This window comes from Streptomyces sp. NPDC048417 (assembly GCF_040651615.1).
In the GTDB taxonomy this organism is placed as follows: Bacteria; Actinomycetota; Actinomycetes; order Streptomycetales; family Streptomycetaceae; genus Streptomyces.
Genome location: NZ_JBEZKI010000023.1, coordinates 1 through 115,343, shown reverse-complemented (window position 1 = coordinate 115,343; position 115,343 = coordinate 1). Strand labels below are relative to the sequence as shown.

Annotated in this window: 90 protein-coding genes and 4 pseudogenes (1 of these 94 running past the window's edge); 45 read left to right on the top strand and 49 right to left on the bottom strand. The window is 71.0% G+C overall.

Annotation, left to right across the window (positions count from 1 at the left end):
• The 9 genes from AB0D59_RS32805 to AB0D59_RS32765 all read right to left on the bottom strand — a co-directional run.
• Positions 1-1,531 carry the 5' portion of a glycoside hydrolase family 13 protein gene (locus tag AB0D59_RS32805; protein WP_362573283.1) on the bottom strand. Its footprint begins 77 nt before the window's first position, so 1,531 of the gene's 1,608 nt are visible here — the first part of the coding sequence; the start codon lies at positions 1,529-1,531; the stop codon falls past the left edge of the window.
• A 30-nt stretch (positions 1,532-1,561) separates the two neighbouring features.
• Positions 1,562-2,443 (bottom strand): carbohydrate ABC transporter permease, encoded by an 882-nt coding sequence (locus AB0D59_RS32800; RefSeq protein ID WP_362573280.1) that lies wholly within the window; start codon positions 2,441-2,443, stop codon positions 1,562-1,564.
• A complete protein-coding gene (locus AB0D59_RS32795; protein WP_362573277.1) occupies positions 2,440-3,396 on the bottom strand; it encodes a sugar ABC transporter permease in 957 nt (318 codons plus the stop codon). Before AB0D59_RS32795 ends, AB0D59_RS32800 begins: the two co-directional genes overlap by 4 nt.
• Positions 3,397-3,401: 5 nt before the next feature.
• Positions 3,402-4,754 carry an extracellular solute-binding protein gene (locus AB0D59_RS32790; protein ID WP_362573275.1) on the bottom strand — a complete coding sequence of 451 codons (1,353 nt, stop codon included), beginning with the start codon at positions 4,752-4,754 and terminating at the stop codon, positions 3,402-3,404.
• A gap of 141 nt (positions 4,755-4,895) precedes the next feature.
• Positions 4,896-5,891: a LacI family DNA-binding transcriptional regulator gene (locus AB0D59_RS32785; protein WP_362573272.1), complete on the bottom strand. Its 996-nt coding sequence runs from the start codon at positions 5,889-5,891 to the stop codon at positions 4,896-4,898.
• A 57-nt stretch (positions 5,892-5,948) separates the two neighbouring features.
• Positions 5,949-6,764: an ABC transporter permease gene (locus AB0D59_RS32780; protein ID WP_362573268.1), complete on the bottom strand. Its 816-nt coding sequence runs from the start codon at positions 6,762-6,764 to the stop codon at positions 5,949-5,951.
• Between the two features lie 11 nt (positions 6,765-6,775).
• A complete protein-coding gene (locus tag AB0D59_RS32775; RefSeq protein WP_362573265.1) occupies positions 6,776-7,639 on the bottom strand; it encodes an ABC transporter permease in 864 nt (287 codons plus the stop codon).
• 3 nt (positions 7,640-7,642) lie between these two features.
• On the bottom strand, positions 7,643-8,839 hold the full coding sequence (locus tag AB0D59_RS32770) for an ABC transporter substrate-binding protein (RefSeq protein WP_362573262.1): 1,197 nt from the start codon (positions 8,837-8,839) through the stop codon (positions 7,643-7,645).
• Positions 8,840-8,890: 51 nt separating this feature from the next.
• Positions 8,891-9,922, bottom strand: a complete 1,032-nt coding sequence (locus AB0D59_RS32765; protein WP_362573259.1) for an ABC transporter ATP-binding protein — start codon at positions 9,920-9,922, stop codon at positions 8,891-8,893.
• Positions 9,923-10,045: 123 nt separating this feature from the next.
• On the opposite strand from AB0D59_RS32765, the gene AB0D59_RS32760 reads away from it, so the two are divergent.
• Positions 10,046-10,786 carry a GntR family transcriptional regulator gene (locus tag AB0D59_RS32760; RefSeq protein WP_362573256.1) on the top strand — a complete coding sequence of 247 codons (741 nt, stop codon included), beginning with the start codon at positions 10,046-10,048 and terminating at the stop codon, positions 10,784-10,786.
• A 37-nt stretch (positions 10,787-10,823) separates the two neighbouring features.
• A complete protein-coding gene (locus AB0D59_RS32755; RefSeq protein ID WP_362573253.1) occupies positions 10,824-11,603 on the top strand; it encodes a hypothetical protein in 780 nt (259 codons plus the stop codon).
• 97 nt (positions 11,604-11,700) lie between these two features.
• On the opposite strand, the gene AB0D59_RS32750 is transcribed toward AB0D59_RS32755, so the two are convergent.
• Complete coding sequence (locus tag AB0D59_RS32750) at positions 11,701-12,369, bottom strand: hypothetical protein (protein ID WP_362573250.1); 669 nt, start codon at positions 12,367-12,369, stop codon at positions 11,701-11,703.
• A gap of 246 nt (positions 12,370-12,615) precedes the next feature.
• On the opposite strand from AB0D59_RS32750, the gene AB0D59_RS32745 reads away from it, so the two are divergent.
• The 3 genes from AB0D59_RS32745 to AB0D59_RS32735 all read left to right on the top strand — a co-directional run bounded on the left by AB0D59_RS32745 (position 12,616) and on the right by AB0D59_RS32735 (position 14,307).
• On the top strand, positions 12,616-13,272 hold the full coding sequence (locus AB0D59_RS32745; RefSeq protein WP_362573247.1) for a helix-turn-helix transcriptional regulator: 657 nt from the start codon (positions 12,616-12,618) through the stop codon (positions 13,270-13,272).
• Positions 13,273-13,293: 21 nt separating this feature from the next.
• Entirely contained in the window at positions 13,294-13,863 is a 570-nt protein-coding gene (locus AB0D59_RS32740) for a toxin-antitoxin system, toxin component (RefSeq protein WP_362573244.1), read from the top strand.
• Positions 13,864-14,079: 216 nt separating this feature from the next.
• A complete protein-coding gene (locus AB0D59_RS32735; protein ID WP_362573241.1) occupies positions 14,080-14,307 on the top strand; it encodes a hypothetical protein in 228 nt (75 codons plus the stop codon).
• 27 nt (positions 14,308-14,334) lie between these two features.
• Here AB0D59_RS32735 and AB0D59_RS32730 read toward each other — a convergent pair whose 3' ends face one another.
• Positions 14,335-15,015 (bottom strand): 4'-phosphopantetheinyl transferase superfamily protein, encoded by a 681-nt coding sequence (locus AB0D59_RS32730; RefSeq protein WP_362573238.1) that lies wholly within the window; start codon positions 15,013-15,015, stop codon positions 14,335-14,337.
• Entirely contained in the window at positions 14,963-15,868 is a 906-nt protein-coding gene (locus AB0D59_RS32725; RefSeq protein ID WP_362573232.1) for a metallophosphoesterase, read from the bottom strand. The genes AB0D59_RS32730 and AB0D59_RS32725 overlap by 53 nt, the downstream gene beginning before the upstream one ends.
• A gap of 357 nt (positions 15,869-16,225) precedes the next feature.
• On the opposite strand from AB0D59_RS32725, the gene AB0D59_RS32720 reads away from it, so the two are divergent.
• Positions 16,226-17,347 (top strand): ATP-grasp domain-containing protein, encoded by a 1,122-nt coding sequence (locus AB0D59_RS32720; RefSeq protein ID WP_362573229.1) that lies wholly within the window; start codon positions 16,226-16,228, stop codon positions 17,345-17,347.
• 220 nt (positions 17,348-17,567) lie between these two features.
• On the top strand, positions 17,568-19,247 hold the full coding sequence (locus tag AB0D59_RS32715) for a carbohydrate binding domain-containing protein (protein WP_362573227.1): 1,680 nt from the start codon (positions 17,568-17,570) through the stop codon (positions 19,245-19,247).
• A 27-nt stretch (positions 19,248-19,274) separates the two neighbouring features.
• Here AB0D59_RS32715 and AB0D59_RS32710 read toward each other — a convergent pair whose 3' ends face one another.
• The 5 genes from AB0D59_RS32710 to AB0D59_RS32690 all read right to left on the bottom strand — a co-directional run bounded on the left by AB0D59_RS32710 (position 19,275) and on the right by AB0D59_RS32690 (position 26,891).
• Positions 19,275-20,144, bottom strand: coding sequence for a sulfotransferase (locus AB0D59_RS32710; RefSeq protein ID WP_362573224.1), 870 nt, complete (start codon positions 20,142-20,144; stop codon positions 19,275-19,277).
• Positions 20,145-20,359: 215 nt separating this feature from the next.
• Positions 20,360-21,610 carry an alpha-L-fucosidase gene (locus AB0D59_RS32705; protein ID WP_362573221.1) on the bottom strand — a complete coding sequence of 417 codons (1,251 nt, stop codon included), beginning with the start codon at positions 21,608-21,610 and terminating at the stop codon, positions 20,360-20,362.
• Positions 21,611-21,690: 80 nt separating this feature from the next.
• A complete protein-coding gene (locus AB0D59_RS32700) occupies positions 21,691-24,747 on the bottom strand; it encodes a glycoside hydrolase family 38 C-terminal domain-containing protein (RefSeq protein WP_362573218.1) in 3,057 nt (1,018 codons plus the stop codon).
• A 45-nt stretch (positions 24,748-24,792) separates the two neighbouring features.
• Positions 24,793-26,130, bottom strand: a complete 1,338-nt coding sequence (locus tag AB0D59_RS32695; RefSeq protein ID WP_362573215.1) for a 6-phospho-beta-glucosidase — start codon at positions 26,128-26,130, stop codon at positions 24,793-24,795.
• Positions 26,127-26,891, bottom strand: coding sequence for a DeoR/GlpR family DNA-binding transcription regulator (locus AB0D59_RS32690; RefSeq protein ID WP_362573212.1), 765 nt, complete (start codon positions 26,889-26,891; stop codon positions 26,127-26,129). The genes AB0D59_RS32695 and AB0D59_RS32690 overlap by 4 nt, the downstream gene beginning before the upstream one ends.
• Positions 26,892-27,018: 127 nt before the next feature.
• On the opposite strand from AB0D59_RS32690, the gene AB0D59_RS32685 reads away from it, so the two are divergent.
• The 7 genes and pseudogenes from AB0D59_RS32685 to AB0D59_RS32655 form a co-directional block, all read left to right on the top strand.
• Complete coding sequence (locus AB0D59_RS32685; protein ID WP_362573210.1) at positions 27,019-28,038, top strand: carbohydrate kinase family protein; 1,020 nt, start codon at positions 27,019-27,021, stop codon at positions 28,036-28,038.
• Between the two features lie 70 nt (positions 28,039-28,108).
• Entirely contained in the window at positions 28,109-29,395 is a 1,287-nt protein-coding gene (locus AB0D59_RS32680; protein ID WP_362573207.1) for an extracellular solute-binding protein, read from the top strand.
• Complete coding sequence (locus tag AB0D59_RS32675; protein WP_362573204.1) at positions 29,395-30,351, top strand: sugar ABC transporter permease; 957 nt, start codon at positions 29,395-29,397, stop codon at positions 30,349-30,351. Before AB0D59_RS32680 ends, AB0D59_RS32675 begins: the two co-directional genes overlap by 1 nt.
• 14 nt (positions 30,352-30,365) lie before the next feature.
• Complete coding sequence (locus AB0D59_RS32670; RefSeq protein WP_362573201.1) at positions 30,366-31,226, top strand: carbohydrate ABC transporter permease; 861 nt, start codon at positions 30,366-30,368, stop codon at positions 31,224-31,226.
• A complete protein-coding gene (locus tag AB0D59_RS32665; RefSeq protein ID WP_362573198.1) occupies positions 31,223-34,144 on the top strand; it encodes a glycoside hydrolase family 2 TIM barrel-domain containing protein in 2,922 nt (973 codons plus the stop codon). The genes AB0D59_RS32670 and AB0D59_RS32665 overlap by 4 nt, the downstream gene beginning before the upstream one ends.
• 49 nt (positions 34,145-34,193) lie before the next feature.
• Positions 34,194-36,023, top strand: a complete 1,830-nt coding sequence (locus AB0D59_RS32660) for a LamG-like jellyroll fold domain-containing protein (RefSeq protein WP_362573195.1) — start codon at positions 34,194-34,196, stop codon at positions 36,021-36,023.
• A gap of 71 nt (positions 36,024-36,094) precedes the next feature.
• Positions 36,095-36,349: pseudogene (locus AB0D59_RS32655) on the top strand (histidinol-phosphatase); the annotation flags it as partial.
• A 330-nt stretch (positions 36,350-36,679) separates the two neighbouring features.
• Here the strand turns inward: AB0D59_RS32655 and AB0D59_RS32650 are convergent.
• From AB0D59_RS32650 to AB0D59_RS32635, 4 genes are read right to left on the bottom strand one after another with little or no spacing between them, the layout of a single operon-like run.
• Positions 36,680-37,135: a MaoC family dehydratase gene (locus tag AB0D59_RS32650; RefSeq protein ID WP_362573192.1), complete on the bottom strand. Its 456-nt coding sequence runs from the start codon at positions 37,133-37,135 to the stop codon at positions 36,680-36,682.
• Positions 37,136-37,157: 22 nt separating this feature from the next.
• A complete protein-coding gene (locus AB0D59_RS32645; RefSeq protein ID WP_362573189.1) occupies positions 37,158-38,666 on the bottom strand; it encodes a long-chain fatty acid--CoA ligase in 1,509 nt (502 codons plus the stop codon).
• Between the two features lie 9 nt (positions 38,667-38,675).
• Entirely contained in the window at positions 38,676-39,551 is an 876-nt protein-coding gene (locus AB0D59_RS32640; RefSeq protein WP_362573186.1) for an amidohydrolase family protein, read from the bottom strand.
• Entirely contained in the window at positions 39,551-40,468 is a 918-nt protein-coding gene (locus AB0D59_RS32635) for an SDR family oxidoreductase (protein ID WP_362573184.1), read from the bottom strand. The genes AB0D59_RS32640 and AB0D59_RS32635 overlap by 1 nt, the downstream gene beginning before the upstream one ends.
• A 258-nt stretch (positions 40,469-40,726) precedes the next feature.
• Here AB0D59_RS32635 and AB0D59_RS32630 point away from each other — a divergent pair, with 258 nt between their 5' ends.
• Genes AB0D59_RS32630 through AB0D59_RS32620 form a run of 3 tightly spaced genes read left to right on the top strand, consistent with a single transcriptional unit; the run spans position 40,727 to position 43,314 of the window.
• The gene (locus AB0D59_RS32630) at positions 40,727-41,146 is read left to right on the top strand and encodes a MarR family transcriptional regulator (protein ID WP_362573454.1); all 420 of its coding nucleotides are present in this window, start codon (positions 40,727-40,729) and stop codon (positions 41,144-41,146) included.
• Positions 41,143-41,913 (top strand): IclR family transcriptional regulator, encoded by a 771-nt coding sequence (locus AB0D59_RS32625; protein ID WP_362573181.1) that lies wholly within the window; start codon positions 41,143-41,145, stop codon positions 41,911-41,913. The genes AB0D59_RS32630 and AB0D59_RS32625 overlap by 4 nt, the downstream gene beginning before the upstream one ends.
• Before the next feature lie 9 nt (positions 41,914-41,922).
• The gene (locus AB0D59_RS32620; RefSeq protein WP_362573178.1) at positions 41,923-43,314 is read left to right on the top strand and encodes a lanthionine synthetase LanC family protein; all 1,392 of its coding nucleotides are present in this window, start codon (positions 41,923-41,925) and stop codon (positions 43,312-43,314) included.
• Here AB0D59_RS32620 and AB0D59_RS32615 read toward each other — a convergent pair.
• The 3 genes from AB0D59_RS32615 to AB0D59_RS32605 all read right to left on the bottom strand — a co-directional run bounded on the left by AB0D59_RS32615 (position 43,239) and on the right by AB0D59_RS32605 (position 47,371).
• Complete coding sequence (locus AB0D59_RS32615; protein WP_362573175.1) at positions 43,239-44,078, bottom strand: hypothetical protein; 840 nt, start codon at positions 44,076-44,078, stop codon at positions 43,239-43,241. The two genes, AB0D59_RS32620 and AB0D59_RS32615, sit on opposite strands and share 76 nt — an antisense overlap.
• Positions 44,079-44,253: 175 nt before the next feature.
• On the bottom strand, positions 44,254-44,547 hold the full coding sequence (locus AB0D59_RS32610) for an NEW3 domain-containing protein (protein ID WP_362573171.1): 294 nt from the start codon (positions 44,545-44,547) through the stop codon (positions 44,254-44,256).
• Positions 44,548-44,704: 157 nt separating this feature from the next.
• On the bottom strand, positions 44,705-47,371 hold the full coding sequence (locus AB0D59_RS32605; RefSeq protein ID WP_362573168.1) for an FAD/NAD(P)-binding protein: 2,667 nt from the start codon (positions 47,369-47,371) through the stop codon (positions 44,705-44,707).
• 299 nt (positions 47,372-47,670) lie between these two features.
• Between AB0D59_RS32605 and AB0D59_RS32600 the strand changes: the two genes are divergently transcribed.
• The 3 genes from AB0D59_RS32600 to AB0D59_RS32590 all read left to right on the top strand — a co-directional run bounded on the left by AB0D59_RS32600 (position 47,671) and on the right by AB0D59_RS32590 (position 51,456).
• On the top strand, positions 47,671-48,918 hold the full coding sequence (locus AB0D59_RS32600) for an Ig-like domain-containing protein (RefSeq protein ID WP_362573165.1): 1,248 nt from the start codon (positions 47,671-47,673) through the stop codon (positions 48,916-48,918).
• 181 nt (positions 48,919-49,099) lie between these two features.
• Positions 49,100-50,509: a glycoside hydrolase family 16 protein gene (locus AB0D59_RS32595; protein ID WP_362573162.1), complete on the top strand. Its 1,410-nt coding sequence runs from the start codon at positions 49,100-49,102 to the stop codon at positions 50,507-50,509.
• 107 nt (positions 50,510-50,616) lie between these two features.
• A complete protein-coding gene (locus tag AB0D59_RS32590; protein ID WP_362573159.1) occupies positions 50,617-51,456 on the top strand; it encodes a hypothetical protein in 840 nt (279 codons plus the stop codon).
• 214 nt (positions 51,457-51,670) lie between these two features.
• On the opposite strand, the gene AB0D59_RS32585 is transcribed toward AB0D59_RS32590, so the two are convergent.
• Complete coding sequence (locus AB0D59_RS32585) at positions 51,671-52,567, bottom strand: AraC family transcriptional regulator (protein WP_362573156.1); 897 nt, start codon at positions 52,565-52,567, stop codon at positions 51,671-51,673.
• A gap of 145 nt (positions 52,568-52,712) precedes the next feature.
• Between AB0D59_RS32585 and tkt the strand changes: the two genes are divergently transcribed.
• From tkt to AB0D59_RS32520, 13 genes are all read left to right on the top strand, one after another.
• Positions 52,713-54,791 (top strand): transketolase, encoded by a 2,079-nt coding sequence (gene tkt / locus AB0D59_RS32580; protein WP_362573153.1) that lies wholly within the window; start codon positions 52,713-52,715, stop codon positions 54,789-54,791.
• 76 nt (positions 54,792-54,867) lie between these two features.
• On the top strand, positions 54,868-56,010 hold the full coding sequence (gene tal / locus AB0D59_RS32575) for a transaldolase (protein WP_362573150.1): 1,143 nt from the start codon (positions 54,868-54,870) through the stop codon (positions 56,008-56,010).
• Complete coding sequence (zwf, locus tag AB0D59_RS32570; protein WP_362573148.1) at positions 56,010-57,578, top strand: glucose-6-phosphate dehydrogenase; 1,569 nt, start codon at positions 56,010-56,012, stop codon at positions 57,576-57,578. Before tal ends, zwf begins: the two co-directional genes overlap by 1 nt.
• Complete coding sequence (gene opcA, locus AB0D59_RS32565) at positions 57,575-58,510, top strand: glucose-6-phosphate dehydrogenase assembly protein OpcA (protein WP_362573145.1); 936 nt, start codon at positions 57,575-57,577, stop codon at positions 58,508-58,510. Before zwf ends, opcA begins: the two co-directional genes overlap by 4 nt.
• Positions 58,503-60,143: a glucose-6-phosphate isomerase gene (gene pgi / locus AB0D59_RS32560; RefSeq protein WP_362573143.1), complete on the top strand. Its 1,641-nt coding sequence runs from the start codon at positions 58,503-58,505 to the stop codon at positions 60,141-60,143. Before opcA ends, pgi begins: the two co-directional genes overlap by 8 nt.
• Positions 60,144-60,149: 6 nt before the next feature.
• On the top strand, positions 60,150-61,031 hold the full coding sequence (gene gnd / locus AB0D59_RS32555) for a phosphogluconate dehydrogenase (NAD(+)-dependent, decarboxylating) (RefSeq protein WP_362573140.1): 882 nt from the start codon (positions 60,150-60,152) through the stop codon (positions 61,029-61,031).
• Positions 61,032-61,037: 6 nt separating this feature from the next.
• Positions 61,038-61,631 carry a histidine phosphatase family protein gene (locus AB0D59_RS32550; RefSeq protein WP_362573137.1) on the top strand — a complete coding sequence of 198 codons (594 nt, stop codon included), beginning with the start codon at positions 61,038-61,040 and terminating at the stop codon, positions 61,629-61,631.
• A 229-nt stretch (positions 61,632-61,860) separates the two neighbouring features.
• Positions 61,861-63,105, top strand: coding sequence for an ROK family protein (locus AB0D59_RS32545; RefSeq protein WP_362573134.1), 1,245 nt, complete (start codon positions 61,861-61,863; stop codon positions 63,103-63,105).
• A gap of 19 nt (positions 63,106-63,124) precedes the next feature.
• Complete coding sequence (locus tag AB0D59_RS32540) at positions 63,125-64,999, top strand: glycoside hydrolase (protein WP_362573132.1); 1,875 nt, start codon at positions 63,125-63,127, stop codon at positions 64,997-64,999.
• 251 nt (positions 65,000-65,250) lie between these two features.
• Positions 65,251-66,516, top strand: a complete 1,266-nt coding sequence (locus tag AB0D59_RS32535; RefSeq protein ID WP_362573128.1) for a sugar ABC transporter substrate-binding protein — start codon at positions 65,251-65,253, stop codon at positions 66,514-66,516.
• A 20-nt stretch (positions 66,517-66,536) separates the two neighbouring features.
• Positions 66,537-67,502, top strand: coding sequence for a sugar ABC transporter permease (locus AB0D59_RS32530; protein ID WP_362573125.1), 966 nt, complete (start codon positions 66,537-66,539; stop codon positions 67,500-67,502).
• Positions 67,503-67,576: 74 nt separating this feature from the next.
• Positions 67,577-68,392 carry a carbohydrate ABC transporter permease gene (locus AB0D59_RS32525; RefSeq protein WP_362573451.1) on the top strand — a complete coding sequence of 272 codons (816 nt, stop codon included), beginning with the start codon at positions 67,577-67,579 and terminating at the stop codon, positions 68,390-68,392.
• Between the two features lie 25 nt (positions 68,393-68,417).
• Positions 68,418-71,300, top strand: a complete 2,883-nt coding sequence (locus tag AB0D59_RS32520; protein WP_362573122.1) for a glycoside hydrolase family 2 TIM barrel-domain containing protein — start codon at positions 68,418-68,420, stop codon at positions 71,298-71,300.
• Between the two features lie 54 nt (positions 71,301-71,354).
• Here the strand turns inward: AB0D59_RS32520 and AB0D59_RS32515 are convergent, their stop codons facing one another.
• Both AB0D59_RS32515 and AB0D59_RS32510 read right to left on the bottom strand, forming a co-directional pair.
• Positions 71,355-73,223, bottom strand: coding sequence for a glycosyltransferase family 39 protein (locus AB0D59_RS32515; protein ID WP_362573120.1), 1,869 nt, complete (start codon positions 73,221-73,223; stop codon positions 71,355-71,357).
• Positions 73,224-73,553: 330 nt separating this feature from the next.
• Positions 73,554-73,859, bottom strand: coding sequence for a hypothetical protein (locus AB0D59_RS32510; protein WP_362573117.1), 306 nt, complete (start codon positions 73,857-73,859; stop codon positions 73,554-73,556).
• A 516-nt stretch (positions 73,860-74,375) separates the two neighbouring features.
• Here AB0D59_RS32510 and AB0D59_RS32505 point away from each other — a divergent pair.
• On the top strand, positions 74,376-75,260 hold the full coding sequence (locus AB0D59_RS32505) for a fatty acid desaturase (RefSeq protein WP_362573448.1): 885 nt from the start codon (positions 74,376-74,378) through the stop codon (positions 75,258-75,260).
• 104 nt (positions 75,261-75,364) lie between these two features.
• Here the strand turns inward: AB0D59_RS32505 and AB0D59_RS32500 are convergent, their stop codons facing one another.
• From AB0D59_RS32500 to wecB, 4 genes are read right to left on the bottom strand one after another with little or no spacing between them, the layout of a single operon-like run.
• The gene (locus AB0D59_RS32500; RefSeq protein WP_362573115.1) at positions 75,365-77,551 is read right to left on the bottom strand and encodes a glycosyltransferase; all 2,187 of its coding nucleotides are present in this window, start codon (positions 77,549-77,551) and stop codon (positions 75,365-75,367) included.
• On the bottom strand, positions 77,548-79,356 hold the full coding sequence (locus AB0D59_RS32495; protein WP_362573112.1) for a hypothetical protein: 1,809 nt from the start codon (positions 79,354-79,356) through the stop codon (positions 77,548-77,550). The genes AB0D59_RS32500 and AB0D59_RS32495 overlap by 4 nt, the downstream gene beginning before the upstream one ends.
• Entirely contained in the window at positions 79,356-80,027 is a 672-nt protein-coding gene (locus AB0D59_RS32490) for a class I SAM-dependent methyltransferase (RefSeq protein WP_362573110.1), read from the bottom strand. The genes AB0D59_RS32495 and AB0D59_RS32490 overlap by 1 nt, the downstream gene beginning before the upstream one ends.
• On the bottom strand, positions 80,020-81,108 hold the full coding sequence (gene wecB / locus AB0D59_RS32485) for a UDP-N-acetylglucosamine 2-epimerase (non-hydrolyzing) (protein WP_362573107.1): 1,089 nt from the start codon (positions 81,106-81,108) through the stop codon (positions 80,020-80,022). Before wecB ends, AB0D59_RS32490 begins: the two co-directional genes overlap by 8 nt.
• A gap of 101 nt (positions 81,109-81,209) precedes the next feature.
• Between wecB and AB0D59_RS32480 the strand changes: the two genes are divergently transcribed.
• From AB0D59_RS32480 to AB0D59_RS32470, 3 genes are all read left to right on the top strand, one after another.
• Positions 81,210-82,631: a glycosyltransferase gene (locus AB0D59_RS32480; RefSeq protein ID WP_362573104.1), complete on the top strand. Its 1,422-nt coding sequence runs from the start codon at positions 81,210-81,212 to the stop codon at positions 82,629-82,631.
• Between the two features lie 79 nt (positions 82,632-82,710).
• Positions 82,711-84,033, top strand: a complete 1,323-nt coding sequence (locus AB0D59_RS32475; RefSeq protein ID WP_362573102.1) for a nucleotide sugar dehydrogenase — start codon at positions 82,711-82,713, stop codon at positions 84,031-84,033.
• A gap of 74 nt (positions 84,034-84,107) precedes the next feature.
• The gene (locus AB0D59_RS32470) at positions 84,108-85,322 is read left to right on the top strand and encodes a glycosyltransferase (RefSeq protein WP_362573099.1); all 1,215 of its coding nucleotides are present in this window, start codon (positions 84,108-84,110) and stop codon (positions 85,320-85,322) included.
• Here AB0D59_RS32470 and AB0D59_RS32465 read toward each other — a convergent pair.
• From AB0D59_RS32465 to AB0D59_RS32455, 3 genes and pseudogenes are all read right to left on the bottom strand, one after another.
• Positions 85,321-85,539, bottom strand: a pseudogene (locus AB0D59_RS32465) (extradiol dioxygenase); the annotation flags it as partial. The gene AB0D59_RS32470 and the pseudogene AB0D59_RS32465 overlap by 2 nt on opposite strands.
• Before the next feature lie 66 nt (positions 85,540-85,605).
• Positions 85,606-86,016 (bottom strand): VOC family protein, encoded by a 411-nt coding sequence (locus tag AB0D59_RS32460; RefSeq protein ID WP_362573096.1) that lies wholly within the window; start codon positions 86,014-86,016, stop codon positions 85,606-85,608.
• A 118-nt stretch (positions 86,017-86,134) separates the two neighbouring features.
• A complete protein-coding gene (locus tag AB0D59_RS32455; protein WP_362573093.1) occupies positions 86,135-86,560 on the bottom strand; it encodes a PPOX class F420-dependent oxidoreductase in 426 nt (141 codons plus the stop codon).
• 330 nt (positions 86,561-86,890) lie between these two features.
• Here AB0D59_RS32455 and AB0D59_RS32450 point away from each other — a divergent pair, with 330 nt between their 5' ends.
• Positions 86,891-88,114, top strand: coding sequence for a serine hydrolase domain-containing protein (locus tag AB0D59_RS32450; protein ID WP_362573090.1), 1,224 nt, complete (start codon positions 86,891-86,893; stop codon positions 88,112-88,114).
• 27 nt (positions 88,115-88,141) lie between these two features.
• On the opposite strand, the gene AB0D59_RS32445 is transcribed toward AB0D59_RS32450, so the two are convergent.
• Positions 88,142-89,287 (bottom strand): FAD-binding oxidoreductase, encoded by a 1,146-nt coding sequence (locus AB0D59_RS32445; RefSeq protein WP_362573087.1) that lies wholly within the window; start codon positions 89,285-89,287, stop codon positions 88,142-88,144.
• Positions 89,288-89,341: 54 nt separating this feature from the next.
• Entirely contained in the window at positions 89,342-90,001 is a 660-nt protein-coding gene (gene ribA, locus AB0D59_RS32440; RefSeq protein ID WP_351730600.1) for a GTP cyclohydrolase II, read from the bottom strand.
• Positions 90,002-90,039: 38 nt separating this feature from the next.
• Here ribA and AB0D59_RS32435 point away from each other — a divergent pair, with 38 nt between their 5' ends.
• Positions 90,040-90,798, top strand: coding sequence for a creatininase family protein (locus AB0D59_RS32435; protein WP_351730597.1), 759 nt, complete (start codon positions 90,040-90,042; stop codon positions 90,796-90,798).
• Between the two features lie 98 nt (positions 90,799-90,896).
• Here AB0D59_RS32435 and AB0D59_RS32430 read toward each other — a convergent pair.
• The 5 genes and pseudogenes from AB0D59_RS32430 to AB0D59_RS32410 form a co-directional block, all read right to left on the bottom strand.
• A pseudogene (locus tag AB0D59_RS32430) lies at positions 90,897-91,778 on the bottom strand (lysylphosphatidylglycerol synthase transmembrane domain-containing protein); the annotation flags it as partial.
• Positions 91,775-92,722: an SAM-dependent methyltransferase gene (locus AB0D59_RS32425; RefSeq protein ID WP_362573084.1), complete on the bottom strand. Its 948-nt coding sequence runs from the start codon at positions 92,720-92,722 to the stop codon at positions 91,775-91,777. The gene AB0D59_RS32425 and the pseudogene AB0D59_RS32430, both read right to left, overlap by 4 nt.
• Before the next feature lie 92 nt (positions 92,723-92,814).
• Complete coding sequence (locus AB0D59_RS32420) at positions 92,815-94,026, bottom strand: glycosyltransferase family 4 protein (RefSeq protein WP_362573081.1); 1,212 nt, start codon at positions 94,024-94,026, stop codon at positions 92,815-92,817.
• Complete coding sequence (locus AB0D59_RS32415; RefSeq protein ID WP_351699293.1) at positions 94,023-94,421, bottom strand: 6-carboxytetrahydropterin synthase; 399 nt, start codon at positions 94,419-94,421, stop codon at positions 94,023-94,025. Before AB0D59_RS32415 ends, AB0D59_RS32420 begins: the two co-directional genes overlap by 4 nt.
• A 150-nt stretch (positions 94,422-94,571) precedes the next feature.
• Entirely contained in the window at positions 94,572-95,555 is a 984-nt protein-coding gene (locus tag AB0D59_RS32410) for a zinc-binding alcohol dehydrogenase (RefSeq protein WP_362573078.1), read from the bottom strand.
• A gap of 121 nt (positions 95,556-95,676) precedes the next feature.
• On the opposite strand from AB0D59_RS32410, the gene AB0D59_RS32405 reads away from it, so the two are divergent.
• The gene (locus tag AB0D59_RS32405; protein ID WP_362573075.1) at positions 95,677-96,579 is read left to right on the top strand and encodes a CDP-alcohol phosphatidyltransferase family protein; all 903 of its coding nucleotides are present in this window, start codon (positions 95,677-95,679) and stop codon (positions 96,577-96,579) included.
• Positions 96,580-96,768: 189 nt separating this feature from the next.
• Here AB0D59_RS32405 and AB0D59_RS32400 read toward each other — a convergent pair whose 3' ends face one another.
• Complete coding sequence (locus tag AB0D59_RS32400; RefSeq protein WP_362573445.1) at positions 96,769-97,494, bottom strand: YcnI family protein; 726 nt, start codon at positions 97,492-97,494, stop codon at positions 96,769-96,771.
• A gap of 60 nt (positions 97,495-97,554) precedes the next feature.
• Positions 97,555-98,214 carry a hypothetical protein gene (locus AB0D59_RS32395; protein ID WP_362573072.1) on the bottom strand — a complete coding sequence of 220 codons (660 nt, stop codon included), beginning with the start codon at positions 98,212-98,214 and terminating at the stop codon, positions 97,555-97,557.
• A gap of 292 nt (positions 98,215-98,506) precedes the next feature.
• Between AB0D59_RS32395 and AB0D59_RS32390 the strand changes: the two genes are divergently transcribed.
• Together AB0D59_RS32390 and AB0D59_RS32385 are read left to right on the top strand one after the other, a co-directional pair.
• On the top strand, positions 98,507-100,225 hold the full coding sequence (locus tag AB0D59_RS32390; RefSeq protein WP_362573069.1) for a DUF262 domain-containing protein: 1,719 nt from the start codon (positions 98,507-98,509) through the stop codon (positions 100,223-100,225).
• Between the two features lie 35 nt (positions 100,226-100,260).
• On the top strand, positions 100,261-101,520 hold the full coding sequence (locus tag AB0D59_RS32385) for a HipA domain-containing protein (protein ID WP_362573066.1): 1,260 nt from the start codon (positions 100,261-100,263) through the stop codon (positions 101,518-101,520).
• A 129-nt stretch (positions 101,521-101,649) separates the two neighbouring features.
• Here the strand turns inward: AB0D59_RS32385 and AB0D59_RS32380 are convergent, their stop codons facing one another.
• The 6 genes and pseudogenes from AB0D59_RS32380 to AB0D59_RS32355 form a co-directional block, all read right to left on the bottom strand.
• Complete coding sequence (locus AB0D59_RS32380) at positions 101,650-103,524, bottom strand: discoidin domain-containing protein (protein ID WP_362573063.1); 1,875 nt, start codon at positions 103,522-103,524, stop codon at positions 101,650-101,652.
• Positions 103,525-103,665: 141 nt separating this feature from the next.
• Positions 103,666-105,024 (bottom strand): GH1 family beta-glucosidase, encoded by a 1,359-nt coding sequence (locus tag AB0D59_RS32375; protein WP_362573060.1) that lies wholly within the window; start codon positions 105,022-105,024, stop codon positions 103,666-103,668.
• Between the two features lie 38 nt (positions 105,025-105,062).
• The gene (locus AB0D59_RS32370) at positions 105,063-105,923 is read right to left on the bottom strand and encodes a carbohydrate ABC transporter permease (protein ID WP_362573057.1); all 861 of its coding nucleotides are present in this window, start codon (positions 105,921-105,923) and stop codon (positions 105,063-105,065) included.
• Entirely contained in the window at positions 105,916-106,908 is a 993-nt protein-coding gene (locus AB0D59_RS32365) for a sugar ABC transporter permease (RefSeq protein ID WP_362573054.1), read from the bottom strand. The genes AB0D59_RS32370 and AB0D59_RS32365 overlap by 8 nt, the downstream gene beginning before the upstream one ends.
• Before the next feature lie 5 nt (positions 106,909-106,913).
• Entirely contained in the window at positions 106,914-108,230 is a 1,317-nt protein-coding gene (locus AB0D59_RS32360) for a sugar ABC transporter substrate-binding protein (RefSeq protein ID WP_362573051.1), read from the bottom strand.
• 512 nt (positions 108,231-108,742) lie between these two features.
• Positions 108,743-109,074 (bottom strand): annotated as a pseudogene (locus tag AB0D59_RS32355) (GTP-binding protein); the annotation flags it as partial.
• 935 nt (positions 109,075-110,009) lie between these two features.
• Between AB0D59_RS32355 and AB0D59_RS32350 the strand changes: the two are divergent.
• From AB0D59_RS32350 to AB0D59_RS32340, 3 genes are all read left to right on the top strand, one after another.
• The gene (locus AB0D59_RS32350; protein WP_362573048.1) at positions 110,010-111,245 is read left to right on the top strand and encodes an MFS transporter; all 1,236 of its coding nucleotides are present in this window, start codon (positions 110,010-110,012) and stop codon (positions 111,243-111,245) included.
• A gap of 189 nt (positions 111,246-111,434) precedes the next feature.
• Positions 111,435-113,384 carry a LamG-like jellyroll fold domain-containing protein gene (locus AB0D59_RS32345; protein ID WP_362573045.1) on the top strand — a complete coding sequence of 650 codons (1,950 nt, stop codon included), beginning with the start codon at positions 111,435-111,437 and terminating at the stop codon, positions 113,382-113,384.
• A 203-nt stretch (positions 113,385-113,587) separates the two neighbouring features.
• A complete protein-coding gene (locus tag AB0D59_RS32340) occupies positions 113,588-115,297 on the top strand; it encodes a carbohydrate binding domain-containing protein (RefSeq protein WP_362573042.1) in 1,710 nt (569 codons plus the stop codon).
• The last annotated feature ends 46 nt before the right edge of the window (positions 115,298-115,343 follow it).

The window sequence follows — 115,343 nt, the reverse complement described above, 5'->3', positions numbered from 1 at the left end:
GGGTGTGGGCGGGGAGCTCGGCGGGGTCGGGCGCGAGGTTGACCACACAGATCAGTCCCTCGGCGCGGGTGAAGGCGAGGACGCCCTCGGGAGCGGGCAGCCAGGTCAGCGGGCCGGCCCCGAAGAGCGGGCGGGCGGCGATGGCGCGGCGGTAGAGGCTGAGCATGGAGTCGGCGTCCTCCTGCTGGCGGTCGGCCGCGTACGAGGCCCAGCCGGCCGGCTGCGGCAGCCATGGCTCCTCGCGCGAACCGAACCCCGCGTACGGCAGATCGGCGGCCCAGGGCATCGGCACCCGGCAGCCGTCCCGGCCGGGGTCGGTGCCGCCCGACCGGAAGTACATCGGATCCTGGATGTGGTCCGCCGGGATCTCGGCCTCGGGCAGCCCCAGCTCCTCCCCCTGGTACACGTACACCGCGCCGGGCAACGCCAGGGACAGCAGCGCGGCCGCGCGGGCCCTGCGGGTGCCCAGCTCCAGGTCCGTGGGGGTGCCGAAGGCCTTGGTCGCGAAGTCGAAGGCGGTGTCCTGGCGGCCGTAGCGGGTGACCGTGCGGGTCACGTCGTGGTTGCACAGCACCCAGGTGGCGGGCGCGCCGACCGGGGCGTGCTCGGCGAGGGTGGTGTCGATCGACGTCCGCAGCCGGTTCGCGTCCCAGGGGCAGGACAGGAAGGAGAAGTTGAAGGCGGTGTGCAGTTCGTCGGGGCGGAGGTAGCGGGCGAAGCGCTCGGCGTCGGGGAGCCAGACCTCACCGACGAAGACCCCGTCGTAGGCGTCGGCGACCGCGCGCCACGCGCGGTAGACGTCATGGAGGTCGTCGCGGTCGACGAAGGGGTGCGGCTGCGGGTCCGTGGCCAGGTCGGGCAGGTCCGGGTCCTTGGCGAGCAGGGCGGCGGAGTCGATACGGACGCCGGCGACGCCCCGCTCGAACCAGAACCGCAGGATGTCCTCGTGCTCCTGACGGACGGCCGGGTGGGCCCAGTTGAGGTCGGGCTGTTCGGGGGTGAACAGGTGCAGGTACCAGTCGCCGTCGGGCAGCCGGGTCCACACCGGTTCGGTGGAGCCGAGGAACTGCGACGGCCAGTCGTTGGGCGGGAGTTCGCCGTGTGCGCCACGCCCCGGGCGGAAGTGGAACAGCTCGCGCTCGGGGCTGCCGGGCCCTGCCGCCAACGCCGCCTGGAACCAGGGGTGCTGGTCGGAGACATGGTTGGGGACGATGTCGATGATCGTCCGGATGCCCAGCTCCCCCGCCTCGGCGATGAGCTTCTCGGCCTCGGCGAGGGTGCCGAACGCCGGGTCGATGGCCCGGTAGTCGGCGACGTCGTAGCCGCCGTCCTTCAGCGGTGACAGGTACCAGGGGTTGAACCACAGGGCGTCCACGCCCAGTTGGGCGAGGTACGGCAGCTTGGCGCGGACGCCCGCGAGGTCGCCGGTGCCGTCGCCGTCGCCGTCCGCGAAGCTGCGGACGTACACCTGGTAGATGACGGCGGAACGCCACCAGTCGAGGTCCTTCGGGGCATGGCTGGGCTGTCCCACTGTGCGTGCCTTTCTGTCGGAGGAAGGGCGTCAGCCCTTGGTGCTGCCCGCGCTGATCCCGGCGATGATGTGCCGCTGGAAGACGAGGAACAGCGCGACCATCGGGATGCTGGCGATCACCATCGCGGCGATGAGCACGGTGAGCTGGATGTTCTGCGACAGCTGGACCAGGGCCACGCTGATGGGCTGCTTGTCGGTGTCCGAGAAGACCATCAGCGGCCACAGGAAGTCCTGCCACACCGCGACCAGGGCGAAGATCGACACCACCCCGAGCACCGGGCGGGACATGGGCAGCACCACCGACCACAGGATGCGCAGCTTGCCGGCGCCGTCGATCTCGGCGGCCTCCAGCACATCGCGCGGCAGTTGGTCGAAGAACCGCTTGAGGAGATAGAGGTTGAAGGCGTTGGCGACGGCCGGGAGCCAGATGCCGAGCGGGTCGTTCAGCAGGCTGGTGTGGATGAACGGCAGGTCGGCCACGGTCAGGTACTTGGGCACGACCAGGGCCTGGGCCGGGACCATCAGGGTGGCCAGGATCCCGCCGAGGACCACCTTGCCGAACGCGGGCTTCAGTTTCGACAGGGCGTAGGCGGCGGCCGTGCAGAACACCAGCTGGAAGGCCCAGGCGCCGGCCGCCTGCACCACCGTGTTCCACAGGTGCTGGGGCAGCTGCATCAGGTCCCAGGCGTCGGTGTACCCGGTCAGGTGCAGGTGCTTGGGGATGAGGGTGGGCGGGGTCTGGGCGACCTCGTCCGGGGACTTCATCGCGCCGGTCACCATCCAGAACACGGGGAACAGGAAGGCGAGCGCGAAGAGCAGGACGACACCGGTGAAGACGGTCCAGTAGATCGCCCTGCCCCGGGGGCGGGCCAGGGTCGCCGGCGAGATCAGGGTGCGGGTGGCGCTGCTCATCCGTCCTCCCCGGAGCGGGTCAGCCGCAGATAGACGGCGGAGAAGACACCGAGCAGCACCAGGAGCATGACGCTGAGGGCGCAGGCGCCGCCGAAGTCGTTGTAGAGGAACGCGTACTTGTAGATGAGGTAGAGCACGGTGACCGTGGCGTTCTCCGGACCGCCTCCCGTGATGACGAACGGCTCGGTGAACACCTGCATGGTGGCGATGATCTGAAGGAGCATCAGCATCAGGATGACGAACCTGGTCTGGGGGATCGTCACGTGCCGGATGCGTTGCAGGAGGTTCGCGCCGTCGAGTTCGGCGGCCTCGTACAGCTCGCCGGGGATGGACTGGAGGGCGGCCAGGTAGATCAGGACGGTGCCGCCCATGTTCGCCCACGTGGCCACGATCACCAGGGAGATGAGCGCGGTGTCGGCGCCGTTGGACCAGTTCGAGGTGGGCAGGTGGAGGAAGCGCAGGGTCTCGTTGGCGAGGCCGGATCCCGGGTCGTAGAACCACTTCCACAGCAGGGCGCTGACCACCGGCGGGATCATCACCGGCAGGTAGACCACGACCCGGAAGAACGCCTTCGCGTGCCGCAGCTCGTTGAGGACCAGGGCGAGAACGAACGGGATCGCGAACCCGATCAGCAGCGCGAGCAGCGTGAAGGTGAGGGTGTTGCGCCAGGCCGCCGAGAACTCGGGGTCGTGCAGGACCCGGGTGAAGTTGGCGGTGCCGACCCATTCCGGGGACGAGCCGGGCGTGTACTTCTGGAAGGCGATCACGACCGCGCGGATCGCCGGGTACCAGGAGAACAGGGCGAAGCAGATCAGTCCGCCGAGCAGGAAGCCGTAGGCGCGGGCCTGGTCGAGGAGCCGGCGCCGCCTCCGGTCCCCTGCCGGGGGCGGCGCCGGGGCCTGTCGGGCGCCGACCGCCGCGGGGGCGGGTCGGCGCTCGGCCGTCTTGGTCATCGCGGTCAGCTCCGGGCCAGGATGCCGTCGATCTTCTCGTTGGCGTCCTTGAGGAGCTGGTCGATGTCGGCGTCCTTCTTCGTGAGGACGGCGGAGACGGCGCCGTCGAGGACGGAGTAGATCTGCTGGGCGTTGGGCGGCTCGATCTTCATCTGGAGGGACTGGTTGCCGTCCAGGAAGGCCTGGTAGTTCTCCACCGGGACGTTGGCGTTGGCCTTCTTGACCTGCTGGTCCTTGGCGTCGGCGGCGCCGGTGAACAGACGCGGCTCGGGCAGGCCTACGGGTGCGTTGTTCTTCTTGGCGCGGGCGTAGTCGCCGAGGAAGCCGTCACCCGGGGTGAGGAACATGGAGTCGAGCCACTTGAGGCCGGCCTTGATCTGCGCCGGGCTGTCCTTCTTGTTGAACATGTAGCCGTCGCCGCCGATGAGGGTGCCCTGGCCGCCGGGCATCGGGGCGAGGGCGAGGTCCTTGTAGTTGCCGCCCTTCTCCTTGACCAGGATCGGGATGTTGTCGGGGGCGGAGAGATACATGCCGAGCTTGCCCGAACCCATCATCTGCTGGACGTCGTTGAGGATCAGCAACTGCTTGCTGCCCATGGTGTTGTCGGTCCAGCGCATGTCGTGCAGGTTCTGCAGGACCGCGTGGCCCTGCGGGGTGTCGACGGTCGCCGTCTTGCCGTCGGCGGAGACGACGTCACCGCCCTGCGAGTACAGCTCGGCGGTGAAGTGCCAGCCACCCTGGTTCTGCGCGCTGTAGTCGGCGTACCCGACGGTGCCGTTGCCGAGGGCGGCTATCTTCTTGGCGTCGGCGCGGACCTCTTCCCAGGTCGCCGGCGGCTTGTCGGGGTCGAGACCGGCCTTCTGGAACAGCGCGCGGTTGTAGATCAGGCCCATGCTGTATCCGGTGCGCGGGATGCCGTAGACCTTGCCGTCCACGGTGTAGATGTCCCGCAGCTGCTTCTGGATGGTGTCGTAGCTCTTGAGGTCCTTGAGGTACGGCGTGAGGTCGGCCGCCTGGTTGATGTCCACGACGTGCTTGGCGTCGGTGAAGTACGTGTAGAAGACGTCCTCCATCTGGCCGCCGGCCAGCTTGGCGTCGAAGGTCTTCGGGTCCTGACAGGGGAACGCGTCGTGCGCGACGACGTCGATGTCCGGGTTCTTCTTCTCGAAGTCGGCGATGTCCTGATCGAAGAACGAGCGGTCGACCTTGGCGCTCTTCGGCGGCTCGCAGTTGACGGTGATACGCGTCTTGCCGCTCCCCGCGTCGTCGTCGCCCGACCCGCAGGCCGAGGCCGAGAGCGCAAGGGACGAGCAGACGCCGATCGCGACGAGAGCACGGCGGAACCCGGTGCTGGACATCGGTGGACCCCCCAGAACAGGAGCAGTTGGGCGCCGCACCAGGACCGGTGGGCGCCGCACACTCAAGCACCGGCAGCACTGCCGCGCAAGATGTCGCGCAGAATCTGTAATTATTCGACAGCGGATGGGATCTGTTGACTCTCAGGCTTTCGGCGCTTGCGCGGTCGACCCCCTGACGACCAGCTCCGGCTCGAACAGCAGCTCCTCCGCCGGGACGACCGTGCCGCCGATCTGAGCGTTCAGCAGCTCGACGGCGGCCCGGCCCATGGCCTCGATGGGCTGGCGCACGGTGGTGAGCGGGGGTTCGGTGCAGTTCATGAACGCCGAGTCGTCGTAGCCGACGACCGACACCTGGGACGGGACGTCCAGGCCCTTGCGACGGGCTGCCCTGATCGCTCCCAGCGCCAGGGGGTCACTGGCGCAGATGATCCCGGTGACGCCCTGGTCGATGAGGCGCGTGGCGGCCGCGTGACCGCCCTCGATCGAGAACATGGCCCGGGCGACGCTCGCGTCCGGGAGGTCGCCCATCGTGCGCACGGCGGCCAGCTTGCGGGCCGACGGCATGTGGTCGGCGGGGCCGAGGACGAGCCCGATCCGCTCGTGACCGAGGGAGGCGAGGTGCCGCCACGCCTGTTCCACCGCCACGGCGTCGTCGCAGGACACGGCGGGGAAGCCGAGATGGTCGATGGCCGCGTTGATCAGCACCACCGGGATGTTGCGGTCGGCGAGCAGCCGGTAGTGGTCGTGCGGTGCGTCGGCCTGGGCGAACAGACCGCCGGCGAACACGACACCGGAGACCTGCTGTTGCAGCAGCAACTCCACATAGTCCGCCTCGGAGACCCCGCCCTTGGTCTGGGTGCACAGCACCGGGGTGAGCCCGAGCTGGGCGAGCGCGCCGCCGATGACCTCGGCGAAGGCCGGGAAGATGGGGTTCTGCAGCTCGGGCAGGACCAGGCCGACGAGCCGGGCACGCTCGCCGCGCAGCTGGGTGGGGCGCTCGTAGCCCAGGACGTCCAGGGCCGAGAGCACCGCCTGCCGGGTGGCCTCGGAGACCCCGGGCTTGCCGTTGAGTACCCGGCTGACCGTGGCCTCGCTGACCCCGACCTTCTTGGCCACTTCCGCAAGTCGTCGCGTCATGGACGCAAGCGTAGCGCAAGCTACGCAAGTAGTTTGCGTAAGCCTGGGGAGCCGGGGTCAGACACGGCTGCCCGTGGCCGTGTCCGCCGACAGCCGCTGGGCGACGTAGATGGGGACCACCGACAGCAGCACGAGCACGGCCGCCACCACGTTCACCACCGGTGCCTGCTGGGGGCGGGTCATGTTGTCGTAGATCCACAGCGGGAGGGTCTGGACACCCGGCCCCGCGGTGAAGGTGGTGACCACGATCTCGTCGAAGGAGAGCGCGAAGGCGAGCAGGCCGCCCGCGAGCAGCGCCGAGCGCACCAGCGGGAAGGTGACGTCGGCGAAGGCCCGGAAGGTGTCGGCGCCCAGGTCGGCCGCCGCCTCCTCGTAGGTGCCCGAGGTGCGGCGCAGCCGGGCGACGACGTTGTTGAAGACGATCACCACGCAGAAGGTGGCGTGTCCGACGACCACGGTGAACAGGCCGAGCCCGACGCCGAGCGGCTCAAGGACCGTGCTGAAGGCCGAGTTGAGGGCGATGCCGGTGACGATGCCGGGCAGGGCGATCGGCAGGACGACCACGAAGGAGAGGGCGTCCCGGCCGAAGAAGCGGTACCGGGCGACCGCGAAGGCGATCAGCGTGCCGAGCACCAGGGCGATCGCGGTGGCGCCGAGCCCGGCCTTCACCGAGGTCCACAGGGCCGCGCGGGCACCGGAGCTGTGCCAGGCGACCGACCACCAGTGGGTGGTCAGGCCGGGCGGCGGCCAGCTCGCGCTGCGGTCGGGGTTCAGGGAGTTGACGAGGACCAGCAGCAACGGCACGTAGATCACCGCGAAGCCGAACCCGGCGGCGACACGCACCGCGATCCGCGCGGAACGGGAGAGTTGCACGGCGGGCTCCTCTACAGGCTGCTCAGCGCGCCGGTGCGGCGCATCGCGAGCAGATACAGCACGATGACGACGACCGGGACGGTGGCGAGCGCGGCGGCCATGGGCAGGTTGAGTTCGATGTTGGCGTAGACGAGGTTGCCGATGAGCTGGGTCTTGCCGCCGACGATCTGCACGGTGATGTAGTCGCCGAGGCTGAGCGAGAAGGTGAACACCGACCCGGCGGCGACCGACGGCAGCACCATCGGCAGCACCACGGAGCGGAAGGTCCGCCCGGCGCGGGCGCCAAGGTCCGCGGAGGCGTCCAGCAGGTTGTCCGGCAGCTGCTCCAGCGCGGTGTGGATCGGCAGGATCATGTACGGCAGCCACAGATAGGTCAGGGCGAGCACGGTGGCCGGCAGCCCGAAGCCGGGCCCGCTCAGCCCGAGGGGCTTCAGCAGCCAGTCGGCGAGCCCGCCCTCGGACAGGATCAGCCGCCAGGCGTACACCTTGACCAGGTAACTCGCCCACAGCGGGGTGAGGATGGCGACCACCAGGAGCGGGCGCAGGCTCGGCCTGGCCACCCGGGCGGTGTAGAAGGCGACCGGGAAGGCGATCACCGCGCACAGGACGGTCACCGCGAGGGCGACGCCGACGCTGCGCAGGATCACCTGCCGGAACACCGGTGTCGTGAACAGCTCGTGGAAGTTGTCGGTCGACCAGACCTTCACCACCTCGGAGGTGAAGGAGTCCGTCGTCCAGAACGCGGAGACGAACAGCACCGCCAGCGAGCCCAGATAGAGCACGGCCAGCCACAGCAGCGGGGCGGTCAGCAGCAGGGCGAGGCGGAGCCGGGGGCGCCGGTGCAGCGCCCCCGCGGTCCGGGTGAGCACGGTCATGGCTCAGCCCTTGATCTCGGTCCAGGCCTGCACCCACTTCGCGTACGGCACGCACTTGACGTCGGTACGGCCGTCCAGGCACTGCTCGATGGGCGTGTTCCAGAAGGCGATGTTCTTCCAGTAGCTCTCGTCGGCCGCGTGGTAGGTCGCGCAGAAGCTCTTGTCGCTGGTCAGGTCGCAGGCCTTGGCGTTGGCAGGCGCCTCGCCGAAGTACTCGGCGACCTCGGCGTTGACCTTCGGGGAGACGATCCAGTTCAGCCACTGGTAGGCGCAGTCGGGGTGCTTGGCCTTGGCGGACACCATCCAGGTGTCGGACCAGCCCGTCGAACCCTCCTTGGGCACGAAGGCCTTGACCTTGGCGCCCTCGTCGGCGGCCAGGTTGGCGATGACCTGCCAGCTGGTGCCGATGACGGAGTCGCCGCTCTTGAAGGCGGAGATCTCCTTGAGGTAGTCGCTCCAGTACTCGCCGATGTCCGCGTTCTGCTTCTTCAGCAGGGCGACGGCCGCGTCGAACTGCTTCTGGTCGAGGGCGTAGGGGTCCTTGATCTTCAACTCGGGCTTGGTGGCCTTGAGATACAGGGCCGCGTCGGCGATGTAGATCGGCGAGTCGTAGGCGGTGACATGGCCCCGGTACTTCGCCGCGTCGTCGAAGACGGCCGACCAGGAGGTGGGCGCGGGGGTCACCTTCTGCGTGTTGTACATCAGCAGGTTGGCGCCGCGGCCGTGCGGGATGCCGTACATCTGGCCCTTGACCGAGTTCCAGGCGCCGTTCTTCAGGCCGCTGAAGACGTCCTTGTAGTTCGGTACGAGCTTGGTGTTGACCGGGGCCGCGTCGCCGGAGGCGATCAGGCGCAGGGAGGCGTCGCCGGAGGCGGAGACGGCGTCGTACTCGCCGGTCTTCATCAGTTTGACCATCTCGTCGGAGCTGGCGGCGACCTTGGAGTGGACCTGGCAGCCGGTCTGCTTCTCGAAGTCGGTGACCCAGTCCACCTTGGGGTCGTCGGAGCCGTCCTCGACATAGCCGGCCCAGGCGATCAGGTTGACCTCGCCCTCGCTCTTGCCGAGCTTGGCGAGGGGCTTGAGGTCGGGCGGGTTGAGGCCGGTGGAGGAACCTGAGCCGGAGGAGCCGCAGGCGGTGGCGGTGGCGGCCAGCAGCAGCGCGACGGCGGCGGCCGCGGTGCGGGGACGGGGGAGGCGCACGACGTACTCCAGACGTGAGGGACGGCGGATCCAGCCGGGACGGGCGGCGGGTCAGTCGGGGACGTGGACGGTGTGCCGGCGCTGCCAGCGCAGCCGGACGCGGGTGCCGCGGTAGGCGGCGACGTCCTCGGCGGAGGTGTCGAGGTTCTGCTGGAGCGCGGTGAGCCGGCCGCCGCCGTCCAGGTCGACCAGGAAGCGGGTGGCGTCGCCGAGGTAGACCACCTCGGCGACGGTGCCGACGGCGTCGGCGTGGTCGGATTCGCCCGGGCCCGCGGTCTCCTCGAGGACCCGGATCTTCTCGGGCCGGATGCTGTGGGTGCCGCTCTCGCCGAGCACCCGCCGGGCGGTGTCCCCGGTCAGCAGGTTGGAGGTCCCGACGAAGGAGGCGACGAAGGCGCTGGCGGGGCGTTCGTAGATCTCGGCGGGGGTGCCTACCTGTTCGATACGGCCCTGGTGGAAGACGGCGACGCGGTCGCTCATCGTCAGGGCCTCCTCCTGGTCGTGGGTGACGAAGACGAAGGTGATGCCCACCTCCCGTTGCAGGGCTTTGAGTTCGAGCTGCATCTGCTCGCGCAGCTTGAGGTCGAGGGCGCCGAGGGGCTCGTCGAGCAGCAGGACGCGGGGCCTCCCGACGAGGGCGCGGGCGAGGGCGACGCGCTGGCGCTGGCCGCCGGAGAGCTGGGCGGGGCGGCGGCCGCCGAAGCCGTCCAGGCGGACCTCGGCGAGGGCCTTGCGGGCGCGGACCAGGCGTTCGGCCCTGGCGATCCCGCGGACCCTGAGGGAGTAGGCGACGTTCTGCTCGACGTTCATGTGCGGGAACAGGGCGTAGTCCTGGAAGACGGTGTGCACGTCCCGTTCGAAGGGGGCACGGCGGGTGACGTCCTGCCCCGCGAGTTCGACCACGCCCGAGGTGGGGCTCTCGAAGCCGGCTATCAGGCGCAGGACGGTGGTCTTGCCGGAGCCCGAGGGGCCGAGCATCGAGAAGAACTCGCCGTCACGGATCTCCAGGTCGACTCCCGCCACGGCGCTGGTCTCGCCGAACGACTTCCGCAGATCCCGCAACCGGATCGCGCTGGCCTCCATGGGCGGGAACCTTTCTGGCGCTCTCTTGCGTTGCACGTAGTGAACGGAAAGATATGAAGTCATAGTTCAAAGCTCAAGACCCTTCTGAGGTAAAGCTTGGGTCAACGCACAGGGTGGTGGGCCGTGGAACAGCAGCAGACGGACGGCGGCGCCCGAAAGGCCGTCTTCGCCCGGGTGGACAGCGGGGCCCGGGTCGACGCCGTCGTACGCCGGATCGGCGACGCCATCGAACTCGGCCTGCTCGCCGACGGCGAGCAGCTGCCCGGCGAGACGGAGCTGGCCGGACAGCTGGGGGTGTCCACGGTGACCCTGCGGGAGGCCCTGATGGCGCTGCGCCAGCAGGGCCTGGTCGTCACCCGCAGGGGCCGCGGCGGCGGCAGCTTCGTCTCCCTGCCGGACACACCCGGCCGGGAGCGTCTGACGGAGCGGCTGCGCGGCTGGAGCCCCGAGGAGCTGCGCGACCTCGGCGACCACTGGGCGGCCCTGTCCGGCACCGCCGCGCACCTCGCCGCACAGCGCACCGAGGACCACGACCTTGACCAGCTCCGCCGGACCACCGAGGAGTTGCGGGGGGCCCGGGACACGTCGGCGCGTTGCCGGCTGTACGGCCGTTTCCATGTGGAACTGGCCGCCGCCGCCCAGTCGGCCCGGCTCACCCGGGAACAGGTGGCGCTCCAGAGGGAGGTCGGGGCGCTGCTGTGCCTTGTGCTCGGCGACGACGAATATCGTGAAGAGGTGGCGGACCGTCACCGGTCCGTAATCTCGGCCGTGCAGGATGGGGCGGACGCATCGGCCAGGGAGCTGGCCGAGCGGTGCGTGCGGGACTCGACGGCGCGGCTCATCGCCCTGCGGCTGGCCCTGTAGCCGCGCCGCCCCGCTCCCCCGTCCGCCGGAGGGCAGCATGAGCCGCGGCACCGTCCCCGCCACTCCCGCGTCCAGGACGCCGGCCGCCGCCGAGGGGTATGTGGCCGAGCGGGTCGGCCGCGCCCTGGAGGCGGTGTTCGACGCCGTGGCGCAGACCCGCGCCGACACCGCCGCGCTGCTGGCCCGGGTGGCCGCCGAGGGCCGCCGGCCGGTGACCGCGGACCTCGCGGCACTGCGCCCCGGGCTCCATCTGCGGCTGATGCGGCAGGAGTTGGTCTCCGGTGTCGGTTTCGTGGCCGCACCCGGACTGCTGGCCGACGTGCCGGCCTGGCTGGAGTGGTGGCAGAGCGACGCCGGCGGGGACGTACGGCCGCTGCTCCTCGACCTCGACCCGCGCACCTCGGCCTACTCCGACTACACGCACTGGGACTGGTTCACGCTGCCCCGGGACACCGGGCGGCGGGCGGTGGCCGGGCCGTACGTCGACTACCTCTGCTCGGACGAGTACAGCCTCACCCTGTCCGCACCGGTGGTACGGGCGGGCCGCTTCCTGGGCGTGGCCGCCGCCGACGTGTATCTACGGCACTTCGAGGCGGCCGCACTGCCCCTGCTGCGGGCGCTGCCCGGCCCCGCCCGGCTGGTCAACGCGCGCGGCCGGGTGGCGGCGTCGGCGGACCCGGCGCATCTGGCCGGCTCGCTGACCAAGGGACCGGACTTCGCGGCCGTGCTGGAGAGCGGGCGGCCGGGCACGTTCGGCGCGCTGCGGTTGGTGCCCTGCCGGGGTGTGCCGCTCGTCCTGGCGGTGGCCCCGGCGTGAGACGGGACCCGCGTCGGGGCGGTGGCGGATGCGGGCCGGAGCCGGTGCGGGCGTCCGGCCCGGCGCCGTCGGCGACCTGAACGCCGGCGGTGCCGGGTCAGGCGTCGGGGGCGGGAACCACGGTCAGATGGGCGCCCAGGCCGCCGGGCCGGCGGGCGCGGCGCGGGGCGGCGGGGCGGGGGGCGGCGCGCAGCACCAGGGTGTAACGCGCGTAGCCCATGTCGTGCAGGGTCCTGGCGGTCTCGCCGACCACCCGGCACTCGGTGGCGCCCAGCGCGGGGTCCGGGTGCAGCACCGGCCGGACGGCGCCGTCGAGCCGGGCACCCTCCTCGCCGACCGCGCGCAGCCAGTGCGGCAGACCGTACCGGAAGGCGGCCTCCATGATCGGGTCCTGGGCGATCTCCCGGCGGATCGACTGGAGTTCGTGGTCGTGGGCGTACCGCTCCAGGGTGGTCTTGAACTGGGCCAGCATCGGCAGGCACCAGCCCGACTCGTGCGCGCCGAGCACCGAGCCGGCGTCCGGGTGGAACAGGACGAACCGGAGGAAGTTGTCCCCGGGCATGGCGGTGGGATGCGGGGCGACCCCCCGGAAAAGTGTCTCGAACGCGCCGTTGGCCAGCACCACGTCCCAGCGGTGGTCGACCACCAGGGACGGGAAAGGGACCGCGTCCAGCAGCAACGCGTAGTCCTGGAGATATGCCTGGGCCTCAAGACTTTCGGGGACGGGCCGCGGCGCCGGCCGCCGCCCACCTGCCTGATATGCCATCGGGAGGTCACCCCTCTTGCCTATGCGGCCTTCTCGCGGCGATGTGATCCTGCTGCCCCATCCAGAGGCATGTCAACTATCGTGGCATTTCATGCCTGTTGACGGCCGAAATTGGCCACAGTTGTGGCGACACCTGGATGTGAGTTCGAACGACCCGCTAATCTCCGGGAAGTTCACGCCGGGCAGTCCACGGCGACCGCCGGTGCGAAGCCCCTGATTCCCCTGAGAGACGTAGGAGTTCTGTCGGTGACGGATGGCTACGAGGATCCGGGCGCCACGGCGACCGCCCAGCTGCCGGCCGTCGTCTCCCGCGTCACCGCGCTCGCCGACCGGCTCGGCGTGGCGTACGCCGAGGTCTACGACGTCGGACGGCTCTCCCACGCCTGCGGTGTCCCCGAGTCCGTGGTCAAGGCCCTGCTCAGCGGCCGGCCCGCGGGCGAACCCGATGTCCAGGAACGCTTCCTGCAACGCCTCGACCTGCTGCGCCGCACCCGCCTCAAGCCCAATGGCCGCAAGCACACCCAGCAGGAGATCGCCGACGGCGCGGGCATGTCCCGGCAGCAGGCCGGCGCCCTGCTCAACGGCGACCGGCGGCCGACCATGGAGCACTGCGACGCCCTCCAGCGCTTCTTCCGGGTACACGCCGGATTCCTCACCGCCGCGGACCCCGAGGCGCTGGCCGGTGCCCTCCAGCGCGTCGAGCAGGAGCTGCTGCAGAAGCTGGCCGACCGGGAGCGGGCGGCGGCCGAGGCCGCGGCGGACCCCCTGGAGCGGCTGTTGCAGGACCACGGGGTGCGCGGGATCGCCTGGCGGGCCGCCCAGCTGCCCACCGACCAGCACCGGGACAAGGTCGCGGAATGGCTGGACATGCTCCTGGAAAGCGTCAAGCGGCCCGAGTCGTGAGCTGAGGGGGAACGGGAGAAGATGGCCATCGACAGGGACATGCGCCGGCTGAGCGGCGAGCTGGTCGGGGAGCTGACCCTGCCCGCGCCCGCCCCGCCGCAGGAGCTGTACCGGGCGCTGTGCGACGCGATGGGCCGCCGCCGCGGCCGCCCGGTCCTGTTCCGTACGGCCGTCTTCCCGCCCGGCACGGCCAGCGGGCTCTGGCTCGACCTGGCCGACCGCGACCTGGTCGTGGTCGAGGAACGCACCGCTCCCGACCACCAGTTGGTGATCCTCGGCCACGAGCTGTGGCACATGCACGCCGACCACCACGGCCATGACATCGAGGGGGTCGCGGTGGCGGCACGGCTCATCGAGGAAGGCACGGGCCACGGCGCGGTCACCGACCTGGCCGCGGTCCAGGCCGCCGTCCGGCGGGTGGCCGCCCGCACCCGCTTCGACCAGGCCGAGGAACAGGACGCGGAGACCTTCGGGCTGCTGCTGGCCAGCAAGTGCCGGACCTGGCTCGCGGGTTCGGCCCTGCGCGGTCCGGTGCGGCGGCACGACGTGGCGGGGCGCATCAAGGCCTCGCTGGGCTATCCGGGGAAGTGAGCCCGCCCGGCCGGATTCCGGTGCGGGCCAGGCGAGGAGACGTTCCCTCAGGAGGGGGTCGCGGTGCGGTTCCGCGTCGGCTGAGCGGGCGAACCGAGGCGTAGCGGGCAGGCGTTGTCAGTGGCGGACGGCAAGCTGGTGGGTGCGCACCGCACACGCGGTGCGGCCGCGCCGTCCGGGCGCGTGACCGTGACGACCGACGGGGAGAGCCGAGCCATGCCCACCGCCGTACTGACCGACCGTGAGCGCACCGCCGTCCAGGCCTATCTGCGGCTGCTGCACACCGTCCGCGCGGCCTTCGACGGACCGCCGGACGGCGCTCGCCCCTTCCTGGTCCCGCCGGCCGTGCTCGCCGAGGCCGAGGAGGCCCTGGCCCGAGCCGGGCTCACCGGCAACGAGGAGGCGTTCTTCCGTCTCCTGCACGACTGGTGCCCACCCACCTGAGCCGGCGGAGCACGACCCGGGGCGCTGTCAGGGGTGCGGCACGACCACGGCCGAGGTCAGCATGCCGTGCCCCACGCTCCAGCGGCCCTCGAAGACCTGCAACTGCTCCCCGCCGACCTCGGGGCCGGGGACCAGGAGCCGGGCACGCAGGGTGCCCTGCGGCCGCGCGCCGGGCTCCGGGACGAGCTCGATGTCGGCCTCCATGAAGTCCAGCCACTTCCCGGTGAGGGGGAACCACGCCTTGTAGACGGATTCCTTGGCGCTGAACAGCAGACGGTCCCAGTGCACGCCGGGCCGCTCGGCCACGAGGCGGCTCAGCCGCTCCTGCTCCGAGGGCAGCAGGACGGACTCCGCGACGCCCTCGGGCAGCGGGGCGTGCGGTTCGGCGTCGATGCCGAGGGAGGCCAGGTCGGTGGCGCGGACCAGGGCGGCGGCGCAGTAGCCCTCGCAGTGGGTCATGCTGCCGACCAGCCCGTCCGGCCAGCGCGGTGCGCCGCGCTCGCCGCTCACGACGGGCTGCGGCGGGACCCCGAGCTTCTCCATGGCGCGCCGGGCGCAGGCGCGCACGGCGGAGAACTCGCGGCGGCGCTTGGGCACGGCACGCGCGACGAGCGCCGCCTCCTCGGGGTAGAGGGGGGCTTCGCGGATCGCCTCGTCACCGATCATCTCCACGGCCACCACCGAGTCCGGGAGCAGCTCCTCGATCACCGGTTCCGACCTCCATCGGCAGAATTCGGCGCAGCTTGCCCGGGGGCTGGGAGCGCTTGCGCCACTCGCGGGGGTATCCCACGGAGACCTCTTCGAAGCGGACGCCGTCGTGCCAGGTGGTCCGGGGGATGTGCAGATGACCGTAGACCATGGTGTCGACACGGAACCGGCGGTGCCAGTCGGCGGTGAGGGTGGTGCCGCACCACATGGCGAACTCGGGGTACCACAGGACGTCCATGGGGTGCCGGTCCAGCGGGTAGTGGCCCGCCAGCACGGTCGGCAGCTCCTCGGGCAGTTCGGCGAGCCGTCGCTCGGTGGCCTCGACCCGGGCTCGGCACCAGTCCTCGCGGGTCGGGTAGGGGTCGGGGTGCAGCAGGTACTCGTCGTTGCAGACGATGCCGGTGCCGTGCGCGTAGGCGAGGCCCTCTTCCTTGGTGGCGCAGCCGGCCGGCAGGAAGGAGTAGTCGTACAGGAGGAAGAGCGGTGCGACGACGACCGGGCCGCCGGGGCCCTCCCAGACGGGATAGGGGTCCTCGGGGCTGACCACGCCGAGTTCCCGGCAGAGGCCGACGAGGTGCTCGTAGCGGGCGACACCGCGCAGGGTGACCGGATCCTTGGGGTGGGTCCACAGGTCGTGGTTGCCGGGGGCCCACAGCACCTTGGCGAAGCGGCCGGCGAAGGTCTCCAGGACCCAGCGGATGTCGGCGACGGTCTCCGCGACGTCGCCGGCCACGATCAGCCAGTCGTCATCCGTCTCGGGGCGCATCTTCTCGACGAGCTCGCGGTTCTCCGGGTACGAGATGTGCAGGTCACTGATGGCCAGCAGCTGCCCGGCACCGGCCGTGGACTCCACCCCGCACCCCTTCCGATCATCCCGTCGCCACCCACCTCAACACATGACGGGTCCACGGAACAAGGGGACTTGTCGGCCTGTCGGCGGTCATTCGACGGCCGGCCCTCGACAGGTCGCGCCGGTCGACGGCCGTCCGTCAGGGAAACCGACGTGGACGGTGCAGGAGAACGCGCGTGGACAGTCCCGGGAAATCCGTAACACCGGCGTTGCACGCGAGGCCCCTTGAAAGCCGTATGATCCCCACAACACCACCGCCACGAACTTCCCTTCGTCCAGGGCGGTTTGGTGACCCTCCAACCACCCTGCCCGGGCACGGGCCCGCTGAGTCCTGCCCGAAAACCCCGGAAGGCGGCATTAATGCGCTCTCGCGTACGCGTCTGGCTCAACCGCACGTACGCGGAGAACGTGTTCTTCATGGATCAGCTGCGGAAAAATCCCAGCGACCGGGCGGTCGAGATCCATGCGACGCACGGTGACGCCGACTCCCCCGTGCTGGCCGCCGCCGACACCGCCGACCTGGAGCCGGAGGGCCTCTCCCCCGCCGCCTACGTCGAGTACGCGCTCGACCAGTGCCAGCGCCGTGGCATCGATGTCTTCGTGCCCAGGCTGCACCAGTCGGCGATCGTCGCCCACCGGACCGACTTCGAGGCGGTCGGTACGGCCCTGCTGGCGCCGACGCCGGAGGGCACGGCGGTCTTCGAGGACAAGGCGACCGCGTACGAGGCCGTCGCTTCGGTCGGGGTCCCGGTGCCGCCGTGGTGGCGGGTCCGCACGGCGGACGAACTGACCACCGCGGTCGAGGCACTGGAGGCCGACGGGCACAAGGCCTGCTTCAAGCCGGCCGCCGGTGCAGGTGGCGTGGGCTTCCGGGTGATCACGCGCGCCCCCTTCTCGCTCTTCCACCTCAACGGGTTCCCGGGGCCGTATGTCCAGCTCGACCTGGTCGTCGAGGCGTTGCGGCGGGCCGACCAGCCGGTGGACTGGCTGGTGATGCCGCGGCTGGAGGAGCCGGAGGTGTCCGTGGACTGCCTCACCGGGCCCGACAACCGGGTCCGGCTGGCGGTGGGCCGCACGAAGAAGGGCCGCCGCCGCGGTTTCACCCTGGACGAGCGGTGGCTGAAGCCGGCCCGGCTGATCGCCGAGGGCTTCGGGCTGCACTATCTGTCCAACATCCAGTTCCGGATGTACGGCGACGAGCCGGTGCTGCTCGACGTCAACACGCGTCCCGCCGGTGGGTTGCACCAGCTGTCGCTCTGTGGGATCAACGCGCCGTGGGCGGCCGTGCAGTTGGCGCTGGGCGAGGACCCCGGGGTGATCGAGCCGCCGTTCCTGGGGCAGGACTACGCGGTGGTGTCGGGACCGAGGCATGTGCTGCCGTCGATTCCCTTGCGGCGGGAGGAGGCCGACGTGGTGTTGGCGCCGACGTTGCCCATGGAAGTGGAGTCGGTGGACGCTGCGGCTGCGGTGTTGCCGCTCTAGGTCGTCGGCCGGGTGCGGGTTGTGTGTGGTTGCTCGCGCCCACGCGGCGGAGCCGCATATCGATACAGCCCCGCGCCCCTGACGGGGCCCACACTCACCGGTATGGACCAATTCACGCTCGTTTCCTTGACAGGGGGATTGGTCCATACCAACTTTGTTGCGCACCCCCCTTGCACCTTCGTGCAACTCCCGAACACCCCCATTCCAACAGGGAGATCGCGTGCGCAACTCGCTCAGACGTTCCAGACGTCGGATACTCGCACTGCTCGGGTCCGCCGCCCTCGCGCTCGCCGGGGCCATCGCGCTTCCCGGTACCGCGCAGGCGGCCAACATCCTCTCCAACCCCGGCTTCGAGTCGGGGAGTCTGTCGCCCTGGTCCTGCACCGGGAACCTGGGCTCGGTCGTCTCCTCCCCCGTGCACGGCGGGTCCAGGGCCCTCGCCGGGGCCGTGAGTTCCAGTGACACCGCCCAGTGCACGCAGACCGTCGCCGTGCAGCCCAACACCACCTACTCGCTCAGCAGCTGGGTCCGCGGCTCGTACGTCTATCTCGGGGTGACCGGCGGCGCCTCCACCTGGACCAGCTCGCCGTCCCAGTACAGCCAGCTGAGCGTCTCCTTCACCACCGGTGCCTCGCAGACCAGCGCCCAGATCTACGTCCACGGCTGGTACGCGCAGGGCACCTACTACGCCGACGACGTCAGCCTCGACGGGCCCGGCGGCAGCTCCGACACCCAGGCGCCCACCGCGCCCGGCGGCCTCACCTCCACCGGCAAGACCTCGTCCAGCGTGTCACTGTCCTGGTCGGCCGCGACGGACAACGTCGGGGTGACGGCGTACGACATCTACAGCGGGTCGAGCCAGGTGCTGAGCGTCTCCGGGACGAGTGCCACGGTGAGCGGGCTGTCGGCCAGTACGGCGTACACGTTCACGGTCAAGGCACGGGACGCGGCCGGGAACGTGTCGGCCGCCTCCAACTCCGTGAGTGTCACGACCGACGCGGGCAGCGGCGGCGGGACCGGCTTCAAGCAGGCCGCGCCCTACCTCTTCGAGGGCTGGGGCGATCCGCCGAGCCCCTCGACCGTGATGAGCGCGACCGGCATCAAGTCGTTCACCATGGCCTTCGTGCTGGACTCGGGCGGCTGCAGCCCGGCCTGGGACGGCAGCCGGGCGCTGACCGGCGGTGTCGACCAGACCGCGATCAACCAGATCAAGGCGGCCGGCGGTGACATCACCCCGTCGTTCGGCGGCTGGCAGGGCAGCAAGCTCGGCGCCAACTGCTCCTCCGCGAGCGCGCTGGCCGGGGCGATCCAGAAGGTGATCGACGCCTACGGTCTCAAATCCGTCGACATGGACATCGAGAACACCGACGAGTTCGAGAACGAGGCCGTGCAGGCGAAGATCCTGACCGCCCTGAAGACGGTCAAGGCCAACAACCCCGGTCTGAAGACGATCGTCACCTTCGGAACGTCCACCACCGGGCCCACGTACTACGGCAACCGGCTCATCGAGCAGGCGCAGTCGCTCGGCGCGAACATCGACGTCTTCACGATCATGCCGTTCGACTTCGGCGGCGGCGCCGACATGTACGGCAACACCGTGGCGGCGGCCGAGGGGCTGAAGACCAAGCTGAAGTCCACCTTCGGGTGGGACGACGCGACGGCCTACGCGCACATCGGGATCTCCGGCATGAACGGTCTGTCGGACCAGCAGGAGACCACGACCCCGGCGATCTGGACGCAGATCCGTGACTGGGGGAACTCGCACCACATCGCCCGGCTCGCGTTCTGGGCCGTGAACCGGGACCGCGGCTGCGCGGGCGGTGGCGTGGTGAGCAACTGCTCCGGGATCAGCCAGAGCAACTGGCAGTTCACCTCGATCACGGCCGGCTTCACCGGCTGAGCATCGGCGGCGGTGGCGTGGGGGTGCCTAGACCGGGTATCCCCACGCCTTCGCGATCTCGGCGAGCCGGGGCGGGAGTTCGGCGGCGGGGTCGGCCTGGCGCGCGGCCTGGATACGGCCGGACTTGATCTCGCTGCTCCAGTCGCCGAGCTTCGGCTTGAAGGTGCCGTGGTCCTGCTTGCCGTAGTCGAGCATGCCGCTCTCCCACGGGACGCCGAGGTAGGCGCACAGGCCGCGGGTGACCCGTTCCGGTTCGGCGGTGAGGTCCTCGTAGGTGATCACATGGGCGCCGGGGAGCCGCTGCCGGGCCTCTTCCAGCTTCTCGGCGTAGCTGAGGACCTCGGCGCGGATCCCCTCGTGGTCGGGGTCGGCGCGGCGGCTGGTCAGGGACTGGATGACGGCGTCGGGGTGGCGCAGCAGCAGGACGAACCGGGCGTCGGGCCAACATCGGTGCAGCCGGGGCCAGATGAGGGTGTTGGGCGGGGTCTTGTCGACGATGACGTCCTTGCCGCTGCGGCTGAGCTCCAGGTGCAGCACCCGGTCCCACAGGACGTGCTCCAGCTCCTCGCGGTCGAGGGCGAGCTCCTTCATGGCGTCCGCGGTGAACTCCCGGGACATCCGGACGTGGACCGTGCGCAGATGCATCTCGTGCGGGGCGCGGATGCGGCTGTGGCTGTTCAGCAGGACCCGCAGCAGCGTGGAGCCGGAGCGTACCGAGGAGAGGACGAAGACCGGGGCCTCCACCAGGCGCGGGGCGCGCGGGGCCACGTACCCCTCGGAGGGCCGCGGACCGGCCGGACGCTGCGTCGGGATCGCGTCCAGGGTCTTGCGCGGAGGACTCACCGCCTGCGCCATGAGCCGTCCCCGGCGCTTGAGCCCCTTGGCGATCGCTGACATTCGCGGGTCTCGCACGGTGATGCCTTTCTCTCGTCCCTGCCGTTCCGCATCCCAGGGGTGGCAGGCGAACTCAAGATGTCCAGGAGGCGAACCGGAGGGGTCACCGCGGCCCGAAAAGCCGCCGTGACCAGCCGATTTACCGTTCCCTTAATTCTTCATATAAGAATTCCCGACTTTTGGCATCGAACCGCCTCAGAACCGGATCAGAACGCTGATCAGAACCGGCCGGATCCCCGGTACAGCTCCAGCTCCCCGTCCAGTTCGACGGCGAGGACCGTGGCGTACGGGTCGAGGTCGGCCGCGGCCGGCGGGTCGATCCACAGCACACCGACCGCCTCGTGCAGCCCGCCGACGACACGGTGGGCGAGTTCGGTGCCGGTACCGAGCACGCTGACCTTCCGGACCGGGGTGACCAGGCCGCGGACGCCGATCTCGGCGCGCGGGATGTCGTACAGGGTGAGGTAGAGGGTGCGGCCGTCGGCGGAGAGGGTGCTCGGCCCGTAGTGGTGCCCGGCCGGCAGTCCGCGGACCGTGCCGTACACGGCCTCGGCGTGTCCCCGGATCCACTCCCCCAGGCCTTCGAGGCGCTCGACCTGCGGCTGCGGGATGGTGCCGTCCTCCGTCGGGCCGACGTCCAGGAGGAGATTGCCGCCACCGCCGATGGTCTCGGTGAAGTAGCGGATCAGCTGGCTGAGCGACTTGTGGTTGTGGTCGTGGTGCCGGAAGCCCCACGAGTCGTTGATGGTGAGGCACAGCTCCCAGGGCCCGGCGGGGGGTTCGACGGGTGCGCCCTGTTCCGGTGTCGCGTAGTCGCCCTCGCTGAGCATCCGGGCGTTGAAGACGACGTCCGGTGAGTAGGAACGGACGAGCGCGGCGAGTTCCCTGATCCGCCACTGCTCCTCGCTGCGGTCCCACTCGCCGTCGAACCACATCAGGTCGGGCCGGTACCGGGAGGCCAACTCGCGTATCTGGCCGTCACGGTAGACGATGAACCGCTCCCAGGCATGGAGGTCCTCGTCCTCGGCCGAGCACTCGGAGTAGGGGTTGTCCTCCTGCTCGGGCGGGCGGCCCGGCTTGCGGGTGCTGGCGTAGTCGGGGTGGTTCCAGTCGGAGTGCGAGTAGTAGAGACCGACCTTGAGTCCCTGCTCGCGGAGGGCGTCGGCGTAGCCGGCGAGGTAGTCCCTGCCGAGGTTGAGATCGCCGAACCCGGTGTCCCACAGCGCCACTCCGTCGTGATGACGGCTGGTGAGCACGGCGTACCTGGCGCCGGCGCGGGCGAACAGGTCGGCCCAGGCGCGCGGGTCGTACTTCGCGCCGGTGAAGCGGCCGAGCTGGGACATGTACTGGTCGTGCGGCACGATGTCGTCGTAGAACGACCAGGACTCCTGGACACCGTCGACGGCGTAGATCCCCCAGTGGACGAAGATGCCCAACTTGGCGTCGGTGAACCACGTTTGCATGGGCACGGATGGACTCCGGTTGTGTACAGGGTCGGTCGGGAAAAGGGGTGGGCCCGGCGGAAGACCGCCGGGCCCGCCTCCGGGGGCTACTGGCCGGTGGCCGCCCGCTGCAGACGGAGCGTCAGGATCTGGAAGGGCCGCAGCGCCACGGCGACCGTGTCCCCTTCGGTGTCCGCCGTCTCCAGGGGCCGCTCCAGCAGGTCGGTCACCTGGGCGCCGGCGAGCGGGAAGCCGGTGCGCAGCACGCCCTCGGCACGGCCGCCGCTCGACTCGTAGAGCCGGACCACGACATCGCCGGAGGCGTCGTCGGCGAGCTTGACCGCCTCGATCGTCACGCCCGCGCCGGCGACCGAGACGACCGGCTCCGGCGCGCCCGCCGCGTCGGCCACCCGGAGCGGAAGGTTGAGGGCGTAGCCCGCGGCGACCGCGTCCTCGATGCTCGCGCCGGGGAGGAGGGAGTAGGTGAAGCGGTGCCGGCCCTGGTCGGCGCCCGGGTCCGGGACGCGCGGGGCGCGGACCAGGGAGAGGCGGACCGTGGTGGTCGTACCTCCGTCCTCGCGGACCGTGCGGGAGACGTCGTGGCCGTAGGTCGAGTCGTTGATGACGGCGACTCCGTAGCCGGGCTCGGCGAGGTGCACCCAGCGGTGGCCGGAGACCTCGAAGCGGGCCGCCTCCCAGGTGGTGTTGGTGTGCGTGGGCCGCTGGACATGGCCGAACTGGATCTCCGCGGAGGAGTGCGCGGCACGGATGTCCACGGGGAACCCGGCCTTGAGGAACTTCTCGGCCTCGTGCCAGTCGATGTCCGTCTCGAAGTCGATCCGGGGGCTGCCCGCGCGGACGGTGATCGTCTGGGTGACCTTCGAGCCGTTGCCGAAGGCGCGGGTGACGCGGATCGCGCCGAGCAGCGGGTCCTCGTCGACGACCGTGATCTCCGAGGGGTCCAGCAGGTCCGTGTAGCGGTTCTTGTAGTGCTTGTCGACGTCCCAGGCGTCCCAGTAGTTGGGGAGGTCGGTGTGCAGGCGGAGCAGGTTGCCCTGGCCGGCGAGGACCTCACGGTTGGCCCGCAGGTCGCGAACGGACGACAGCGTGCCGTCCGCCGCGATCTCCACGCGCACCAGGCCGTTGTCGAGCACCCGGCCGGGGACGGTCACCGGCCGCGGAGCCTCGACGTCACCCGTCAGCGGCGCGCTGCCGCTCGCCGGCACCGCCACGTACACCGGCGTGCCCGCGCCGTCGCGGACGACCTCGGCACGGTCGTAGGGGCTGGTGTTGAAGACCCGGGCGGTGCCGCCGCCGAGCGCGGTGATCGCCTCGGCGGTGAGTGCCTCCAGCTCCTGGGCGACACGGGCGTACTCGGCCTCGGCCTCGCGGTGCACCCAGGCGATCGAGGAGCCCGGCAGGATGTCGTGGAACTGGTGCAGCAGGACCGTCTTCCAGAGCCGGTCGAGCTTGTCGTGCGGGTAGCGGTAGCCGGGCGCGTGCAGCGCGGCCGTCGTGGCCCACAGCTCGGCCTCGCGCAGCTTGTGCTCGCTGCGCCGGTTGCCCTGCTTGGTGCGGGCCTGGGAGGTGTAGGTGGCGCGGTGCAGCTCCAGGTAGAGCTCGCCGACCCAGACCGGCGCGTCCTCGTACTCGGCGCGGGCCTTGGCGAAGAAGGCGTCCGGGTGCTCGACCTCGACCCGCGGGGAGCCCTCCAGGTCCTTGAGCCGGCGCGCCCTCTCCATGATCTCGCGGGTGGGGCCGCCACCGCCGTCGCCCCAGCCGAACGGGGCCAGCGAGCGGGTGGCACCGCCCTTCTCGGCGTAGTTGCGGACCGCGCGGGACATCTCCACGCCGCTGAAGCGGGCGTTGTAGGTGTCGACGGGCGGGAAGTGGGTGAAGATGCGGGTGCCGTCGATGCCCTCCCACCAGAAGGTGTGGTGGGGGAACTTGTTGGTCTGGTTCCAGGAGATCTTCTGGGTGAGGAACCACTCGTTGCCGGCGAGCTTGGCGATCTGCGGGTAGGCCGCGTTGTAGCCGAAGGAGTCCGGCAGCCACACCCCCTTGGTCTCGACACCGAAGTGCTCCATGAAGAACCGCTTGCCGTGGACGAACTGGCGGGCGACCGCCTCGCCGCCCGGCAGGTTGCCGTCGGACTCCACCCACATGCCGCCGACCGGCGCCCACTGGCCCTTCTTCACCGACTCCTGGATCCGGGCCCAGACCTGCGGGTAGTTGTCGCGCACCCACTCGTACTGCTGGGCCTGCGAGCAGGCGAAGACGAACTCCTCGTACTCGTCGGCCAGCGAGGTGACGTTGGAGAAGGTCCGGGAGGTCTTGCGCTTGGTCTCGCGGATCGGCCAGAGCCAGGCCGAGTCGATGTGCGCGTGGCCGACGCCGGAGATGCGGTGCGCGCTGGCGTTCGCGGGCTTCGACAGCGCCGGCTTCAGGGCCTCGCGCACGGCGGCGGCCGACCCGGAGATGTCGTCCAGGTCGAGCAGGTCCATCGCGTGGTCGAGGGCGTGCATGATCTCGTGTCGGCGCGGGTCGTGCTCGCCCAGCTCCAGCATCAGCTCGCGCAGCACCTGGACGTCCAGGTCGAGGTGGAAGACCTCCTCGTCCAGGACGGCGATGTCGGCCCGCCTGAAGGTGTAGAGCGGCTTGTCGCCGGCCGTCAGCACGTCGCCGAGCGGGGTCGGCGCCGCGAAGTCGTTCGCCAGGATGTCGGGGTTGGAGGCGGCCTCGACCAGGTAGTCGATCACCTCGCCGCCCGTCGCCGGGTTGGCGATCGCCACGTACTGGTTGAGCGGGTTGACCGCCTTCAGCGGGGTCCCGTCGGTGAGATGGACCAGGGCCTCGGCCTGGTTGCCCGGCCAGTCACCCACGAAGCCGAGGTCGATGACGGCCTCGACCCGGCGGCCCGCGAACCCGGCGGGCACCCGGCCGCGCATCCGGAACCAGGTGGTCCCCCACGGCGGGCCCCACGGGGTGTCCATCGCGAACGGCTCGTACGGGGCGGCCGCGGCCTCCTCGAAGGGCACCGGCTCCCCGGGTGCCTGCCAGGCGGACACCTCGAAGGGGACGGCGGCCGCGTAGATCGCGGGCTTGATGCGCTGGTTGTGGAGGCGCTCTACGCGCTCCTCGATCCGGCGGCGTTCGTCGTGCATGGAAGTCTCCAGAAGAGGGATGGAAAGCGCTTTCCGAGCGACTGGTTACTTAAGATACGCGAGGCCGGGGTGGACCTCGGTGTACCCCTCCACCAGCCGGCGGGCCACGTTCACCGAGTCGACCAGCGGGTGCAGGGCGAACGCCTTCACGGCCGTCGTACGGGAGCCGGACTCGGCGGCGGCGAGCACCTCGCGCTCGACGGCCTTGACCGAGCAGACAAGGCCGGTGGCGTGATCAGGAAGCGGATCGACGGCGACCGGGTGGGCGCCGTTGGCGTCGACCAGGCAGGGGACCTCGATGACGGCCTCGCCGTCGAGCACCGACAGGGTGGAGCGGTTGCGGACGTTGAGGATCAGGGTGGTGCGCTCGTCGCGGGCGATGGCCCGCATCAGCGCCAGGGCGACCTTCTCGTAGCCGCCGGAGAGGTCGTCGGCGTCGCGTTCGCCGGCGCCGGCGGTCTCCCGGTTCTCGGACATGTAGGTCGCCTCGCGCTCGGCGCGGGTGCGGTCCCAGGCCGCCAGGGCCTCGGCACCGGGGTCCCGGACCTCCTCGTAGAAGTGCGCCTGCTGGTCGCGCAGGAACGCGCCACGGGTCTTCTCGGCCTGCTGGTAGGCGCGGACGGCCTCGCGGTTGAAGTAGTAGTAGTGCAGGTACTCGTTGGGGATCGCGCCGAGGGACTGGAGCCAGTCCACGCCGAAGAGCTTGCCCTCCTCGAAGGAGCCGAGCAGATCGGGGTCGGCGAGCAGGCGCGGGAGTTCGTCGCGGCCGGCGACGCGCAGGCCGCGCACCCAGCCGAGGTGGTTCAGGCCGACGTAGTCGATCCAGGCCTCGCGCGGGTCGGCGCCGAGCACCCGGGCGATACGGCGGCCGAGGCCGACCGGGGAGTCGCAGATGCCGATGACGCGGTCGCCGAGGTGGCGGGACATGGCCTCGGTGACCAGTCCGGCGGGGTTGGTGAAGTTGATGACCCAGGCGTCGGGGGCCAGGCGGGCCACCCGGCGGGCGATGTCGACGGCGACCGGGACGGTCCGCAGGCCGTAGGCGATGCCGCCCGCGCCCACCGTCTCCTGGCCGAGGACACCCTCGGCGAGGGCCACCCGCTCGTCGTCGGCCCTGCCCTCCAGGCCGCCGACGCGGATCGCGGAGAAGACGAAGTCGGCCCCGCGCAGGGCCTCGTCGAGGTCGGTGGTGGCGGTCACCGTGGGCGCGTCGGGGACGCCGGCCGCCTGTTCGGCAAGGACCCGGGCGACCGCGGAGAGCCGGCCGGCGTCGAGGTCGTGCAGCACGACCTCGGTGACCCGCCCCTCGGCCCGGTCCGTCAGCAGTGCGCCGTACACGAGCGGCACCCGGAATCCGCCGCCGCCCAGAATCGTCAGTTTCACGCTAGAGCCTTTCCTGCCAGGACCACCTCGACACCGGCCTCCTCCAGGGCGGACCGGGTCGCGGGGTCGACCGGCGCGTTGGTCACCACCATGTCCAGGTCCTCGGGACCACAGACCTTCGCCATGCCCGTACCCGGGAACTTGGCGGCATCGGCGAGCAGCGCCACCTTGTCGCTCGCCTTGATCATCGCCCGCTTGACCGGCACCTCCACCACCGTCGTGTCCATCACCTGCCCGCCGGGGCGCACCCCGCTGGTGCCGAGGAAGAGCCAGTCGGCGTGCAGCTGGCGCAGGTTGTCCTCGGTGAGGAAGCCGACCAGGGAGCGGTACTCGCGCCGGACCATGCCGCCGAGCAGCACCAGCTCGATGCCCTCGTCGTCGGCGAGCTCCTCGTAGACCACCAGGTTGCTGGTGATCACGGTGAGCCGGCGGCCGTGCAGCTGGCGGGCCAGCCGGTAGGCGGTGGTGCCGATGTCCAGGAGGACCGACTGGCCGTCCGCGACCAGGGCCGCCGCGCGCGCCGCTATGGCGTCCTTCTCCGCGATCCGCACCTCGGCGACCTCGGCGAAGGGCTGGTCGCCCTCGTCGGCGACGGCACCGCCGTGGACCCGCGTCAGCAGCCCCTCCTCCTCCAGTCTCAGCAGGTCACGCCGGATGGTGGCGGGGCTCACGCCCAGTTGCTCGGAGAGATCGGTCACGGCCGCGGGGCCGCCCGAGCGCAGGGCCCGCAGGATGAGTTGATGTCGTCGTTCTGCCAGCACGCGCCGAACACTACTCGTCATCTTCAATCATTTCCATGCTCAGTTCTGCTCGGGTATTGACCAATCTCGCGTGGCAGCGCACGATTCCGCTCATCGAAATTGACGAGTTTTGACGAGAGGGTGGCGTGTGGACGACGACATGCCCGATGTGCTGCTGACCGGGCTGCTCTTCTACGACCTCGTCCTCACGGGGCTCGGGAAGCCGCCGACACCCGGCGAGGAGATCTGGACGGCCGGCATGGGCTGCGGCCCCGGCGGCATCGCCAACCTCGCGGTGGCCGCGTCCCGCTTCGGCCTGCGCACCTCACTGGCCACGGTCTTCGGCGACGACTTCTACGGCGCCTACTGCCAGGGGGTCCTCGCCGGGCAGGAAGGCGTCGACCTCTCCCTCTCCCGGGTCGCCGACGGCTGGCCCACCCCGGTCACCGTCGCCCTGGCCCACGGTCAGGACCGGGCCCTGATCACCCACGGCTCGGAGCCGCCGTACTCGCAGGACGTGCTGATGGGCGACCCGCCCGAGGCCCGCACCGCCCTCGTGCACATCGAGGCCGAACCCCGCGAGTGGATCGCCAAGGCCGCCGCCAACGGCACCCGTGTCTACGCCGACGTCGGCTGGGACCCCACCCAGCAGTGGTCCCGTGACCTCCTGGACCAGCTCGCCCTGTGCCACGCCTTCCTCCCGAACGAGACCGAGGCGATGGCCTACACCCGCACCGACAGCCCGGTCGCGGCCCTCGGCACCCTCGCCGAACTGGTCCCGGTGGCCGTGGTGACCCGCGGCGGGGACGGCGCGGTGGCCGTCGACCAGAGCACCGGCGAGTTCGCGGAGGTCCCGGCCCTCGCCGTGGACGTCCTCGACGCGACGGGCGCCGGCGACGTCTTCGGGGCGAGCTTCGTCACCGCCTCCCTCGCCGGCTGGCCGCTGGACGAACGGCTGCGGTTCGCCGTACTCGCCGCCGGTCTCTCCGTCGGCAACCACGGCGGGGCACTGGCCGCCCCCGGCTGGTACGGCGTCGACCGCTGGTGGCGCTCGCTCACCGACCCCGACCTGAAACGCGCCTACGGGTTCCTCACCGACCGGCTGCCGGCCGACCCCGGCCCGCCCGTCCGCCACGCACCCGTCACACCCCCCGCACGGCAGTTCTGAGCCCCGACACCCCCACGCTCCAAGTGAAAGTCCCGAACAGATCCGAAAGATCCGAAAGGCGGTGAGAGCTGTGCGGCTCTCACGTAGAGGCCTGCTGCGCGCGGGCCTGGCCGGTACGGCCGCCACGGCGCTCGGCGGCCTGGCATCCGGCTGTGCCGTTCCGACCGGTTCCACCGGCCGGAACATGGTCCTGTGGTACTGGGACGGCGGCCTCGGCGACACGGTCATCAAGAACGCCAAGGCCCGCTACGACGCGAACGTCGATCTGCAGGCCATCAAGATCGGCGGCTACTACCGGTCGAAGCTGCTCACCACCATGACCGGCCGGGCCCACATCCCGGACATCGCGGGCCTCAAGGGCGAGGACATGGCGTCCTACCTGCCCAACGCGAACCAGTTCGTGGACCTGCGCACGCTGGGCGCGGACAAGTACAAGAGCCAGTACCTGCCCTGGAAGTGGGACCAGGGCATCGCCGACGACGGCACCATGGTCGGCTTCCCCATCGACTGCGGCCCGGTCGCGCACTTCTACCAGTACCAGGTCTTCCAGAAGGCCGGACTGCCCTACGAACCCGACGACGTCTCCGCCGAGCTGAACACCTGGGAGAAGTTCTTCGCCGCCGGCGAGCAGCTGAGGAAGCGGATCCCGGGGACCTGTCTGCTCTCCGACGTCAACGCGGTCTTCGAGAACGTGGTGCAGCAGGGCAGCCAGCGGTACGTCGACAAGGACCGGCACTTCATCGGCGACCAGGACCACGTCCGCCGGGCCTGGGCGCTGGCCGTGGAGGCGAAACGGCGGGGGATCGTCTCGGACCTGGTCAGCGGCACGCCGGACCAGCTGTCCGCGCTCCAGGACGGCAAGCTGCCCAGCCAGCTCAACGCCTCCTGGGCCACCAACGACATCAAGACCGGCGTACCGAAGACCAAGGGCAGATGGCGGGTGGCCCAGATGCCGGTACGGCCGTCCAACAACGGCGGTTCGTTCCTGTCGATCACCAAGGAGTGCCGCGAGCCCGAGCAGGCGTTCCGGATCATCACCTGGATGCTGAACGCCGCCAACCAGGCACAGGGCTTCGTGGACGCGGGACTCTTCCCGTCCACCCCCGCGTCGTACGACCTGAAGACCCTGCGCGCGCCCGACCCCTTCTTCGGCGGCCAGGTGACGATGGACGTCTTCGGGCCCGCCGCGCAGAAGATCGCGGTCGCCTACAACAGCCCGTTCGACGTGGCGCTCTCGCAGCCCCTCAAGGACGAGATCAAGAACGTCGGCGTCCTCGGCAAGAACCCCGAGCAGGCCTGGAAGGACGCCATGAGCAAGTGCCGGCGCATCGCCAAGCACCTGGGGGTGAGCTACTGATGGCCACCGCACTGGAGAAGCCCACGGCGACCGTGGAACAGACCGCCACGGCCGGTCCCCGTACGGGATTTCGCAAGTACTGGCACCTCTACGCCGCGATCTCCCCCTTCTACCTCCTCTTCCTCTGCTTCGGCCTGATCCCGGTCGGCTTCTCGCTCTACGTCTCCCTGCACCGGTGGGACGGCCTCGGCTCGATGGAGTGGGCGGGCCTGTCGCAGTACGGGTATCTGCTGAGCGACACCGACTTCTGGACCGCGGTCGGGAACACCATCGTCATCTGGGCGCTCGCCACCTTCCCCATGATCTTCCTGGCGATGGTGACGGCCGTGATGCTCAACTCGGCGGTCCGCTTCAAGAACGTCTACCGCTTCGCCTACTTCCTGCCGAACGTCACCTCGGTGGTCGCGATCGCGATCATCTTCGGCTCGGTGTTCTCCACCAACTTCGGCCTGGTGAACGCCTTCCTGCAGGCGGTCGGCCTCGACCAGGTCGCCTGGCTCAACACCCCGTGGGGCATCAAGGTCGCCATCGCCACGCTGATGACCTGGCAGTGGACCGGCTACAACGCGATCATCTTCCTCGCCGGACTCCAGACGGTCCCCGGTGAACTGTACGAAGCGGCCCGGATGGACGGCGCCGGGCCGATGCAGACCTTCTTCCGGATCACGCTGCCGATGATGCGGCCGGTACTGCTGTTCGTGCTCGTCGTGTCGACCGTCACCGGTCTGCAGAGCTTCTCCGAACCACAGGTGCTGCTCCAGACCACCGCCAACGACTCGACGTTCGCGGGCGGTCCGGGCCACGCCGGCCAGACCATGGTCCTCTACTTCTTCCAGCAGACCTTCGACAACAACGACTTCGGCTACGGCGCCGCCGTGGCCTGGGGCATCTTCCTCGTCGTCATCATCTTCTCGATCATCAACTGGCGCCTGGTGCAGCGCCGGGGCGAAGACTAGGGAGGCCGCACACCATGGCATCCATCCGCACAACCCGCCCCAGGGCCATCAAGGGCACCCGCGGCCGCGGTATCGCCCTGCACGCCGTCCTGGTCATCGGTCTGCTGCTCTCGGCCTTCCCGTTCTACTGGGCCGTGATCATGTCGACACACACCTCGTCGGAGATCTTCTCCTACCCGCCGAAGCTGCTGCCCGGCTCGCACTTCCTGGAGAACGCCCGCAGCCTCTTCGACAACATCGACTTCTTCGGGTCGATGTGGAACTCGCTGCTGGTCGCGGGTTCGGTGACCTTCCTGGTCCTGTTCTTCGACTCGCTGGCGGCCTTCGTCTTCGCCAAGTTCGCCTTCCCCGGCAAGAACGCGCTGTTCGCCCTGCTGATGGTCATCTTCATGGTGCCGGCCCAGCTGTCGGCCATACCGCAGTTCGTGATCATGGCGAAGCTGGGCTGGATCGGCTCGATGACCTCGCTGATCGTGCCGGCGGCGGCCAACGCGTTCGGCATCTTCTGGATGCGCCAGTACATGAAGGGCGCCATCCACGACGAACTCCTCGACGCCTCCCGCATCGACGGGGCCAACTTCCTCCGCCAGTACTGGCACGTGGCCCTCCCGGTGGTCCGGCCGGGTCTCGCCTTCCTCGGCATCTTCACGTTCATGGGCCAGTGGAACGACTACGCCTGGCCCCTGATCGCCCTGACCAACCCGGACAACGTCACCCTCCAGGTCGCGCTGTCCCAGCTCAACGGCACCCACGGCACCACCGACTACGGAATGGTCATGACCGGTGCGCTCCTCGCCCTCGTCCCGCTGCTGATCGTGTTCGCGATCGGCGCCCGTCAGATCATCGGTGACCTGGCCAAGGGAGCCATCAAGTGACGGACCCGCTGGTGGCCGTCCGCCCCTGGGAGGCACCCGAGGTGACCTCCTGGGGGCGGTTGCCGATGAACGCCGTCGACCGCCGCCCGGGGGCGCTGTCCCTGGACGGCGAGTGGCGCTTCCAGCTGCTGCCCGCTCCGGACGCGGCGGTCGTGGGGACCTGGTCGACCGCGCACGTCCCGGGTGCCTGGACCCTGCAGGACACGGACGACCGTCCGCAGTACACGAACGTCCGGATGCCGTTCGCGGAGTTCCCGCCGCAGGCGCCCGCCGCCAACCCGACCGGGGTCTACGAGCGCGAGCTGGACGTGCCCGCCGACTGGGCCGGCCGCCGGGTCGTCCTCCAGGTCGGCGCCGCCGAGAGCGTCCTCCTCGTGCACGTGGACGGGCGGCCCGTCGGCATCTCCAAGGACTCCCACCTCGCCGCCGAGTTCGACCTCACCGAGGTCGTACGCCCCGGCGAGCGGTCGGTCCTGCGGCTGACCGTGGTCAAGTGGTCGGACGCCTCGCACATCGAGGACCAGGACCACTGGTGGCACGGCGGGATCACCCGCCCCGTGCTGCTGTACGCGACCGACCCGCTGTATCTCGCGGACGTGACCGTGCGGGCGCGGCGGGACGGCGGGCTGCGGGTGGACTGCGCCGTACGGGACCACGACGGTGCGCTCCCGGACGGCTGGTACGTCACCGGCGACCTGGACGGTGAACTCCTTGCGCAGGACGCCGAGTTCGACCGGTTCAACGCCGAGGACGACCGGGTCTCCGACTTCCTGGGCGAGGCCCGTATCCACGCCACCGTGCCCGAGGCGCGCACCTGGAACGCGGAGCAGCCCGAGCTGTACGGGCTGACCGTCCGGCTGCACCGCGCGGACGGCACGGTCGCCGACACGTCGTACCACCGCGTCGGCTTCCGGGACGTCGAGATCGCCGGCCGGGACCTGCTGGTCAACGGCGAGCGGGTCTTCATCCGGGGCGTGAACCGGCACGACTTCCACCCCCTCACCGGGCGGACGGTGTCGTACGACGACATGCGCGCGGATCTCGTGGTGCTGAAGCGGTTCGGCTTCAACGCGATCCGCACCTCGCACTACCCGAACGACCCCGCCCTCTACGACCTCGCCGACGAGCTGGGTTTCTACGTCGTCGACGAGGCCGACATCGAGTCCCACGACCACGCGCACGAGATCGCGGACGACCCGCGCCATCTGAACGCCTTCGTGGACCGGGTCTCGCGGATGGTGCTGCGGGACAAGAACCATCCGTCGGTCATCATCTGGTCGCTGGGCAACGAGTCCGACTACGGGGCGAACCACGACGCGGCGGCCGGCTGGGTACGGCGGCACGACCCGACCCGGCCGATCCAGTACGAGGGGGCGGCCAAGCGCGGCTGGGCGGACCCGCACGTCGCCTCCGACATCGCCTGCCCGATGTACGCGCCGCTGGAGGACTGCGTGGCGCACGCGCTGTCCGGAGAGCAGACGAAACCGCTGATCGAGTGCGAGTACTCGCACGCGATGGGCAACAGCAACGGCACGCTGGCCGACCACTGGGCCGCCATCGAGTCCACTCCGGGTCTTCAGGGCGGGTTCATCTGGGAGTTCTGGGACCACGGAATTCTCCAGCGGGTGAGCGACGGCAGACCGGTCGGGCGTACAGGCGCCGGACTGTATGACAACGGTGTCGCCTCGCCCGGCCACCGCTGGGCGTACGGCGGCGACTTCGGCGAGGCCCTGCACGACGGGGCGTTCGTCGCGGACGGCATGGTCTTCCCGGACCGCACCCCCAAGCCCGCGATGTACGAGCACCGGGAGATCGCGGCGCCGGTCCGCATCCGGTGCTTCCGGCACGAGGGCATCGTGCTCGCCAACCACCAGCACTTCCGGGGCCTCGACTGGCTGACCGGCACCTGGGAGCTGGCGCTGGCCGACGGCCGCACCCTGACCGGGCCGGCCGAGCTGCCCGAGCTCTGCCCCGGCGAGACCGCGGCCGTGCCGCTGCCCTTCGAGGTGCCGGCGGACGGCGGCGAGGCATGGCTGACGCTGCGGGTGACCACGGCCGCGGACCAGGCCTGGGCGCCGGCCGGTACGGAGATCTGCGCACCGCAGATCCGGATCCGGGCGGCGGACACGCCCAGGCGGCCGGTGCCGGCGGGACCCGCCGTCGAGGTGGACGGCGAGGGTCTGCTGCTGCATCCGCTGCTGACGGCCGCGCCTGCGCTCTCGCTGTGGCGGGCGCCCACGGACAACGACGAGCTGGGCGGGACCGCGCGGCGCTGGCGGGCCTGGGGTCTGGACAGCCTGGTGCGCAAGGTGGTCTCGCTGCACCACGAGCAGGACCAGGTGACCGTGGTCGCCGAGTACGCCGGTACGACGGGAGTCGTGCGGCACCGGCAGGAGTTCACCGCGGTCGAGGGCGGCATCCGGGTCGACGAGTTGGCCGAGGTGCCCGAGGAGTTCGACGACGTGGCCCGGGTCGGCTCGGTCTTCGAGACCGTGGCCGGGCTGGATCTGCTGGAGTGGTTCGGTCAGGGTCCCTGGGAGTCGTACCCGGACCGTGCCGCCGGTGCCCCGGTCGGCCACCACTTGGTCCCCGTGGACGAGCTGTTCACCCCGTATCTGCGGCCCCAGGAGAGCGGCGGCCGCCATGGCGTACGACGGTTCACACTGTCGGCGCCGGACGCCACCGGACTCGCGGTCGAGCTGGACGAGCCCCGCCAGGTATCCGTCACCCGCTACCGCGCCGAGGACCTCACCGCCGTCACCCACCACGACCAACTCGTGCCCCGGGCCGGCTGCGTGGTCCACATCGACGCCGCACACCGGGGCCTCGGTACGGCGTCGTGCGGTCCCGACACCTTCCCCTCCTACCTCGTCGCACCGGGCGTCCACCGCTGGAGCTGGACCCTGCGCGTCCGCTGAGATCCCCCCACGCCCTTCGCCGTCACTTCTCCTTATCCACGGAGCACACGTGTGTACGTCGCATGACCACGTCCAGGGCGAGGCCGCGCAGGCCGGAGCCGGCAGACGTAACTTCCTCAGGGCCACCGCGCTGCTCGGCGCCGCCACCGCCGGGGTCGCGCTGCCGGCCGTCGCCGAGGCCTCCTCCGGCTCCGCCCGGCGCCCCGACCCGGAGAGCCGTCGCTTCACCCTCGCGGTGATGCCCGACACCCAGTACCTCTTCGACGGGCCGAGCATCAACCCGGCGCCGATCGAGGCGTCGCTGCGGTATCTGCTGGAGCAGGGCGGTGAAGCCGACGGGAACATCGTCTTCCTGAGCCACCTGGGCGATCTCACCCAGAACGGGGCCGAGGAGGAGTTCGCCGCGATCAGCAAGGCGTTCGGGATCCTGGACCGGCGCGGGGTCGGCTACAGCGTGCTGGCCGGCAACCACGACATCGGGTCGTCCACGGACGACCAGCGCGGCTCGACGCCGTACCTGGACGCCTTCGGGCCGCAGCGCTTCAAGGACAAGCCCACCTTCGGCGGGGCCTCTTCGGACGGCTACAACACCTACCACCTGTTCCGCGCCGCCGGGCGCGAGTGGCTGGTGCTGGCGCTGGACTGGCGGCTGTCGGCGAAGGGCTACGCCTGGGCGAAGGACGTCATCGCACAGCACCCGAAGGCGCCGGTCATCCTCACCACACACGAACTGGTCGTCGACGACGACACGTTGTCCGACTACGGGCAGCAGCTGTGGGACCAGCTGATCGACGAACACGACCAGATCTTCCTCACCCTGAACGGTCACTTCTGGCCGGCCCGCCGCGCCACCCGCAAGAACGCGGCCGGCCACGAGGTCCATCTGCACCTGACGAACTACCAGAACCGCTACTTCGGCGGCGCCGCGATGATCCGCCTCTACCACTTCGACCTGGACCGCGACGTCATCGACGTAGAGACGGTGTCGCCGTGGATCCTCGGCCGGGCCAAGAAGGGCCTCAACGAGCTGGAGCGGCGGGAGATGGAGCTGAGCGGCGACGGGGACCGCTTCTCCGTCGGCATCGACTTCGCGGACCGCTTCGCGGGCTTCGCCCCGGTGCCGGTCCGTCCGGCGCGGCCCGCCTCGCGGCTGCTGGTCCGGGGCACGGCCGCCTACTGGCGGTTCGACTCGGCGGTCTCCGGCACGGTCCGCGACCTGTCCGGCAACGGCAACGACCTCACCGTGGTCTCGGTGGGCGGCGGCACCCTCGGCTGGTCGGCGGACCACCACCCGGACCAGCCGGGCCACGGCAGCCTGGAGTTCACCGGCTACAAGTCCCCGCTGACGGGCGCGTACCTGCGGACGGTCGACGGCGCCCCGCTCAACTCGGCGACGTTCAAGGACGGTTACACCATCGAGGTGTTCTACCGGCTGCCCGCCGACTGGGATTCCTCGCACAACGCATGGTCGGGCCTGGTCAGCCGGACCGGCCGCAACGGCTCGGTCGGCACCGTCACCGACGACCCGGACGAGCCGCTGGCCACCCTGTCCATCTCCGACGGGCCGGGCCCGCAGTGGGCGATGCACCCGCTCAACCAGCGGCAGCTGGTCACCAACTGGGGTGACGAGACCGCCCGCGAGACCTGGTGGCACCTGGCCGTGGTCAACGACGGACGGCACACCACGATGTACGTCCAGGGCTGCCCGGTGGCCCGCAACCCGCACGCCGCCGCGATCGGCATCGCCTCGTCCGGGAAGCCGTGGCTGCTCGGCGGCTACGAGTACGCGGACCGGATCGACCAGATCCTGCACGGCCGCCTCGGCGACGTCCGGATCGTCTCCCGGGCGCTGCCCGTCTCCTCCTTCATGACCCACTGACTCCCGTGACGAGGATCATCATCATGACCGAGCAGCAGCTGCCCAGCTGGGCCGATCCTGCCGTCTCCCCGCCCGACACCAGGGTCGTCCAGACGAAGGACGTGTCCGGCCGCAAGGGCTCCTACACCCTGCGCATCCCGCTCACCGCGGGAGACGAGTCCTTCTACGTCCGGCTGCGGGGCAGCGACGGCAACCGGAACGGCGTGGGCTGTCCGGGCGCGTCGATCGACCCGCACGGCCCGATCGCCCACGAGCCGGGGAACGGCGACCCGTGGGCGGACACGTGGTGCTACTCGAACCCGATCTTCGTGGACGTGGTGGGCTGAGCACCCCGGTCGGCCGCGGGCCGGTGGGGACTGGTCGCGCAGTTCCTCCCCCAGCCTTCGGCTGGGGGTACCCCCAGCGCCCCTTACGGGGCTCACTCAGCTGCGGGCAGTCGTGCCTCCCCCAGTGCCCAAAGGGCCTGGGAGGTGCCCCAGGGCGCCACGGGTGGGCGGTGGGGCCCCCTCTGGGTGAGGCACGGCCGGCGCCGGTAAGCGAAGGGGCGCTGGGCTGCGTCCGACATGCGGCTGCCGCCGCGTGGGCGCGCCCCGCCCCCCACCGGCCTGCGGCTCCCCCACCGCCGCGGCCCGGGAAGCCGGTACCCAGGCGAAGCCCTACGCGTAGAACCGCGACAGACTCCGCAGCACGGCGGCCGGCTTGGTGCCGCCCTCGATCTCGATCGTCCCGTCCACGGCGATCTGCACCCCGCCCGGCACCTCCTCGACCTCCGCCAGCCGGGCGGCCAGGCGGATACGGGAGCCGGCCTTCACCGGGGACGGGAAACGCACCTTGTCCAGGCCGTAGTTGACCTTCGTGGTGACGCCCTGGACGTCCAGCAGCTCGGTGAACAGGGGGATGAAGAGGGAGAGGGTCAGATAGCCGTGGGCGATCGGGGCGCCGAAGGGGCCCTCGGCCGCGCGCTCGGGGTCGACGTGGATCCACTGGTGGTCGCCGGTCGCGTCGGCGAAGGTGCCGATGCGGTCCTGGGTGACCTCGATCCACTCGCTGGTGCCCAGGTCGCTGCCCGCGAGCTTCTTCAGTTCGTCGAGGCCGTTGACGGTGACGCTCATGTCGCTTTCCTTTTCCTTGGAGCTACGAGGTGGCGGAGCCGTAGCGTTTGCGCACACGGGACTTGAGGAGCTTTCCGGAGGCGGTGCGCGGGAGTTCGTCCGCGAGCACCACCGACTTGGGGAGCTTGTACTTGGCGAGGCGGCCGGACAGCGAGGCCAGCACCTCGTCGGGGTCGAGGACGGCGCCTTCTCGGGGGACGACCACCGCACGCGGCACCTCGCCCCACTTGTCGTCCGGCACGCCGATCACCGCGCACTCCACGATGTCGGGGTGGGCGAGGAGCAGGTCCTCGATCTCGGCGGGGTAGATGTTCTCGCCACCGGAGATGATCATGTCCTTGAGCCGGTCGACGATGAAGACGTAACCGTCCGCGTCGACCCGGGCCGCGTCCCCGCTGCGGAACCAGCCGTCCGCGAAACAGGCCGCGGTCTCCTCCGGCAACCCCCAGTAGCCGGGCATGACATGGGGGCCGCGGACCATGACCTCGCCGGGCTCGTCGACGTCGACCGGGGTCAGGTCGGGCCGTACCACCCGTACATCGCTGAAGAAGTGCGGCACGCCCGCCGAGCCCGCCTTGCCGATCGCGTGCTCGGCGTCGAGGAAGAGCGTGCCGGGCGCGGCCTCGGTCATGCCGTAGCCCTGGAGGAAGGTCAGCCCGCGTTCCTGGTAGGCCGCGATCAGCGGGGTCGGGACCGGGGAGCCGCCGCAGGTGAGGATGCGGAGGGAGGAGAGGTCGGCGGCCGGCCAGCGCGGGTGGCGGGCCACCTGCTCGAACATGGTCGGCACCCCGAACATGAAGGTGATCCGGTGTTCTTCGATCAGGTCGAGGGTCGTCTCCGGGGCGAAGGCCTCCACCAGGACACAGGCGCCGCCCTTCAGGAGGACCGGCAGGGCGAGCATGTTGAGGCCCGCCGTGTGGAACAACGGGGCGGAGACCAGGGCGCGTTCGTCGGCGATCAGGTCGGTGTCGACCAGGACGTTGACCGCGTTCCAGGTCAGGTTGGCGTGCGTGAGCATCGCGCCCTTGGGGCGGCCGGTCGTCCCCGAGGTGTACATGATGATGCAGGTGTCGTCGAGGGTCACGGGCTCGTCGATCGGGTCGTCCGCCGCGGAGGCCAGCAACTCCTCGTACTCGGGACCGACTTCGACGTACGTCCGGACGTCGGTGGTGCCGGGCAGGCCCGCGACGAGACCGGCGTGCGAGGGGCCGTACAGCAGGGCCTTGGCGCCGGAGTCGGCGAGCTGGTAGGCGATCTCCGGCCCGGCCAGGCGGGTGTTGAGCGGGACGAAGACCGCCCCGAGGATGCCGGCCGCGAAGAGGGTCTCCAGGTAGGCGGGGTGGTTGGGGCCGAGGTAGGCGACGCGGTCGCCGCGGCGGACGCCCCGGGCCCGCAGGGCGTGCGCGAGGCGGGTGGTGCGCGTGTACAACGTGCGGTAGTCGGTGGAGTGTTCACCGTGTACCAGCGCCGTGCGGTGGGGGGTCTTGCGGGCCCGGCGTGCGGGCCACGACCCCAGTCCCTCGTTGCGCATCTCGGCCCCTTACGGCTTGGTCAGCCCGAGCAGGCGGGCGGCGTTCTCCTTGAGGATCTTCGGCCGGACCTCGTCCTTGACCGGGAGCTTCGCGAAGTCGGCGAGCCACCGGTCGGGGGTGAGGACGGGGAAGTCGGACCCGAAGAGGACCTTGTCCTTGAGCAGCGTGTTGGCGTACTGGACCAGTTGCGGCGGGAAGTACTTCGGCGACCAGCCGGACAGGTCGATGTGCACGCCCGGCTTGTGGGTGGCGACTGCAAGGGCCTCGTCCTGCCAGGGGAAGGACGGATGCGCCAGGATGATCTTCAGGTGCGGGAAGTCGGCCGCCACGTCGTCCACGTGCAACGGGTTGGAGTACTTCAGCCGGATCCCGCCGCCGCCCGGGACGCCGGCGCCGATGCCGGTCTGGCCGGTGTGGAAGAGGGCGATGGTGCCCGTCTCCTCGATCACCTCGTAGAGGCCGTACGCCACCGCGCGGTCGTCGGGGAAGAAGCCCTGGATGCTGGGGTGGAACTTGAACCCCTTCACCCCGTACTCCTCGACCAGCCGGCGGGCCTGGCGGACACCGGCCTTGCCGCGGAAGGGGTCGACGGAGGCGAAGGGGATCAGCACGTCCGCGTTGGCGGCCGCGGCCTCGGCGACCTCCTCGTTGGGGACGGGCGCGGTGCCGGTCGCCGACTCGGCGTCCACCGTGAAGATCACGGCGGCCATGTTCCGCTCGCGGTAGTAGGCGGCGGTCTCCTCGATGGTCGGCTTCCGCTTCCCCTCGACCTTGAAGTAGGCGGAGGAGGCGTCGTGCAGGTCGTCGTCCAGGGAGGAGTGGCCCTTGGCGGAGACCTCGGCGTGCGTGTGGACGTCGATCGCGGTGAGTGCCTCGATGTCCATCACGCCTCCGGGAGCTTGGGCGCCGGGATGCCGACCGTCTGGAGTTCGGCGCCGACCGAGGTGGGGAAGGCGTCGGCCAGGGTGTCCGGGGTCCAGCCACCGTCGGCGTAGGCGGCCCGGATCTCCTGGGGGTGCGACCAGAGTGCCACCTTGTCGCCGCCGATGCCGATGGCCTGGCCGGTGATGGAGCGGGCGGCAGCGGAGGCGAGGAAGGGGACGAGGGCCGCGCAGTCCTCGGGGGTGCCGAAGCCCTCGCCCTTGCGCAGGAAGTCCGGGAGCGGTTCGCCGTTCTTCAGGGCCTCGACGTACGGGGCGAAGGCGGGAATGGTCTCGGTCATCGCGGTGGCGGCCACCGGGACGATCGCGTTGACCGTGATGTCCGCCCGGCCCAGCTCCATCGACCAGGTGCGGGCCATGGCGGCGATGCCGGCCTTGGCGGCGGCGTAGTTGGTCTGGCCGAAGTTGCCGCGCTGGCCGGCCGGGGAGCCGACCAGGATCAGGGTGCCGCCCTCGCCCTGCTCGCGCATCCGGACGGCGGCGGCGCGGGCGCAGGTGAAGGTGCCCCTGAGGTGGGTGGTGAGCACCGCGTCGAAGTCGTCGTCGGTCATCTTCCACAGCACCTTGTCGCGCAGGATGCCCGCGTTGGTGACCAGGACGTCGAGGCGCCCGAACTCCGTCACGGCGCGGGCGACCAGCCGGTCCGCGGCCTCGCTCGTGCCGACCGGGACCACCTCGGCGACGGCGGTGCCGCCGGCCTCGGTGATGGACTTCACGGCCTGCTCGGCGACGGCCTCGTCCACGTCGTTCACGACCACGGAGGCACCGTGGGCGGCGAGTGCGTGGGCATAGGCGAGGCCGAGGCCCCGGCCACTGCCGGTGACGACGGCGGCCTTGCCGGTGAGATCGATGCTGGGCACGGGGGGTGTCCCTTCGGATGCGACGGGTACGGCTTCTCGGGTACGACGAATGCGGCTTCTCGGATACGACGGGTACGGCTTCGAGATCGAAGCTAAGAGCAATAATTGTTGTCGTCAATAGTTGTTGCCCATCCACAGGTGCGCCATGCTGGAGTCCGCGCCACAGACCGCCCCGCCTCCGGGGCCCGGACCAGGGAGACGGCCATCACCCGCCAGCACACCGAGAACCCGACCTCGATCGACGCGGACGAACCGTGGATGCGCGGGCTGCACGCGGACACGGGTTACCTGCTGTACCGCCTGGGCCTGCGCTCGGGGCAGCTCTTCAACACGTTCCTGCAGGAGTCGGGGGTACGGCTGCGCCACTACGCGGTGCTGCGTTTCCTCGCCACCTCGCAGGGCGCGCTCCAGCGGGAGCTGAGCACCCGGCTCGGCTACGACCCGAGCGCGATCGTCGGCCTGGTCGACGACCTGGAGAAGCTGGGCTTCGCCGAGCGGCGCCCCTCCCCCGACGACCGCCGCAGCCGGATCGTCGTCCTCACCGAGACCGGCGGTGCCTTCCTGCGGGACACCGACGAGGCGGGCCGGCGCGTCACGAAGGATCTGCTGGGCCCGCTCGACCCCGCCGAGCGCCAGGCGCTCCACGATCTGCTGCTGCGCGTCGCCGACCGGCCATGACCGCCGCCGCCCGCTCCGCGCCCGACCGGCTGCTGTCGGTGCTGGCCGCGTTCGACCACGGGCATCCGGCGCTCAGCCTGAGCGGTATCAGCCGCCGGGCCGGGCTCCCCCTGACCACCGCGCACCGCCTGGTCGGCGTGCTCACCGCCTGGGGCGCGCTGGAACGGGACGCGGACGGTCTCTACCACGTGGGACTGCGGCTGTGGGAGCTGGCCGCGCTGGCACCCCGGGGGCTCGCGCTGCGCCAGATCGCGCTGCCGTACCTGGAGGACCTGTACGAAGCGACCCATGAGAACGTGCAGTTGGCGGTGCGGGACGGGTCCGAGGTCGTCTACATCGAGTGGTTGTCGGGGCGTTCGGCGGTGGGCGTGCACATCCGGGTGGGCGCCCGCTGGCCGCTGCACGCGACGGGGGTGGGCCTCGCCCTGCTCGCGCACGAGACGCCCGGGTTCCAACAGGACTACTGCGCGGGGACGTTGGCCGCCTTCACGCCGTACACCATCACGGATCCGGGCCGGTTGCGCCGCTCGCTGGCCGAAGTACGGCGCACCGGCGCCGCGGTGAGCAGCCGCCAGGTGACCGACGACGCGCTGTCGGTGGCGGCTCCGGTGCGCGGGGCGGCAGGGCAGGTGGTCGCCGCGGTCTCGGTGGTGGTGCCGCAGGCCGACGCCCAGGTACCGGCGCTGGTCCCGGCGGTGCGGCTGGCTGCACGGGGGATCTCCCGGGCGCTGGGCTGGCAGCCGGAGCGGACCGGCCAGCCCGTGTAGCGTGGCCGGGTGACGGCAGGCAAGCAGTATCGGGAGCTGGGCGAGGCCGCCTGGGCATGGGTGTTGGACCAGGTCCGGGAGGCCGAAGGCCCCTGGCTGCGGGTCACGGTCCCCGAAGACGACGACGGGCACCCCGTCCCGCCGGAACACCGGGACTCGCTGTACTCGGGGATCGCGGGCCTGGCCCCGGTACTGGCGGAGATCGCGCGGCACCGGCCGCTCGGCGAACGCGAACAGGCCCTGGCGGCGGGGATCGTGAGCCGCCTGTCGGCACGGGCCGCCGGCACGACGGAGCCCTCGCTCTACCTCGGCCTGGCCGGGCACGCCACGGCGCTGCGGCTCCTCGCGCCGGGCAGCGAGGCGCTCGTACTGCGGCGGCTGGCCGAGCTGGCCACCCCCGACGGCTGGCGGACCACCTGTGCGTTCGTGCCGGGCTCGGACGCGCCGCTGAGCGACATCATCATGGGCGGGGCGGGCGTGGTGCTGACGGCGGTCTGGGCGGGCGGCGAGTTCGCGGAGCCGATGGCGGCGACGGGCGGCGAGGCCCTGCTGCGGATGGCGGACCGGACCGAGGCGGGCCTGGACTGGGGGATCGCGCCGAGCACGGAGTGGCGGCTGCCCAACTACTCGCACGGCACCGCCGGGGTGGCCGCCGCACTGGCGACGGCGGGCGCGGCACTGCACCGGGAGGACTTCGTGGCGGCCGCGGTGGAGGGGGCCCAACACGTGCTGTCCGTAGGCTCGTTGGCGGACGACGGCTTCATCGTCCCGCACCGGATCCCGCCGTCCGAGCGGTCCTCGGACCCGGTGACGTACACCTGGTGCCACGGCCCGGCAGGCACCTCGCACCTGTTCGCGGCACTGGCGCACGCGGGCGTGACCGAGGTGGCGGGCCATGAGGTCGACGCGCTGCGGCAGCGCTGCCTGACCTCGATCCTCACTTCGGGGGTCCCGCAGCGGCTGCGGCCGGGCTTCTGGGACAACGACGGCCGCTGCTGCGGCACCGCGGGGGTCGGAGACGTCCTGCTGGACGCCGCACAGGACTGCGCGGGTACGCCGAGGGCGGACGAACTGGCCGGCGCCGCGCTCCGGATGGGCGACGCGCTGGTGGAACGGGCGGTCAAGGACACCACGGGTGCCCGCTGGCGCTTCCTGGAACACCGCGAGGATCCCCCGCTGCTGCCGCCGGGCACGACGTGGATGCAGGGCGCGGCGGGCATCGCGGCCTACCTGCTGCGCCTCGCACGGTACCTCGACACCGGTCCGCAGGCCCCGGTCGTGGACCGGCCGGACCAGTGGTGGGCGGTGCCGGCGCGGGTCCGCGGTCAGGCGGGGTCGTCACAGGCGTGCCGCGCAAGCTTCTCGGCGGTCAGCGATCCGGGCCGGGCGTCGAACTCGTAGCAGTCCCGCGCGTCGGCGTCGCTGCCCGTGGACAGCCAGGCCCGGACGGTGGCCACGTCCGCCCCCTGCACGCCCCCCAGGAACCGGATGCCCGGGGTCTGCCACACCGCCGCGCCGTACACGGCGGCCGCACTGCCCTGGGCGTAGGCGGCGCGGAGTTCGCCGACCACGTCGGCGGCGACCTCGGATGACGGCCGGTACGTCCGGCGCAGCGCGTACGCCCCGTCCGAGTACTGCGACGGGTACGACGGCAGGTCGCCGCAGCCCCCGTCGGAGAGCCGATGGACCGAGACGGCGGGCGGCCGGACCCGGAACTCGTAGCAGCCGGTGGTCTCGGTCCTGCCCCAGATGACCGCCGGAGCGCCGCCCGTGAGCCGGGCGGTCACGGTGACGGTGCGGCCCTGCCTGCGCACCTTCGTGACGGGGGCGATCCGGTCCCGGTCGATCTCGGTGCCGAACAGGGTGCCGTCGGCGGCGGACTTCCGCAGCCGCGCCCCGGCCTCGGCGGCGGAGGCGCGCAGGTCGGCGCGGGCCTGCTGCCGGTAGTAGGCGGGCCCGACGGCACCGATCCACACCCAGAAGCCGATCACCACCAGCAGGGCGCCCACGAGCACGGCCAGGCAGCAGTTCCAGAGCCCGCCGACGGCTCCTCCCCTGCCGAGCGAACTCCCCCTGACCTCCTGGTCCTCCGCCACGAGCCGGTGCAACTCGCCCTGCCGTACGGCCCGCTCATGCCGATATGCCCTCAGTCTGTCGTCCCCCATGCCCTCAGGCTGCCCCGCCGGTCACCGGGCGACGGGCCCTGTTTCCGAGACGTGATCGATTCGGAGCCCGGACGGAGACCGGTCTCCGGCCGGCCGGGCGGGCGGCGCGCGTGCCCGTGGCCGTCCGGACCACATGCGGGACCGTAGCCTGCCGGACGACACGCGGGGCCCTACGTCAGCTGAGGGCCGCCGTCGCCGTGTACGTCACCTCGTCGTCCTCGTGCCGGGCCGTGCCCCGGCAGGTGAGCGTCGTGGCGGTGGAGACCTCGGGGCGGGTGACCTGCCCGTGGGCCGTGAGGGGTTCGCCCGCGCCCAGGCGGGGCGCTGTCGCCGCGCTCCGGGCGTGCACCACCCGGCCGCTCGGGGCGTCGAGGGTCAGCCGGGCGGCGTTCCAGGGCCGGGCGGAGCCGTTGGCGAGCGTGGCGGTGACCGTGAACTCCGCTCTCCCGCCGCCGACTTCGAGGGTCACACCGAAGGGCTTGCACGGGTACACCGGCGCCCACGACTCGCGCAGGTAGAGCAGGAACGGCTCGTCGCGGTGGGTGTGGACGAAGCCGAGCGCGCGTTCGGAGATCAGGTCGGGGGCGTAGACCTGCTGGGCGCCGCCCAGGAGAGCACCGCCGGGTTCAGCCCGGCAGTGCCGCGCGCAACCGCCGGTCGCGGGGCGCCGGTTTGCGGTCGAGGCGGGCGTCCAGGAGGCGCCGGGCCGCGTCGCAGCGGCCGGCCGCCACCAGGGCGTACAGCAACGTCTCCGTCACGACCTCCCGTTGGGCCGCGCTGCCGCCGACCCTGCGCAGCACCGGCAGCAGGGAGTCGAGCCCCCGGGCCGCCTCGTGGAAGCGCTCCTCGACGAGGTCGGCGAACGCCTCGCACAGCGGCGCGATCACCTCCCGCTGCACCGGGTCGGCGGCCGCCGCGTGGTCGCGCAGCCTGCGCAGCGCGGGCAGGTCGCCGGCGGCGGCGAGGGCGACGGCCGCGTGCAGCGCGGTGAACGCGGTCGCGGGCCGCTCCAGCACCTCCCGGGCCACCGAGTCCAGGACGTCCGCCGCCGGCAGGTCCCCGGCCCAGCTGTCGCTGAGCCGGGCCCGCCACAGCAGCGAACCGGAGTCCACCAGTGCCCGCACCCCGCGCACCCGGCCCGGCGCGAGCTGGGCGAACCAGCGGCGGCGGACGGCGGCCGGGTCGTCGAGGGCGAGTTCGTGCAGGGCGATGTGCCAGGAGAAGTGCGCCCGGTGCACCGTGCCCCGCCCGCGCCCGGACACCCAGCCGTCGAGCCAGTCCCGGCCCGCCTCGTGCGCCCCGGACTCGTAGTGGACGTGCGCCAGGGCGTGCACCGCGTGCCCGGACGCGGGTTCGGCGGCCAGCGCGCGGTGGGCCAGCTCCCCCGCCTCGTGCAGCCGGCCCTGCTCCTGGCGCAGGAAGGCCAGCAGCGAGGTGTGGAACCAGTGCCCGTCGTAGGCGGGCGAGGTCAGGTCGAGCAGCCGCAGGGCGTCGTCGTCCTGCAGGTCGCTCACCCCGGAGAACGCGATGGTGGGCACGGCCGCCGCGAGCGCCAGCGCGTCTGACGGGTGCTCCCGCAGATGCCGTACGAGCGCCTCGTCCCCGTCGTCACCGGTCACCCGGCGGGTGACCACGTCCACGAAGGACCGCTCGCGTTCGTCGGCGCGCTCGCGGGCCGAGCGCTGGGCGTCGGCGAGGGCGCGGGGCACGTCGACGGCGGCGGCGCACTCGTGGCCCAGCAGGGCGAGGGCCGCGTGGCCGAGGGCGAAGCCGGGGTCGAGGGCGACCGCGCGGGCGAGCGCGTCCTCGGCGCCGGAGCGCACCTTGAGGACCCGGCCGAGGCCGCTCCGGTAGGCGGCGGCCGCCTCGGCGTGGGTCGAGAGGGGCAGCCCGTGGCCGTCGACGGGACGCCGGGAGGCCCGCCTGCGCCCGGGCGGCGGCAGCAGCCGCTGGGCCAGCTCGGCGGCCTGGACGCGGATCTCGGGGATCGCCGTGGTCTCCCACAGCTCGCCCCGGCGCGGGGCGCCGAGCGTGAACAGGGGCCCCTCGGCGCGGCCTTGGGCGTCGAGGAGCCGGCCCTCGCGAGTGGCGGCGCCCATGCCCAGCGGTCCGGGGACGGCGAGCCCGGCGGTGAACAGGGCCTGCCACAGAGGTGTGTCGAGACGGCGGCCGGGTCCGGTGCAGTCGACCACCCAACCGACCTCCACCACATGGCCGTTGGACAGCTCGACGGCCAGGGGGCCGGCGTCGTCTTCCGTGACGCGGGCGACGGTGCCGGTGTGGACGTGCAGGCGGCGCGCGGTGCGGGCACGGGAGACGTGTTCGGCGGTCGCGGGGGCCATCCGGTGGCGGTGGGTGTTCCACAGGGCGCCCTCGCGGGCCAGGAACTCCTCGCGCTCCTGCGGGGAGAGGCTGCGCCACAGCCGCGCGGTGTGCGGGCGGAGGCTGTCCAGGCCCGGGCGCCAGTCACCGTGGGTGCGCACCGAGCGGCTCACATGGCGGTAGACGACGCGGCGCAGTCGGCCCAGCGAGGTGTCGTCGAGGCCCTCCGGGGCGGGCATGGCGCCGGCCGGGCCGAGGGCGTGCGGCTGGGGCAGCAGCCCGCTGCGGGACAGGGCGTGCACGGTACGGCCGGGGCGGTCGAGGGTGAGGGCGAGATCGACGGCGGTCAGACCGGTGCCGACCAGCAGGACGTCCTCGGGGCTGTCCCGTACGGGATCCAGGGCACCCGGCGCCCACGGGGTGCCGACGAACCGGTCCGAGGCGCGCAGGGCGGGCGGGGCCCAGCCGGCGGTGGTCCCGGCGGGACCGGTGGCCAGGACCGCGCTGTCCGCCACCAGGGGTCCCCCGTCGGCGAGGTGGAGTTCCACCCGGCCGTCGGGGGTGCCGGTACAGGACTCCGCGCGGGTGCGCAGCCGGCGGACCGCGACCGTGCCGTGGGCGCGGACGAGGGCCTGGCCGAAGGTGTCGGCGAGGTAGGCGCCGTAGCGGTAGCGGGTGGCGAAGTCGGCGCCGGTGACGGTGGGTTCGCCGTGCCGGCACAGCCAGCGGAGGAAGTGCCCGGGGTCGTCCGGGTAGGCGCTCATGTTGCCGGCGGGCACGTTGAGGCGGTGCCGGGGGTCGCGGGTGGCGTAGGCGGCGCCCCGGCCCGCCTCCGGGGCCGGGTCGATCAGGACGAGGTCGAGAGGGGTCCGGCGGCGGTGCGCCGTCTCGCAGAGCTGGACGGCGGTGAGGGTGCCCGCCGCTCCGGCTCCCACGATGGCCACGCTCTGCCGCTTGCGGACGTCGGTCACGGAATACCTCCGGCGGGGATCGGCGTACTGCTTCTTCACTATTCCGATCGGATAGGTGGGGAAGCCATCCCGGGAGGGGGATCTCACCGGAAACTCAGGCCGCCGGTCGGGCGTTCATACTCTGTTCACGAACGGAGGCGGGGGCAACCGGGGTTCCGGTCGACTCGTTCCGGCCCCGCGCGGCGAGGCCCTGCGCTCCTCATCCGAATCTCAGGGATCACCCCCGCGATTCAAAGGAGTCACCCATACAACCGGCGCAGGATGCCCTGACACAGGTGGACAAGTCAGGAAGGCGTGTCGTGGGCGTCCAGCACATATCGAACGGGTCCGGTCGGCAGTCGCGGAGGTGGACCCGGCGCGGGATCCTCGCCGCTCTCGGCGCGGTGCCCGCGGGGGCCGCGCTGGCCGGATGCGGTTCCTCGGCGGACGCCTCGGCCGCCACCGACGGCAAGGGCGCGACGGCCTCGGCCAAGTCCGCGACCAAGAAGGCCACGATCACCGTGACGCCGGTCTCCGGCACCAAGAAGGCCGACTTCACCAGCCCGGTCGAGGTCACGGTGACCGACGGCACGCTGGCCTCCGTGACCGTCGCGGGCAACGACGGCTCGGCGCTGTCGGGCACCTTCAACGACGCGAAGACGACATGGACCTCGGCGAAGAACCCCTACTCCGGCACGAAGTACACGGTGACGGCGAAGGCGCGGGGCGCGACCGACGAGACGGTGGCCACCTTCACCACCAAGTCCCCGGGTGAGACCTTCATCGGCTACTTCACGCCGGAGGCGGACTCCACGTCCGGTGTCGGCATGCCGGTGTCGATCAACTTCACGCACGCGGTCGCGGACCGGGCCGCGGTCCAGAAGGCGATCACGGTGACGGCGGAGCCGGAGGTCGAGATCGTCGGGCACTGGTTCAGCGACACCCGGCTCGACTTCCGCCCGGAGACGTACTGGGCGGCCGGCACCAAGATCACCCTCGGTCTGCGGCTGAAGGACGTCGAGGGGACGGACGGTGTCTACGGCACGCAGTCGAAGGACGTGACCTTCCACATCGGCCGGGAGCAGATCTCCACGGTCGATCTGTCGGCCAAGCAGATGGTGGTCAAGCGCGACGGCGCCACGTATGCCAGCTACCCGGTCTCCGGCGGCGACTCCGACCACACCACCTGGTCCGGGATCATGGTGATCAGCGAGCGGTTCAAGCAGACCCGGATGGAGTCCTCCACGGTCGGCCTCGGCGACGAGTACGACATCTCCGACGTCCCGCACGCCCAGCGCCTGACCACCTCCGGCACCTTCGTGCACGGCAACTACTGGGCGTCCACCTCGGTGTTCGGCAGCCAGAACACCAGTCACGGCTGTGTCGGCCTGCACGACGCCAAGGGCGCGAACGACTCCTCGGTGGCCGGCTACAAGTTCTACGAGAGCTCGATGCTCGGCGACGTGGTGATCGTGAAGAACTCCGGCGAGAAGACCGTCGAGGCCTCCAACGGCCTCAACGGCTGGAACCTGTCCTGGTCGGACTGGAAGGCCGGCAGCGCGGTCTGACCCCTCGGTGCCTTCACCGCCTGAACTCCCCCGGGAAACAAGGAGATTCTTTGTTTTAACTCTTGACGACCGCAGGCACGGAGAGCACATTGGGCCCACTTTGAGAGCGCTCTCAGCAACATCTCCCGGCGCTCTCGGAGGCATCCCGCGCACCCCCACCCCCGTACCCGAGAGGCACCCCATGAGTGAAACCTCCGGTATACCCCCTGCGGATCACAGACGGCGGCGCTCCCTCCGCCGTGCCCTCATCGCCGTACTCGCCACGATCGGTCTGGCGGCCGCCGCCGCCACGACCGCGACCCTTCCCGCCAGCGCCTCCGCACCCGGTGCGCCGTCCGGCTGGAGCCAGGTCTTCCTCGACGACTTCAACGGCACCGCCGGCACCGGCGTCAACACCTCCAACTGGCAGTACGACACCGGGATCTCCTACCCCGGCGGCCCCGCCAACTGGGGCACCGGCGAGGTCGAGACGATGACCTCCAGCACCTCCAACGTCGCCCTCGACGGCAGCGGCAACCTGAAGATCACCCCGGTCCGTGACGCGTCGGGCAACTGGACGTCGGGCCGGATCGAGACCACCCGCACCGACTTCCAGCCCCCGGCCGGCGGCAAGCTGCGCGTCGAGGCACGGATCCAGATGCCGAACGTCACCGGCGACGCCGCCCTCGGCTACTGGCCGGCGTTCTGGATGCTGGGCGCGCCCTACCGGGGCAACTACCAGAACTGGCCGGGCGTCGGCGAGCTGGACATCATGGAGAACGTCCAGGGCCTGAACAAGGTCTGGGCGACCATGCACTGCGGCACCAGCCCCGGCGGCCCCTGCAACGAGACCACCGGCCTCGGCAACTCCACCGCCTGCCCCAACACCACCTGCCAGTCGGGCTTCCACACCTACACGATGGAGTGGGACCGCTCGGTGAGCCCCGAGGCGATCCGTTTCTACGTGGACGGCGTCAACTACCAGACCGTGACGGCCGGTCAGGTGGATGCCACGACCTGGGCGAACGCCACCAACCACGGCTTCTTCGTCATCCTGAACGTGGCGATGGGCGGCGGCTTCCCGGGCGCGTTCGGCGGCGGCCCGACCAGCGCCACCGAGTCCGGCCACCCGATGGTCGTCGACTACGTCCAGGTGCTGCAGGCCAGTGGGAGCGGTACCACCACCCCGCCGACCGGCAACCGGGACGCCTACAGCGCGATCCAGGCCGAGTCCTACGACGGCCAGTCCGGCGTCACCGCCGAGACCACCACCGACACCGGCGGCGGCCAGGACATCGGTTACGTCGCCAACGGCGACTGGGCCCTGTACAAGGGCGTCAACTTCGGTTCCACGGCGGCCACCCAGTTCCACGCGAGGGTGGCGAGCGGCGCGGCCGCGGGCGTGAGCGGCCTGGTCCAGGTACGTCTGGACAGCCCGTCCAACGCCCCCGTCGGCAGCTTCGCCGTCGGCAACACCGGCGGCTGGCAGACCTGGACGACGGTCCCGGCCAACATCAGCGCGGTGACCGGCACCCACGACGTCTACCTGACCTTCAGCAGCGGCCAGCCGGCGGACTTCGTGAACGTGAACTGGTTCGACTTCGGGCACTGACCCGGCCGTCGGGGTGCCCCGCGAACAGGTCCTCGCGGGGCACCCGCACGGTCAGATCCTGTCCGAGCAGAGACATCTGCCACTCGGCACGCCTACACTCCGCCGCCATGGGGGAATCGAAATCTCGGCCCGCGGCGGGGGTTGTCCTGGTCACAGGCCGTACCCGGATGTGGGTGGAGCGGGATGCGCTGCACTGGAGACGGGGGCGGACGACGGTCGTGGCGCCCGGGACGCGGATCCGCCGGGTCGAAGCCGATGGGCGGTCGCTGACCGTGTTGGTCATCGAGGACGCGCGGGCCGACGTGACCCTCACGGTCCGGCACCGCAACCGGGACATGGTCGCCGCCCTCGGTGCGGAGATCGAAGCGATCATGAGCGACGCCGGGCCGTCGGGGAGCCGGCCGCAGCTGCGGCGGCATTCGGCGCGGGTGTGGCCCCTGCGCTTGGCGGCCGGTCTGCGTGACCGGGTCCTGCACGGTAGCCCGTGGTGGCGACGGGCGCTCTGGTATGTGCTCCTGGGCCTGCCTCTGGCCGTGTGGCTGCCGGGGGACGACCTACTCGGAGTCTTCGCGTGGCTGTTGCTTCCGGCCGGCGTCGCCCTGCTGCGCCTGTGGGTGGGCATGGCCGAGGTGGACACATGGTGGGCGTTACGGCGGCGGGGCGTCACCGTACGCGCGAGGTTCGCGCCGGACCCGTACAGCGAGGGCGTCAACGACTGCGTCGTCCACTTCCGCACGCTGGACGGCCAGGAGGTCACCGCGCGCCCGTCACTGCGCGGGCACCGCGACGAGATCAGATACGACCCCCAGGACCCCCAACGCGTCCTCGCACCGACGCGCGTGGCCTGGCTGGGGGTCGCCCTGGCCGCGTTCATGGTCACCGGCTTGTGGGGCGTCGCCCTCTGCGCTCCGGCGGTTCTCTTCCTGATCGAGCGGCTGCCGTTCTAGTGCCCCGGCAGGCAACGTTCGCCCGTCAAGGAGCGGCGTCCGGTGCGTGCTCTCGGCGTGCCGGGTGCAAGCCCTCGTACTGGACGTACTTGGGTTTGTGCCCGGTGCGGCGAGAGTGCGTGCCGGGCGCCGCGACGGGGCGAACGTTGCCTGTTGGGGCACTAGGCCGGCAGCCGCCGACCGCACTCGCTCACGCCGGGCGGCCAGGCCGCGGCTACCGCAGTTCCGCCCGGAACGCCACCGGGGTCTGGCCCGTGTGCAGGTGGAAGAACTTGGAGAAGTTCGCCGCGTCCGGGAAGCCGATCGCCGCGCCCACCCGGCCGATCGGGAGGTCCGTGTGGGCCAGCAGGCGTTTGGCCTCCAGGACGACCCGCTTGTCGATGAAGCCCTTCGGGGTCTCCCCGGTGGCGGCGCGGACCGCGCGGACCAGGGTGCGGCGGGAGTAACCGAGGGCGTCGGCGTAGGCGCTGACACTGTGGTTGGTGGCGAAGTCCTGCTCCACCGCGTCCCTGAAAAGGGTGAAAGTCGTATCGGCCTGGCGGCGGGCCGCCTCCGCCGAGCTGGCCGCGAGATGCGCGAGCCGCAGCAGGAGCGCCGTGAGCGAGTGGCGCAGGACCGAGGTGTGCAGGCTCAGGGGGAGGGTCTCGTTGTCCTCGTACTCGCGCTGCAGGTTGGCGAGCGACGCCCGCAACGCGGTGAGCTGCGGCGCGTCGGGGCGGAGCAGGGGCGGCAGGTCGTAGCGGTAGAGGCCGGTCGCCTCCACGATCGCCCTCGGCAGGAAGCCGGGCTGCATGGTCAGGACACTTCCGCGGTACTCGCAGGTCCGCGAGAAGCGGTGCACCTGCCCGGGCCGGATCCACAGCAGGTCACCGGCTTGTGCCTGGTACTCGGCGAAGTCGATCATGTGCCGGACCGGGCCCTCGGTGAAGAGCATGACCACGTGGAAGTCGATCCGGTGGACGCGTTCCAGGGGGGCGTCGGCGTGCCACATGCGCCCGGTCCCCATCGGGCCGACCTGTATGCCGACACCGCCGACGCTCAGATCCACCGGGAAGGGGAAGGTTCTGATTCCGTCACCGTCGCCTGCCCCTTCGGGCGTTCTGTCCGCCATGTCCTTCTCGTGCCGTCCCTGTCGAAGATCCGTGTCCCACTTTCACCACAGGCTGACACACTCCAACCTTCCTTCCCAAAAGTCAGACTTTTAGTTTTGAACGCGTCAGGCCAGCCAGAACGCTTCTAACGAGGACTTCTTGAAGATGAGCACGCAGACATCAGACGGCTTCGAGTGGACCGACCTGGACCGGCGTGCCGTGGACACCGCGCGCCTGCTCGCGGCCGACGCCGTGCAGCAGGTCGGCAACGGACACCCCGGCACCGCGATGAGCCTGGCCCCGGCCGCGTACACGATCTTTCAGAAGGTGATGCGCCACGACCCGGCCGATCCGGAGTGGACCGGCCGGGATCGCTTCGTCCTCTCCCCCGGGCACACCTCGCTCACCCTCTACACCCAGCTGTTCCTCGCCGGGTACGAGCTGGAGCTGGACGACCTCAGGGCCTTCCGGACGCACGGGTCGAAGACGCCGGGTCACCCGGAGTACGGCCACACGGCCGGTGTCGAGACCACCACAGGACCGCTCGGCCAGGGTGTCGCCAACGCCGTGGGCATGGCGATGGCCGCCCGCTACGAGCGCGGCCTCTTCGACCCTCAGGCCCCCGAGGGCACCTCCCCCTTCGACCACACGATCTGGGCGATCGTCTCCGACGGCGACCTGGAGGAGGGCGTCTCCGCCGAGGCCTCCTCGATGGCCGGCCACCAGAAGCTCGGCAACCTGGTCTTCCTCTACGACGACAACCACATCTCCATCGAGGGCGACACCGCGACCGCGTTCTCCGAGGACGTGCTGGGGCGGTACGAGGCCTACGGCTGGCACACCCAGCGCATCGAGCCCACCGCCGAGGGTGACGTCGATGTTCACGCCCTGTACGCGGCCCTGAAGGCGGCCCGGGCGGAAACCGAGCGGCCGTCGATCATCGCGATGCGCACGATCATCGCCTGGCCCGCGCCGAACGCCCGGAACACCGAGGCCTCCCACGGCTCCGCGCTCGGTGCGGACGAGGTCGCCGCCACCAAGCGCGTCCTCGGCTTCGACCCGGAGCGGACCTTCGAGGTCGCCGACGAGGTGCTGGCCCACACCCGCCGGGCGCTCGACCGGGGCGCCGAGGCGCACGCCGCCTGGGACAAGCGGATCGCCGAGTGGCGTACCGCCCAGCCGGAGCACGCGCGGCTCTTCGACCGGGTCGTCGCCGGTCAGCTCCCCGAGGGCTGGGAGTCCGAGATCCCCGTCTTCGAGGAGGGCAAGTCCGTCGCCACCCGGGCCGCCTCCGGCAAGGTGCTCCAGGCGCTCGGCGCGGTGCTGCCCGAGCTGTGGGGCGGCTCCGCCGACCTCGCCGGCTCGAACAACACCACCATCGACAAGACGTCCTCCTTCCTGCCGAAGGGCAACCCGCTGCCCGAGGCCGACCCGTACGGCCGTACCGTCCACTTCGGGATCCGCGAGTTCTCGATGGCCGCCGAGATGAACGGCATCGCGCTGCACGGCAACACCCGGATCTACGGCGGCACCTTCCTGGTGTTCTCCGACTACATGCGCAACGCCGTCCGTATGGCCGCGCTCATGCAGCTCCCGGTGACCTACGTCTGGACCCATGACTCCATCGGCCTCGGCGAGGACGGCCCCACCCACCAGCCGGTCGAGCACCTCGCCTCGCTGCGCGCCGTCCCGGGCCTGAACGTCGTCCGCCCGGCCGATGCCAACGAGACCGCGACGGCCTGGGCCGAGATCCTGAAGAGGCACGCCACGCACCCCGCCCCGCACGGACTCGCGCTGACCCGCCAGGGCGTGCCGACGTACGCGCCGAACCCGGACGCGGCCAAGGGCGGCTACGTGCTGCGCGAGTCGTCCACCGAGACCCCGGAGGTGATCGTCATCGCCACCGGTTCCGAGGTGCACCTCGCCGTCGGGGCGCGGGACCTCCTGGAGGCCGAGGGCATCGGCACCCGGGTGGTGTCGATGCCGTCCGTGGAGTGGTTCGAGGAGCAGCCGCGCGAGTACCGCGAGAGCGTCCTGCCGCCGGCCGTGAAGGCGCGGGTCGCCGTCGAGGCCGGGATCGGCCTGACCTGGTACCGGTTCGTCGGCGACGCCGGCCGGATCGTCTCCCTGGAGCACTTCGGCGCCTCCGCCGACGCCGGGACCCTGTTCGCCGAGTTCGGCTTCACCGCCGAGCACGTGGCCGCCGCGGCCCGCGAGTCGCGCGCCGCCGCCCGTACCGCCTGATCCGCCCGACACAAGCACCGACCAGTAGCACTGCCCAGAAGCACCAGAAGAGCCAGAAGAGTTCCGGTAGAGGAAGATGATCACTGTGACCGAAGCAACCGCCACCGCGGGAGCACTGAAGAACCTGTCCGACGAGGGCGTCTCGATCTGGCTGGACGACCTGTCGCGCAAGCGGATCAGCACCGGCAACCTGGCCGAGCTCGTCGCGACGAAGAACGTCGTCGGCGTCACCACCAACCCCTCGATCTTCCAGGCCGCCATCGGCTCGGGTGAGGGGTACGAGGAGCAGCTGGCCGACCTCGCCGTGCGGGGTGTCACGGTCGACGAGGCCGTCCGCATGATGACCACGCAGGACGTGCGCGCCGCCGCGGACGTCCTGCGCCCGGTGTACGACGCGACGGACGGCCGGGACGGCAGGGTCTCCATCGAGGTCGACCCCCGGCTGGCCCACGACACCACGGCCACGGTCGCCGAGGCCAAGCAGCTCGCCTGGCTGGTCGACCGCCCCAACGTCATGATCAAGATCCCGGCGACCAAGGCCGGTCTGCCGGCGATCACCGAGGTCATCGGCCTCGGCATCAGCGTCAACGTCACGCTGATCTTCTCCCTGGAGCGCTACCGCGAGGTCATGGACGCCTACCTGGCCGGCCTGGAGCGGGCCGCCGCCAAGGGCCTGGACCTCGCCACGATCCACTCGGTGGCCTCCTTCTTCGTCTCCCGCGTCGACGCCGAGATCGACAAGCGGCTGACGGTCCTCGGCACCGACGAGGCGCTCGCCCTCAGGGGCCGTGCGGCGCTGGCCAACGCGCGGCTCGCCTACGAGGCGTACGAGGAGGTCTTCGGCGGCGGTCGCTGGACCGCGCTGGCCGGCGCCAGGGCCAACAGGCAGCGCCCGCTGTGGGCCTCCACCGGCGTGAAGGACCCGTCGTACAAGGACACTCTCTACGTCGACGAGCTGGTCGCGCCTGGCACGGTCAACACCATGCCGGAGGCGACGCTCGACGCCACCGCCGACCACGGCGACGTCCGCGGTGACACGGTGACCGGCGGCTACGCCCAGGCCCGCGCCGACCTGGCGGCTGTCGAGCGGCTCGGCGTCTCCTACGACGAGGTCGTGGGCAAGCTGGAGGACGAGGGCGTCGCCAAGTTCGAGGTGGCCTGGCAGGAGCTGCTGGACGCCGTCACGAAGTCCTTGAACAGCAAGGGAGTTGACGCGTAATGAGCGAGACCGCCAAGGAGGTGCGGGTGCCGGTGGTGCCCGCAGCCGACTGGGACAACCCGTTGCGGGACGCACGCGACCGGCGGCTGCCGATGGTCGCCGGGCCGTCCGGCCTGGTCATCTTCGGTGTGACCGGTGACCTGTCCCGCAAGAAGCTGATGCCGGCCGTCTACGACCTGGCCAACCGGGGTCTGCTGCCGCCGGGCTTCTCGCTCGTCGGCTTCGCCCGCCGGGACTGGGAGGACCAGGACTTCGCCCAGGTCGTCCACGACGCGGTGCGCGAGCACGCCCGGACCCCGTTCCGCGAGGAGGTCTGGCAGCAGCTCGCCGAGGGCATGCGCTTCATCCCCGGCGACTTCGACGACGACACCGCGTTCAAGCAGCTGAAGGCCGCGGTCGACGAGCTGGACGGCTCCCGGGGCACCGGCGGCAACTTCGCCTTCTACCTCTCCGTGCCGCCCAAGTTCTTCCCGAAGGTCGTGCAGCAGCTGAAGAAGGTCGGCCTGGCCACCCCGCCGGCCGGGTCCTGGCGGCGGGCGGTCATCGAGAAGCCGTTCGGCCACGACCTGGCGTCGGCGCAGGACCTCAACCGGGTCGTGCACGACGTGTTCGACCCGGACCAGGTGTTCCGGATCGACCACTACCTGGGCAAGGAGACCGTCCAGAACATCCTGGCGCTGCGCTTCGCCAACCAGATGTACGAGCCGATCTGGAACCGCAGTTACGTCGACCACGTGCAGATCACCATGGCCGAGGACATCGGCATCGGCGGCCGGGCGGGGTACTACGACGGCATCGGGTCGGCCCGTGACGTCATCCAGAACCACCTGCTCCAGCTGATGGCGCTGACCGCCATGGAGGAGCCGATCGCGTTCGACGCGGACGCGCTGCTCACCGAGAAGCTGAAGGTCCTGAAGTCGGTACGGCTGCCGGAGGACCTGGGCAAGCACACCGTGCGCGGCCAGTACGCCGAGGCCTGGCAGGGCGGCGAGAAGGTGATCGGCTACCTCCAGGAGGACGGTATCGACCGCAAGTCGAAGACCGACACCTACGCCGCGGTCAAGGTCGAGATCGACAACCGCCGCTGGGCGGGCGTCCCCTTCTACCTGCGCACCGGCAAGCGGCTCGGCCGCCGCGTCACCGAGATCGCGGTGGTCTTCCAGCGGGCCCCGCACTCCCCCTTCGACTCGACGGCCACCGAGGAACTCGGCGCGAACGCGATCGTCATCCGCGTCCAGCCCGACGAGGGCATGACCGTCCGGTTCGGCTCCAAGGTGCCGGGCACGTCCATGGAGATCCGGGACGTGACGATGGACTTCGCGTACGGCGAGTCGTTCACGGAGTCCAGCCCCGAGGCGTACGAGCGGCTCATCCTGGATGTGCTGCTCGGTGACGCCAATTTGTTCCCCCGTCACCAGGAAGTGGAAGAGTCCTGGAAGATCCTCGACCCGATCGAGACGTACTGGGCGAAGCATGGCAAGCCCGCGCAGTACGAGTCGGGCAGCTGGGGACCCAAGGAAGCCGACGAGATGCTCGCACGAGACGGACGGAGCTGGCGCAGGCCATGAAGATCGACCTGACCGACACCACGGCAAGCAAGATCAACAAGGCGCTGGTGCAGGGTCGCCGCGCCATCGGAACCCCTGCGGTGGGCATGGTCCTGACGATGGTGATCGTCACGGACGAGGAGAACGCCTACGACTCGATCAAGGCCGCCGAGGAGGCCTCGCACGAGCACCCCTCGCGCACCCTGGTCGTCATCAAGCGGCACGCCCGCACTCTGCGCGACCGCACCACCTCCCGCCTGGACGCGGAGGTCCGCGTCGGCTCCGAGGCCGGCACCGGGGAGACGGTGGTACTGCGGACGTACGGCGATGTCTCCGACCACGCCGACTCGGTGGTCCTGCCGCTGCTGCTGCCGGACGCCCCGGTCGTCGTGTGGTGGCCGGTGGAGGCCCCGGACACCCCGTCCAAGGACCCGCTCGGCGCCCTCGCCCAGCGCCGGATCACCGACCTGTACGCCGTCGAGCGGCCGATGGAGGTCCTGGAGGCCCGCGGCCGCAACTACGCGCCCGGCGACACCGATCTCGCCTGGACCCGGCTCACCCTGTGGCGGTCCATGCTGGCCGCCGCCCTCGACCAGGCCCGGGTCGCCGTGACCTCGGCGGCCGTCGAGGCCGAGGCGGACAACCCCAGCGCCGAACTCCTCGCCCGCTGGCTGGAGGCCCGCCTGGGCGTCAAGGTGGACCGCGTGGTCTCCCCCGGCCCGGTCGTCACGAAGGTACGGCTCGGCACCGCGACCGGCGAGATCGTCATCGACCGTCCCGAGGGGCCGCTGGCCACCCTGACCCTGCCGGGCCAGCCGCCGCGCACCCTCGCGCTGAAGGTCCGCGCCACCTCAGAACTGATCGCCGAGGAGCTGCGCCGCCTCGACGCCGACGAGATGTACGCCATCGCTCTCCGGGGCGAGGGCACCAAGGAGACCGCTTCCGATGTCTGACACCCCCCGGCTCACCCGGCGGCCCGAGTGGGCCGCCCTGGAGGACCACCGCGCCCAGGGACAGCCGGTCCTGCGTGAGCTGTTCGCGACGGACCCGGCTCGCGCCGAGCGGTACGTCGTACGGGTCGGCGACCTGTACATCGACTACAGCAAGCACCTGATCACGGACGAGACCCTCGCCCTGCTCCAGGAACTGGCCACCGCCACCGACGTGTTCGGGCTGCGGGACGCGATGTTCCGCGGCGAGAAGATCAACATCACCGAGCGGCGGGCGGTCCTGCACACCGCGCTGCGCGCCCCGCGCGACGCGGTGGTCGAGGTGGACGGCGAGAACGTGGTGCCGGCCGTGCACGCGGTCCTGGACAAGATGGGCGGCTTCGCCGAGCGGGTCCGCTCGGGCGAGTGGACCGGCCACACCGGCAAGCGCATCAGGAACGTCGTCAACATCGGCATCGGCGGCTCCGACCTGGGCCCCGCGATGGCCTACGAGGCCCTGCGGGCCTTCACGGCACGGGAGTTGACGTTCCGTTTCGTCTCCAACGTGGACGGCGCCGACCTGCACGAGGCGACCCGCGACCTGGACCCGGCGGAGACCCTGTTCATCGTCGCCTCGAAGACGTTCACGACGATCGAGACGATCACCAACGCCACCTCGGCCCGCACGTGGCTGCTCGACGGCCTGGACGGCGACGACAAGGCGGTGGCGAAGCACTTCGTCGCCCTCTCCACGAACGGCGAGAAGGTCACGGACTTCGGTATCGACCCGGACAACATGTTCGAGTTCTGGGACTGGGTCGGCGGCCGCTACTCCTACGACTCCGCCATCGGCCTCTCGCTGATGATCGCCATCGGCCCGGACCGCTTCCGCGAGATGCTCGACGGCTTCCACCTGGTCGACGAGCACTTCCGCACCGCGCCCGCCGAGGCCAACGCGCCTCTGCTGCTCGGCCTGCTGGGCATCTGGTACGGCAACTTCCACGACGCCCAGTCGCACGCGGTACTGCCGTACAGCCACTACCTCTCGAAGTTCACGGCCTACCTGCAGCAGCTGGACATGGAGTCCAACGGCAAGTCGGTGGACCGGGACGGCCGTCCGGTGGACTGGCAGACGGGTCCCGTGGTGTGGGGCACGCCCGGCACCAACGGCCAGCACGCCTACTACCAGTTGATCCACCAGGGCACCAAGCTGATCCCGGCGGACTTCATCGGCTTCGCCGAGCCGGTCGCCGAGCTGAGCGGTGAACTCAAGGCGCAGCACGACCTGTTGATGGCGAACTTCTTCGCCCAGACCCAGGCGCTGGCCTTCGGCAAGACGACCGAGGAGGTCCGTGCGGAGGGCGTCGCAAAGGAGCAGGTCGCGCACCGCACCTTCCAGGGCAACCACCCGACCACGACGATCCTGGCCCGTGAACTGACCCCGTCCGTGCTCGGCCAGCTGATCGCGCTGTACGAGCACAAGGTGTTCGTCCAGGGCGCCGTCTGGAACATCGACTCCTTCGACCAGTGGGGCGTGGAGCTCGGCAAGGTCCTCGCCAAGCGCATCGAGCCCGCCCTGACCGAAGGCGCCGAGGTGCCCGGCCTCGACCCGTCCACCTCCGCTCTCGTCTCCACGTACCGCACGCTTAGGAAGTGAACTGACATGCAGCTCGGACTGATCGGTCTCGGCAAGATGGGCGGCAACATGCGCGAGCGGATCCGCCGCGCGGGCCACACCGTCATCGGCTACGACCGCAACCCGGACGTCTCCGACGTCAAGAGCCTTGCGGAACTGGTCGAGAAGCTCGACGCCCCGCGCACGATCTGGGTGATGGTCCCGGCCGGCACGGCCACCCAGGGCGTCGTCGACGAGCTCAAGGACCTGCTGTCCGAGGGCGACACGGTGGTCGACGGCGGCAACTCCCGCTGGTCGGACGACGAGAAGCACGCCGCCGAACTCGGCATCAAGGGCATCGGCTTCGTCGACGCCGGTGTCTCCGGCGGTGTGTGGGGTCTGCAGAACGGTTACGCCCTGATGGTCGGCGGCAACAAGGAGCATGTCGACCGGCTCAAGCCAATCTTCGAGGCGCTCAAGCCGGAGGGCCCGTACGGCTATGTGCACGCGGGCCGGGTCGGCGCCGGGCACTTCTCCAAGATGGTCCACAACGGCATCGAGTACGCCATGATGCAGGCCTACGCCGAGGGCTGGGAGCTCCTGGAGAAGGTCAAGTCGGTGGACAACGTCCGCGAGGTCTTCCGCTCCTGGCAGGACGGCACCGTCATCCGCTCGTGGCTGCTCGACCTCGCGGTCAACGCCCTGGACGACGACGAGCACCTGGACAAGCTGAAGGGCTTCGCGCAGGACTCCGGCGAGGGCCGCTGGACCGTCGAGGCGGCCATCGACAACGCGGTGCCGCTGCCGGCGATCACCGCCTCCCTGTTCGCGCGGTTCGCGTCCCGCCAGGACGACTCCCCGCAGATGAAGATGATCGCGGCCCTGCGCAACCAGTTCGGCGGCCACGCGGTCGAGTCCGCGAAGGAGTGACCGACGGTGGGGGACCTCCTTCTGGTCCGCCACGGTGAGACGGAGTGGAGCCTGTCGGGACAGCACACCAGCTGGACCGACCTGCCCCTGACCGAGCACGGCGAGGAACAGGCCAAGTCCCTCGCCCCGCTGCTCACCGGCCGGACCTACGCACTGGTACTGGCCAGCCCGCTGAACCGCGCGATACGCACGGCCGAGCTGGCCGGCCTCACCGGGGTCGTACCCGACCCCGACCTGCACGAATGGGACTACGGCGGCTACGAGGGCATCACCACGGTGGAGATCCACCGCTCCCGCCCCGACTGGTACCTGTGGTCCGACGGCGTGCCCCCGGGCCCGGCGGGCCACCCCGGCGAGTCGCCCAAGGAGATCGGGGCCCGGGCCGACCGGGTGCTCGCCACGGTGGACAAGGCCCTCGCGGGCGACGACGGCGACGTGGTCCTCGTGGCCCACGCCCACTTCCTGCGGGTGCTCACCGCCCGCCGCCTGGGGTTGCCGCCCGCCGAGGGCCGGCTGTTCCAGCTGGCGACCGGCACGGTCAGCCGGTTGTCCATGGAGCACGGGTGGCCTGTGATCGCCGAGTGGAACAAGACGCCTTGAGTGACCTCGTGACGGTCCGTCAGTAGCAACTGGCGGGCCGTTTCGACGTGTTGGAACACGCCAGGCGGTGTCCGCGGTGCGGCCCGATCTCGGGGCCACGGCATCGCGAGTTTCTACGGTCCCTTTCCTAACCCCTTGTCGAAAGTCCGGCGAAGCCCATAGCCTTGCGCCGCGCCAGGTGCCGTCGTCCGACCGGGCCCGGTCGTGACGGGATGGGAGGGGCAGCCGCGTGAAGCGCACATCGCGTGACATCCGCACCGCGAACCGCTACGAGGTGCTGCGCCAGATCATCGCCCAGTCCCCCACCTCCCGGCAGACACTGGCCGCCGCCACCGGACTGAGCGTCGCCACCGTCGCCACGCTCGTCGGCGAGCTGCTCGACCTGCGGTTGATCATCGAGGTCGGTTTCGAGGACTCCGCCGGGGGCCGTCCCCGGGGCCTGATGGCCGTCAACGCGGCGGGCGGCGCGCTGATCGGCGTCGACATGGCGGAGACCTACGTCCGGGTCGAGCTGTTCGACCTGGGCCTGAACGTGCTGGCCCGCGCCGTGGAGGAGATGCGCCCGGGCGAGCACCGGCCCGAGCAGGTGGTCGGCCATGTCGCCACCGCCGTCGGCTCGGTGGTCGCCCAGGCCGGGGTCGAGGGCGCGCGGGTGCTGGGCGTCGGGGTGAGCGTGCCGGGACAGGTCGACCGGGGCACCGGGATCGCCGAGTACGCGCCCAACTGGGACTGGCACGACGTGCCGTTGCTGGATCTGCTGTCCGAGCACATCGCCTACCCGCTGTACCTGGACAACCCGCTGCGGGCGAGCGCGGTGGCCGAACTGTGGTTCGGAGCCGCGCGCGGACACGAGGACGCCGTGGTGGTGAACCTCGGGACCGGGGTGGGCGCCGGTCTGGTCCTGGCCGGCGGGCTGTACCGGGGGGTGAGCAACAGCGCCGGGGAGTGGGGGCACACCACCCTCGTGCTGGACGGGCGGCTGTGCCACTGCGGCAACCACGGCTGTGTCGAGACGTACGTCGGCGCGCCCGGCATCATGCTCAACCTGCGCGAACTCAGTCCGCGCAGCACGCTGTTGCACCCCGAGGACCAGACGGCCACCGTCGACGCCCTGGCCCGCGGGGTCGCCGCGGGCGACCCGGTGGCCGTCAAGGTCGTCCGCGACACGGCCCGTTACCTGGGCGCGGGCATCTCGGACCTGGTGAACCTGTTCAATCCCGAGGTGGTCGTACTGAGCAGCTGGGTCGCCAAGAAGCTGGGCACACCGCTGCTCGACGAGGTGCGGGAGGCCGTCCGGCGGCACGCGCTGAGGCGGCCGTTCGCCGCCACCGAGATCGTCCTCTCCCCCGTCCCCACCGACCCGGTGTGCCTCGGCGCGGCCACGTTCGCGCTGGAGGGCGCCCTGCAGTCGGTGGGCCGGCGGACCCCCAGACGCACCACCCCCGTAAGGAGCCGTACCGCACCACCTTCGTGACGACGGAAGGGATGCCGTTTTGACTCGCACGACGCGCACGAAGAGATCGGTCCTCGCCGCAGCCACGGCGGCGGCCGTACTGACCGTGACAGGGGGCCTGATCAGCTCCCCGCACGCGAACGCCGCCGACGCCGCCGGCACCACCGGCGCTGCCGGGACGACACCGGCGGAGGTCTCCCCGCACGCCGCCCAGACCATCGACGACATCGGCGCCTCGGGTGCCTGGTGGGTCAACGACCTCCAGCACTTCGACCCCAAGGTCCAGGCCAGGGTGGCGAAACTGCTGTTCTCGAAGCAGGGCCTGGACCTCAGCTCCTACCGGTACAACATCGGCGGCGGCGGGGTGGCGGTCACCACCCCGGCCCGGGCCGCCGAGGACTTCGTCGGCCCCGACGGCTCGTACGACTGGAGCCGGGACAAGGGGGGTCAGACCTTCCTCGAGTACGCCGCGAAGTACGGCGTCGAGGACCTGATCGGCTTCGTCAACAGCGCGCCTGCCCAGTGGACCACCAACGGCCAGAGCTGCGGAGGCCAGTTGAAGACGGGGAACGAGACCGACTACGCCAAGTACGTGGCCGACGTCACCGACCACTTCGCCCGCCAGGGCGTACGCCTGGACTACATCAGCCCCTTCAACGAGCCGGACAACGACTTCGCCTCGTGCGGCCAGGAGGGCATGCAGGTCACCGTCGACCAACGCGACGACATCGTCCGGGCGTTGGGCGCCGAGCAGCGGGCCCGGCACCAGAAGACGGGCATCATCGCCGACGAGTCCAGCAGCACCGTGCAGTTCACCACCGAGGTCCCGCAGTGGCTGTCCCAGCCGGACACCGCGCAGTACGTGTCCAAGCTGGCCCACCACACGTACAACAACCCCAGCGATGGCCAGCTGGGCAATGTCTACGAGACGGCGAGGACGGCCGGCAAGGCGTCCTGGGCCTCGGAGATCTGCTGCTTCGGCAAGGGCTCGACGGGCTGGAACCAGGAGTACGACCCGACCATCGACAACGCCCTGCTGATGTCCCGGATCATCTACAAGGACTTCGCGAGCTCCCACGACTCGGCCTTCCAGTGGTGGGTGGCGCTCGCCAGCGGGTACGGCAGCGACCCGTACACCAGGAGCGACGAGGGCTGGAACGACGGCCTGATCTACTACGACCCGGACTACGCGACGAACGGCAACCAGACGCTGTACTTCACGAAGCGGTACTACGCCCTCGGCCAGTACAGCAAGTTCGTCAGGCCGGGCTCGGTCGCGCACAACGTGACCGGGGCGCCCGACGGGGTCGAGGTGTCGGCGTACGACCGGGACGGCACGTGGGTCGTGGTGGTCAACAACCAGAACACCACGGACACCCCGCTGAGTCTGCACTTCAACGGCCAGGCACCGGTACGGGCCAGGGAGGCGGTGCGGACCTCGGCCACCGAGGACTGGGCCGACGTCGCGAAGCCGACGGTGAGTTCGGGGACGGTGTCCGCCACCCTCGCCGCCCGCTCCGTCACGACGTACGTCTTCGACCAGAAGGGCCACCGCAGTTCGGCCGTGACCGGCGCCCTGGTGGGCAGGCAGTCCGGCAAGTGCCTGACGGCGGATGCCTCCGGGGCCGCCCTCGCCACCTGCACGGGCGCCGACGGCCAGTCCTGGTCGTACGACGCGCAGGGCACCCTGAAGAGCGCGAACGGCTATCTGACGGCTACGGGTTCGGGTCTGACGACCAGCGCCGCCCCCACCGGCGACGCGAGCCGGCGCTGGCTGCTGAACGCCAACGGCCAGCTCCTCAGCGAGGCGTCCGGCAAGTGCCTGGACGTGACCGGACAGGCCACCGCCGACGGCAGCAGGGTGATCCTCTACAGCTGCAACAGCGGCGCCAACGAGGCCTGGACCAGGCAGTAACCGCACCGCTCCGCACGAACCGAGGGCCGCCGGCCACCTCCTGACACGGCGGCCCTCAACTCACCCTGCATTGACTCCCGTTCGTGATTCCGAACCGGGTGCAACGTTTCGCGCAGACTTCGTCCAACCTCTTGCTGAAGTATTAGCCGAAGGTTAACGTCCCGCACCGCAGCGCAATTTCAGCCATCTGGCTTCCGAGGTTCCCCACGGCCGTAGAGCCGCAGCCGCACTCGACAGACAAGGACGTCAGCATGTCGGCACTCAGCAACAACAACTGGTCCCGCCGGTCTCTCTTCCGGGCGGCCGCGGGCATGGCCGCCGCCGGCACACTGGCCGCCTGCGGCGGCAACAACGGGCGGGGCGGGGGGTCGGGGTCGGGCACGCAGCTCACCCAGATGTTCCACGCCTACGGCGAGGCGGGGACGGAGCAGGCCGTCAAGAAGTACGCCGCCGCCTACAAGGACGCCGACGTGACCACGCAGTGGATCACCAGTGCCGACTACGAGAGCAAGCTGTTCGCGACCCTGCTCACCAAGAGCGCCCCCGACCTGTTCGAGTTCCACCCGCAGATCCAGATGGTCAAGAGCGGGCAGGTCGCCGACCTGAGCGACCTCATCGACCCGGTCAAGGACGACTTCAACCCGGCCGACATCAAGTCGCACACGGTGGACGGGAAGATATACGGCGTCCGGATGATCGACGACCCGCAGTTCTTCTTCTACCGGCCCTCGCTCTTCGAGAAGGCCGGCGTCAAGGTCCCGGAGACCCTCGACGAGCTGATCGAGGCCGCCGCCAAGCTCACCACCGGCAAGGTCAAGGGCCTGTACGTGGGCAACGACCTGCACGCGGTCGTCAGTCCCCTGATCTGGTCCGCGGGCGCCGACACCCTCGACGACAAGAACCAGATCGCCTACCACACCGACGGCGTCGTCGAGGGCCTGAAGAAGATGCGCAAGCTGTTCACCAGCGGCGATCTGCTCCTGGGCGCCCCGACCGACTACTGGGACCCCTCCTCGCTCAGCCAGGGCCTGTGCGCCATCCAGTTCTGCGGTATGTGGGCGATGCCGCAGTTCCAGAAGGCCCTCGGCGACGACCTCGGGATCTTCCCCTTCCCGAAGACCGTCGACTCCGGCAAGCAGTCCGTCTACAACGGCGGCTGGTCGATGTTCGTCAACGCCAAGGGCGACAACGTCGACGCGGCCAAGGAGTACGTCAAGTGGCTGTGGATCGACCAGAAGAAGTACCAGGAGGACTGGGCGACCTCGTACGGCTTCCACATCCCGCCGCGCGCCTCGATCGCCGCGTCGGCCACCAAGCTCAAGTCCGGCCTGCCCGCGGAGGGTGTGAAGCTCTTCAACGAGTTCGGGCACTTCGACAACATCGGCTGGACCCAGGCGATGATCCAGGCGACGTGGGACGTCATGGCCAACTGCGTCCGCAAGGACGGTGACCCGGAGAAAGCGCTCGACCAGTGCGACAAGACCGTCAACCGTGAGCTGAAGAAGCTCTTCGGATAGGCGGGCGGGCGGACCGGACCATGTCGACGACCACGACGCGCGACCTCGCGAACCCCGCCCCGGCGAAGGCCAAGTCGGTCAGGCCGCGGCGGGGCCTGCGGGGCAGCCGCACCCTCAACTTCTGGCTCTTCACCAGCCCCTTCCTCATCGGGCTGATCATCTTCATCTACGTGCCGATCGGCTGGAGTGTCTACCTCAGCTTCTTCGACGCACGGTTCACCGTCACGCCGGACAAGTTCATCGGCATCGACAACTACACGTACATGCTGACGGACCCCAAGTTCGTCGGTTCCCTCGGCACCTTCACCGTGTTCGCCGCGTTCATCGTGCCGATCACCTGGGCGGTGTCGCTCGGCCTCGCCCTGCTGGTCAACCGGATACGGTTCATGCGGGCGTTCTTCCGCTCGGTGTTCTTCCTGCCGACCGCGTGCAGCTATGTCGCCGCGTCCCTGATCTGGAAGATGTCCATCTTCAGCGGGGTCCGCTTCGGCATGATGAACACCGTCATCGGCTGGTTCGGCATCGACAACATCGCCTGGCTGGCCTCTCCCAGCCCGCCCTGGTACTGGCTGGTCATCGTCACGGCCCGGCTGTGGTTGCAGTCCGGCTTCTACATGATCCTGTTCCTGGCCGCCCTGCAGAACATCCCCGGCGAGCTGTACGAGGCCGCCGCCCTCGACGGCGCCAAGCCGGGCTGGCAGACCTTCCGGTACATCACCCTGCCCCAGCTGCGGGCCACCTCCACCGCGGTGATCCTGCTGCTGCTCATCGCCGCCTACCAGGCCTTCGACGAGTTCTACAACCTGCTCGACAAGACCACCTGGGGCCGGCCTCCGCTGGTCGAGCTCTACTACACCGCCCTCGGCACGGAACAGGACTACGGCGCCGGCAGCGCGGGGGCGGTCATCCTGACCGTGCTGATCATCATCGTCACCCTGTTCCAGGGCAAGATCATGGGCTTCGGAAGGGGGGAGGAGGCCAAGTGACCACCACCACGCCCGACACGCACAAGACCACGCCCACGAAGGGCCGCCGCTCCGGCCGGCGCGGCGGTGGAGTGATGGGCAGCACCGGCCTCTACATCGCCACCGGTGTCGCCACCCTCCTCTTCCTGGTCCCGTTCTACATCCTGCTCCGCAACGCCCTCTCCACGGACCCCCAGATCACCGGAGAGCACTGGGAGTTCTTCCCCACGCACCTCCAGTGGGGCAACGTCAGGGAACTCTTCGACGACCCGCAGGTGGACTTCGCCCGGTCGATGTGGAACTCGCTGGTGGTCGGCGTCTCCATGACCGCCGGCATCCTGCTGGTGTGCTCCCTGGCCGGCTACGCCCTGGCCCGCATCCCCTACCGGCACGCCAACAAGATCTTCTACGTCGTCCTGGGCACCCTGATGGTCCCGACCTCGGTGACCTTCGTACCCAGCTTCGTGCTGGTCTCCTCGCTCGGGTGGGTGGACACCTACCGCGGCCTGATCATCCCGGGCCTTTTCAGTGGTTTCACCTGCTTCCTGTTCCGGCAGTACTTCCTGGGGTTCCCGAAGGAGCTGGAGGAGGCGGCACGCGTGGACGGGCTCGGCTACTGGGGCGCGTACTGGCGCGTCGTCGTACCCAACTCGCTGAACTTCTTCGCGGCCATCGCCACCATCACCTTCATCAGCGCCTGGAACGCCTTCCTGTGGCCACTGGTCATCGGTCAGGACCCGGGGGCGTGGACCGTCCAGGTCGTGCTCTCGTCGTACATGACCAACCAGACGGTCGTCTTCCACACGATCTTCATGGCCACCGCCATCTCCATCCTGCCCCTGGTGTTCGTCTTCCTCTTCCTCCAGCGCTGGCTGGTGCAGGGGATCGCGCAGACCGGCATCAAGGGCTGACACTCTTCCGACGACCTGGAGACCGATGTCTTTCCGTACCTCCGCCACCGACTACGTCGAGGACGTCTCCCCGGGCTCGGGCGCCCTGCCGCCCCGCGCCCGGTACCCGCACTCGGACGCCGAGTCGCTCTCACTGAACGGCAGTTGGCGCTTCCGGCTGTCGCCCACGGCTGACGCCGAGGACGACGCGTTCGCCGAGCCCGGGTTCGACGCCGGCGGCTGGGCGGAGGTCTCGGTCCCGGGTCACTGGGTGCTCCAGGGCCATGGCGCACCGATCTACACGAACCACCTCTACCCGTTCCCGGTCGACCCGCCGAGGGTCCCGACCGAGAACCCCACCGGCGACCACCTCCGTGTCTTCGACCTGCCCGAGGGCTGGGACCTGACCGACGGCGGGGCGGTCCTCCGCTTCGACGGGGTCGAGTCCTGCGCCCGGGTCTGGCTGAACGGCACGGACATCGGCGAGTTCAAGGGCTCCCGGCTGCCGCACGAGTTCGCGGTCGGCCACCTGCTGAGGCCGGCCGGCAACGTACTCGCCGTCCGCGTCCACCAGTGGTCGGCCGGTTCCTATCTGGAGGACCAGGACCAGTGGTGGCTGCCCGGCATCTTCCGTGACGTGACCCTGCTGCACCGCCCGGCGGGCAGCGTCCTGGACTTCTTCGTCCACGCCTCCTACGACCACCTCACGGGCGAGGGCACCCTGCGCGTCGACTCCGATGTCGACGGGCGGGTGTCCGTGGCCGCCCTGGACATCGACGTCGCGACCGGAGAGCCGGTGACGGTCCCGGTCGAGGCGTGGACGGCGGAGACCCCGAAGCTGTACGACGGGGTGCTGGCCACCGAGGGCGAGCGGGTGCCGCTGCGGATCGGGTTCCGGACGGTGGCACTGGCCGACGGGCTGATCAAGGTCAACGGCACGCCCGTCCTCTTCAAGGGCGTCAACCGGCACGAGTGGCACCCCGAGCGGGGCCGCGCCCTCGACCTGGAGACCATGCGCGAGGACGTGCTGCTGATGAAGCGGCACAACATCAACGCGGTCCGCACCTCCCACTACCCGCCGCACCCGGACTTCCTGGACCTGTGCGACGAGTACGGCCTGTGGGTGATCGACGAGTGCGACCTGGAGACCCACGGCTTCACCGAGCAGGCCTGGCGGGACAACCCGGTCGACGACGACCGCTGGACCCCGGCCCTGCTCGACCGGGCGGCCCGGATGGTCGAGCGCGACAAGAACCACCCGTCAGTGGTGATCTGGTCGCTCGGCAACGAGGCCGGCACCGGCCGGGGCCTGACCGAGATGGCCGAGTGGATCCACGGCCGGGACTCCGGCCGCCTGGTGCACTACGAGGGCGACATCGACTGCCGTGACACGGACGTCTACTCACGGATGTACGCCGACCACGCCGAGGTCGAGCGGATCGGCCGGGGCCTGGACGGCGGCACTCACAAGCGTCGCCGACTCCCCTTCATCCAGTGCGAGTACGCACACGCCATGGGCAACGGCCCCGGCGGCCTGGCCGACTACCAGAGGGTCTTCGAGTCGTACGAGCGGATCCAGGGCGGCTTCATCTGGGAGTGGATCGACCACGGCATCAAGGACGACCGCTACGGCTACGCCTACGGCGGCGACTTCGGCGAGGAGCTGCACGACGGGAACTTCGTCTGCGACGGACTGGTCTTCCCCGACCGGCGGCCCTCCCCCGGCCTGGTCGAGTACAAGAAGGTGATCGAGCCGGTCCGGTTCGAGGGCGACGGCACCGCCGTCCGGGTCACCAACAAGCAGGACTTCGCCGATCTGTCCGCGCTGGCCTTCGAGTGGTCGTACCAGGTCGGCGGCGAGACCGTGGAGTCGGGCCGACTGGCCGTGCCGGCCCTGGCGGCCGGTGAGTCGGCGGAGGTGAAGCTGCCGGAGCCCCCGGTGGCCACCGGCAGCGGCGAGACGCAGTGGACGGTGCGGGCGGTGCTGGCTGCGGACACCGGCTGGGGACCGCAGGGGCATGTCGTGGCCTGGGGTCAGTTCCCCGTCTCGGGGCGGCAGTCGCCCTCCTTCGCCGCCTCCGCCGGACCGGTGGTGTCCGGCGACGGGCTGATCACTCTCGGCCCGGCCGCCTTCGACGCGCGCAGCGGCGCGCTGCGGAGCATCGGCCCTGTGGCGGTGACCGGACTGCGGCTGGACGTGTGGCGGGCAACGACCGACAACGACGACGGCGCCGCCTGGCAGAGCGACATCCGCTACGGCACGCTGTGGCGGAAGTTCGGTCTGCACCGCATGCGGCACCTCGTGGACGCGGTGGAGCCGACCGGCGACGCGTTGACCGTGCGCACCCGGGTGGCGCCCGCCGCGTGGGAGTTCGGGCTGGTGACCGTCTACCGCTGGACCACGGACGGCAGCCGCCTCGGGCTCACCGTCTCCGTGACCCCGGACGGCGACTGGACGGTGCCGCTGCCCCGGCTCGGCGTCCGCTTCGGCCTGCCGGCGGCCGACCGTGTGCGGTGGTTCGGCGGCGGCCCGGGCGAGGCGTATCCGGACACCAAGGCCGCCTCGATGGTGGGCCGTTGGCAGTCCACGGTGGACGACCTGCAGACCCCGTACCTCCGCCCGCAGGAGAACGGCGCCCGTGCGGACGTCCGTTGGGCGGAGCTCGGCGGCCTGCGGATCGAGGGAGACCCGGAGTTCTGGTTCACGGCACGCCGCTGGACCAGCGAACAGCTGGACGCGGCCGCTCACCGCACCGACCTCACCCCGGGTACCGCGTCCGGCAGCGGCTCCGCCGCGGGGGTCTGGGTCAACCTCGACCACGGCCAGCACGGCATCGGCTCGCAGTCCTGCGGCCCGGGCGTGCTGCCCCAGTACCAACTCCACGCCGGACCGGCCGAGTTCTCCTTCGTGTTCGCGCACATCGGCTGACCCCGGCTGCCTGGGCGGCCCCGGACCGACCGCGGTCCGGGGCCGCCCTTCCGCTCACCCTCCGTGCCCCGGCCCGCAGCGGTACACCGTGTAGGCCGAGACACGAACCGGCGAGCAGTGGCCGATGACCCAGCGCATCAGGGCCCGGCCCGGGGTCCTGGCGCCCCGGGCGCGGTGGGTGAGGTCGGCGCGGCCCAGAAGGACGTATCGGAGCCCGCCGGTGTCGATCAGATGGTGGAAGGCCGTGGCGGCGGGGTAGGGCACATGGGCGGTGAAGCCGCCCACCGGCAGGACCGAGGCGTTGGCCGCGAGGATGTACGGTGCCGCCGCCTGCCAGCGGGGTACGGCGGCCAGGTAGCGGGCGCCGTCGCGGTGCGCGGTGAGGTAGGCGAGGACCCGCCGCTGGGCCGGGGTCAGGGCCGAGGTGGCGTCGTGGACGCGGACGCCGGCCGGGCCGACCCGGCCGAAACCGCCGGGCTGGTTGTACCGCAGGGACAGCGCGGACGCGGACCACACCGTGGGGATGACGAGGACAGCGGCGAGGGCGACGGCGAGGCCGGCCCGGTGCCGGCGCGGCCGGTCGGCGACGAGCAGCGCCAGGGCCGGCAGGCCCAGTCCCACGGCGACGGCGACCGACCAGACGAAGAAGCGCGGGTAGGTCAGGGCGAGGGCCGCGCACCAGGCGACGTTGACGGCGAGCACCGCACACAGCACGCCGCGCCGCCCTACCTGTGTCACGGCCGCCCCTGCCAGTGCTGCCAGGGCCACCGCCACCACGCCCATGTAGTAGGTGTGTCCGGTCACGCTGCCGAAGCTGAAGACCAGGAAGAAGGTCACCAGCCACACCCCCCACATCAGGTATCCGGCCAGGGCGGGATCGGTGCGCGGGACGCGGCGGCGCCACAGCGCCGACAGCCCGGCCACCAGGCCGAGCGCGGCGAGCGGATACAGCCAGCCCGTCTGGGTGGCGATGCCGGGGCTGAACATCTTCCAGACGCTGTCGCCCATGCCCGCCGACAGTTCGCCGTGCGCCCGGTCGGCGACGATGCTGCCGGTGCCGGCCGCGTCAACGCCCAGCGCGCCGAAACGGGTGAGGAAGTTGTAGCCGACGACCAGCCCGAACGGGGAGTTGTCGGTCGTCCCGTCCAGGTACGGGCGGGCCGATGCCGGAGTGAGCGTGGCGACCAGCATCCAGGACAGGGACACCGTCAGCATGACCGCGCCCGACACCGCCAGATCGCGGACCCGGCGGCGCGCGGGCGTCGGCGCGGCCACCAGATAGGGCACGGCCAGCGCGGGCAGCACCGCCCAGGCCTCCAGCATCTTGCACTGGAAGGCCAGCCCGACCCAGACGCCCGCCAGGACGAGGGTGCGCGTCCGGGCCCGGGCGGTGGCCCGTTGGACGGCCTCGGCGGCCAGCAGCAGCAACAGCACGAACGGCGCGTCCTCGGTGACGGAGCGGGCCAGGCCCACGGTCACCGGGGTGAGCGTGAGAAACGCGGCGGCCAGCAACCCCGCCCCCACACCAGCCCACCGCCGTACCACCACGTGCAACAGCACCACGGCGGCCACGCCCTCCAGGCCCTGCGGGATCACCAGGGCCCAGGGGTGGAAGCCGAAGGCCAGCGCCGACAGGGCCTGCGGCCACAGAAAGCCGGGCAGTTTGTCCAGGGTGATCGAGCCCGCCGGGTCGAAGGAACCGTAGAGGAAGGCGACCGGGTTGTCGGTCATGCTGCGGACCGCGCTCGCGTAGAAGGCGTGGTACGCGCTGTGCCAGATACCCCAGAAGTAGAGGAGCGCGGCGACGGCGGCGACGGCGCCGAGCAGGGGGCGCTCGTGGCGCTCGGTGAGGGTCCGCACCGGGGTCGGCGGCGGCGGACCCTGGACACGGGCGAGCGGCGCGGTGACGGCAGGGCTCGGCATCGGAGGCGGCCTCCAGGACTCCCGGGTTCCAGGACTTCCGGTACGTCCTGGATTGCTACGGCCTCTAGGACGGGCGGAAATCGACGAAGGTCACATCCGGAACGGTATGAACATTCCGGATCTTCGTGAGTATCCGCCGTAGTGCCTGTACGCAGCCTGAATCCGGGCCGTGTCTCACCGCCCTCTCACCACAAGCTCACCGAGCGGCTCAGCGGGCGGCCCGCCCGGGGGAGTCCGGGACCGCGTCCGGCGGAGCCGGCCTGGCCGTCGTCGGAGCGTACGTCCTCGCCGGGAAGCCGGCGCGGGCGGTGCCCGGGCGGACCGCGGCCGTCACCCTGCGGCGGTCTCCCGGATCAGCGGCTCGAACTCCCGCCGCACGTAGGCGTCGAACGGCTCCGACAGCGCCCCGTCGATCACCCGCCGCACCCGGTGCCCCGCGGCGAACTCCTTGATCTCCGCGCGGGATTCGGGCCCCACGCCCCCGCCGATGATCAGCACCCCGAACTCCCCGGACTCCAACAGCTTCCGGGCCTCGTCGTCGGTGCTCACCCCCTCCGCGTCGAAGCCGTCCGCGCGCAGCGTGGCCAACACGGCCGTCACCCTCGCGGGCGTCCTCCCGAGCACCAGTGTCCTCATGGCCGTTCCTCTCCACGACGTCGGCATCAGCGCATCCGACTGTAGAACCTCGAGCGCACTTGAGATCAAGCGTTTCCAGGGACTGAGGGGGGTGGGGCCGCTCGCGCTGGGTACGGGTCAACCACGGCCGGGAGGCCGGGAGTTGTCGACAAGGGCGCGCTTGGGGGTGGTTCCTGGACCCGGCCGCCCGCCCGGCGGGGAGCGACGCTTTTGCCGGGTCGGGAAGGATATTTGGTCCCACGCCGTTCACACCCTGGACATGAGCGGTGACCTGCGGGGATGCCGTCCGGTGCGATCGTGGGACGTAGGCCGCCGAGCACGCTCGCCAGCGTACGCGCGCGCCTTCTCCCGGTCGGTCCGGCAGCGTGTCCGACAACCTCGAGCAACGGCGGGGAACCGATGAACACGAGCAGAGCCGACCGTCCCGAACAGGCCGTCGCCGAAGGCGACGCCGAGACCACGACCGGGGTCAAGCCGCTGCTCGACGCCCCGCAGACGGCCGCGGCGGGCATCGCGATGTGGATCTTCGTCGTCGGCCCGCTGATCTGCCTGGCCGTCGCCGTGCCGTTGGTGTGGGGACGGGGCTTGTCCGCGCTGGACGTCAGCATGGCCGTGGTCGCCTACCTGGTGTCCGGCTTCGGCCTCACGGTCGGCTATCACCGCCTCTTCACGCACCGCTCGTTCAAGGCGAAGCGGGGCCTGCGCATCGCCCTGGCCGTCGCGGGCTCGCTGGGGGTCGAGGGCTCGCCGGTGCAGTGGGTGGCGAACCACCGCCGCCACCACGCCTTCGCCGACCGCGAGGGCGACCCGCACTCCCCCTGGCGCTTCGGAACCGACACGCGCGCGCTGCTCAAGGGGCTTGTGCACGCGCACATCGGATGGATGCTCAAGCGTGAACTGAGCAACCGGGCCAGGTTCGCGCCCGACATCGCCGCCGATCGCGACCTGCGACTCGTCGGCAGGCTCTTCGGGCCGCTGACCGTCGTCTCGCTGCTGGCCCCCGCACTGGTCGGCGGGCTCGTCACCGGAACCTGGACCGGTGCGCTGACCGGGTTCTTCTGGGCCGGCCTGATGCGGATGGCGCTGCTGCACCATGTCACCTGGTCGGTGAACTCGGTCTGTCATGTCGCGGGCAGGCGCCCGTTCGCCAGTCGGGACAAGGCCACCAACTTCTGGCCGCTGGCCCTGCTGTCCTTCGGCGAGAGCTGGCACAACTCGCATCACGCCGACCCCACGGGCGCGCGCCACGGTGTGCTGCCCGGCCAGATCGACCCCTCGGCACGCCTGATCCGGGTGTTCGAGAGGCTGGGCTGGGCCTGCGACGTCCGCTGGCCGAGCGCGGACCGGCTCGGCGCCCGTCTGCTGCCCGAACCGGCCGCGCAGCAGGAGTCCGCGGCCTGACCCCCAACAGCGAGGACCCCGCCCGCAGCGAAACCGCCGGGGGCGGGGTCCTCGGGCATGCCCTGGAGGACGCGAACGGGCACGAGGCTCGGGAAAGGGGTGTCTCAGCCGGACACCAGCAGCTCCGTCCAGTCCTTCGCCACCCGTTCCAGCGAGAAGCCCTCCCGTACCTGGCCGCGGGCCGTCTCCCCGGCCGCGCGCCAGTCATCCTGGTCGGCCAGCGCGGCGATCGACTCGGCCATCGCCTCCGGGGTGTCGTGGATCCAGCGCCGGTCGTAGATCTCGTCCGCGCCCGGCCAGGGCAGCAGCGCGGGTACGGCGCCGGAGGCCATGCCCTCGGCGGGCGCGAGGTGGAAGCTCTCGTCGTCGCTGGTGGAAAGGACATGGCCGATGCGGCGCAGCCAGTTCGGCACGTCCGGGCCGAACTGGTCGAAGACGACGGCCCCTTCGAGCAGCGGCGAGGTCTGCATCCGGCGCAGGATCGCCTCGTAGTGGGCACGTTCCTCGGGCTTGTTCCAGATCCACCAGTACTCCCACGGCGGCTTGGACTTGACCGAGAGGTGCCAGCGCCGGTCGTGGGCGCGCAGCGCCTCCAGGACGTCGAGGCCGAGGTCGAGGCGTTTGCGGCTGGGCGCGATGCCGATCATGCCGAGCCGGTGCCGGGCGCCGGGGGCCTTGGGCCGGTCGAGCTGGTCGACGTCGACCCAGTTGCCGATCGTGGTGATCTTCGAGGCGGGCCAGCCGGTGCGCTCCCGGGTGCTGCGGGCGTAGTAGGGGCTGACGCAGACCACGCGGTCGACGGCGTCGATGTCGACCTGCTGCGGGTAGCCGGCGTCGAGTTCGAAGCGGTGCAGACGGACGATCAGCCTGCTGCCGCGCCGCTTGTGGCGGCTGTACCAGACCGCCGCCGGGCCGCACCACTCGACGACCACCACATCGGCCCAGTTAGCGAGTTCACGGCTCGCGGCCGGGTCGTGCCGGGCGAGCGCGGGCCAGGCGTCGACGCGTACGTCGAGGCCGGGCAGGGCGCGGAAGTGGTCGAGCAGCCGGGTGAGGAACTTCAGGTCGTGGCCCGCCACCCCGATCCGCAGCGGACGCCCGCGGGTGGCGACGGCGGCGGGGGCGGCGGGGAAGGCGCCGTCGAGGTGGGCACGCCAGCGGGCGGCCGCGGCCTCCATGGTGTACTGCCGGGCCGCTTCCGCACACCGGTCGGCCGCCAGATGCCTGGCCTCGGCGTCGCGTACGGCGACGGAGACGGCGTCCACCGCGTCCGCGAGGGCCGCGTCGCCCGGCACGAACAGCGGGTAGTCGGTGCCGAGCAGCGCCTCGTGCGCGGGGGTGCGGTTGAGGACGACGGGCAGGCCGACGGAGCCGAACTCCAGGACCTTGGTGGAGAGTTCGAGGCTGGCGTCCAGGGAGGAGTCACGCCAGCCGAGGCCGAGATCGCAGTCGGCGGCGATACGCATGGCCTCCTCGCGGGGCACACCGCCGTGGTGGACGACCTCGTCAGTGGTGCGCAGCGCCTCGGCCATGGCGGTGTCGAAGCCGGGGTGGGCGGCATCCTTGTGGATCTTGTCGCCGACGGCGTGGAGTTCGGCCCGGATGCCGCGTTCGGCGAGCCGCGCGGGCAGCCGGGTCATGGGCAGGGTGTTCCAGCGGGGCGCGAACTTGCCGGTGTAGACGAGGCGTACGGGGTCGTGCAGTCCGTTGCGCCGCGGGAGCCGGACGCCGGGTTCGGGCACCGCCGGCGGGCAGAGCACGGCCCGGCCGCAGGCCTCCGGCACCCAGGCCTCCAGGAAGCAGCGCAACTCCTCCGTCTGGCACAGGAGTTGCCGGGAGGCGTTGGCGATACGGGCGAGGTCGACGCGGTCCTGTTCGGTCATCTCGGCCGGGGACTGCGGGATGTCGGTGAGGTAGGCCCAGATGCGTCCGTGGAAGTTGCCGTCGCCGACGATCTGCTTCACCAGCCGGCGGCCGCGCAGCACCAGCAGGTCGCAGGGCTCCTCGTCGTCGAGGCGGGCGAGCAACTGCGAGGCCTGGTAGGGGGACAGGGGGTGCGCGCCCTGGCCGGGGACGAGGTGCTCCTCGTACGGCCGGACCACGGTGACCCCGGGCAGTCCGGCCAGCGGGTCGGTCAGCCGGCCGGTCTCCACGGGGGCCTTGAGGACGAGCCGGGTCCGGCAGCCCGCGCGGGACAGCGCCTGTACCGTCGACTGGGCCCAGACGGCGGAGCCGTCGATGAGGTTGAGGTCCACGTCGCCGTAGACGAGCGCCCTGAGGGTGCGGGTCATGACGGTTCCTTTCCACGCACGGCGAACAGGCGGTGCCCGGCACGCGACCAGGTGTCCGGTGGGGTGCCGGTGTCAAGGAGCGACCGGCGGACGAGCAGCGGTGTCAGGGTCGGTACGAAGGCGTAGTCGTCGGCAGCGGGGGTGTGGCCCACCGCGTCGGCGCCCGAGAACTCCTGGGCGCAGAGCAGGTCGAGCAGCAGGGTGTCGGGGCGGTCCTCGGTCAGGTCCGTCCAGTCGGCGACCCAGGGCGCGGTGGGCGGTCCGGAGTGGACGGCGACGGAGGCGGCGGTGAGTTCGCCGAGGTCGAGCCCCACGGGGTCGGCGACCACCACCTCGGCCGGCCGGTGCAGCTGGCAGAGCGTCTGGGCGACGAGCCGGGCCACGTCGGTGGCGTCCCGGGGCGCGGCCAGGACGGCGACCCGGCGCTCGGCCGTCGGGGCGGGGGCGCCGGCCAGTTCGGCGAGCCGGGCCAGTCGTACCCGGGTGCTGTCCTGCTGGAAGACGTCCCGGAGCCGGTCCCGGCCGTCGGTGACCGGGTCGAGGCGGGAGAGCGCGGTCCCGGTGTCGCCGTCGAGGACGGCGTCCCAGGGCAGTTGGGACAGGCCCGGTGCCAAGGACGCCGGGCCGTCCCGCCACAGCACCGCGGCACGGCCCAGCCCCCTTGCCTGGCTGATCAGTTCGGCCAAGCGCCGGTCGAGGTCGGGGGCGTGTCCGGTGCCGGTGAGCGTCCAGGGGCCGGCCTCGCCGGTGCACGCGCCGAGCTGGACGAGGAAGACGTCCGGGTCGGTGCGCTCGACCAGCAGTCGCCCGTCGTGCGGCAGCACCCGGCTGACCACGGCGTCGGCCGCGAAGTCGGCGGCGGTGCGGTCGGTCAGCACGCCGGTGATCACCAGCCGGTCGCGGGGGGCCACGGACAGGGCGCGGTGGGAGAGGTAGAAGCGGTCGTCGGCCGGTGCCTCCGGTGCCGGGGCGGCGCTCGCGGCCCGCGCCGGCCGGCCCCTGACCTTGCGCTGCCGCCACAGCCCGTACAGCTCCCCGGGCAGCCGGGCCGCGCCGCGCCCCGGCGACCGGGCCGCCGACACCAGGGCCTTGCCGACCCGCAGCGAGGTGGAACCCTCCAGCATGGCCACGCGGGCCTCCAGCACACCGGTCCGCTCCCGGGCCCCGCGCAGGGCGGAGGCCAGCTGGTCCTTGTCCCGCAGGGCGGCGGCCAGCCGTTCGGCGAGGCCGTCCTCGCGGCCGCTCTCCAGGGCGCGGGCGGTCTCCTCGGCCGCCCGCTCCAAGTCGTTCAGGCGGGCCCGCTGGGAGCGGGAGACGAAGTCGGCGAGGACGTACTCGTCGGCGATCCGGAGGGCCGTGGCGAAACCGTCGGCCGGCAGCGGGTGGCCGAACCAGTCGTGCGGCGGCAGGAGTTCCTCGGTGCAGGCGAAGACCGCGCCGGCGTGCAGATGCGTGTAGCCGAGCGCGGCGGCGTGCAGCACCTGGCAGCGGTGGGCCACCAGGGCGTCGAGGAGACGGTGGTAGGGCAGGTCGGTGCCGGGGTGGCCGAAGACGATCAGGCCGCGGCCGCCGGGCCGCATGCGTTCCAGTGCGGCGAGGCAGTCCGCCTCGTCGCCGTGCAGGTCCGGGTCGGGGCCGTAGCAGAGGAGCATCAACTCCCCTTCGCCGACCGGCTGTTCGTGCCGGGTCGAGGCGACGCCCGGCGGGAGGTGCAGATAGGGGTCAAGACGCAGGCCGCCGCGCGTCGCGTCCACGACCGAGGTCACGTCGTCCAGGTGCGGGTGGAGCAGATCGGTCAGGCGCATCAGCGGGTCCTCGTGAAGACATGGAAGCCGACCCGGTTCTCGCGGAAGCCGTAGGGCCGGAAGTGGGTGTGACTCAGGCCCAGGGGCTCGAGTTCCCTGCGGTAGGCGGCGATCGGCCGGTGCAGGATGTAGTCGCCGCGCGGGACGGGCTCGTCGGTGTGCTCGTCGGTGACGATCAGCCGTCCGGTGATCCGGACCAGTGAGGCGAGGTTGCGCAGGCCGGCCGCCCACTGCGCGTCGTCCATGACGTGGAAGAGGACGTCCACGCACATCACCACGTCGTAGAGCCAGGGGCTGCGCCACTCGTCGAGGGCGGCGAAGGCGTAGCGGGGGCCGCCGCCCTCGGCGCGGGCCTGGCTGACGGCCTCCTCGCTGGCATCGAAGGCGTCCACGTGGTGGCCGCAGCGGGCCAGGGCGCGGGCGAAGTGCCCCTTGCCGCAGCCGGCGTCGAGCACGAACAGCGGGGAGGCCGGGCTGGACAGGTCGCCGATCAGGGTGAGGAGCTGGCCGAGCCGTACCGCGTAGAAGATCTCGTTGCCGGGCCGGTCCAGGCCGATGTGGCCGCCGGAGGCGAGGTCGTCGCGTTCGCGGTGCCGGGTGTCCCAGTAGGTGCGGGCGGTGTGCCCGAGGGCGCGGGGACCGTCGGGGTGGGTGCGGGTGGCCTCAGTCATGGCGCTCCAGCCACTCGGTGAGTACGCGGGCGATGCGGGGGCCGGCCTTGCCGTCCCACAGCGGCGGGCCCTCGGGGTCGGCGGCCGGCGGTCCGTCCAGGACCTTGCGCAGGGCGGGCACCAGTTCGCTGTGGCTCACCAGGCGGTTGGTGCCGTGGGTGACGGTGACGGGGCGTTCGGTGGTGGTGCGCAGCGTCAGGCAGGGGACGCCCAGCACGGTGGTCTCCTCCTGGACCCCGCCGGAGTCGGTGATCACGGCGGCGGCGCCCCGCACCAGGCCCATGAACTCGACGTAGCCGAGCGGTTCGAGCAGATGGATGCCGGGCGCGTCGGCGAGGCCCGCCTTGCGCAGTGCCTCCCGGCCGCGCGGGTGCAGGGGCACGGCGAGGTCCAGGTGGATGGCCGCCTCGGTGAGCGCGCGGGCGGCGGCCGCGGCCGCCTCGGGGTCGTCGACGTTGGCCGGCCGGTGCAGGGTGACCACGCCGTAGCGTTCGGGCAGTGCGTGGGCGGTGCGGGCGGCGACCGGGTCGAAATGGTCCAGATGGGTGAGCAGGGTGTCGATCATCGGGTTCCCGACGAGGTGCGTCCGGCCCGGGTCGACGCCCTCGCGGGCGAGATGGCCGAGGGCTTCCGGGCTGGTCGCGAAGAGCAGCTCGGCCAGCTGGTCGACCAGGCGCCGGTTGACCTCCTCCGGCATCGCCATGTCGAAGCTGCGCAGGCCCGCCTCGACGTGGGCGACCGGGATGCCCAGCTTCGCGGCGGCCAGGGCCGCGGCGAGGGTGGAGTTCACGTCGCCGTACACGACGACCAGGGCCGGGGCGCGGGCCAGCAGCTCGCCCTCCAGCGCCACCAGCAGGTCGGCGGTCTGCCGGGCCTGGCTGCCGGAGCCGACGCCCAGATCGGTGTCCGGAGCGGGCAGGCCCAGCTCCCGGAAGAAGATGTGCGACATCCGTTCGTCGTAGTGCTGACCCGTGTGCACCAGGACCTGGTCGTGCCCGGTCGCGCGCAGGGCGGCGACGACGGGCGCGGCCTTCACGAAGTTCGGCCTGGTCCCTACGACATGGAGTACGCGGCCGTTCATGTCGTACGTTCTCCGCTCTGTCGGCCTACCTTGGCGACATGGCCCGACTTCTGTTCCCGCACATGCCGCGCCGTGTTCTTCGGATTCCCCGTGCACTCAGCTTGGCCGCATCCGTCGCATGGGGCGAGTTGCGCAGCGATCCCGCGCGGGCCGCGCTGCTCGGCGTACGACTGCTGCCGGAGCGGGTGCGTCGCGGGCTGCGGCCGGTCGAGCGGCGGCTCTCCGCCCGGGCCCGCTCGGCCGGGCCGGCCGCGACGCCGTCCGCCGCCCGGGTAGCGGCACCCGCCGGGCGGCCGGTACGGCCCGAGCCCGGCCGGGTGCTCCATCTGGTGACCAACGGGCTGCCGTTCAAGCACGCCGGATACACCGTGCGCACCCAGGCCCTCGCCGAGGCCCAGCGGGCCGCCGGGCTCGATCCGCACGTGGTGACCCGCATCGGGTTCCCGGTGGCGCAGGGCGTCCTGGACGCCCGTCCGCTGCAGATCGTGAACGGGGTGCCGCAGCACCGGCTGCTGCCGCTGAACCTGCCCTACGGGCAGGGCCCGGTACTGGCCCGCAACGCCGAGCTGGCCGGGCGCCTGGTGGAGCGGCTGCGGCCCGCCGTGCTGCACGCGGCCACCGACCACGGCAACGGGCGGGTGGCGCTGGCCCTGCGGGAGACCTACGGACTGCCGGTGGTGTACGAGGTGCGCGGGTTCCTGGAGGAGACCTGGCTGACCCAGGCGGCGGGCCGCACTCCGGAGGACCGGACCTACCGCGCGCGGCGCGCCCTGGAGACGTACTGCATGCGCCAGGCCGACCTGGTGCTGACCCTGGGCACGGCGATGAAGGCCGAGATCGTCTCCCGCGGGGTGCCCGAGGAGCGGGTCCTGATCGTGCCCAACGCGGTGGACGACGCCTTCCTCGCCCCGCCGCCGGACGGGGCGGAACTGCGCGGCCGGCTCGGCATCGCGGCGGACGACTTCGTGGTGGGCACCGTCAGCAGCCTTACTCCACACGAGGGAATCGGCACATTGCTCCATGCGGGTGCCGAGCTGCGCCGTCGTGGGGCTCCGCTGCGGCTGCTGATCGTCGGTGACGGACCCGAGCGCGGGGCACTCGAGGCACTGGCCGGCCGGCTGGGTCTCGGCGCCGGCGTCGCGCTGTTCACCGGCCGTGTCCCGCACGACCAAGTGCGCTCCTACCACGCGGTTCTGGATGTTTTCGCGGTGCCGCGCACCGATGAACGGGTCTGCCGTCTGGTCACCCCGCTCAAGCCGGTCGAGGCCATGGCGAGCGGTGTTCCCGTAGCGGCCAGTGATCTCACCGCCCTACGAGAACTGGTCGAACCGGGAGTTACCGGCCAGCTGATCTCGCCTGAATCACCGCATGCTTGGGCAGAAGCTCTCGAAGTATTGCTTTACAGTCGAGAACGGCGGCATGAATGGGGAGCGTCCGCCCGCGCTCTGGTAGCGCGTGACCGCACCTGGAAAAGGGTCGCTGCCACGACCCGAGACGCGTATCGCGCTCTTGGATGTGTCTGAGGCCCCCTCGCCCGGAATCCCACCGTCCGGGCCCTTCGGATCCATACGGCGTCTGCCGTTGAGGGCGGAGTGAATCCCTATGCAGGTCGAAAAGGCCGTACCGCTCGGGGAATTGAGCGAATCGCTCGGGGACGCAGAACGGACCGACGGCTTCGAACTGGCCGTCATCGGGCTCGGCTACGTCGGGCTTCCGCTCGCGCGGGAGGCGTCGCTGGTCGGGCTGAGAGTGGCGGGGCTCGACCTCGACCCACGGGTCGTGGAGGGCCTCAACGCCGGACACTCCCATGTGGACGACGTCTCCGACGACGACGTCGCCCGCATGCGGCAGGCCGGCTTCACCGCGTACACGGACGACGCCTGCCTGGCCCGTGCGCAGACGATCGTGATCTGTGTGCCGACCCCGCTCAGCGAGGACGGCGGTCCCGATCTCGGCGCGGTGACCTCCGCCGCGCGGGCGGTGGCGGGCAGACTGGGCCGCGGACGGCTCGTCGTCCTCGAGTCGACGACCTATCCGGGCACCACCGACGAGGTGCTGAAACCGATCCTGGAGGAGTCGGGGCTGCGGGCCGGCGAGGACTTCGCGCTGGCGTTCTCACCGGAGCGCATCGACCCCGGCAACACCACCCACGGGCTGCGCGAGACACCGAAGGTGGTGGGCGGCCACACCCCGGCGTGCGCGGCCCGGGCGACCGCCTTCTACGGCAAGCTCGTCGACACCGTCGTACAGGCCAAGGGCACCCGGGAAGCCGAGATGGCCAAGCTCCTGGAGAACACCTACCGGCACGTCAACATCGCCCTGGTCAACGAACTGGCCATCCTGTGCCAGGAGTTGCGTGTGGACGTATGGGACGCGATCCGCTGCGCCGGCACGAAGCCGTTCGGCTTCCAGCCCTTCCGGCCGAGCGCCGGGGTGGGCGGGCACTGCATCCCGATCGACCCCAACTACCTGTCGTACAAGGTGCGTTCGATCGGCTACGAGTTCCGGTTCGTGGAACTGGCCCGGGAGATCAACGCGCACATGCCGGAGTACGTCGTCCGGCGCGCGCAGGATCTGCTCAACCACGAGGGCCGCGCCCTGCACGGCTCCCGGGTGCTGCTCCTCGGCGTCACCTACAAGCCTGACGTCGCCGACCAGCGCGAGGCGCCGGCGGTTCCGGTGGCGCGGCTGCTGCGGGACCGGGAGGCGGAGATCGCCTTCCACGACCCGTTCGTGCCCGCCTGGTTCGTGGACGGGGAGGCCGTGCCGCGTGTCACCGATGTCATGGCCGCCGTGCGCTCGCACGACCTGACGATCCTGCTCCAGGACCACTCCGCGTACGACCTCCCGGCCCTCGGCGACGAGGCCCGGCTGCTCTTCGACACCCGCGGGCGGATCTTCCGGCCCGGTGTCGAGGTGCTGTAGGCGATCTCTGTGGCAACTCCCCTTCCGCCGCCTGGAGTCCGAGGGCTCCGGCGGCGGAGTCGAAAGGCGCTCAGATGCGGATACTCGTCGTCACCGTCGTCCACCACCCCGAGGACGCGCGCATACTGCACCGGCAGATCACCGCGCTGCGGGACCGGGGGCACCACGTGGTGTACGCGGCGCCGTTCTCGGCCCGCGAGGTGCGCCCCCGCGCCGACCTCGAAGGCATCGACCTGCCCCGGGCGGCGGGCCGCAGCCGTCGGGCGGCGGTGGGCGCGGCCCGCGCGCTGCTCGCCGACCGCGGCCACGAGGCGGACGTGATCCTCCTCCACGACCCGGAACTGCTCCTCGCCCTGCCCGGCACCCTGCGCCGCTGGCGGCGGTCCGAGGCGGCCCCGGTGGTCGTGTGGGACGTCCACGAGGACACCGCCGCCGCGCTCGCCGTGAAACGCTGGGTGCCGCGGGCGCTGCGGCCACCGCTGCGGCTCGGTGTGCGGGCGGCCGAGCGGCTGGCGGAACGCCATCTGCGGCTGCTGCTCGCCGAGGACGCCTACCAGGAACGGTTCCGTCGCACCCACCCGGTGGTGCCCAACTTCACGACCGCACCGGTGCAGGCGCCCGAACCTCCCGGCAGCGAACGCGTCGTCTACGTCGGTCACCTGTCCCGCGCCCGCGGCGCGCTGGACCTGATCGAGACCGCCCGGCACCTGGGGCCGGGACTGCGCATCGAGGTGGCCGGGGCGGCCGACCCGGACGTCCGGGAGGCGCTCGCGGCGGCCGACCGGGACGGCGTGCTGCGCTGGCACGGCTTCCTGCCCAACGACCGCGCCCTCGCGCTGCTCCCGGGCGCCCTGGCCGGCCTCTCCCTCCTGCACGACCAGCCCAACTACCGCCACTCACGGCCCACCAAGGTCGTCGAGTACATGGCGCACGGCGTCCCCGTCATCACCACGCCCACTCCGCTGGCGGCCGACATGGTCGAGCGGCACGGCTGCGGTCTCGTCGTCCCCTACGAGGATCCGCGCGCGGCGGCGGAGGCGATACGGCGGCTGAGCGCCGACGCGATACTGCGCCACACCGCGGCCCAGCGGGGCCGCGAGGCGGCCGTCGCTCATTTCAACTGGCCCGACAAGGCTGCCGAGTTCACGTACACGCTGGAGACCTGGGTACGGGAGGAGGCCGGTGCTGGGCGCGCGGGTGGCGCGGCTCGTACAAAGCGACCTCGCCTCCGCCCGGCAGCCGGAAGCCCGTCACCCGGCCCCAGGCCGCGTCCTGGACGGGTCGGCTGAACTCCACGCCCTTCGCCGTCAGTTCGGCGGTCGTGGCATCGAGGTCGTCGCACATCAACATCAGTTCGTGCGACGGTTCGCCGTCGGCCGGATGGCAGGCCACCTCGGCCGGCGGCAGCTTGAAGATCAGCCAGCCGTGTCCGGCGTCGACGTGCGGCCAGTCCAGGACGTCCTGGAGGAAGGCGCGGTCCGCCTCGGCGTCGCGCGTGTAGATCACCACATGTGCCCCATTGATCACGGGCGGAGGCTAGCGGCGGACGGGGCGAGCGGCAAGCACTCCCGGTTACGCGTTGGACCAGCCCCGCTCGCAGAGCACGAGCCGGTATCCGTCCGGGTCCTCGATCGTGACCCCCCACCGGTTCCAGTACGGGTTCGGTGACGGCACCCGCTTGCCGCCGTGCTCCTCCAGCCGGGCGACCAGGTCGTCGGGCACCGGGCCGTCGACGTAGACCACCAGCAGGTCCTCCTCGGTGGGCCGCGGCTCGACCGGCCGGGCCGGTTCATGGACCAGCTCCAGATGCCAGCCGGCGTCCGGCCAGCCCAGCATCAGCAGGTCGTGCTCACCGGGCTCCGGACCGCCCTCGGCCCGCCACACCACACCGAGCCCCAGCCCGCGCACCCAGAAGCGCTCGGCCGCGGCGAGGTCCCTGGAGGGCCGGGCGACGCGGAGGTGACTGCGACCGTTCACGGGCATGGTGACCTCTTCCTGAGCTGCCGTTCCCTGCTCGGCAGCCTAGGCATCGGACCCGCGCCTCAACCATCGGCCGATCGCCCTCCATCACAGGTCCTAGGCCCGGTCCCGGGGCCCGCTCTCAGGCGCGCGGAATGCCATACGCCCGCTCCACGCGCAGCCGCAGCACCAGCCGCCGGTCGCGGACCATCGCGGCGCGGTAGTCGTCCCAGTCGGGGTGCTCGCCCTGGACGTCACGGTAGAGGCGGATGAGTTCCTCGACGGTCTCGTCATACGGGTCCTGGGCGACCGGCGAGAGCTCGGCGGTGCCCTCGGCGACCGTGTACGCCCACCGGTCGGGGCTGGTGACGTGGTACGAGGCACGGGCGTCACGGCGCAGGTTGCGGGTCTTGGCGCGGTCGTCCGTGATCGAGACACGGACGGTCCGCTCGTCCGGGTAGTACGCGTGATTGACATTGGACAGCTGGGGGCGGCCGTCGCTCTTGAGGGTGACCAGCACCCCGTTGTGGCCTTCGGAGAGCAGCTTCAGAAGAGCGTCCTGGGTCATGTGGGGAGAACCCCGCCGGGCCCGCCCCGCATTCCCGTCGGCCGGTTCGGCGGGAAGATCGCCCCCGGGGCGGGCGTACCCGGAGCGCGCACGGGAAGACGGGGGCATGTGCGCGTGGGCGCCCCGCCGGTGTCCAGGGTCGTGAAACCGCTGCTCGCACTGGCGTTCCGGGCCGCGCTCGGCGTGGCGGCCGGGTGTCCCTTACCCGGCGCCTCTTCTATAGCGTCCGTCACACCGGACGCGGATGGGCGGGACCGTTCCCCTGTTCCTGCGCGACGATGAGGTCCGAGGTCGGACCGCACAGCGGGACGACACGACCGGAGGAGAGCGATGGCACAGCTGCGACAGGAAGTCGACCCCAGTGAGGTCGGGCTGGACGTGAAGGCGCTGGACCGCCTCGACCAGCACTTCGCCCACTACGTCGACGAAGGGCGCCTGCCCGGCTACCTGGTGGCCGTCGCGCGCGGCGGCCGGATCGCCCACCTCACCACGCAGGGCCACCGCGACCGCGCGGCCGGACTGCCGGTCGAGCCGGACACCATCTGGCGGGTGTACTCGATGACCAAGCCGGTCACCGCGGTGGCGATACTGCTGCTGGTGGAGGACGGTCTGCTGTCACTGGACGACCCGGTCGGCCGCCTGCTGCCCGAGTTCGCCGATCCCCGGGTGTACGTGAGCGGTTCGGGCGACAGCATGGTGACCCGGCCGGCCGACGGGCCGATCCTGATCCGGCATCTGCTCACCCACACCGCCGGGCTGACCTTCGCCTTCTACCACTCGCACCCGGTGGACGCCCGCTACCGCGAGGCGGGCCTGGAGTTCTCGGTGCCGACGGGCGCGAATCTCGCCGAGACGATGGAGGTGTACGCGCGGATGCCCCTCCAGTTCGAGCCGGGCACGCAGTGGAACTACTCCGTCGGTTTCAACGTGCTCAGCCGCGTCATCGAGGTGGTCTCCGGGCAGCGGCTCGACGAGTTCTTCGCGGACCGGGTCTTCCGCCCGCTCGGCATGCCGGACGCGGGCCTGCACATCGTGCCCGAACAGGCCGACCGGCTCTCGGAGTTGTACGGAGAGACGGAGGACGGCGGCATCGAGGCGATCCCCGGGCTGCCGTTGCGCGGCCGCCCCCGCCTCCTGTCGGGCAGCGGCGGCCTCGCGGCGACGGCGTACGACTACCACCGTTTCACGGAGATGCTGCGCCGGGGCGGCGAGCTGGACGGCGTCCGGCTGCTCTCCCCCGCCTCGGTAGCCCTGCTGTCCAGCAACCACCTGCCCGGCGGCACCGACCTGCGGGCCTTCGGCGCCCCTCCCCACCAGGAGCCCGGCAACGGCGGCCTCGGCTTCGGCCTGGGCGTCTCGGTGGTGATCGACCCCGCCCGTACCCTGTCGCCGAGCAGCCTCGGCAGCTACGGCTGGACCGGCGCGGCCACCACCGCCTTCTGGGTCGACCCCACCCACGACCTGACCGTGCAGTTCCACACCCAGGTGCGCCCCAGGACCCTGAAGATCCTCCCGGAGCTGCGCAGGCTGGTCCACGAGACGATCCAGGACTAGGACGCTCCTGGATCAAGAGGGGCCCGGTCAGACCAGGTTGGTCTCCGGGCGGGAAGCGTCGGCCGCGAACCGGCCGGCGCCGAGCGGACGGACGTCGAGGAAGGGGGCGCGGCCCAGGTAGAGGTCGCGGATCACCTCGCCGACAGCCGGGCCCTGGAGGAAGCCGTGGCCGGAGAACCCGGTGGCGTACAGGAACCGGGAGACCGAAGTCGCCTCGCCGATCAGGGCGTTGTGGTCCGGGGTGTTCTCGTACAGCCCGGCCCAGCCGCCGGTGCGGCGCAGGTCGAGCAGGGCGGGGGCCCGGCGTTCCATCGCCGCGTACAGGCGCGGGACCCAGCGGTCGTGCGGGTCGGTGGCGAAGCCGGGCCGCTCGTCCGGATCGGACATGCCGAGCAGCAGTCCCGGGCCCTCGGCGTGGAAGTACAGGCTGGTGGTGAAGTCGATGGTCATGGGCAGCGTCGGCGGCAGCCCCGGGACCGGTTCGGTGACCGCGATCTGGCGGCGCAGCGGCTGCACCGGTAAGTGGACGCCGGCCATCGCGCCGACCGCCCTCGACCAGGCCCCGGCCGCGCAGACCACCGTGTCGGTGGCGATCCGGCCGAGGGTGGTGTGCACGGCGGTGACGAAGGCGCCGTCCAGTTCGATGCCGGTGACCTCGGTGTGGCGCAGTACGCGGGCGCCCTGGGCGCGGGCGGCGGCCGCGTAGCCGTGCACGACGGACTCGGGAGTGCAGTGGCCGTCGTCCGGGGAGTACGCGGCGGCCAGCAGTCCCTCGGTGGCGATCAGCGGGGAGAGCCGGGCCGCCTCTTTCGGGGTGAGCATCCGGCTGGGCACGCCGAGATGGTTCTGGAGCCGGACGCCCGCCTCGAAGGAGGCGACCTCCTCGGGGGTGGACAGGAGGAAGAGGTAGCCGACGCGGCGCAGCCCGATGTCGTACCCGATCTCCTGCCCGAAGCGGGCGAAGGCGGCCAGGCTGCGCGCGCCCAGCTGGATGTTGAGCTCGTCGGAGAACTGGGCGCGCACCCCGCCGGCGGCCTTCGAGGTGGATCCGGCGGCGAGTTCGTCCCGTTCGACGAGGACGACGTCACGGACGCCCGCGTTCGCCAGGTGGTAGGCGATGCTGGTGCCCATCACCCCGCCGCCGATGATCACGACCTGGGCTCGAAGATTCACGCGTGCGCCTCCTGTCGGTCTCTCCTGTTCCTTCCCCGGAGGCCACCCGGTACCTCAGGACCAGTGCGCCACCGCGTCCAGGTGGGGCAGGACGTGGTCGAGGCGCTCACGCTTGGTCCGCAGATACGTGATGTTGTTCTCGCACGGCTCGATCAGCAGCGGGACCGTCTCGGCGACCTCGATGCCGTGGCGTACCAGGGACTCCCGTTTGCGCGGGTTGTTGGACATCAGGCGGACGGAACTCACCCCGAGGTCGCGCAGGATGCCGGCGGCGACGCCGTAGTCGCGGGCGTCGACGGGCAGGCCGAGCGCGAGGTTGGCCTCGACCGTGTCCAGGCCCTCCGCCTGGAGGGCCATCGCGCGCAGCTTGGCGAGCAGCCCGATGCCGCGGCCCTCGTGTCCCCGCAGGTAGACGACGATGCCGCTGCCCTCGGCCACGACCGCGCGCAGGGCGGCGGCCAGCTGGTCACCGCACTCGCAGTGCTGGGAGCCGAACGCGTCACCGGTCAGGCACTCCGAGTGCAGCCGGGTCAGTACCCGGTCGCTGTCGATATCCCCGTAGACCAGGGCGACTTGCTCGTCACCACGCTCGTGGTCCAGGTAGCCGATCGCCTGGAATTTCCCGTAGACGGTGGGCAGCGGTGCATTGACGACGCGTTCCACGCCCGAACGCCGTGGGGACTTCTTGCCGAGTACGCCGATGTTCTCTGTCATGATCTGATTCCTAAGAGGAGACGAAAGGCCGTGAAAAGATGAATGGTTCGGGCGCGCGTACCGCGGCATACGGCTTGTTGCCGGCGGACACCACGGAAGAGGTACGGACCAGGGGGGCGGGCGTTTCAACTCAGGTCGCCGTCCTTCCCGTGGGAAGCTTCGAACAGCACGGCCCCTTCCTTCCGCTGGCGACGGACACGCTCGTCGCCTGTGCCGTCGCCCGGGAGATCGCCGCCGCATTCCCGGTGCACCTCCTTCCGCCGGTGACGGTCTCCTGCTCGCACGAGCACGCGGCCTGGCCGGGGACCGTCAGCATCTCCTCGGTGACCCTGCACGCGGTGGTCCGGGACATCGCAGAATCGTTGCACCGCTCGGGCGTCGAGGCACTGGTCGTGGTCAACGGCCACGGCGGCAACTACGTGCTGGGCAATGTCGTCCAGGAGGCGTCCGCACGGGGTGAGCGGATGGCGCTGTACCCGGCCGCGGAGGACTGGGAGACGGCGCTCGGACGGGCCGGGGTGGAGACCTCGGCGCTCACCGACATGCACGCGGGAGAAATCGAGACCTCGATTCTGCTGCACGCTCATCCCGAATTGGTCCGCCCTGGTCACGAGTCCGCCGATTTCACCGCTGACGACCGCCGTCATCTCCTCACCCTGGGAATGTCCGCCTACACCGAGTCGGGCGTCATCGGCCGTCCCTCCCTGGGGTCGGCGGAAAAGGGGAAGGAACTCCTGGCGAGCCTGGCCGACTCGTTCGGCGCGGTTTTCGAACTGCTCACCGCGGGGCGGGCGTAGCGCATCCCCGCGTACCAGCGGACGACCAGGACCACCAGCCCCGGCAGGGCCGCCACGAAGCTGAGCACGCCGTAGACGACGGCGGTGGCGAGCCCGGTGTCCGCGCCGAGGCCCGCCGCGGCGAACGCCCAGGCGGTGACGCCCTCCCGGGGGCCCCAGCCGCCGACGTTCAGCGGCAGGCCCATGGCGACCAGGGCGAGGACCGCGATCGGCGCCAGCGCCGCCATGGAGGCGGCGGAGCCGGCGACCCGGGCGGCCACCACGAACATCCCGACGTGGCCGGCGAGGACGACCGCCGAGGACAGCGCGACGCCCGGCCCGTTCCGCCGTGACAGCAGCGCCTGGCGGGCCTCGGCGAGCGTCGCGCGCAGGGCGCCGCCGCGCTTGCCCGGGGCCCTGTTCATGCGGACCGCGACCACGACCGCGCAGGCGCCCGCCAGGCCGGCCGCCACCAGCGGGGCGAAGTCGCGCGCCTCGTCGCGGACCGGCGAGGGCAGGATCAGCAGCGCGCCCGCGCCGAACACCGTCAACGCGATCTGTCCCGCGGTCCGTTCCAGGACGACCGCGCGCACCCCGCGCCCGACGTCGCCCTCGCTCTGCCCGTGCCTGACCGCCCGGTGCACATCGCCGAGCACCCCGCCGGGCAGGGCCGCGTTGAGGAACAGCGCACGGTAGTAGTCGCCGACGGCGGGCCCGAGCGGCAGCCGCAGGCCGAGGCTGCGGGCCACCAACTGCCAGCGCCAGGCGCTCAGTACGGTCGTGACCGCCCCGATCACCAGGCCGGCGACCAGCGTCGGGGTGTCGATGCGGCGCAGTCCGTCGAGGAAGACACCGGTGCCGAGCCGCCACAGCAGCACGGCGATGATGGCGACTCCGGCGACGGTGCCCAGGTGGGTGCGTACAGCGCGGAAGGTGAGGCGCCGGGGGACGGTCACCGGGGCGACCGGGGCGGTCTCACGGACCAGGGTGGGGGTGGTCATGAGGTGCCTCCGGTCGGCCGGGCGAGCGCCAGGAGGTCGCTGTGGTGCAGGACGACCCGCAGTTCGCCGGCCGCGCAGGAGGCGAGCCGCTCGGCCAGGTAGGCCTGGGCGCGCTCGGCCAGTTCGGGGCGCTCCTCGACGGCCGCGCCGACCCAGCCGCGCAGCCACTGCTCGGTGAGCGCCTTCTCGTCGGGGCCGAGCCGCCAGGGGCTGGGGTGCACCTTGACCGTGGCGCCCCGGTCGGCGAACGCCTCGCAGGCGGCGGTGACCGCGTCCGGGCCGAGCATCCCGCCGCGCCGCTGGTGCGCGTTGAAGGCCTCGGTCAGCTCCGCGTCCAGCGGGTGGGGGGTGTCGAACTCGACCCGACCGGCGACCGAGAGGGTGAGCAGGGCGGGGCAGCCGGCCCCGGCGCAGGCCTCGGCAAGTACCTCGACCTCCTCCCGGGTGAGGACGTCAAGGAGCGCGGACGCGGTCACCAGCGAGGCACCTATCAGCGCGTCGGGGGTGAGCCGGGCGACGTCACCGCGGCGGGTCTCCACCGTGACCCGGCTGCCGTCGGCGGCCACCCGGGCCGAGGCGACGGCGGCGAAGTGCAGGAGGTAGGGGTCGCGGTCGTGCAGGATCCAGTGCTGGGCGCCGTCCAGGCGGGGCGCCAGCCAGCGGCCCATGGAGCCGGTGCCGCAGCCCAGGTCGTGCACGACGAACCCGCCCGCCCTGCCGGGCAGGTTGGCCAGCCGGATCCGCAGCGGATCCAGCAGATCGTGTGACCGGGCGGCCGCGTCCGCGCTCTCCCGCAGCTCCAGCCACTCGGGGGCGTACCGCGGCGGCTCCTCCGGCGCGTTCTCGCGCAGGCGTACGGTGGCCCGCTCGCCGAGGCGTACGACGGGACCGGCCCCGGCTATCACCTCGGTCTGTCCGGGCTCACCGGAGGCTGCGGCATCCATCTGCTCTCGTCCCACCCCTGCATCCGTAACATCCCTGGGTCCGGGCTGCGCGGGTATCGCGCCGACCGGATCAGTGGTAGCCGTCTCGCTGGTCATGCCGCCCTCCGGGGTTCGTCGGGGAGCCTCAGCAGGACTCCGGCCAGGCTGCGGGCGGTGGTCGCCCAGCCGTCGAGCGCCGCCCGCCGGCCGCGCGCGGCGGCCTTCAGACGACGGCGTACGTCCGCCTCACCGAACCAGCCGCGCAGTTCGGCGGCGAGCGCGGCGGGGTCCTCCGGCGGCACGAGGATGCCGGGTACCCCGCCGTCAGGAGCCCTACCGACCGCTTCCGGCAGCCCGCCGACGTCGGTGGCGAGCACCGGGATGCCCCGGGCGAGGGCCTCGGTGACCGCCATGCCGTAGGTCTCGGCGTACGAGGTGAGGACCATCAGGTCGGCGGCGGCGTAACTGGCGTCGAGGTCGGCACCGGAGCGGGGACCGGCGAGGTGCAGCCGGTCCGTCAAACCGTGCCGGGCTATCAGCGACCGCAGATGGGCGACGTACTCGGGGTCCTGGCCGAGGCCGCCGACGCAGGTACAGGTCCACGGCAGGTCCCGGACCGCCGCGAGCGCCTCGACCAGCCGGTGCTGGCCCTTGCGCGGGGTGACGGCGGCGACGCACACCAGGTGCGAGACCCCGTCGGTGCCACCGGCCAGCGGGGCGATGTCGGCACCCGGGGCGGCGACATGGACCCGTTCGGGTGCCAGGCCGTGGTGCGAGACCAGCCGTCGTACCGCCCAGTCGCTGGTCGCCACCACGGCCGGTACGGCGCGCAGCACCGCGCGCTCCCGGGCGTCCAGGTCGGCGGCCACCGCCGGATCCAGCCCGGTCTCGTCGCCGAGCGGCAGGTGCACCAGGACGGCGAGCCGCAGCCGTTCGGCCTCCGGTACGACGATCTCGGGGACCCCGCACGCCACCAGGCCGTCAAGGAGGACGACCGCGCCGTCGGGCAGCTCCCGCAGGGCGCGGGCGAGGGTGTCCCGGGCGGCCGCGTCGGGGCGCGGCCAGGAGCCGGGCACCGGGTGCCTGGTGACCTGCCAGCCGAAGCCCGGCAGGTCCAGGCAGACCCGCCGGTCGTAGGCGTTGCCGCCGCTCGGGGTGGCCAGGTCGTCGACACCGCCCGGCATGACGAAGTGCACGATACGCAGGGACATGGGGAGGATCCCGATGTTCGCGGGGGCGTTCTCGCCGGCCGGGTCGGTGGTCGCCGCGCGCTGCGCGGGCACGTAGGTGAGGGCCGGTGCCCGGCCTATGGTCACGTCGGTCACAGGGCACGCTCGTAACTCGCCCAGGCGACATGCGACTCGTGCAGGGTGACGGTCAGGCCCGCGAGGCCCCGGGCGCCCTCGCCCAGAGCGCCCTTCTCGATCCGCTCGGCGAGCCGGTCGGCGATGACCTTGGCCAGGAACTCCGTGGAGGTGTTGATCCCGGCGAAGTCCGGCTCGTTGTCCAGGTTTCGGTAGTTCAGCTCGCTGACCACGGCGCCGAGTTCCTGGGTGGCAAGACCGATGTCGACGACGATGTTGTCGTCGTCCAGCTGCTCACGACGGAAGGTGGCGTCCACGAGGAACGTGGCGCCGTGCAGGCGCTGCGCGGGCCCGAACACGTCGCCGCGGAAGCTGTGGGCGATCATGATGTGATCGCGGACGGTGATGCTGAACAACGGACGACCCTCCAGGTGCGGCGCGTCTGGTCCCCCGGCTGATCCCTGCCGGGGGATGCCCTTAGTACGGCTCTTGGCTTCCCCGTGTTCAGTCCACTCTCACTCTTTTCTCAGGTCAGGACCTCCTGGCCGACCGCATTGGACGTTCCGTCAGCCGATATCGCCGTAGCGGACCCGGTGGCAGAGCGCCGGGATCTCCCCGGAGGCGAGTTTCGGGAGCACCTCCGGCAGCTCTTCGAACGCGCTTTCCCCGGTGACGAGGGCGTCCAGCGCCGGGTCGGCGAGCAGGTCGAGGGCCAGGGCGAGCCGATCGGCGTAGGTACGGCCGGCGCGGGCGGCCCGGGAGACGGTGCCGACCTGGCTGCTGCGCACGGTGAGGCGGCGGGAGTGGAAGGCCTCGCCGAGCGGCAGGGCCACACGCCGGTCGCCGTACCAGCTCAGTTCGAGGACCGTGCCCTCGGGGGCGAGGAGCTCCAGGGCGCGGGTGAGGCCCTGTTCGGTGGCGCTGGCGTGGACGACCAGGTCGCAGCCGTCGAGGGCGTCCTCGGGCGTCGTGAAGTCCACCCCCAGTGCCTCGGCGGTCTTCGCCCGGCCAGGGTCGGCGTCGACCAGCTGGAGCCGTACGCCGGGGAAGCGGGCGAGGAGGGCGGCGACCGAGCAGCCGACCATGCCGCCGCCGATCACCGCGATCCGGTCGCCGACCAGGGGCGCGGCGTCCCAGAGGGCGTTCACGGCGGTCTCCACGGTGCCCGCGAGCACCGCACGCGCCGGTGGTACACGCTCCGGTACCACCGTCACCGCGGTCACCGGAACGACGTAACGCGTCTGATGCGGGTACAGGCAGAACACCGTACGCCCGATCAGCTCAGCAGGGCCCGCCTCTACGACGCCGACGCTGAGGTAGCCGTACTTCACCGGCCCGGGGAACTCGCCCTCCTGGAACGGCGCCCGCATCACCGCGTGTTGACTCTCCGGCACCCCGCCCCGGAACACCAGTGTCTCGGTGCCCCGGCTGACTCCGGAGTACAGCGCGCGCACCAGCACCTCGCCCTCGGCGGGCTCCGTGAGGGTGACGTCACGCACCTCTCCATGGCCCGGAGAGCGGAGCCAGAACGCGCGGGCCGAGCGGTTCATCGGCATCCTCCTGAACGATCGGGAAGTTGTTCACGTACCGAGGTGTGCACAGCAAGAAGTGCACAGGCCGCGCACAGTACGCGGCGTTGATCGACTCTGTCACTCGGCCGGAGGACGTGCGGTGGCCCTGAACAACACTTACGAAGCCAGGCTGGTCCAGCAGGAGACCGCTGTGGGAGCGGGCGTACAGATCCTGTTGCTGGTCCTGCTCGGGTCGGCGATCGGCATGGGGCCGGCCGGATGGCTGACGGGGCTCGCGTTCGCCGTGGCCACCTGGGCGGTGCTCTCCCTGGCCCTGCACCGCACCCGGCCGCGCACCTTCGGCCCGGCGAACCGGGTCACCCTGGGCCGCGCGATCCTGGTCGGCGGCGTGACGGCCCTGGTCGCCGACTCCTTCGAGAGCTCCCCGCCGGTCTCCCTCCTGGTCGGCCTGACCGCCGTCGCCCTCATCCTCGACGGTGTCGACGGCAAGGTGGCCCGCCACACGGGTACCTCCACGGCCCTGGGCGCGCGTTTCGACATGGAGGTCGACGCGTTCCTGATCCTGGTGCTGAGCGTGTACGTCTCGACGCAGCTGGGTCCGTGGGTGCTGCTGATCGGCGCGATGCGCTACGCGTTCGTCGCGGCGGCGAAGGTCGCGCCCTGGCTGAACGCCCCGCTGCCGCCGTCGATGGCCCGCAAGACCGTCGCCGCGATGCAGGGCATCTGCCTGCTCCTCGCGGGCGCGGACCTGCTCCCGTACCTGGCCAACCTGGGCGTGGTACTCCTGGCCCTCGGCTCCCTGGTGTGGTCGTTCGGGCGCGATGTGGTGTGGCTGCGGCGGAACTCGCGGGTGGCGACGGTGACGGCGCCGGAGGCGACGCCGACCGTACCGGCGCGAGAGGCGGCGCCGACGGTGGCCGTGGGCGCGGAGGAGGAGCGGGCGGAGACCCGGGCGGCCGAGATGTGGCTGACGGTGCGCGTGGAGGCGCGGGTCGAGGTGCGCGCGGAGGAGATGGAGATGCTGGAACTGGCGGTTCGGTGATCTGACCGAGCACGGCGCAGGGGCCCGGACCGGGGGATGGTCCGGGCCCCTGCTGTTTGCCTATGGGCGTGGGCCAGCAGGCATTGCATCAACACCCGTTGGCCTACGACTGTTGACCTACGAGCGTTGGCCCACATGTGTGGACCTACGGCTGTTGGCCCACGCATGTGGGCCAACAGCCGTTGACGTCTACGACCGCGCTCCCCGCGTCCGCCCGAAGGCGAACGTGGCCGCCGCCAGGCCCAGGACGCCGACGATCAGGCCCGCGATACCGAGGCCCCGCGCGGTGGAGTCGCCGGCGTCGGCCGACGCGGTCGTCGTCGCCTTCGCGCTGCTCTCCGTCGCCGGTGCGGTCGAGGCCGTGGCGTCGTCGCCCGCCGTCAGCTTGAGCATCGGCGCCGGGTTCTCCGGCTCCTCGCCGCCGCTCTCGGCCTCCTCGATCCAGCGCACGACCTTGCCGTCGGAGTACGTCTGCAGCGTCTTGAAGGCCAGCTGGTCGGCGTCCTCGGGCAGCTGGCCGAAAGCGACGTCGAAGTCCTCGAACTGCCCGGCCCCGATCTTCCCGCCCGTCCAGGTGATCTCGGAGACGGCGTCGGTGATGGTCCCGTCGTCGGTCTTCACCGGCGTCTTGAGCTTGGTGTTGGTCACCTTGGCGGTCCAGCCGTCCCGCGGGGAGACGAGGACGCCGAGGACGGGGTGGTCGGTGGGCAGGAAAACCTGCACCTTGGTGGTGGAGGCCGTGTCCTCCTCGTTGGGCACGCGGAAGGTCAGGACGCCGTCGGTGGCGCCCTTGGCGTAGCTCTCCGGATGAACGGTGACATGCGCGGAGGCGACACCGGCGGCGGCGAGGACCGCCGCGGCGGTGAGCGCGGTGACGGTGACGGCGCGGCGGAGGGTGAGTCGGGCCGCAGACATAGCGGACATGAGTGAGTCGATCTCCGTACGAGTGAAGTCTGTTAGAGAGCCTTACGAGTGTTAGACCGTGTACGGGATCGAGATCGGGGGCCCGCGTCGGCTTACCGCGTGCCGCAGCGCGAGCAACGGGCGGGGCCGTATCAGGCGGGCCGGGGCCAGACGAGGTCCGCCGGCCGGCGCGGGCCGCGGGGCGTCGTGCCACCAGGCGGCCAGACCGGGGACGAGCGCGGCGGTCCACCTCAGCAGCGACCACAGCGCGGCCTCGCCGCGCCGCAACCACCAGGCGGCGACGAGCGCGGCGACGACGTGGGCGAGGGTGGCGTGGGCGGTCAGGACGTGGACGTGCGGGTGCTGCTGCACCACCCCACGCATACCGGCCATACCGGCCATGCCCGCCACACCAGGCATGACATGACCGTGCATACGCATGGGGGCCATGGTCATGGCGCGTGCGGGGGCCGGAGTGACCGCGCGGGCCGCGTCGAAGCCGAAGTGCAGACCGGCCTGGGTGAGGAGCATGCCGACGCCGATCTCCGGCAGCCCGCGCTCCCGCCCCGCGAGGGCCCGCCCGACGGCGAACACGGCCACGAACCCGGCCGCGTCCGCCCACAGCGGCGGCAGGTCGCCCATGGCCAGGCCGTGACCGGCGGCAGCCAGGACCACACATACCGCGGCGAACACCGCGGCACGCAGGCTCCCTACCGCCGGTGACGCACTCATGGCGAGCGATCCTCCCACGGTGGGGGGTGGTACGCGAGGCAGGGACGCCCCGTTCACTCATTCCCTGGATTTTCCGGTGCGCTGGTCACGGTTCGCTGTGCGGGTGCGGGTGCGTGCGGCCGCACCGTCGGACCGATCGCTCCTTCGCCAGTCGAACTGCCTCCGGCATACCCAAGCGGTTGATCAACGGCCTCTAAAATAGCGCCCCCGGCAGTTCGTGAGAGCAGCCGAAACACATTGCCAATCGACCGTCAGCGCGCGAGTCTGATCACGTACGCCTAGACAGGGGGACATGGAGATGACCACCGCAGGCCTGGATACCCAGCCCAGTGCGACCACGTACGAGCTGGGTGATCTGGTCGCCCAGGCCTGGAACGGCAGGATCCACGTCCCGCACTTCCAGCGGGACTTTCGCTGGGGCACCACCGACGTACTCCGGCTCTTCGACAGCATCGTCAAGGGCTACCCGATCGGAAACCTGCTCCTGTGGGTCCGCAAGACGCCCGCTCGTTCTTTCACCCTGGGCCAGCTGCAGATCGATGCACCGGCCTCCCCGGACGCCTTCTGGGTAGTGGACGGACAGCAGCGCATCACAAGTCTCGCGAACGCCCTCAGTCCCGAGGGACACCTCCATGAACCCTTCTCCATCTACTACGACCTCGCGGAGAAGAGGTTCATCGCTCAGCCGAAGACACGTGAGCCGCAGCACATCGCACTGCCTGTCCTTTTCGACCTCAAGAAGCTGCTCGGCTGGTTCCGCACCGAAGGTGAATTGGTCGCCGACCTCTTCGACGAGGCCGATCGAGTGGCCACCGCACTGCGCCAGTACAAGGTGCCCGCGTATCTCGTGCGGCAGGACGATCTCGACATCCTGACCGACATCTTCGACCGCATGAACAACTACGGAAAGCGTCTCAACCGAGCGGAGATCTTTTCAGCGCTCTACGCCGGTCCGGAGGAAGGAGCCGCGGAAAGGCTTAATCTCTCCAGGATCGCCGACCGCATCGCCACCAGAACAGGTTTCGGGACGATCGACACCGACACCGTGCTCGCATCGATCCTCGCTCGGCGCGGACCGGACCCGTCACGGGACATCCGCAACGAGTTCACGTCCATCGGCCGCCGCACCGCCCCGGAGTTCGAGGACGAAGACCAGTACGCCGCATACCACGAGGGCGAAGAGGCTCTGGTGCGCGCCATCGGTTTTCTGCAGACCGAGACAGAGGTGCCGCACATCGCGCTGCTCGTCTATCGCGCGCTGCTGGTGGTCTTGACCCGCTTCTTCGCTCATTTCCCGGATCCCGAACCCAACACCCGCCGACTGTTGCGACGGCTGTACTGGCGCGTGGCCGTGTCCGGCCCCGCCGTCTTCAAGGGAAGCTTCACGCAGGTGTCGCGTGTGCTGTGCTCCCGCATCCGCAAGGGCGACGAGCGCGGTTCGGTCATGGGCCTCATGGACGTCATGGCCGAAGCCCAGCCGTCGATCCCGACCATCGAGCGGTTCCGCACGAACGAGGCCGCCGCCAAGATCATCCTTAGCTCCTGGTGGTCTCTGCGCCCTCGTTCCCTGGTCACTGGCGCACCCTTCGACCTCCAGAACCTGTCGACCCTGCTGGCCGACCAGAAGACCGCCGGCACGGTGGCCCACGTGATCTTCCCCCGTGGGCTCACCGCCCAGCAGGTCCTGTTTGCCGCGAACCGTCTGTTCCTGCCCAGTGCCGAGGACCCTGTCTCGGAGATCACTACGCTGCTCGCCCGCCGACCCGCCCACCTCGACCAGGAATCCTGGGACAAAGTCCTGGTCTCACACACGATGAATCGGCAGACCAGTCAAGCTCTCGCCGCCGGGGATCGCGACCGCTTCCTTGTCCTGCGGCAGCAGATCATCCACCAGCATCTGGAGGACTTCCTCGGACGCATGGCCGAGTGGAATTACGAGGACACTCCTTCGTTGGACTCACTGGACTTCGACGTCCTCGACGAACTCGACGAGCCCGGCGAACTCTTCTGAGCAGTCTGCCGCCCCCGAACAGGAAACCAACACGCATGACCACGCTCACGGAGACGTATTACGCGGTACTCCTGCACTCCCGCCGGATCGGCACTCTCTGCCAGAAGGGCGACTACACGCGTTTCCTCGTCAACGAGTCCTACGTGACCGACCCTCGGCGTCCGGTTCTGGGCCTCCGCTTCGAGGAGGACCTCCATGCACCTTACGCGTCCGCCCTCCGGCTGCCTCGCTGGTTCTCCAATCTCCTGCCCGAGGGACCACTGCGCGAGTGGATCGCAGACGACCGTGATGTCTCCCTCGACCGGGAGATGGAGCTTCTGGCCCAGGTGGGCCACGATCTGCCCGGTGCCGTCCAGGTGCTTCCGGCCGAAGGGCCCGACGACGGGTGGGAGTGGCCCGACGGCGAGCGCCCCGGCGGCACCCATGGCTTTCCCTCCCCCGGGTCACCCTGGCGATTCTCCTTGGCCGGTGTCGCTCTCAAGTTCTCCATGCTGGCCAGAGGCGACCGCCTCACCGTCCCGGCCGTCGGCGAGTACGGGGACTGGCTGGTCAAGTTTCCCGACTACCGTCATCCGGACGTGCCTCGCAATGAGTTCACGATCATGTCGTTGGCCAAGGCAGCCGGCCTCGACGTCCCGGACGTACGTCTCATGCACCGCGACGAACTTCTGGGCCTTCCGGACCGCATGTGGCCGAACGAGGAGCAGTGGGCGTACGCCGTACGTCGCTTCGACCGAACCCGGGACGAGCACCGCACGCCCATCCATATCGAGGACTTCGCACAGGTCAGGGACAAGTATCCCCGGGACAAGTACCAGTCGACGTTCGAAACGGTCGCGGCCATCGCCTATCGCGGCCACGACATCGCCTCGCTGCGCGAGGCCGCCCGGCGTATCGCCTTCTCCGTGCTGGTGGGCAACGGGGATGCCCATTTGAAGAACTGGTCCCTGATCTATCGCGATCGCCGCGTCCCTTCTCTCTCGCCGGTGTACGACCTGGTGTCCACCGCCCCCTACGCCCCGAGCGACGAACCGGAGGACCTCGGGCTCAAGTTCGGTGGCAGCAAGTCCTTCGAACGGGTACGGCTCGCCGCCTTCGACCGGCTCGAAGGCGCTCTGGGCCACCGCTTCGGGTCGACCGGTGCCCACCTCCGCGAGGAAGCCGTGAAGACCATCGAGCGGGCCCGCGCCAACTGGCCCCGGGTCGAAGAGCATCTTGCTGAGAACCAGGACCTTCGCAAAGCCATCGGCGCATGGATCACCGACTCCGGCCGGCGTCTGCTCAGCCGTTCCTGACAGCACGTGCCGGGCGCCGAGGAGACCGTCCTGGGGCGTTCGCTCTTCTCGGGAGGACATGCGGCAGTCAAGTGGCTGTGGGCGGGCACCCGCCCACAGCCCCGGACCACGATGGTGTCTTCTCCCTGGTTACTTCTTCTGTTCCACCCGCACCCAGTCCACCTCGGCCTGCACTCCCCCGGCCGCGATCTTGTCCACGCTGGACTGCGGCAGGCCCCAGTAAGGGGTGGTGACCTGGTTCCAGCCGGCCGGGTAGGCGCCGCCGAGGGCGAGGTTGAGGATGACGTACTGGTTGTGGTCGTAGACCCACTGGCCGCGCGTGGACTCCACCTTGTTGCGGGTCGTCTCCTGGACCAGGGTGTCGTCGACGTAGAAGCGCATCGCCGTCGGCGTCCACTCGACCGCGTAGGTGTGCCACTGGTCGACGGTGCCGCCGTTCGGGAAGGTCTGGCGGGCGCCGATGTTGCCGTCGGCCGAGTAGCCGGGGCCGTGCAGCGCGGTGCTCGTCCACGTCGGGTAGCCGATGTTCTCCATGATGTCGGTCTCCCCGGAGGCCGGCCAGGAGACCGAGGGGTTGTCGACGTTGCTGCCCAGCAGCCAGAAGGCGGGCCAGTAGCCGTCGCCGACCGGGAGTTTCATACGGGCGCTGACCTTGCCGTACGTGAAGTCGAAGTGGGTGTTGGTGTCGATGCGGCCGGACGTGAAGTCGTAGGTGCCGCCGCCGGCCTGGGTGCAGCCCTTGCAGTACTTCGCCTTGAGGATCAGTTCGCCGTTCTGCGTCAGGACGTTGTTCGTCGAGTCGACGTACGCCTGGGACTCGCCGTTGACCGGGCCCATCTCGGTGCCGGTGCGGACGACCCGCCACTTGGAGCGGTCGAGTGCGGCGCCGGTGAAGTCGTCGAAGAACGTGGTCTGGTAGGTGCCCGACTGGTCGCCCGGCAGGGCGGGGTAGGCCGCCGACGCGCTGCCGCCGGTGCCCCACACCTGGAACTCGTAGAGGGAGTAGCCGAACTGGGCGGTGGAGGGGGCCGGGTTGTAGAAGCTGCGGCGCTCCTTGCCGAGCATCCGGACGTAGCGGCCGGTCGCCGGGGAGGGCAGGGTGACGGTGTCGTGCAGGCCCGCCGCGTCTCCGGGGGCGGCGACGTTCGCGCGGCGGGCCGCGATGGCGGCGGCCGACGGCTCGTACACCGTGCGCCAGTTGACGTTGTCGTCGGAGACCTGGAGCAGGTAGTCGACCGCGAACGCCGACTCCCAGTACAGGTCCACGGAGGAGATCGTGGAGGTGGCGCCCAGGTCGACCGAGATCCAGCGGTCGGCGTTCCAGTCGCTCGACCAGCGGGTGTAGTCGCCCTTCAGGTCGGACGGCCAGCCGCCGTCGGTGGCGAACGCCGGTGAATTGCCCGCGTGCTGGTAGTAGTTGGAGTACGCCGGGTGGTTCAGGGCGAGGTTGGTGACGGTCGAGGACGCGGGGGCCGGTTCGCCGCCGTAGACCTTGAAGTTCCAGAGCGAGTAGCCGTAGGGGGTGGCGCGTTCGATGCCGCGCATCCGGACGTAGCGGCCGGTGACCTCCTGCGGGTAGGTGCTCGCGGTGACGGAGCCGCCGGTGCCCGCGGTCTCGGTGTAGAACGGCGTCCAGTCCGTGCCGTTCTTCGAGGCCTCCAGGACGTACCTCTTTCCGTAGGCGGCCTCCCAGTCGAGAACCACGCGGTCGATACGGATGGTGGTGCCGAGGTCGATACGGATCCAGGCGTCGTCCGAGAAGTTGCTGGACCAGCGGGTCGCGCCGTCGCCGTCGAAGGCAAGGCCGGGGGTGGTGCCTCCGTTCTCGCTGCCGGAGGCGGTGACGGCGTTCGGGTTCGCCGCGTAGGCGGTGTTCGCGCGGTCGGTGTCCCAGGTCACGGCGGCAGCGGCGGCGGACGCCGGTACGGCCAGGACCGGGCCCGAGGCCAGCAGGGCGGCTGCCGCGAGGGCGGCCAGGAGGGTGCGGGGGATGCGGGTTGGCATGCGGTCTCCTGAGTGTCGATGGTGCACATGTTGTGTTCATGACAGATCAGAGTGCGGTGTCCACGGACCGTCGTGCATGCGTGTGAGAGTGCGGTGCGGTGGGCGCGGAACTCCCCTGGTCCGCGCCCACCGCGGTTCCGGTCAGGCCGCCCGGCGGGCCTGTCCCCGGTGGTCGCGGATGATGTCCGCGTACCGGTGGCCGGTGCCCTTGATGGTGCGGACCTGGGTGCGGTAGTCGACGTGGACCAGGCCGAACCGCTTGTCGTAGCCGTAGGCCCACTCGAAGTTGTCCAGCAGCGACCAGGCGAAGTAACCGGCCAGCGGGGCGCCCTTGCGGGCCGCCGAGGCGCAGGCGGCGAGGTGGCCGGCCAGGTACTCCTGGCGCTCGGGGTCGTCGATCGTGCCGTCGGGGCGGACCACGTCCGGGTAGGCCGAGCCGTTCTCGGTGACGTAGAGCTTGCGGGCGCCGTACTCGTTCGTGAGCCGCAGCAGCAGCGTCTCGATGCCGCTCGCGTCGATCTCCCAGTCCATGCCGGTCCGCGGCACGTCGGGGCGGCGCACCGAACGGGCGTAGGGGGCGGGCCCATCGGGGTCGTCCTCGATGTACGCCGGGAAGTAGTAGTTCAGGCCCAGCCAGTCGAGCGGGGTGGCGATGGTCTGCAGGTCGCCGGGGCGCTCGGGGAGTTCGACGCCGTACGTCTCGACCATGTCGGCCGGGAAGCCGCGGCCGTGCACCGGGTCCAGCCACCAGCGGTTGACGTGCCCGTCGTGGCGGCGGACGGCCGCCTGGTCCTCGGGGCGGTCCGAGGCGGCGAACACCGTGGAGAGGTTGTTCACGATGCCGACCTCGGCGCCCGGCGCGGCGGCGCGGATCGCCTGGGCGGCCAGGCCGTGGCCGAGGAGCAGGTGGTAGGAGGCGCGGACGGCGGCCGTGAGGTCGGTCAGGCCCGGGGCCATCGTGCCCTCCAGGTGGCCGATCCAGGCCGAGCAGGAGGGCTCGTTGAGGGTGGTCCAGTGCCGGACCCGGTCACCGAGTCGCTCGGCGACCACGGAGGCGTAGGCGGCGAAGTGCTCGGCGGTCGCCCGCTCGGGCCAGCCGCCCCGGTCCTGGAGGGCCTGCGGCAGGTCCCAGTGGTAGAGGGTGACCGACGGCGTGATCCCCGCCGCCAGCAGGGCGTCGATCAACTCGTCGTAGAAGTCGAGGCCCTTGGCGTTGACCGGGCCGTCGCCGCCGGGCCGCACCCGCGGCCAGGCGATCGACAACCGGTAGGCGTTGGTGCCGAGCCGGCCCATCAGGGCGATGTCCTCGCGCCAGCGGTGGTAGTGGTCGCAGGCGATGTCGCCGTTGTCGTCGCCCGCGATCTTCCCCGGGGTGTGCGAGAAGGTGTCCCAGATGGAGGGTGAGCGGCCGTCCTCGGCGACGGCTCCCTCGATCTGGTACGCCGCGGTTGCCGTGCCCCACAGGAAGTCGTGCGGGAGTGCGGCGAGGTCGATGGTCACGTAATTCCTTTCGCGACAAGCTTCGGAACTAGGGGGGTTCACTTGACGGCGCCCGCCGTCAGCCCCGCGACGAGGTAGCGCTGGAGCAGCAGGAAGCCGGCCACGACGGGGACGCTCACCACGAGCGAGGCGGCCATGATCTGGTTCCAGTAGACGTCGTACTGCGTGGAGTAGCCCTGGAGGCCGACGGCGAGGGTGCGGGTGGCGTCGTTGGTCATGACCGACGCGAAGAGCACCTCGCCCCAGGCGGTCATGAAGGCGTAGACGGCGACCGCGACGATCCCCGGGATCGCGGCCGGCACCACCACCCGGAACAGCGCGCCGAGCGGCCCGCAGCCGTCCACCAGCGCCGCCTCGTCCAGGTCCCTGGGCACCGAGTCGAGGTACCCGATCAGCATCCAGATCGAGAACGGCAGCGAGAACGTCAGGTAGGTGAGGATCAGGCCGCCGCGGGATCCGAACAGGGCGATGCCGGTGGCGTTGCCGATGTTGACGTACATCAGGAACAGCGGGAGCAGGAAGAGGATGCCCGGGAACATCTGCGTGGACAGCACGGTGACCGTGAAGACCCGCTTGCCGCGGAACTCGTAACGGCTGACCGCGTAGGCGGCGAACACCGCGACCACGACCGAGCAGACGGTCGCCGAGACCGCCACGATCAGCGAGTTCACGAAGTACCGCGCGAGCGGGACCGTCGACCAGATGTCGATGTACGGGCGGATGGTCAGCCCGCTGGGCAGCCAGCGGAACTTGCCGGTGACGTCCGCGAGCGGCTTCAGCGAGCTGGAGATCATCACGTACACGGGGATCACCACGAAGCCGGTGAGCAGCGTGAGGAAGATCGCCCGGGCCCAGAGGAAGGAGCGCGGCGGGGCCATCGGCGAACTGGGGCTAGACATCGGCGGTCCTCCGTCCGCGTGAGGTGAGCGCGAGATAGACGCCGGTCACGACCAGCAGGAAGAGCAGCAGGAGCACGGACATCGCCGAGCCGGTGCCGAAGTTCCAGGTGACGAAGGAGGCCTGGTAGATGTGGACCGAGATGAGGTCGGCGGCCTCCGGAGCGCCCTTGCCGAACAGGACGTACGGCGTGTTGAAGTCGTTGAACGTCCACAGGAACAGGACCAGGATCAGCACCTGGTTGACCGGGCGCAGCGAGGGCAGGGTGATCCGGCGGACCTGCTGCCACATGCCGGCGCCGTCCAGGGCGGCTGCCTCGTACAGCTCCCTCGGGATGTTCTGGAGTCCGGCCATCACGATCAGGAAGGCGAACGGCCAGCCCTTCCACACCGACACGGTCAGCAGGGCGTAGAAGCTGTTGTCGCCGATCAGCCAGAAGGACGGCTTGTCGGTGAGGTGCAGCTGGTCGTGCAGGACGTGGTTCACCAGGCCGTTGTCGTGCTGGAACATGAACACCCAGGTGATGACGGCCGCGTAGACCGGCAGCGCGTACGGCACCAGGAACAGGGTCCGCAACAGGCCCCGGCCGCGGAAGGTGTCCTGCATGAACACCGCGGCCGCGGTGCCGATCAGCCAGCACAGGCCGACCGAGAGCAGGGTGAAGCCGACGGTGACGAAGAAGGAGTGCAACAGGGCCTTGCCGATGGGGGCGTTGAACTCGATCGACGTCCGGTAGTTGTCGAACCCGGACCAGGGGGCGGTGCCCCAGTCGCGGATGTAGAACTGGGTCAGCTCCTTGAAGCTCATCACGACGCCGATGACCATCGGTATCAGATGGACGAGGAGTTCGAGCAGCAGGGCGGGCAGGAGCAGCAGGTAGGGCAGTCCGATCCGGCGGATCCGCCCGGGGCGGCGGCCCGAGCCGCCCGCCGCCCCGGGGGAGTTCGCACGCACCGGCTCGTGCACAGCGGTGGTGGTGGTCGTCATGGTGCTCAGGCCGCCGGCATCTGCTGCTGGGCCTTCTCCAGCTCGGCCTTCACGGAGTCGGTGGTGACGGCGTGGCCGCCGGCCGCGGCGGCGAACAGGTTCTTCACGGCCGTACCGACGGTCGTCTCGAACTGCGACTCGGCGGCCACCTGCGGCAGGGCCGCGGCGCTGGTGGCGAGCGTGTTCTTCAGGACCGAGTTGGCCGGGGTGTTGAAGGCCGGGTCCTCCTGGGCCGCCTTGACCGGCGGGATGGAGGTGTAGGCGGTGTTGAGGATCTTCTGCTCGTCGTCGCTGGTCATGAACTTCACGAACTTCGTCGCGCCGTCGAGGTTCTTGGTGTTCTTGAAGACCGCCAGGTTGATGCCGGCGACCATCGAGTTGACCTGGGCGCCGGTGCCGGGGGTGCCGGACTGCACGGGCACGGGGGCGATGCCGTAGTCGCTGTCGCTCATGCCCTGCGACTTGAGGTTGGAGGACGCCGACTGCCACAGCAGCATCGCCAGCTTGCCCTTGGCGAAGTCGCTGACCGACTGGTTCTGCGCGTACTCGGCGTCGCTGGTCGGGATGGCCTTGTCCTTGGCCATGAGGTCGACGTACTGCTTCACCGCGGCGACGACCTTGTCGTCGGTGAAGTTGGGCTTGCCGTCGGCGGTGAAGAAGTCGGCGCCGTGCTGCTTGGCGAAGACGAAGGTGTGGTGGATGTTCTCCGACACGTTGCCGCCCTCGGCGCCGAGCACCGACTTGCCCTTGGCGGATATCTTCTTGCCGTCGGCGATCAACTCGTCCCAGGTGACCGGGGGCTTGGCGATCCCCGCGTCGGCGAAGATCTTCTTGTTGTAGTAGAGGGCGTAGGCCATCGAGTACAGCGGTACGGCCGCCGGGTCCTTGCCCTCGGCTCCCGTGGAGCCGAGCGCGGAGTCGACGAAGCGGTCCTTGCCGCCGATCTTGTCGAAGTTCTTGGCGTCCCAGGGCAGCAGCGCACCGGTGGCCTGGAGCGAGGCGCTCCAGGTGTTGCCGATGTTCAGCACGTCGGGGCCCTGGCCGGACGTGGTCGCGGTCAGGATCCGGTTGAGCAGGTCCGCCCAGGGCACGACCTCCAGCTTGACCTTGATGCCGGTCTGCTTCTGGAACTTGTCGAGTTCCGGCTGGAGTACCTTCTTGTCGATCTCGATGCTGGCACCCTGGTTGGAGGCCCAGTATGTGAGCGTCTTCGGGGAGTCGTTGGACCCGCCCCCGGTGGACGAACCGCCACCGCAGGCCGTGGCCGCGAGGGCGAGAGACATGGTGACGGCGCCTACGGCCGCGGCTCGGATGCTGCGCATGGCTCCTGCTGTGCCTTTCCGGGAGTCGAGAACCCCGAGAGGGCTTCGCGAAGGCCGGCGCCCGCGATTGCGAAGGCCGAGACCACCGTTCGGCTTCCGAAGCCCCTCATGGCTTAATTTACGACGTGAGTTAATCCCCCGAACAGTAACTCGTCAAGGGATCCGGCACGGGTATCCGCGCAGGCGGGCCGGGGAACACCGGGTTCCGAACCGGTGGTACCCGCACGCCAGCGTCGTGACCTGCGCCGAAGGCACGTGACCTGGGCAGAGAGGGCCGCGGGTGCGTTCCACAACGGTTGTGTTTCGACGGGGGGACGCGGCGGGGCGGGGGATTCGGCGGGGCGGGCGGGCCGCGGCTCACGGCGGGGGCGTCCGCGGAGGTGGGTCGCGTGGCCGAAGAGGTCGGCCAGCGGCACGGCGGCGGTCAGCACCGCCGACCCTTCTCGGGTCGCGGAGCCGGTGGCCCGGCCGCGCCGGGCGCCGGCCGGCGTGCCGTCGGACAGCCGGCCGGGCCGCGCGCAGAACTCCTGCAGCGCGGCCGGGTGCAGCGCGGCCACCGCCTCCTCCAGGGCGTGCCGCCGGCGCTCCGCCTCCGCCCGCAGCGCTTCGGGGACCGGTCCCGTCACCGCCGTACCGGTGCCGTCCAGCCAGAGCAGCGCACGCAGGGGTCGAAATCGGTGACGGTGGTGCCGTTGTGGACCTCGCCGCGTTTGCGGATGGTGCCGGTGGCGAAGAGGATGCGTTCGGTGACGGTGGTCTTTCCGGCGTCGACGTGGGCGAGGATGCCCAGGTTACGAACGGCCGCAAGGGGGTTGCCGGAGTTCGGGTGGAGTGCGATGCGCATGGCCCGTTGCCTTTCGAATGCGGTTCCCGGACGGGGCCCCGAATGGGCGGGGCAATTTCCGCGCGGCGGAGTTCACCGGGTTACGACTGACGGCACGTCAATGCCTTGGCATATGCCAGGAGTTGGAGAGACCGGTCGGTCGGCACGGGGTCCGGACCCGGCCGCGCAGCAGGCACCGGGGAGACGGGGACACGAGGATCACCTCGTAGCGGGAACGGGAAGAGACGGCAGTCGCGCGGTCACGCATGGCCCTCTCCCCTCAATCGTCCGAACTCGTCACGGCAAAGCACCACGACCGCCTTCCGCGGCTACGGTGCGTGATACCGAGCGAGTGCGGGCAGGCGGCTCGGGACACGGCACCCGGTTTCCCGACCAGGGGACTTGCGCTTCCGGAGATACCGGTTCGTTCCCTTTTCGCCGCCCCTCGGAGAACAGGCCGGTTCGTAGTCCCGACATTTTCCGGACATTCACCTGGCCGGCATCGATAACTCCGCCGCCCCGGAAGGAGCTTTCCGGGGCGGTGAACGGCGGTGGAGCAGGCTCACCGGAAGAGACCGTCGCAACTCCAGCGATTGGCCGAAAACCACGCTTTCCGGCGCCCAGCGGGACATCAGGACGTTCACCCCCTTCGCCTGCCCGGCCGGGCCGGGAATGGACGTCCGGAACGCCCCGGATGCACATCGTCGCGGGTGACACCCGGAACACGTCGACCCGCGTCGGCCCAGCCGGAGCCGATGTGGAACATGTGTGCATTTTCGGTGAAGCACCGCGCGTGGCTGAGAATTCAGGATCGCACCCGGATTCCAGGAGGGCGTACAAAGGCCGGAAAGCGGCCCGTCCAGGTGGCCGGTGAACGCTCCACCACTCTGCGAGCAAGCCTAATCTGATCGGCGAGCAGACTGAATGAGCACAGCAAGTGGACGGACAGGACTGGATTGGACACGCAGAAGACACGGAGAGCGCCGTTCGCCGCGCTGCGCCGGGGTACCACGATGCCGGTCGCCGCGCAGGTGCTCATCGCGGGAACGCTTTTCTCCCGTCTCGGCGACACCCTCGCCTCCCTGGGGCTGGTGCTGCACGCGGCGGACCGGGACATCCGCTTCGGGGTGACCGAGGTGATGCTCGCCGAACTCATCCCCACGGTGCTCGCGGCACCGCTGATCGGGTCCGTCGTGGACCGGTTCAGTGCGCGCGCGGTGTGTCTGTGGGCGCTGCTGGCCCAGTCGCTGTCCCTCGGTGCGGCCACCGCCATCGGCGGGTTCCATGTGAAAGTCGCCCTGATCGCGCTGTCGGCCCTGGCCGGGGTGGCCTCGGTGGCCGCCGGGTTCAAGATGCTGCCCGCCGTCGCCGGTGACCAGCACACGGGCCGGGCGAACAGCCTGCTGACGGCCGGCCTCTCCGTGGCGGGGCTGATCGGGCCTCCGCTGGCCGGCTTCCTCAACTCCCAGTGGGGTACCGGCGTGCTCCTCGCGGCGGACGCCGTGTCCTTCCTCGTGCTCGCGGGCTGCACCATGCTGGCGGTGCCGAGCAGCGTCGACGTGGCGATCGGCCGCCGCCCCGCCACGAAACTCGCGGACGGCTACCGGGCGCTGCGCGACACCCCGGTGGTGGGCACGCTGATGCCGGCGCTGGCGGCGGCGATACTGGCCATCAGCATCGAGAACGTCGCGGGCGTCTTCTATCTCCGGGACGTCGTCAACAACAACGACACCGTCTTCGGCCTCATCCTGGCGACCTGGGCCCTGGGCTCCGTCCCCGGGGCCCTGCTCGCGGGCCGCGTGGGCTGGGCGGACCGGCACACCCTGCTGATCCTCGGCGGCATCACGGGCATGGGCCTGGCCCTGGTCCTCACCGGTCTGATCCCGGTCGCAGCGGTGATCTTCCCGCTGTTCCTGATCGCGGGCTTCGGCAACGGCGCGTGCAACGTCGGCCTGCGCAACGCGGTGCACTCGCGGGTCCCGGCCGAGGTGCACGGCAGCGCCTGGGCCTGCTTCCAGGCGCTGTCCCGCAGCTGCATCGGCCTCGGCTTTCTGCTGGGCACCCCGAACAGCCTGGTCTCCAGCCAGGGCCAGGTGATCATCTCTGGTGTCATTCCGCTGGTCGCCATCGCGTGGGCGGCCCTCGTCACCGTCCGGCGCGGCGAACACACGGCGACGGAGACCTCGGCCTGAACGACCGACCGGCCGCCCGGAGAGCGCCCGTAGAGCGGCCGTAGAGCGGCCGGGCCGAACGACCGCGCACGCGTGAGTCTTTCGATCCCGGACAGCTGCCCGGCCTTTGCCTGTCACCTCTTGTCCGCCCGACTCGGGGTCCTTCTGGGTAGCGTCGTCGCCGTTTGAACCAGCGACCGGGAAGGCCTCATGTCCATGCAGGATGACACTCCGTCACAAGAAACGACCGGGCAGAGCAGGCGTGGTTTTCTCCGCAACGCGGCGCTGGCCGGTGCGGGGGCGGTGACCGTGGGCTCGTCCGCGCTCGGCGGCACGCCCGCCTTCGCCGCCGGCACCTCCCAGAGCGGCAGGACCGGCACCTGGAGACCGGATCCGACCGCCCTCCGGTTCACCCTCGCGGTGATGCCGGACACCCAGTTCCTGTACTGGGGCAGCCAGGACAGCGTCGACCGGACGCCGCAGGAGGAGTCGTTCCGCTACGTCGTCGGCAACAGTGGCAGCGCATCCGAGGACAACATCGTCTTCATGGCGCACCTCGGCGACCTGACCCAGGACGCGGACCCGTCCTCGTTCCAGCAGGTCGACAAGGCGTTCGACCTCCTGGACGCCCACGGAGCCGCGTACAGCGTGCTGGCCGGCAACCACGACGTGAGCGGCGACGACAGCCGCGGCGACACCGCGTATCTGCGGACCATGGGCCCGCAGCGGTTCAAGCGCGCGAAGACGTTCGCCGGGGCGGACGCGACCGGCTACAACACCGCGCACGTCTTCGAGGCCGCCGGCCGCTCCTGGCTGCTGCTGGCCCTGGACTGGCGGACCAGCGAGCAGGGCTTCGCCTGGGCCGACGGCGTCATCAAGGCCCACCCGAAGCTGCCGGTGATCCTCACGACGCACGACCTCGTCTACTCGAACTACGATGACAACGTTTTCCCGTACGAGTCCGGTGACCCGGAGGACAACGCCGTACTCTCCGACTATGGCCGCACGGTCTGGGACCGGCTGATCAACGACAACGACCAGATCTTCCTCACCCTCAACGGCCATTACTGGCCGCCCGCGCGCACCACGGCGAAGAACGCCGCAGGCAACGAGGTGCACCTGCACATCACCAACTACCAGAACCGCTACTTCGGCGGTGGCGGCATGATCCGCCTGTACCACTTCGACCTGGCCCGGAACACGATCGACGTCGAGACGGTCAACCCCTGGATCCTGGCCCAGAAGCCGCAGTCCCGCACCGAACTGGCGGCCCAGCACGCCCGGATCACCGGCCCGGTGGACAACTTCTCGGTGCCGATCGACTTCACGAAGCGGTTCTCCGGCTTCGCCCCGGTCCCGGTCCGGCCGGCCCGTCCGGCCGCCCGGGAGCTGGTGCAGGGCACGCTGGCGTACTGGCGCTTCGACGGGCAGGGCACGCCCGGCGCCGCGCTCACCGCGGGCCAGACCGTGCCCGACCTGTCCGGCCAGGGCAACGACCTGACGGTGGTGACCCTGCCGGGCACCCCCGCCTCCGCACTGACCTGGTCCGACGACCACCACCCCGACCAGCCCGCGCACGCCAGCCTGACGTTCGCGGGCGGCCGGAACCCGCTCCACGGCTCGTATCTGACCACCGGGGCGAAGGCTCCGCTGAACACCGAGACGTTCACGTCCGGGTACACCATCGAGACGTTCGTGCGGATGCCGCTGGACTGGGACGCCGGCCGCAACGGCTGGGCGTCGATACTCAGCCGCCGGGGTTCGGCCGGTGACGCCGGCAAGCACGGCAAGAACACCGACCCGGGCGAGCCCGTGCTCCAGCTCGCCATCTCGAACAACGGCCGCGAGCCGCAGTTCAACCACTACCCGCTCAACGACACCTACCCGACCACCAACTGGGGCCACGGCCTGGTGGAGCTCAGGTGGTGGCATCTGGCGGTGGTCAACGACGGCCACCGTACGAAGCTGTACGTCGAGGGCGCTCCGGTCGTCGACAACCCGAAGCGCCTGTCGGTCGGCCTCACTTCGCTCGGGCTGCCCTGGCTGGTGGGCGGCCACGAGTACGCGGGCGCCGTCGACATCGTGTTCCACGGCGGCATCGGCGACATCCGGATCGTGGACCGCCCGCTGTCCGGCGGCGAGTTCCTGACCGCGAAGTAGCCCGGTGCCTCCCGTCTCCGGCCCGCCCACCGGCCGCCGGAGACGGGAGCCGCGCCCCTGACGGGAGACGCGTGTCTTGGGAGAGCCTTTGGTCTAGTCCTCTTGACGGCGGAGACCCCGGGGAGTTTGGTATGTACCAATACCCCTCCCGGCCCCTCCCCCACCCCTCCGCCCTCGTTGGGCATCCCGAAAGGGCCACTGTCATGCACCTGGCAAGACTCGCGGCTTCCGCGTGCGCCCTCGCCCTCACCGCCACCGGCGCCGCCGTCGCACTGGCCCCCGCCGGCACCGCCGCGGCGGGCAGCGTCTACTCCGTGGCGCCCTACGTCGACATGTCGAACGGTCAGGAAGGCCTGCTCGACACCGCCATCACCGGCCACCGCCTCAAGGCCTACACGGCGGCCTTCGTCCTCGGCGTGGGCTGCACCCAGATCTGGGGCGACACTCTCCCCATCGGCAACGACTCCTACACCGACCCGGAGATCGCCAGGGCGAAGGCCGAGGGCGCCTCCGTGATCATCTCCTCCGGCGGGGCGGCCGGCGAGCCGCTCGCGTGGACGTGCTCGAACCAGAGCAGCATCGACGCCGGATACCAGGCCATCATCAACGACTACGGCGTCACCCAGCTCGACTTCGACGTCGAGGGCGCCGCCGTGGCGGACACCGCGGCCACGGCCCGTCAGATGCAGGCGATGAAGGACCTCAAGGCCGCCAACCCGGGCCTTCAGTTCTCCATGACCCTGCCGGTGCTGACGAGCGGGCTGACCGGCGACGGCGTGAACATCCTCAAGGCCGCCAAGAACGCCGGCATCAAGATCGACGTCGTCAACATCATGACCATGGACTACTACGCCGGCACCGGCACCGAGATGGGCCAGGCCGCCCTCTCCGCGGCCCGGGCCACGCTGGCGCAGATGCAGTCCGTCGACTCCGGCTACAGCTACGCCAACCTCGGCATCACCCCGATGATCGGCAAGAACGACGACGGGTCCACCTTCACCCTCGCGGACGCCCAGACGGTGGAGAGTTTCGCCGCGCAGAACAGTGTCGGACGGCTGGCGTTCTGGTCGGCCAACCGGGACCAGCCGTGCAGCGGCAGCGCCAACTCGCTGTCCACGTGCAGTGAGATCAGCCAGAACCCGCTCGCGTTCACCGACGCGTTCGTGCCCTACGAGGGCAGCACGGGCGGCGGCGGAGGCACCACCACCGACTTCTCGCTGTCCCTGTCGCCGGGTTCCGCCTCGGTCGCCCAGGGCGGCTCGGCGACCGCGACCGTCGCCACGGCCGTCACCTCCGGCAGCGCCGAGTCCGTCGCCCTCTCCGCCTCCGGCGCGCCCTCCGGGGTCGGCGTCTCCTTCAGCCCCGGCACCGTGACGTCCGGTGGCAGCTCGACGCTGACGGCGACGGTCGGCTCGTCCGTCGCCGCCGGCACCTACCCGATCACCGTCACCGGCACCGCCGCCGGCGGCAGCCACAGCACGACCTACTCGCTCACGGTCACCTCCTCCGGCGGTGGAGGGGGCGGAGGAGGCGGCTCGCTCACCAACGCGGGCTTCGAGACCGGCAGTCTGAGCCCGTGGACCTGCACGGGCGGCAGCTCGGTGGTCTCCGGTCCGGTCCACGGCGGCAGCCACAGCCTCCAGGTCACGCCGAGTTCCAGCGGCACCGGCAAATGCGACCAGACCGTCGCCCTCTCCCCCAACCACACCTACACGCTCACCGCCTGGGTGCAGGGCCCGTACGCCTATCTGGGCGTCAGCGGCGGTGCCACGGCGAGCACCTGGTCGAACAGCAGCAGCTGGAACCAGCTCAAGGTCAGCTTCACCACCGGCAGCAGCGGAACGGTCACCGTCTACGCCCACGGCTGGTACGGCCAGGCCGCGGTCAACGCCGACGACTTCAGCCTCGCCTGACCGAAGACCGCGAGCAGGAGGGCCGGTTCCCGGACGTGAGTCCGGG

Excerpts from the sequence above, each read along its gene's own strand:
- AB0D59_RS32800 (WP_362573280.1), bottom strand. The coding sequence starts at position 2,443 with ATGAGCAGCGCCACCCGCACCCTGATCTCGCCGGCGACCCTGGCCCGC.
- AB0D59_RS32795 (WP_362573277.1), bottom strand. The coding sequence starts at position 3,396 with ATGACCAAGACGGCCGAGCGCCGACCCGCCCCCGCGGCGGTCGGCGCC.
- AB0D59_RS32790 (WP_362573275.1), bottom strand. The coding sequence starts at position 4,754 with ATGTCCAGCACCGGGTTCCGCCGTGCTCTCGTCGCGATCGGCGTCTGC.
- AB0D59_RS32785 (WP_362573272.1), bottom strand. The coding sequence starts at position 5,891 with ATGACGCGACGACTTGCGGAAGTGGCCAAGAAGGTCGGGGTCAGCGAG.
- AB0D59_RS32775 (WP_362573265.1), bottom strand. The coding sequence starts at position 7,639 with ATGACCGTGCTCACCCGGACCGCGGGGGCGCTGCACCGGCGCCCCCGG.
- AB0D59_RS32765 (WP_362573259.1), bottom strand. The coding sequence starts at position 9,922 with ATGGAGGCCAGCGCGATCCGGTTGCGGGATCTGCGGAAGTCGTTCGGC.
- AB0D59_RS32755 (WP_362573253.1), top strand. The coding sequence starts at position 10,824 with ATGAGCCGCGGCACCGTCCCCGCCACTCCCGCGTCCAGGACGCCGGCC.
- AB0D59_RS32750 (WP_362573250.1), bottom strand. The coding sequence starts at position 12,369 with ATGGCATATCAGGCAGGTGGGCGGCGGCCGGCGCCGCGGCCCGTCCCC.
- AB0D59_RS32740 (WP_362573244.1), top strand. The coding sequence starts at position 13,294 with ATGGCCATCGACAGGGACATGCGCCGGCTGAGCGGCGAGCTGGTCGGG.
- AB0D59_RS32735 (WP_362573241.1), top strand. The coding sequence starts at position 14,080 with ATGCCCACCGCCGTACTGACCGACCGTGAGCGCACCGCCGTCCAGGCC.
- AB0D59_RS32720 (WP_362573229.1), top strand. The coding sequence starts at position 16,226 with ATGCGCTCTCGCGTACGCGTCTGGCTCAACCGCACGTACGCGGAGAAC.
- AB0D59_RS32710 (WP_362573224.1), bottom strand. The coding sequence starts at position 20,144 with ATGTCAGCGATCGCCAAGGGGCTCAAGCGCCGGGGACGGCTCATGGCG.
- AB0D59_RS32700 (WP_362573218.1), bottom strand. The coding sequence starts at position 24,747 with ATGCACGACGAACGCCGCCGGATCGAGGAGCGCGTAGAGCGCCTCCAC.
- AB0D59_RS32675 (WP_362573204.1), top strand. The coding sequence starts at position 29,395 with ATGGCCACCGCACTGGAGAAGCCCACGGCGACCGTGGAACAGACCGCC.
- AB0D59_RS32670 (WP_362573201.1), top strand. The coding sequence starts at position 30,366 with ATGGCATCCATCCGCACAACCCGCCCCAGGGCCATCAAGGGCACCCGC.
- AB0D59_RS32650 (WP_362573192.1), bottom strand. The coding sequence starts at position 37,135 with ATGAGCGTCACCGTCAACGGCCTCGACGAACTGAAGAAGCTCGCGGGC.
- AB0D59_RS32645 (WP_362573189.1), bottom strand. The coding sequence starts at position 38,666 with ATGCGCAACGAGGGACTGGGGTCGTGGCCCGCACGCCGGGCCCGCAAG.
- AB0D59_RS32640 (WP_362573186.1), bottom strand. The coding sequence starts at position 39,551 with ATGGACATCGAGGCACTCACCGCGATCGACGTCCACACGCACGCCGAG.
- AB0D59_RS32630 (WP_362573454.1), top strand. The coding sequence starts at position 40,727 with ATGCGCGGGCTGCACGCGGACACGGGTTACCTGCTGTACCGCCTGGGC.
- AB0D59_RS32625 (WP_362573181.1), top strand. The coding sequence starts at position 41,143 with ATGACCGCCGCCGCCCGCTCCGCGCCCGACCGGCTGCTGTCGGTGCTG.
- AB0D59_RS32615 (WP_362573175.1), bottom strand. The coding sequence starts at position 44,078 with ATGGGGGACGACAGACTGAGGGCATATCGGCATGAGCGGGCCGTACGG.
- AB0D59_RS32595 (WP_362573162.1), top strand. The coding sequence starts at position 49,100 with ATGAGTGAAACCTCCGGTATACCCCCTGCGGATCACAGACGGCGGCGC.
- AB0D59_RS32590 (WP_362573159.1), top strand. The coding sequence starts at position 50,617 with ATGGGGGAATCGAAATCTCGGCCCGCGGCGGGGGTTGTCCTGGTCACA.
- AB0D59_RS32585 (WP_362573156.1), bottom strand. The coding sequence starts at position 52,567 with ATGGCGGACAGAACGCCCGAAGGGGCAGGCGACGGTGACGGAATCAGA.
- tkt (WP_362573153.1), top strand. The coding sequence starts at position 52,713 with ATGAGCACGCAGACATCAGACGGCTTCGAGTGGACCGACCTGGACCGG.
- tal (WP_362573150.1), top strand. The coding sequence starts at position 54,868 with ATGATCACTGTGACCGAAGCAACCGCCACCGCGGGAGCACTGAAGAAC.
- zwf (WP_362573148.1), top strand. The coding sequence starts at position 56,010 with ATGAGCGAGACCGCCAAGGAGGTGCGGGTGCCGGTGGTGCCCGCAGCC.
- opcA (WP_362573145.1), top strand. The coding sequence starts at position 57,575 with ATGAAGATCGACCTGACCGACACCACGGCAAGCAAGATCAACAAGGCG.
- pgi (WP_362573143.1), top strand. The coding sequence starts at position 58,503 with ATGTCTGACACCCCCCGGCTCACCCGGCGGCCCGAGTGGGCCGCCCTG.
- gnd (WP_362573140.1), top strand. The coding sequence starts at position 60,150 with ATGCAGCTCGGACTGATCGGTCTCGGCAAGATGGGCGGCAACATGCGC.
- AB0D59_RS32535 (WP_362573128.1), top strand. The coding sequence starts at position 65,251 with ATGTCGGCACTCAGCAACAACAACTGGTCCCGCCGGTCTCTCTTCCGG.
- AB0D59_RS32530 (WP_362573125.1), top strand. The coding sequence starts at position 66,537 with ATGTCGACGACCACGACGCGCGACCTCGCGAACCCCGCCCCGGCGAAG.
- AB0D59_RS32525 (WP_362573451.1), top strand. The coding sequence starts at position 67,577 with ATGGGCAGCACCGGCCTCTACATCGCCACCGGTGTCGCCACCCTCCTC.
- AB0D59_RS32520 (WP_362573122.1), top strand. The coding sequence starts at position 68,418 with ATGTCTTTCCGTACCTCCGCCACCGACTACGTCGAGGACGTCTCCCCG.
- AB0D59_RS32515 (WP_362573120.1), bottom strand. The coding sequence starts at position 73,223 with ATGCCGAGCCCTGCCGTCACCGCGCCGCTCGCCCGTGTCCAGGGTCCG.
- AB0D59_RS32510 (WP_362573117.1), bottom strand. The coding sequence starts at position 73,859 with ATGAGGACACTGGTGCTCGGGAGGACGCCCGCGAGGGTGACGGCCGTG.
- AB0D59_RS32505 (WP_362573448.1), top strand. The coding sequence starts at position 74,376 with ATGTGGATCTTCGTCGTCGGCCCGCTGATCTGCCTGGCCGTCGCCGTG.
- AB0D59_RS32500 (WP_362573115.1), bottom strand. The coding sequence starts at position 77,551 with ATGACCCGCACCCTCAGGGCGCTCGTCTACGGCGACGTGGACCTCAAC.
- AB0D59_RS32495 (WP_362573112.1), bottom strand. The coding sequence starts at position 79,356 with ATGCGCCTGACCGATCTGCTCCACCCGCACCTGGACGACGTGACCTCG.
- AB0D59_RS32490 (WP_362573110.1), bottom strand. The coding sequence starts at position 80,027 with ATGACTGAGGCCACCCGCACCCACCCCGACGGTCCCCGCGCCCTCGGG.
- wecB (WP_362573107.1), bottom strand. The coding sequence starts at position 81,108 with ATGAACGGCCGCGTACTCCATGTCGTAGGGACCAGGCCGAACTTCGTG.
- AB0D59_RS32475 (WP_362573102.1), top strand. The coding sequence starts at position 82,711 with ATGCAGGTCGAAAAGGCCGTACCGCTCGGGGAATTGAGCGAATCGCTC.
- AB0D59_RS32470 (WP_362573099.1), top strand. The coding sequence starts at position 84,108 with ATGCGGATACTCGTCGTCACCGTCGTCCACCACCCCGAGGACGCGCGC.
- AB0D59_RS32460 (WP_362573096.1), bottom strand. The coding sequence starts at position 86,016 with ATGCCCGTGAACGGTCGCAGTCACCTCCGCGTCGCCCGGCCCTCCAGG.
- AB0D59_RS32455 (WP_362573093.1), bottom strand. The coding sequence starts at position 86,560 with ATGACCCAGGACGCTCTTCTGAAGCTGCTCTCCGAAGGCCACAACGGG.
- AB0D59_RS32450 (WP_362573090.1), top strand. The coding sequence starts at position 86,891 with ATGGCACAGCTGCGACAGGAAGTCGACCCCAGTGAGGTCGGGCTGGAC.
- ribA (WP_351730600.1), bottom strand. The coding sequence starts at position 90,001 with ATGACAGAGAACATCGGCGTACTCGGCAAGAAGTCCCCACGGCGTTCG.
- AB0D59_RS32435 (WP_351730597.1), top strand. The coding sequence starts at position 90,040 with ATGAATGGTTCGGGCGCGCGTACCGCGGCATACGGCTTGTTGCCGGCG.
- AB0D59_RS32425 (WP_362573084.1), bottom strand. The coding sequence starts at position 92,722 with ATGGATGCCGCAGCCTCCGGTGAGCCCGGACAGACCGAGGTGATAGCC.
- AB0D59_RS32410 (WP_362573078.1), bottom strand. The coding sequence starts at position 95,555 with ATGAACCGCTCGGCCCGCGCGTTCTGGCTCCGCTCTCCGGGCCATGGA.
- AB0D59_RS32400 (WP_362573445.1), bottom strand. The coding sequence starts at position 97,494 with ATGTCTGCGGCCCGACTCACCCTCCGCCGCGCCGTCACCGTCACCGCG.
- AB0D59_RS32395 (WP_362573072.1), bottom strand. The coding sequence starts at position 98,214 with ATGAGTGCGTCACCGGCGGTAGGGAGCCTGCGTGCCGCGGTGTTCGCC.
- AB0D59_RS32390 (WP_362573069.1), top strand. The coding sequence starts at position 98,507 with ATGGAGATGACCACCGCAGGCCTGGATACCCAGCCCAGTGCGACCACG.
- AB0D59_RS32385 (WP_362573066.1), top strand. The coding sequence starts at position 100,261 with ATGACCACGCTCACGGAGACGTATTACGCGGTACTCCTGCACTCCCGC.
- AB0D59_RS32380 (WP_362573063.1), bottom strand. The coding sequence starts at position 103,524 with ATGCCAACCCGCATCCCCCGCACCCTCCTGGCCGCCCTCGCGGCAGCC.
- AB0D59_RS32370 (WP_362573057.1), bottom strand. The coding sequence starts at position 105,923 with ATGTCTAGCCCCAGTTCGCCGATGGCCCCGCCGCGCTCCTTCCTCTGG.
- AB0D59_RS32365 (WP_362573054.1), bottom strand. The coding sequence starts at position 106,908 with ATGACGACCACCACCACCGCTGTGCACGAGCCGGTGCGTGCGAACTCC.
- AB0D59_RS32360 (WP_362573051.1), bottom strand. The coding sequence starts at position 108,230 with ATGCGCAGCATCCGAGCCGCGGCCGTAGGCGCCGTCACCATGTCTCTC.
- AB0D59_RS32345 (WP_362573045.1), top strand. The coding sequence starts at position 111,435 with ATGTCCATGCAGGATGACACTCCGTCACAAGAAACGACCGGGCAGAGC.
- AB0D59_RS32340 (WP_362573042.1), top strand. The coding sequence starts at position 113,588 with ATGCACCTGGCAAGACTCGCGGCTTCCGCGTGCGCCCTCGCCCTCACC.